At 71.9% G+C, this 90,923-nt stretch carries 73 protein-coding genes and 1 pseudogene; 41 read left to right on the forward strand and 33 right to left on the reverse strand.

Annotation, left to right across the window (positions count from 1 at the left end):
• The coding region (locus ACZ4Z5_RS30275) for an S-adenosylmethionine synthetase N-terminal domain-containing protein (protein ID WP_468268792.1) at window positions 1–466 on the reverse strand (466 nt) is incomplete at its 3' end.
• A 538-nt stretch (window positions 467–1,004) separates the two neighbouring features.
• Between ACZ4Z5_RS30275 and ACZ4Z5_RS30280 the strand changes: the two genes are divergently transcribed.
• The 6 genes from ACZ4Z5_RS30280 to meaB all read left to right on the forward strand — a co-directional run bounded on the left by ACZ4Z5_RS30280 (window position 1,005) and on the right by meaB (window position 13,004).
• Window positions 1,005–1,700: an RlpA-like double-psi beta-barrel domain-containing protein gene (locus ACZ4Z5_RS30280; RefSeq protein ID WP_468268795.1), complete on the forward strand. Its 696-nt coding sequence runs from the start codon at window positions 1,005–1,007 to the stop codon at window positions 1,698–1,700.
• Between the two features lie 412 nt (window positions 1,701–2,112).
• A complete protein-coding gene (locus tag ACZ4Z5_RS30285) occupies window positions 2,113–2,952 on the forward strand; it encodes an AfsR/SARP family transcriptional regulator (RefSeq protein ID WP_468268798.1) in 840 nt (279 codons plus the stop codon).
• Window positions 2,953–3,733: 781 nt separating this feature from the next.
• Window positions 3,734–7,855, forward strand: coding sequence for a molybdopterin-dependent oxidoreductase (locus ACZ4Z5_RS30290; protein WP_468268984.1), 4,122 nt, complete (start codon window positions 3,734–3,736; stop codon window positions 7,853–7,855).
• A gap of 80 nt (window positions 7,856–7,935) precedes the next feature.
• The gene (locus ACZ4Z5_RS30295) at window positions 7,936–9,789 is read left to right on the forward strand and encodes a methylmalonyl-CoA mutase family protein (protein ID WP_468268801.1); all 1,854 of its coding nucleotides are present in this window, start codon (window positions 7,936–7,938) and stop codon (window positions 9,787–9,789) included.
• A complete protein-coding gene (scpA, locus tag ACZ4Z5_RS30300; protein ID WP_468268987.1) occupies window positions 9,789–11,993 on the forward strand; it encodes a methylmalonyl-CoA mutase in 2,205 nt (734 codons plus the stop codon). The genes ACZ4Z5_RS30295 and scpA overlap by 1 nt, the downstream gene beginning before the upstream one ends.
• Window positions 11,994–11,999: 6 nt before the next feature.
• Window positions 12,000–13,004: a methylmalonyl Co-A mutase-associated GTPase MeaB gene (gene meaB, locus ACZ4Z5_RS30305; RefSeq protein WP_468268804.1), complete on the forward strand. Its 1,005-nt coding sequence runs from the start codon at window positions 12,000–12,002 to the stop codon at window positions 13,002–13,004.
• A 274-nt stretch (window positions 13,005–13,278) separates the two neighbouring features.
• Here the strand turns inward: meaB and ACZ4Z5_RS30310 are convergent, their stop codons facing one another.
• The 6 genes from ACZ4Z5_RS30310 to ACZ4Z5_RS30335 form a co-directional block, all read right to left on the reverse strand.
• Window positions 13,279–14,964: an acyl-CoA dehydrogenase family protein gene (locus ACZ4Z5_RS30310; protein ID WP_468268806.1), complete on the reverse strand. Its 1,686-nt coding sequence runs from the start codon at window positions 14,962–14,964 to the stop codon at window positions 13,279–13,281.
• A complete protein-coding gene (locus ACZ4Z5_RS30315; RefSeq protein WP_468268809.1) occupies window positions 14,961–15,611 on the reverse strand; it encodes a TetR family transcriptional regulator in 651 nt (216 codons plus the stop codon). The genes ACZ4Z5_RS30310 and ACZ4Z5_RS30315 overlap by 4 nt, the downstream gene beginning before the upstream one ends.
• 57 nt (window positions 15,612–15,668) lie before the next feature.
• Window positions 15,669–16,298, reverse strand: coding sequence for a GNAT family N-acetyltransferase (locus tag ACZ4Z5_RS30320; RefSeq protein WP_468268812.1), 630 nt, complete (start codon window positions 16,296–16,298; stop codon window positions 15,669–15,671).
• A gap of 272 nt (window positions 16,299–16,570) precedes the next feature.
• Entirely contained in the window at window positions 16,571–17,362 is a 792-nt protein-coding gene (locus ACZ4Z5_RS30325; RefSeq protein ID WP_468268815.1) for a CAP domain-containing protein, read from the reverse strand.
• A gap of 451 nt (window positions 17,363–17,813) precedes the next feature.
• Window positions 17,814–19,571, reverse strand: coding sequence for a SulP family inorganic anion transporter (locus ACZ4Z5_RS30330; protein WP_468268990.1), 1,758 nt, complete (start codon window positions 19,569–19,571; stop codon window positions 17,814–17,816).
• A gap of 320 nt (window positions 19,572–19,891) precedes the next feature.
• Complete coding sequence (locus ACZ4Z5_RS30335) at window positions 19,892–20,533, reverse strand: carbonic anhydrase (protein WP_468268818.1); 642 nt, start codon at window positions 20,531–20,533, stop codon at window positions 19,892–19,894.
• 260 nt (window positions 20,534–20,793) lie between these two features.
• Between ACZ4Z5_RS30335 and ACZ4Z5_RS30340 the strand changes: the two genes are divergently transcribed.
• Together ACZ4Z5_RS30340 and ACZ4Z5_RS30345 are read left to right on the forward strand one after the other, a co-directional pair.
• On the forward strand, window positions 20,794–21,912 hold the full coding sequence (locus ACZ4Z5_RS30340; protein ID WP_468268821.1) for a response regulator transcription factor: 1,119 nt from the start codon (window positions 20,794–20,796) through the stop codon (window positions 21,910–21,912).
• Window positions 21,912–23,462 carry a sensor histidine kinase gene (locus ACZ4Z5_RS30345; RefSeq protein ID WP_468268824.1) on the forward strand — a complete coding sequence of 517 codons (1,551 nt, stop codon included), beginning with the start codon at window positions 21,912–21,914 and terminating at the stop codon, window positions 23,460–23,462. The genes ACZ4Z5_RS30340 and ACZ4Z5_RS30345 overlap by 1 nt, the downstream gene beginning before the upstream one ends.
• On the opposite strand, the gene ACZ4Z5_RS30350 is transcribed toward ACZ4Z5_RS30345, so the two are convergent.
• The gene (locus tag ACZ4Z5_RS30350) at window positions 23,371–24,408 is read right to left on the reverse strand and encodes a YhjD/YihY/BrkB family envelope integrity protein (protein ID WP_468268827.1); all 1,038 of its coding nucleotides are present in this window, start codon (window positions 24,406–24,408) and stop codon (window positions 23,371–23,373) included. The two genes, ACZ4Z5_RS30345 and ACZ4Z5_RS30350, sit on opposite strands and share 92 nt — an antisense overlap.
• A 218-nt stretch (window positions 24,409–24,626) precedes the next feature.
• Between ACZ4Z5_RS30350 and ACZ4Z5_RS30355 the strand changes: the two genes are divergently transcribed.
• The 11 genes from ACZ4Z5_RS30355 to ACZ4Z5_RS30405 all read left to right on the forward strand — a co-directional run bounded on the left by ACZ4Z5_RS30355 (window position 24,627) and on the right by ACZ4Z5_RS30405 (window position 35,953).
• Window positions 24,627–25,394 carry a GAP family protein gene (locus ACZ4Z5_RS30355; RefSeq protein WP_468268830.1) on the forward strand — a complete coding sequence of 256 codons (768 nt, stop codon included), beginning with the start codon at window positions 24,627–24,629 and terminating at the stop codon, window positions 25,392–25,394.
• Between the two features lie 364 nt (window positions 25,395–25,758).
• Window positions 25,759–26,217 carry a DUF6325 family protein gene (locus ACZ4Z5_RS30360; RefSeq protein WP_468268833.1) on the forward strand — a complete coding sequence of 153 codons (459 nt, stop codon included), beginning with the start codon at window positions 25,759–25,761 and terminating at the stop codon, window positions 26,215–26,217.
• Between the two features lie 83 nt (window positions 26,218–26,300).
• Window positions 26,301–26,588: an SHOCT domain-containing protein gene (locus ACZ4Z5_RS30365; protein WP_468268836.1), complete on the forward strand. Its 288-nt coding sequence runs from the start codon at window positions 26,301–26,303 to the stop codon at window positions 26,586–26,588.
• Window positions 26,589–27,202: 614 nt separating this feature from the next.
• A complete protein-coding gene (locus ACZ4Z5_RS30370; protein ID WP_468268839.1) occupies window positions 27,203–27,640 on the forward strand; it encodes a DUF7144 family membrane protein in 438 nt (145 codons plus the stop codon).
• A gap of 44 nt (window positions 27,641–27,684) precedes the next feature.
• On the forward strand, window positions 27,685–29,202 hold the full coding sequence (locus ACZ4Z5_RS30375; RefSeq protein ID WP_468268842.1) for a gluconokinase, GntK/IdnK-type: 1,518 nt from the start codon (window positions 27,685–27,687) through the stop codon (window positions 29,200–29,202).
• Window positions 29,199–30,155: a cyclase family protein gene (locus tag ACZ4Z5_RS30380; protein WP_468268844.1), complete on the forward strand. Its 957-nt coding sequence runs from the start codon at window positions 29,199–29,201 to the stop codon at window positions 30,153–30,155. Before ACZ4Z5_RS30375 ends, ACZ4Z5_RS30380 begins: the two co-directional genes overlap by 4 nt.
• Window positions 30,156–30,288: 133 nt before the next feature.
• Window positions 30,289–31,869: a GMC oxidoreductase gene (locus tag ACZ4Z5_RS30385; protein WP_468268847.1), complete on the forward strand. Its 1,581-nt coding sequence runs from the start codon at window positions 30,289–30,291 to the stop codon at window positions 31,867–31,869.
• Window positions 31,870–32,225: 356 nt separating this feature from the next.
• Window positions 32,226–33,065: an SDR family oxidoreductase gene (locus tag ACZ4Z5_RS30390; protein ID WP_468268850.1), complete on the forward strand. Its 840-nt coding sequence runs from the start codon at window positions 32,226–32,228 to the stop codon at window positions 33,063–33,065.
• A 75-nt stretch (window positions 33,066–33,140) separates the two neighbouring features.
• A complete protein-coding gene (locus tag ACZ4Z5_RS30395; RefSeq protein ID WP_468268853.1) occupies window positions 33,141–34,622 on the forward strand; it encodes a cytochrome ubiquinol oxidase subunit I in 1,482 nt (493 codons plus the stop codon).
• The gene (locus tag ACZ4Z5_RS30400; protein WP_468268856.1) at window positions 34,619–35,683 is read left to right on the forward strand and encodes a cytochrome d ubiquinol oxidase subunit II; all 1,065 of its coding nucleotides are present in this window, start codon (window positions 34,619–34,621) and stop codon (window positions 35,681–35,683) included. The genes ACZ4Z5_RS30395 and ACZ4Z5_RS30400 overlap by 4 nt, the downstream gene beginning before the upstream one ends.
• Window positions 35,684–35,752: 69 nt before the next feature.
• Window positions 35,753–35,953 (forward strand): hypothetical protein, encoded by a 201-nt coding sequence (locus tag ACZ4Z5_RS30405; RefSeq protein WP_468268859.1) that lies wholly within the window; start codon window positions 35,753–35,755, stop codon window positions 35,951–35,953.
• A gap of 276 nt (window positions 35,954–36,229) precedes the next feature.
• Here ACZ4Z5_RS30405 and ACZ4Z5_RS30410 read toward each other — a convergent pair whose 3' ends face one another.
• Window positions 36,230–38,089, reverse strand: coding sequence for a glycoside hydrolase family 15 protein (locus tag ACZ4Z5_RS30410; protein ID WP_468268861.1), 1,860 nt, complete (start codon window positions 38,087–38,089; stop codon window positions 36,230–36,232).
• A 395-nt stretch (window positions 38,090–38,484) separates the two neighbouring features.
• On the opposite strand from ACZ4Z5_RS30410, the gene ACZ4Z5_RS30415 reads away from it, so the two are divergent.
• Both ACZ4Z5_RS30415 and ACZ4Z5_RS30420 read left to right on the forward strand, forming a co-directional pair.
• Window positions 38,485–39,780: a DUF2254 domain-containing protein gene (locus ACZ4Z5_RS30415; protein WP_468268864.1), complete on the forward strand. Its 1,296-nt coding sequence runs from the start codon at window positions 38,485–38,487 to the stop codon at window positions 39,778–39,780.
• A 304-nt stretch (window positions 39,781–40,084) separates the two neighbouring features.
• Entirely contained in the window at window positions 40,085–41,470 is a 1,386-nt protein-coding gene (locus ACZ4Z5_RS30420; protein WP_468268867.1) for a hypothetical protein, read from the forward strand.
• A gap of 104 nt (window positions 41,471–41,574) precedes the next feature.
• Here ACZ4Z5_RS30420 and ACZ4Z5_RS30425 read toward each other — a convergent pair whose 3' ends face one another.
• The 8 genes from ACZ4Z5_RS30425 to ACZ4Z5_RS30460 form a co-directional block, all read right to left on the reverse strand.
• Window positions 41,575–43,398, reverse strand: coding sequence for a serine/threonine protein kinase (locus ACZ4Z5_RS30425; RefSeq protein WP_468268870.1), 1,824 nt, complete (start codon window positions 43,396–43,398; stop codon window positions 41,575–41,577).
• Entirely contained in the window at window positions 43,395–45,503 is a 2,109-nt protein-coding gene (locus tag ACZ4Z5_RS30430; protein ID WP_468268873.1) for a vWA domain-containing protein, read from the reverse strand. The genes ACZ4Z5_RS30425 and ACZ4Z5_RS30430 overlap by 4 nt, the downstream gene beginning before the upstream one ends.
• Window positions 45,500–46,810, reverse strand: coding sequence for a hypothetical protein (locus tag ACZ4Z5_RS30435; protein ID WP_468268876.1), 1,311 nt, complete (start codon window positions 46,808–46,810; stop codon window positions 45,500–45,502). The genes ACZ4Z5_RS30430 and ACZ4Z5_RS30435 overlap by 4 nt, the downstream gene beginning before the upstream one ends.
• Complete coding sequence (locus tag ACZ4Z5_RS30440; RefSeq protein ID WP_468268878.1) at window positions 46,807–48,546, reverse strand: hypothetical protein; 1,740 nt, start codon at window positions 48,544–48,546, stop codon at window positions 46,807–46,809. The genes ACZ4Z5_RS30435 and ACZ4Z5_RS30440 overlap by 4 nt, the downstream gene beginning before the upstream one ends.
• A gap of 236 nt (window positions 48,547–48,782) precedes the next feature.
• Window positions 48,783–49,910 carry an FHA domain-containing protein gene (locus ACZ4Z5_RS30445; protein ID WP_468268881.1) on the reverse strand — a complete coding sequence of 376 codons (1,128 nt, stop codon included), beginning with the start codon at window positions 49,908–49,910 and terminating at the stop codon, window positions 48,783–48,785.
• Window positions 49,911–50,381: 471 nt separating this feature from the next.
• Window positions 50,382–50,762, reverse strand: coding sequence for a beta/gamma crystallin domain-containing protein (locus ACZ4Z5_RS30450; protein WP_468268884.1), 381 nt, complete (start codon window positions 50,760–50,762; stop codon window positions 50,382–50,384).
• A 276-nt stretch (window positions 50,763–51,038) separates the two neighbouring features.
• The gene (locus ACZ4Z5_RS30455) at window positions 51,039–51,617 is read right to left on the reverse strand and encodes a LuxR C-terminal-related transcriptional regulator (RefSeq protein WP_468268887.1); all 579 of its coding nucleotides are present in this window, start codon (window positions 51,615–51,617) and stop codon (window positions 51,039–51,041) included.
• 311 nt (window positions 51,618–51,928) lie between these two features.
• Entirely contained in the window at window positions 51,929–52,573 is a 645-nt protein-coding gene (locus ACZ4Z5_RS30460) for a VanZ family protein (protein WP_468268890.1), read from the reverse strand.
• 320 nt (window positions 52,574–52,893) lie between these two features.
• Here ACZ4Z5_RS30460 and ACZ4Z5_RS30465 point away from each other — a divergent pair, with 320 nt between their 5' ends.
• The 3 genes from ACZ4Z5_RS30465 to polX all read left to right on the forward strand — a co-directional run bounded on the left by ACZ4Z5_RS30465 (window position 52,894) and on the right by polX (window position 56,106).
• A complete protein-coding gene (locus ACZ4Z5_RS30465) occupies window positions 52,894–53,292 on the forward strand; it encodes a hypothetical protein (protein ID WP_468268893.1) in 399 nt (132 codons plus the stop codon).
• Window positions 53,293–53,858: 566 nt separating this feature from the next.
• The gene (locus tag ACZ4Z5_RS30470; protein WP_468268896.1) at window positions 53,859–54,056 is read left to right on the forward strand and encodes a hypothetical protein; all 198 of its coding nucleotides are present in this window, start codon (window positions 53,859–53,861) and stop codon (window positions 54,054–54,056) included.
• A 319-nt stretch (window positions 54,057–54,375) separates the two neighbouring features.
• Window positions 54,376–56,106, forward strand: coding sequence for a DNA polymerase/3'-5' exonuclease PolX (gene polX / locus ACZ4Z5_RS30475; RefSeq protein WP_468268899.1), 1,731 nt, complete (start codon window positions 54,376–54,378; stop codon window positions 56,104–56,106).
• A gap of 70 nt (window positions 56,107–56,176) precedes the next feature.
• Here polX and ACZ4Z5_RS30480 read toward each other — a convergent pair whose 3' ends face one another.
• Window positions 56,177–56,677, reverse strand: a complete 501-nt coding sequence (locus tag ACZ4Z5_RS30480; protein ID WP_468268900.1) for a hypothetical protein — start codon at window positions 56,675–56,677, stop codon at window positions 56,177–56,179.
• 915 nt (window positions 56,678–57,592) lie between these two features.
• Here ACZ4Z5_RS30480 and ACZ4Z5_RS30485 point away from each other — a divergent pair.
• Complete coding sequence (locus ACZ4Z5_RS30485; RefSeq protein WP_468268903.1) at window positions 57,593–58,726, forward strand: methyltransferase domain-containing protein; 1,134 nt, start codon at window positions 57,593–57,595, stop codon at window positions 58,724–58,726.
• A gap of 93 nt (window positions 58,727–58,819) precedes the next feature.
• Here the strand turns inward: ACZ4Z5_RS30485 and ACZ4Z5_RS30490 are convergent, their stop codons facing one another.
• The 3 genes from ACZ4Z5_RS30490 to ACZ4Z5_RS30500 all read right to left on the reverse strand — a co-directional run bounded on the left by ACZ4Z5_RS30490 (window position 58,820) and on the right by ACZ4Z5_RS30500 (window position 62,143).
• Window positions 58,820–60,766: an ABC transporter permease gene (locus ACZ4Z5_RS30490; protein ID WP_468268906.1), complete on the reverse strand. Its 1,947-nt coding sequence runs from the start codon at window positions 60,764–60,766 to the stop codon at window positions 58,820–58,822.
• Between the two features lie 86 nt (window positions 60,767–60,852).
• A complete protein-coding gene (modA, locus tag ACZ4Z5_RS30495; protein WP_468268909.1) occupies window positions 60,853–61,650 on the reverse strand; it encodes a molybdate ABC transporter substrate-binding protein in 798 nt (265 codons plus the stop codon).
• Window positions 61,651–61,750: 100 nt separating this feature from the next.
• Complete coding sequence (locus ACZ4Z5_RS30500) at window positions 61,751–62,143, reverse strand: TOBE domain-containing protein (protein ID WP_468268912.1); 393 nt, start codon at window positions 62,141–62,143, stop codon at window positions 61,751–61,753.
• A 266-nt stretch (window positions 62,144–62,409) separates the two neighbouring features.
• On the opposite strand from ACZ4Z5_RS30500, the gene ACZ4Z5_RS30505 reads away from it, so the two are divergent.
• Window positions 62,410–62,829 carry a TOBE domain-containing protein gene (locus ACZ4Z5_RS30505; RefSeq protein ID WP_468268915.1) on the forward strand — a complete coding sequence of 140 codons (420 nt, stop codon included), beginning with the start codon at window positions 62,410–62,412 and terminating at the stop codon, window positions 62,827–62,829.
• Window positions 62,830–63,024: 195 nt separating this feature from the next.
• Window positions 63,025–63,984, forward strand: a complete 960-nt coding sequence (locus ACZ4Z5_RS30510; protein WP_468268918.1) for an FAD-dependent oxidoreductase — start codon at window positions 63,025–63,027, stop codon at window positions 63,982–63,984.
• A gap of 418 nt (window positions 63,985–64,402) precedes the next feature.
• On the opposite strand, the gene ACZ4Z5_RS30515 is transcribed toward ACZ4Z5_RS30510, so the two are convergent.
• Entirely contained in the window at window positions 64,403–65,545 is a 1,143-nt protein-coding gene (locus tag ACZ4Z5_RS30515; protein ID WP_468268920.1) for a DNA alkylation repair protein, read from the reverse strand.
• 76 nt (window positions 65,546–65,621) lie between these two features.
• Entirely contained in the window at window positions 65,622–65,948 is a 327-nt protein-coding gene (locus ACZ4Z5_RS30520; RefSeq protein WP_468268923.1) for a hypothetical protein, read from the reverse strand.
• Window positions 65,949–66,032: 84 nt separating this feature from the next.
• Between ACZ4Z5_RS30520 and ACZ4Z5_RS30525 the strand changes: the two genes are divergently transcribed.
• Window positions 66,033–66,578, forward strand: a complete 546-nt coding sequence (locus ACZ4Z5_RS30525) for an ABATE domain-containing protein (protein ID WP_468268926.1) — start codon at window positions 66,033–66,035, stop codon at window positions 66,576–66,578.
• 42 nt (window positions 66,579–66,620) lie between these two features.
• On the opposite strand, the gene ACZ4Z5_RS30530 is transcribed toward ACZ4Z5_RS30525, so the two are convergent.
• On the reverse strand, window positions 66,621–67,526 hold the full coding sequence (locus tag ACZ4Z5_RS30530; protein WP_468268929.1) for a helix-turn-helix transcriptional regulator: 906 nt from the start codon (window positions 67,524–67,526) through the stop codon (window positions 66,621–66,623).
• A gap of 214 nt (window positions 67,527–67,740) precedes the next feature.
• Between ACZ4Z5_RS30530 and ACZ4Z5_RS30535 the strand changes: the two genes are divergently transcribed.
• Window positions 67,741–68,646 carry an NADP-dependent oxidoreductase gene (locus ACZ4Z5_RS30535; protein WP_468268932.1) on the forward strand — a complete coding sequence of 302 codons (906 nt, stop codon included), beginning with the start codon at window positions 67,741–67,743 and terminating at the stop codon, window positions 68,644–68,646.
• 313 nt (window positions 68,647–68,959) lie between these two features.
• Window positions 68,960–69,253: a hypothetical protein gene (locus ACZ4Z5_RS30540; RefSeq protein ID WP_468268999.1), complete on the forward strand. Its 294-nt coding sequence runs from the start codon at window positions 68,960–68,962 to the stop codon at window positions 69,251–69,253.
• A 39-nt stretch (window positions 69,254–69,292) separates the two neighbouring features.
• On the opposite strand, the pseudogene ACZ4Z5_RS30545 reads toward ACZ4Z5_RS30540, so the two are convergent.
• Window positions 69,293–69,427: pseudogene (locus ACZ4Z5_RS30545) on the reverse strand (IS630 family transposase); the annotation flags it as partial.
• A 236-nt stretch (window positions 69,428–69,663) separates the two neighbouring features.
• Window positions 69,664–70,830, reverse strand: coding sequence for a magnesium and cobalt transport protein CorA (locus ACZ4Z5_RS30550; RefSeq protein WP_468268935.1), 1,167 nt, complete (start codon window positions 70,828–70,830; stop codon window positions 69,664–69,666).
• A 138-nt stretch (window positions 70,831–70,968) separates the two neighbouring features.
• On the opposite strand from ACZ4Z5_RS30550, the gene ACZ4Z5_RS30555 reads away from it, so the two are divergent.
• Window positions 70,969–72,084, forward strand: a complete 1,116-nt coding sequence (locus tag ACZ4Z5_RS30555) for a winged helix DNA-binding domain-containing protein (RefSeq protein WP_468268938.1) — start codon at window positions 70,969–70,971, stop codon at window positions 72,082–72,084.
• Window positions 72,085–72,223: 139 nt separating this feature from the next.
• Here the strand turns inward: ACZ4Z5_RS30555 and ACZ4Z5_RS30560 are convergent, their stop codons facing one another.
• Window positions 72,224–73,051: a helix-turn-helix transcriptional regulator gene (locus tag ACZ4Z5_RS30560; protein ID WP_468268993.1), complete on the reverse strand. Its 828-nt coding sequence runs from the start codon at window positions 73,049–73,051 to the stop codon at window positions 72,224–72,226.
• A gap of 122 nt (window positions 73,052–73,173) precedes the next feature.
• Between ACZ4Z5_RS30560 and ACZ4Z5_RS30565 the strand changes: the two genes are divergently transcribed.
• Together ACZ4Z5_RS30565 and ACZ4Z5_RS30570 are read left to right on the forward strand one after the other, a co-directional pair.
• Window positions 73,174–74,853, forward strand: coding sequence for an AMP-binding protein (locus tag ACZ4Z5_RS30565; protein ID WP_468268941.1), 1,680 nt, complete (start codon window positions 73,174–73,176; stop codon window positions 74,851–74,853).
• On the forward strand, window positions 74,850–76,481 hold the full coding sequence (locus ACZ4Z5_RS30570; RefSeq protein ID WP_468268944.1) for an AMP-binding protein: 1,632 nt from the start codon (window positions 74,850–74,852) through the stop codon (window positions 76,479–76,481). Before ACZ4Z5_RS30565 ends, ACZ4Z5_RS30570 begins: the two co-directional genes overlap by 4 nt.
• Window positions 76,482–76,628: 147 nt before the next feature.
• On the opposite strand, the gene ACZ4Z5_RS30575 is transcribed toward ACZ4Z5_RS30570, so the two are convergent.
• Complete coding sequence (locus ACZ4Z5_RS30575; protein WP_468268947.1) at window positions 76,629–77,144, reverse strand: GNAT family N-acetyltransferase; 516 nt, start codon at window positions 77,142–77,144, stop codon at window positions 76,629–76,631.
• Between the two features lie 22 nt (window positions 77,145–77,166).
• A complete protein-coding gene (locus tag ACZ4Z5_RS30580; protein ID WP_468268950.1) occupies window positions 77,167–78,174 on the reverse strand; it encodes a hypothetical protein in 1,008 nt (335 codons plus the stop codon).
• A gap of 419 nt (window positions 78,175–78,593) precedes the next feature.
• On the opposite strand from ACZ4Z5_RS30580, the gene gcl reads away from it, so the two are divergent.
• Both gcl and ACZ4Z5_RS30590 read left to right on the forward strand, forming a co-directional pair.
• Window positions 78,594–80,378 (forward strand): glyoxylate carboligase, encoded by a 1,785-nt coding sequence (gene gcl / locus ACZ4Z5_RS30585; protein WP_468268953.1) that lies wholly within the window; start codon window positions 78,594–78,596, stop codon window positions 80,376–80,378.
• A gap of 145 nt (window positions 80,379–80,523) precedes the next feature.
• The gene (locus tag ACZ4Z5_RS30590; RefSeq protein ID WP_468268956.1) at window positions 80,524–81,135 is read left to right on the forward strand and encodes a YdeI/OmpD-associated family protein; all 612 of its coding nucleotides are present in this window, start codon (window positions 80,524–80,526) and stop codon (window positions 81,133–81,135) included.
• Window positions 81,136–81,519: 384 nt separating this feature from the next.
• Here ACZ4Z5_RS30590 and ACZ4Z5_RS30595 read toward each other — a convergent pair whose 3' ends face one another.
• From ACZ4Z5_RS30595 to ACZ4Z5_RS30610, 4 genes are all read right to left on the reverse strand, one after another.
• Complete coding sequence (locus ACZ4Z5_RS30595) at window positions 81,520–82,977, reverse strand: catalase (protein WP_468268959.1); 1,458 nt, start codon at window positions 82,975–82,977, stop codon at window positions 81,520–81,522.
• Between the two features lie 221 nt (window positions 82,978–83,198).
• Window positions 83,199–84,092, reverse strand: a complete 894-nt coding sequence (locus tag ACZ4Z5_RS30600; RefSeq protein ID WP_468268962.1) for a 2-hydroxy-3-oxopropionate reductase — start codon at window positions 84,090–84,092, stop codon at window positions 83,199–83,201.
• 37 nt (window positions 84,093–84,129) lie between these two features.
• A complete protein-coding gene (locus ACZ4Z5_RS30605; protein ID WP_468268964.1) occupies window positions 84,130–84,990 on the reverse strand; it encodes a TIM barrel protein in 861 nt (286 codons plus the stop codon).
• 443 nt (window positions 84,991–85,433) lie between these two features.
• Window positions 85,434–86,120 (reverse strand): hypothetical protein, encoded by a 687-nt coding sequence (locus ACZ4Z5_RS30610; RefSeq protein ID WP_468268967.1) that lies wholly within the window; start codon window positions 86,118–86,120, stop codon window positions 85,434–85,436.
• 246 nt (window positions 86,121–86,366) lie between these two features.
• On the opposite strand from ACZ4Z5_RS30610, the gene ACZ4Z5_RS30615 reads away from it, so the two are divergent.
• The 6 genes from ACZ4Z5_RS30615 to ACZ4Z5_RS30640 all read left to right on the forward strand — a co-directional run bounded on the left by ACZ4Z5_RS30615 (window position 86,367) and on the right by ACZ4Z5_RS30640 (window position 90,704).
• Entirely contained in the window at window positions 86,367–86,618 is a 252-nt protein-coding gene (locus tag ACZ4Z5_RS30615) for a YkoF family thiamine-binding protein (RefSeq protein WP_468268996.1), read from the forward strand.
• The gene (locus tag ACZ4Z5_RS30620) at window positions 86,615–86,992 is read left to right on the forward strand and encodes a helix-turn-helix domain-containing protein (protein WP_468268969.1); all 378 of its coding nucleotides are present in this window, start codon (window positions 86,615–86,617) and stop codon (window positions 86,990–86,992) included. Before ACZ4Z5_RS30615 ends, ACZ4Z5_RS30620 begins: the two co-directional genes overlap by 4 nt.
• Before the next feature lie 154 nt (window positions 86,993–87,146).
• Window positions 87,147–87,659 carry a 2-oxo-4-hydroxy-4-carboxy-5-ureidoimidazoline decarboxylase gene (gene uraD, locus ACZ4Z5_RS30625; protein WP_468268972.1) on the forward strand — a complete coding sequence of 171 codons (513 nt, stop codon included), beginning with the start codon at window positions 87,147–87,149 and terminating at the stop codon, window positions 87,657–87,659.
• Window positions 87,656–88,063 (forward strand): hydroxyisourate hydrolase, encoded by a 408-nt coding sequence (uraH, locus tag ACZ4Z5_RS30630; RefSeq protein ID WP_468268975.1) that lies wholly within the window; start codon window positions 87,656–87,658, stop codon window positions 88,061–88,063. The genes uraD and uraH overlap by 4 nt, the downstream gene beginning before the upstream one ends.
• Before the next feature lie 7 nt (window positions 88,064–88,070).
• Entirely contained in the window at window positions 88,071–88,994 is a 924-nt protein-coding gene (gene pucL / locus ACZ4Z5_RS30635) for a factor-independent urate hydroxylase (RefSeq protein WP_468268978.1), read from the forward strand.
• 333 nt (window positions 88,995–89,327) lie between these two features.
• Window positions 89,328–90,704 carry an 8-oxoguanine deaminase gene (locus ACZ4Z5_RS30640; RefSeq protein ID WP_468268981.1) on the forward strand — a complete coding sequence of 459 codons (1,377 nt, stop codon included), beginning with the start codon at window positions 89,328–89,330 and terminating at the stop codon, window positions 90,702–90,704.
• Window positions 90,705–90,923: the final 219 nt, after the last annotated feature.

A 90,923-nucleotide genomic window follows, 5' to 3' on the forward strand; every position in this document is an offset into this window, starting at 1 on the left:
ACAGCCGGTGCGCCAGATGGATCGGCAGCGGCATCAGCTCGGGCGTCTCGTCCGACGCATAGCCGAACATCAGACCCTGGTCGCCGGCACCCTGCCTGTCCAGCTCGTCCTCGTCACCCTCGACCCGCTTCTCGTACGCGGTGTCGACGCCCTGCGCGATGTCCGGCGACTGCGCACCGACCGACACCGACACACCGCACGACGCACCGTCGAAGCCCTTGACCGACGAGTCGTAGCCGATGTCGAGGATCGCTTCGCGGACGAGCTGGGGGATCGGGGCGTACGCGGTGGTGGTGACCTCGCCGGCGACATGGACCTGGCCGGTGGTGATCAGCGTCTCCACGGCGACGCGGGAGGAAGGGTCCTGGGCGAGCAGGGCGTCGAGGATCGTGTCGCTGATCCGGTCGGCGATCTTGTCGGGGTGGCCCTCGGTCACGGACTCCGAGGTGAACAGACGACGGGACACGGCGCTCCTTAGGGGTCGCGGTGGTCGGCAGGTGGGTTCGATCGTCCACACCCGTCCTCGTAGTTCACTACAACGAGTCTTGAAAAGTGCCGTGCCCGGCTCGGCCGTCAGAGGGACGGCCGGCCGGCTCGGCCGCGCTCGGGAGGTTCTCTGCCGGTGCCCGTTACGTCCCTCTGCGGTCCTCTTGCGATCGTCGTCCGCGGAATTCCGGCGCATTCAAAGGCGCGCGATCGGGGTGGCGGAACTGTCGTGAAATAGGCGACCGGGGAAGCCGCTGCGGAATGCGTGGAGGGATTGCGTTTCCGTGTGAGCCTAGCGGGTGTGGAGGCCGGTTCCGAGGAAATGAGGCGCCGTTAAGCGCCACTTGAGACTTCTTTAAGGATGGCCCCTACCAGGGACGGGAGTGCCGCCAGGCAGGGTTCGAGACTGCCGGGAAGGCCAACCGGGCGTCCTTGGAGAGAAATTTCTGGAAGGCCTGAGCAATTCATTTCTCCGGTGCGTAAGAGCGGTTACGAACAGTCCGGCTGAAGGAGCTCAGGTGTCGCGCAAGCTCAGGATGAGTACGAGTAAGAAGATCACGCTTCTCGTCAGTGCTCTGGCTCTCGGCGGGGGCGGGATCGCCGTCACCGTCGGAACGAGTCAGGCCGCGGAGATCGTCTGTCCCGGTTCCACGGTGACCTTCGCGAACGAGGCGGGGGCGCCGGCCGTGTCCAGCGGGCAGTTCCCGGTCGGTACGAAGCTGAGGGTCACGAATCTGGACAACGGCAAGTCGACGACGGTGACGGTGAACGGGCCGTCGGGCAGTTGCGCCCTGTTGAACAACGCCGCGTACGAGCAGGTGCGTGAGCCGGGCAAGAACCTCATCCGCAACGCGCGCATCGAACGCGTATCAGGCCTCCCGTCGGGGGCGGCCAAGCCGCAGAAGCCTCAGAAGCCGCAGCCTCCGCAGGGGGGCGGGCAGAACGCCGGCGGAGCAGCCGCATCCGGTCAGGTGGTCTGCGCGGGTTCCACGGTGACCTTCGCGAACGAGGCGGGGGCGCCGGCCGTGTCCAGCGGGCAGTTCCCGGTCGGTACGAAGCTGAGGGTCACGAATCTGGACAACGGCAAGTCGACGACGGTGACGGTGAACGGGCCGTCGGGCAGTTGCGCCCTGTTGAACAACGCCGCGTACGAGCAGGTGCGTGAGCCGGGCAAGAACCTAATCCGCAACGCGCGCATCGAACGCGTGGGCTGACGACGAGCCGGCCCCCGGTCCTGCCCCGGCCGGGCGCGTGGGCCGGGGGCCGGCTTCCAGCCCGTACGGAGCACGGTCGGGGAGGAGCGCGGTCGGCACGGAGCACGGCTGGGGTGGGGGGACGGCCCGGCGGGAGGGAACACTGCCGGCCATTGTTCCGGCCCCGTGAGCCGACAGGCCGGCGGACCGGCGGCCTCCGGATGCCGCGCCTTCGGTCCGGCGCCGGCCCGGAGACGGCCCGGCCGGCGGGCGCCGTCCGTGCCGGGGGCCGTGCAGCCGACATGACGTTCTCTCAGGCTGAGGGTGCGCACATTCACGGCCACTTGAAGACGTCCGGACTGGCCGGAGGAGCCCGGCAAATGACAACGTCTCACCGCGAGACGCACGACCGATGCATGGAGGAGGACTTGCCGTGGAGATCAAGGTACTGGGACCACTGAGCGCCGAGATCCGCGGAGCAACGATCGTTCCCGCGGGGGACGAGCCGCGACGGGTCCTCGCGCTGTTGGCGCTCCGCCCGAACCGGATCACGCCCGTCACGGCACTGATGGAGGAGCTCTGGGGCGCCGATCTGCCCCCTGGTGCCCTCCCCGCCCTCCGGACCCACGTCCGGGAGGTGCGCCAGCGGATCGATGCCGCCCTCGGCCCCGGAGCCGAGGTCACGGCGGAGGACGTCCTGGCCGACCGGCAGGGCGGGTATGTGCTGCGGATCCCCGAGGGCACCACGGATGTCCGGACGTACGAGAACGTGGCTGCCCAGGGACGGAGCGCCTTCGACGCCGGGCACCACGAACGGGCGTCCGGCCTGCTGCGGCAGGCACTCGGCCTGTGGCGCGGACCGGCGGTCATGGACCTGCGCGTCGGGCCCCTCCTCGCGACCGAGACGAGGCGTCTGGAGGAGAGCCGGCTCGGCACGCTGGAGCTGAGGATCGACGCCGACCTGCGATCGGGCCGTCACGCGTCGCTGCTCACCGAACTGACCGGGCTCGTCGCCCGGCACCCGCTGCACGAGGGGCTGCACGCGCTCGCGATGATCGCCCTCCACCGTTGCGGCCGACGGGCCCAGGCGCTGGACGTCTACCTGGCGCTGCGGACCGAGCTCACCGAGGAGCTAGGCGTGGAACCCTCTGCCCGGCTCCGGCGGCTGCACCAAGCGGTCCTCTCCGCCGACCCGGCACTCGATCTCGCCCTCGCCCCGGGAAGCGCCCCGGAGAGCCGCCCGGACCCCACCGTCCGCTTCTTCGCGGCCTGACCGCGTCGCGGCCTGACCGCGCGAGGTGGCCGACCCGACCGCGCCGAGCGGGGGAGGGGCGGGGCCGGGTCGGCATTGCGGGGCTGCGCGGGCAAAAACAGTCCCCGGTAGTCCGTGTCTTCGTGCCTGGAGCGCCGGTCGTCGCCGACTGTTCCGGCGCGGAGGGGGCTGCCGGGGGCCTGGCCAGAGCCGAGAAGGGGGTCACTCGATCCGGTGGACGTCTCCGCCGTCGGTGCGGCTCTCTCTGGTTGTCTGGTGTAATGACCAGTTTCCTCCCGATTTGATGGAAGTCAAGAGTTCGATCCGGGGGGATTCGGTGCGCTCGGTGCCGCGCCGTCTTCCGTACTGCCGGGTCTTCGCGCACCGGGTCTGGGCGGCGGTCTCGGCTCCCCTTCTTTCGCCCGAAGCCGCCGTCCCTCCGTCCGGAGCCGCCCTTCCTGTGTCCGAGGGCGCCGTTGCCGTCCCTTCACCATCCGTGATCGGCCGGTCTCCGAAAGCCGTCGCCATCGCCGCCTCTCCGGGCCGGCGACCGCGAGCGGCGCACGCGGCCCGTCCCCGTGCCGACGGCTGTCCCCGGGGCGGCTCACACCGCCGCCTACCGGACTGTGTGACGGTCGTAACTACGCATGATCGTCCGAGGTGACACAGGTGTAACGGGCATTTCGTACCGTCGGGGCCACGACTCGAACCATCGAAAGGCCGGCCGGTGACCCCACAGGATCCTCGGACCGACACCGCCCGGGTGCGGACCGTCTGCTCGTACTGCGGTGTGGGCTGCGGGATGGTCCTGGACGTCGCAGCGGGTCCCGACGGCCGCCGCAAGGTCCTCAAGGCGACGGGCGACAAGGCGCACCCCGCGAACTTCGGCCGGCTGTGCACCAAGGGCGCGACCACGGCCGACATGCTCGCCGCGCCCGGGCGGCTGACCACCGCTCTCGTCCGGCCCGAGCGGGGGGCAGGGGCCGAGCCGACCCCCGTGGACGAGGCGATCAGGACCACGGCCCGCAGGCTGCGGGCGATCGTCGACGAGCACGGACCGGACGCCGTCGCCCTCTATGTGTCGGGACAGATGAGCCTGGAGGCCCAGTACCTGGCCAACAAGCTGGCCAAGGGGTTCCTCCGCACCAACCAGATCGAGTCCAACTCGCGACTGTGCATGGCCAGCGCAGGCGCCGGCTACAAGCTCTCCCTCGGTGCCGACGGGCCGCCCGGGTCGTACGAGGACTTCGACAAGGCCGACGTCTTCCTCGTCATCGGCTCCAACATGGCCGACTGCCACCCGATCCTCTTCCTCCGGCTCATGGAACGGGTGAAGGCGGGCGCCAAACTGATCGTCGTGGACCCGCGGCGCAGCGCCACCGCCGCCAAGGCCGACCTCTTCCTGCAGATCGCGCCGGGCACCGACCTGGCGCTGCTCAACGGGCTGCTGCACCTCCTCGTGGAGAACGGGCACACCGACAGCCGCTTCATCGAGGAGCACACCGAGGGCTGGGAGGAGATGACCGGCTTCCTGGCGGACTACCCGCCCGCCGCGGTCTCGGCCGTCACCGGCATCCCCCAGGAGGACATCCGCACGGTCGCGGAGTGGATCGGTGCGGCAGGGGAGTGGACGAGCTGCTGGACCATGGGCCTCAACCAGTCCACGCACGGCACCTGGAACACCAACGCGCTGATCAACCTGCATCTGGCCACGGGTGCGATATGCCGCCCGGGCAGCGGCCCGTTCTCCCTCACCGGCCAGCCCAACGCCATGGGCGGCCGCGAGATGGGTTACATGGGTCCCGGGCTGCCCGGCCAGCGGTCGGTGCTGGTGGCCGAGGACCGCGCCTTCACCGAGGAACTGTGGGGGGTGGAGCCCGGCACCATCCGCGAGGACGGCTCCGGCAGGGGCACCGTCGACATGTTCCGGCGCATGGCCGACGGCGGGATCAAGGCCTGCTGGATCATCTGCACCAATCCCGTCGCCTCGGTGGCCAACCGCAGGACCGTGATCGAGGCGCTGGAGGCGGCCGAGCTCGTCATCGCGCAGGACGTCTTCACCGACACCGAGACCAACGCCTACGCCGACGTCGTCCTGCCCGCCGCGCTGTGGACCGAGACCGAGGGCGTGCTGATCAACAGCGAGCGCAACCTCACCCTCGCGCAGGCCGCGGCGGACCCGCCGGGCGAGGCGCTCGCGGACTGGCGGATCATCGCCCGCGTCGCCTGCGACATGGGCTACGCGGACGCCTTCTCCTACGCCGACGCCGAGGAGGTCTTCGAGGAGATCAAGCGTGCCGCGAACCCGGCGACCGGCTACGACCTCCGGGGCGTGGCCTACGAACGGCTGCGCGACACCCCCGTGCAGTGGCCGGCCCCGACCGCCGACGGGCCGCACCGGAACCCCATCCGGTACCTGACCGAGGACGGCGGCCCGGTCTTCCCCACGGCGAGCGGACGCGCCGTGTTCTTCGCCCGCCCGCACATCCCCGCCGCCGAGATGCCCGACGACGACTACCCGTTCGTCCTCAACACCGGGCGCCTCCAGCACCAGTGGCACACCCTCACCAAGACGGGGAAGGTCGCCAAGCTCAACAAGCTCGACCCGGCGCCGTTCGTGGAGCTCCATCCCGAGGACGCCACCCGGCTCGGCATCGCGGAGGGCGACTCGGTGGAGGTCGCCTCACGGCGGGGCCGGGCCGTGCTGCCCGCCGTCGTCACCGACCGGGTCCGCCCGGGCTGCTGCTTCGCGCCGTTCCACTGGAACGACCTCTTCGGCGAGTACCTGAGCGTCAACGCCGTGACCAGTGACGCCGTGGATCCCATCTCCTTCCAGCCCGGGTTCAAGGTGTGCGCGGTGTCGCTGGCGAGGGTCGCCACGCCCGCCGCGATGTCCCCGGCCCGGGCCGACGCGGCACCGGTTTCCGGGGCCACCGGGTCCCCGTCCACCGGTGAGCCGACCGTGCCGCACCCCGCCGCCGACGCCACGGCGCCGGCCGTGGTCACGCCGACCGCCGTCCTGCCCGGACCGGCCGTCCCGGCCACGGCCGTGCCCGGTCCGGCGGCGGAGGTGTTCGGCCTGGAGAGCACACCGCCGCCCGTGCTCGCCGAGCACGAACGCCAGTACCTGGTCGGGTTCCTGGCCGGCCTGGAATCCGGCGCACCCGGTGTCCCGGTCCTCCCTCCCGGGGCACCTTTCAGCCCGGAGCACGCCCGCTGGGTGAACGGCGTCCTCGCCGGGATGTACTCGCGGGCCCCGCAGACCACGGCCGAACCCGCCGGCCCGGCGGCCGGCCGCGAGGTGGTGGTGCTGTGGGCGTCGCAGACCGGCAACGCCGAGGAGTTCGCCACGGCCGCCGCCGACCGGCTCAGCGCCGCCGGGCACCGGGCCGCACTCGTCGGCATGGACGACACCGACCCCCGGGCCCTCCCCGGCACCGCAGACCTGATCCTGATCACCAGCACCTTCGGCGACGGGGACGCCCCCGACAACGGCTCCGGCTTCTGGGACGCCCTGTCCGCGCCCGACGTCCCCCGCCTCGACGGCAGGCGCTACGCCGTCCTCGCCTTCGGCGACTCCTCGTACGACGACTTCTGCGGCCACGGCCGGCGCCTCGACCAGCGCCTCGACGAACTGGGAGCCGTCCGGCTGGCCCCGCGCGCCGACTGCGAGCCGGACTACGAGTCCTCCGCCGACGCCTGGCTCGACCACGTGCTGAGCCGTCTCACCGACCACCCGGAGGGCGCATCCGTATGGTCACCGGCCCCCCTCCCCGCTCCCGTCCCCGCCCCAGTGCGGAGCCCCAGGCCCGCCCCTGTCACCGCCCGACTGGCCGGGAACCGCCTACTCAGCCTCCCCGGTGCGCAGAAGGAGGTCCGCCGGTTCACCTTCGACACCCGCGACAGCGCGACCCCGCTCGGCTACGAAGCCGGTGACGCCCTCGGGGTGCATCCGGTCAACCTGCCGGCCCTGGTGACCGAATGGCTGGCCGTCACCGGACTCGACGCCGCCGCCCCCGTGCACCTCGCGGACCTCGGTGAGCTGCCGCTCGGCGAGGCACTGCACCGGCACCTCGACATCACCAGGGTCTCCCCGGCCCTGCTGGGCTTCATCACCGAGCGCACCGGCGACCGCGTCCTGAAGAAGCTGCTGCGCCCGGACAACAAGGGCGAGCTCGCCCAGTGGTCCTGGGGCCGCCAGGCCGTCGACGTCATCGCCGAGCATCCCGTCCGCGCCACGCCGCAGGAATGGGCGGACGTCCTGGGGCGCCTGCGGCCCCGTCTCTACTCCATATCCTCCAGTCCGCTGACCGACCCCCACCAGGTGTCGCTCACGGTCTCCGTCGTCCGGTACGAGAACCGCCACGGCCGCCCCCGTCAGGGAGTGTGCTCGCCGTTCCTGGCGGACGCGGACCCCGGCGCGCCGGTGCCCGTCTTCGTGCAGCGCTCCCCGCACTTCCGGCCGCCGGCCGATCCCGCCACCCCGATGGTGATGGTCGGCCCCGGCACCGGCGTGGCCCCGTTCACCGGCTTCCTGGAGGAGCGCCGGGCCCGCGGCCACCGCGCCCCCAACTGGCTGTTCTTCGGCGAACAGCACCGCGCCACCGACTTCTACTACGAGGACGAGCTGACCGCCTTCCGGGCGGACGGCACCCTCACCCGGCTCGACACCGCCTTCTCCCGCGACCAGCGCGCCAAGGTCTACGTCCAGGACCGCATACGGGAGCACGGCCCGCAGCTGTGGTCCTGGCTCCAGGACGGCGCACACTTCTACGTCTGCGGTGAAGCCTCCCGGATGGCGAAGGACGTCGACCGCGCACTGCGCGACGTCGCCGTCGCCCACGGCGGCCTCGACGAGGAGGCCGCGACCCAGTACGTCAAACAGCTCACCGCGGACAAACGGTACGTCCGTGATGTGTACTGAGACGTGTTTCACCTGATGATGGGCAAGGTCACATCCGTAGGCTCTGCTGCTCATCCGCACGGCTGTCCTAGCATCCGAGCATGACAGTTCTGCCAGATGACGGGCTCTCGCTCGCTGCCGAATTCCCGGCTGCCGATCACGACCAGTGGCAGCGCCTCGTGGCCGGCGTGCTGAGCAAGTCGGGCAAGGACGTGTCCGGCGAGGCCGCCGAGGAGACTCTCGCGACGGCCCTGGAGGACGGCCTCGTCGCCCGTCCCCTCTACACCGCGCAGGACGCCGCCCCCGGCACCGGATACCCCGGCTTCCCGCCCTTCGTGCGCGGCGCCAGGCCGGTCGGAGGCTGGGACGTCCGCCAGAAGCACGAGCGTCCCGAGCCCGCACGCGTCAACGAGGCGGTACTCACCGACCTGGAGAACGGCGTCACCTCGGTGTGGCTGACCGTCGGCGGTGCCGGAGTGCCGGTGGCCGGACTGGCCCGGGCGCTGGACGGTGTCTACCTCGACCTCGCCCCCGTCGTCCTCGACGCGGGCCCCGAAACCACCGCCGCGGCGGACGCGTTGCTGCGGATCCACGAGGAGCGGGGCGTGCCCCGCGACGCCGTCCGCGGCAACCTCGGCGCCGACCCGCTGGGACACACCGCCCGCACCGGCGGACCCGGCGACGCGGAGACCGCGGTCGCACTGGCCCGCCGCTGCCACGAGGAGTACCCGGGACTGCGGGCCCTGACCGTGGACGCCCTTCCGTACCACGAGGCCGGTGCCTCCGCCGCCCAGGAGCTGGGCTGCTCCCTGGCGACCGGTGTCGCCTACCTGCGGCAGCTGACCCTCGCCGGACTCCCGGTCGAAGCGGCCTGCCGGCAGCTGGAGTTCCGCTACGCGGCGACCGCCGACCAGTTCCTGACCATCGCCAAGCTCCGCGCGGCGCGCCGCCTGTGGGCGCGGGTCGCCGAGGTGTCCGGAGCCGGCAGCGGGGGCGCGGGCGCGCAGCGCCAGCACGCGGTGACCTCGCCCGTGATGATGACCCGCCGCGATCCGTACGTGAACATGCTGCGCGCCACGATCGCCACCCTCGGCGCGGGAGTCGGCGGGGCCGACGCCGTGACCGTCCTCCCGTTCGACCACGAGCTGGGCCTGTCCGACGCGTTCGCCCGCCGGATCGCCCGGAACACCTCCTCCATCCTGCTGGAGGAGTCGCACCTCGGCAGGGTCGCCGACCCCGCGGGCGGCTCCTGGTACGTGGAGCGGCTCACCGACGAACTCGCCCACGCCGCCTGGGCGTTCTTCCAGGAACTGGAAGCGGCCGGAGGCCAGCAGGCGGCCCTGGGCTCCGGCCTGGTCGGCGACCGGCTGACCGCCACCTGGGCGGCACGCAAGCAGAAGCTCGCCCGCCGCCGCGAACCCGTCACCGGCGTCAGCGAATTCCCGCACCTCGCGGAGAAGCCCGTCGAGCGCGAGCCCGCCGTCACGGTCCCGCGGGGCGAGGGCGGCCTGCCGCGGGTCCGCCGCGACGAGGACTACGAGGCACTGCGCGCCCGTTCCGACGCCCATCTGGCCGCCACCGGCGCCCGGCCGAGGATCTTCCTCGCCGCGCTCGGCCCGGCCTCCGCGCACACCGCCCGCGTCGCCTTCGCCTCGAACCTGTTCCAGGCCGGCGGCATCGAACCGGTCCACGACCCGGTGACGGTCGACGCCGCGACCACCGCGGAGGCGTTCGCCCGCAGCGGCGCCGGCTTCGCCTGCCTGTGCTCCAGCGACACCCTCTACGAGGAGCAGGCGGCCGAGGTCGTCGCGGCCCTCAAGTCGGCAGGTGCGGGGCGGGTGTTCCTCGCCGGCCGGCCCGCCGAGCACGCCGGGGTCGACGAGTACGTCTTCGCGGGCTGCGACGCCGTGGCCGTCCTGTCCTCCATCCTCGACCGCATGGGAGTGGCGGCGTGATGCAGATTCCCGACTTCTCGCAGATCCCCCTGGGATCCGGCGCGCCCGCCGAGGCCACCGAGGAGCAGTGGTGCGCTGCCGTGAAGGAGGCCACCGGAAGCGCCGCGGCCGACCTCGCCTGGGAGACCCCCGAGGGCATCTCCGTCAAACCCCTGTACACCGGCCGCGACCTGGAGGGTCTCGACTTCCTCGGCACGTACCCCGGTGTCGCGCCGTATCTGCGCGGCCCCTACCCGACGATGTACGTCAACCAGCCGTGGACCATCCGCCAGTACGCCGGTTTCTCCACCGCCGAGGAGTCCAACGCCTTCTACCGGCGCAACCTCGCCGCCGGCCAGAAGGGCCTGTCGGTCGCCTTCGACCTGCCCACGCACCGCGGCTACGACAGCGACCACCCGCGTGTCACCGGTGACGTCGGCATGGCGGGCGTCGCCATCGACTCCATCTACGACATGCGGCAGCTCTTCGACGGCATCCCGCTCGACAGGATGACCGTGTCGATGACGATGAACGGTGCCGTGCTGCCCGTTCTCGCGCTGTACATCGTGGCGGCCGAGGAGCAGGGCGTACCGCCCGAGAAGCTGGCCGGGACCATCCAGAACGACATCCTCAAGGAGTTCATGGTCCGCAACACCTACATCTATCCGCCCCGGCCCTCCATGCGGATCATCTCGGACATCTTCGCGTACACCTCTCAGAAGATGCCGCGCTACAACTCCATCTCCATCTCCGGCTACCACATCCAGGAAGCGGGCGCGACGGCCGACCTGGAGCTGGCGTACACGCTCGCCGACGGTGTGGAGTACCTGCGTGCCGGGCGGGACGCCGGACTCGACGTGGACGCGTTCGCGCCCCGGCTGTCGTTCTTCTGGGCGATCGGCATGAACTTCTTCATGGAGATCGCCAAGCTGCGCGCCGCGCGGCTGCTGTGGGCCAGGCTGGTCAAGCAGTTCGACCCGAAGAACGCCAAGTCGCTGTCGCTGCGCACCCATTCGCAGACCTCGGGATGGTCCCTCACCGCCCAGGACGTGTTCAACAACGTCACCCGCACCTGCGTCGAGGCCATGGCCGCGACCCAGGGCCACACCCAGTCCCTGCACACCAACGCCCTCGACGAGGCGCTGGCCCTGCCGACCGATTTCTCGGCCCGCATCGCCCGCAACACCCAGCTGCTGCTCCAGCAGGAGTCGGGCACCTGCCGCGTCATCGACCCGTGGGGCGGCAGCGCGTACGTCGAGAAGCTCACGTACGACCTGGCCCGGCGTGCCTGGCAGCACATCCAGGAGGTCGAGGCGGCCGGCGGCATGGCGCAGGCCATCGACGCGGGCATCCCCAAGCTGCGTGTGGAGGAGGCGGCCGCCCGCACCCAGGCCCGCATCGACTCCGGACGCCAGCCGGTCATCGGCGTCAACAAGTACCGCGTGGAGAACGACGAGCAGATCGACGTCCTCAAGGTCGACAACTCCTCCGTGCGCGCCCAGCAGATCGCCAAGCTACGGCGGCTGCGCGAGGAGCGCGACGAGACGGCCTGCCAGGACGCGCTGCGCGCCCTGACCGAGGCCGCCGGCCGGGACTCCGGCCCCGGCCTGGAGAGCAACCTCCTGGCACTGGCGGTGAACGCTGCCCGGGCGAAGGCCACGGTCGGCGAGATCTCCGACGCCCTGGAGAAGGTCTACGGGCGGCACGCGAGCCAGATCCGTACGATCTCCGGCGTGTACCGCAACGAGGCAGGGGAGTCCCCTTCCGTGGACCGCACGCGTGCCCTGGTCGACCGCTTCGAGGAGGCGGAGGGCCGCCGTCCGCGCATCCTCGTGGCCAAGATGGGCCAGGACGGCCACGACCGCGGCCAGAAGGTGATCGCCACCGCCTTCGCCGACCTCGGCTTCGACGTGGACGTCGGCCCGCTGTTCCAGACCCCGGCCGAGGTGGCCCGCCAGGCCGTCGAGGCGGACGTCCACATCGTCGGCGTGTCCTCGCTGGCCGCCGGTCACCTGACCCTCGTACCGGCGCTGCGCGAGGAGCTGGCCGCCGAGGGCCGGGAGGACATCATGATCGTCGTCGGCGGTGTGATCCCGCCGCAGGACGTCCCGACCCTCCTGGAGATGGGAGCGGCCGCGGTCTTCCCGCCCGGCACGGTGATCCCGGACGCCGCCCACGACCTGGTGACCCGGCTCGGCGCGGCGCTGGGCCACGACGAGCTGTAGCCGCCCGTGGCCATCGACCTCGACAGCTATGTGAAAGGTGTGCTCGACGGGAAACGGGCGTTCGTCGCCCGTGCGATCACCCTCGTCGAGTCCACCCGCCCCGACCACCGTGTGCTCGCTCAGCAGTTGCTGACCGAGCTGCTGCCGCACACCGGCAAGGCGCGGCGGATCGGTATCAGCGGGGTGCCCGGGGTGGGCAAGTCGACGTTCATCGACGCCTTCGGCATCCTGCTCACCGGCCTCGGCCACCGGGTGGCCGTGCTGGCCGTCGACCCCTCCTCGACCCGCACCGGGGGATCCATCCTCGGCGACAAGACCCGTATGGAACGGCTGGCCGTCGACCCGGCGGCCTTCGTGCGGCCGTCACCCAGCGCGGGGACCCTGGGCGGGGTGGCCAAGGCCACCCGCGAGTCCATGGTCGTGATGGAGGCGGCGGGCTACGACGTGGTGCTGGTGGAGACCGTCGGCGTCGGCCAGTCGGAGACGGCCGTCGCCAACATGGTGGACTCCTTCCTCCTGCTCACCCTCGCCCGCACCGGCGACCAGCTCCAGGGCATCAAGAAGGGGGTCCTGGAGCTGGCCGACGTCATCGCCGTGAACAAGGCCGACGGCCCCCACGAGCGCGACGCCCGCGCCGCCGCCCGCGAACTCTCCGGCGCCCTGCGCCTGATGCACCCCGCGGACGCGGCCTGGACCCCGCCCGTCCTCAGCTGCAGCGCCCGCGAGTCCACCGGCCTGGACACCGTCTGGGACCGCCTCGAACAGCACCGCGCACTGCTGGACGCGGGCGGCCGCCTCACCGCCAAGCGCCGCGACCAGCAGGTCGACTGGACCTGGACCATGGTCCACGACGAACTCCTCGGCCGCCTCCGCGCCCACCCGTCGATACGAGCGCTCGCCCCCGCCCTGGAACAACAGGTCCGCAACGGCGAGCTGACCCCCACCCTCGCTGCGGAACGCCTCCTGGAGGCCTTCGGTTCGGAGGGGGCGGGCGGGGCACGCACCGAGTAGGGCGCCGGCCGTCGCGGGCACGCGCGCTGCCTCTCCGGTCCCTCCGGGAACAGGCGCAGGCCCGCCGCCTGCGAGCGGCCGGGGCGGGCCCTCGGGTGGACCCGGCAGTCGGCGAGGCGGACCTCACACGGGAGTTGTGCACGGACGCGGTGCGGGCGCGGCGTGCGTCCGTGGACGCCGGACCCCGTCTCACGGGACGCCGGTGGTGCGCCTGACGATCCGACCATCCGTCCCGTCGGTGGGCACGGACCCCCGCACCCACCGACAGCCGGCGTCAGCCCGTGGCGCCGGGCACGCGATCGATGACCGCCGCGAGGTCGATCCCGGCCGGCAGCGTGCCGAAGGCGAGTCCGCGGTCGCCGGAAAGGCGGGAGGCGCAGAAGGCGTCGGCCACCGCGGCCGGGGCGTGCCGTACGAGCAGGGACCCCTGGAGCACCAGGGCCATGCGCTCGACCAGCCGGCGGGCGCGCAGCTGTGCGTCCTCGGTGAGGACGAGCTCGGCGCGCAGTCCACGCCAGGCGTCGTCCAGCCGGGCGTCCGCCCCCGCCGCGGCCTCGACCTCGGCGCGGAAGGCCTCCAGCGACTCGGGTTCACGGGTCAGTGCGCGCAGCACGTCGAGCGCGTTGACGTTGCCCGAACCCTCCCAGATGCCGTTGAGCGGAGCCTCGCGGTAGAGACGGGGCATGCCGGAGGCCTCGTCGTAGCCGTTGCCGCCGAGACACTCCAGAGCCTCGGCGACCGCCGCGGGCTGCCGCTTGCAGACCCAGTACTTGCCGACCGCCGTGGCCAGCCGCAGGAACGCCCGCTCGCCGGCGTCGCCGCGCTGCGCCCGGTCGACCGCGCCGGCGACCCGGAGGGCGAGGGTGGTCGCCGCCTCGGACTCGAGACCCAGATCGGCGACGACGTTCCGCATCAGCGGCTGGTCGATCAGCTTGGCGCCGAACACCGACCGGTGGCGGACGTGGTGCGCCGCCTGCGCCAGCGCGGTGCGGATTCCCGACGCGGAGCCGAGGATGCAGTCGAGCCGGGTCATCGTGACCATGTCGATGATGGTCCGCACCCCGTGCCCCTCGGGGCCGACCAGCCAGGCGACGGTGTCGTCGAACTCGGGCTCGCTGCTGGCGTTGCTGCGGTTGCCGAGCTTCTCCTTGAGCCGTTGGATACGGAAGGTGTTACGGCTGCCGTCCGGGAGCACCCGGGGCAGCAGGAAGCAGGAAAGTCCCCCGGGGGCCTGCGCCAGCACCAGGAACAGGTCGTTCATGGGGGCGCTGGTGAACCACTTGTGCCCGCGCAGCCGCCAGGTGCCGTCCGGCTGCTCGGCGGCGGTGGTCGTGTTGGCGCGTACATCGGTGCCGCCCTGCTTCTCCGTCATGCCCATGCCCGCGAGCAGTCCGAGCTTCCCGGCGGGCGTGCGCAGACCGGGGTCGTACACCCGGCTGGTGAGCAACGGCTCGTACATCGCGGCGAGTTCCTTCGCGGACCGCAGGGCGGGGACGACCGCGTAAGTCATCGACACGGGGCAGCCGTGGCCCTGTTCCGCAGAGCTCCACACCATGAACCCGGCCGCGCGGGCCACATGTGCTCCCGGCCGGTCGTCGGCCCACGGCGCCCCGCCGAGGCCCTCGCGGATCGCCACGTCCATCAACGCGTGGTACGACGGATGGAAGTCCACCTCGTCGATCCGGTTGCCGTAGCGGTCGTGCGTGCGCAGCACCGGCTCGCAGCGGTTGGCCTCCTCGGCCCAGCGCTGGACCTCCTCCGAGCCTGCGAGCCGGCCCAGCCGGTGCAGGTCGTCGGCGTACCACTCGGCACCCTCGCGCCGGACGCCCTCCAGCAGTACGGCGTCGTCGGCGACGTCATGGCCCACCAGGGGTGGGGCCTGGTTGGTCACCTCGTGCGTGCGGGCGGTCGGATTGCTGCGCGGCGCGGTGTCCTCGGCGGCGGGCTCTGTGGTGGTCATCGGCGGTCCTCGGGAGTCGTAGGGGAATGGTGCGCCGCGGGCGGGGCGCCCGCGCAGCGCAGGGACATCGCCACCAGTTCGTCGACCAGACGGCCGGCCGCGGCGCCCTCCTCGGGCAGGGACAGCGGGTCCACCAGCACCTCGCCGATCGCCCCGGTCAGCGCGGCGGCGGTCACCTCCGGGTCCTGGGCGGGGAGCAGTCCGGCGTCGATGCCCTCGCGGATCACCTCCGCGAACACCTCGCGGTACCGGCGTCTGAAGCCCAGCCGCTCCTCGCCCACCGCCGGTTCGGCCGGGGCGGCGAGGAGCGCGTAGGCCAGTCCGCGGTTCTCCATGGCGCGGCGGGCGAACACGCCGACCCCCAGCGCCAGCCGCTCGACCGGGTCACCGCTGCCGTCCCTGAGTACCCGTCCCAGCACCTCGACCTCCCGCCCCGATGCCCGGCGGAAGACCTCGACGGCCAGTGCTCCCTTGGAGGGGAAGTGCTGGTAGACCGACCCGACCGACATGCCGGCCGCGGCGGCGACGGCCGTGACGGAGGCATTCGCCCAGCCCACGTCGGCGATCACGTCGGCCGCCCGTTCCACCAGGAGCTCCCTGGCGGCCGCCAGGCGGTCCTTCACGGCGGGCGTCTTGCGGTAGGCCATGGCAACAAGTGAACCACCGTTCAGAGGTTCATGCCAGGGTCCGGACTGGCGTGGCGGTCACGGTCCGAGCGGTATCCGGATGTCGAGGACCGGGCCCGCGGCGCGGGCGGGCGGGGCGTCCAGGTTCTCCAGGACGTGCAGCATCGGCGTGTTCACGGCGGCGACCGCCACGGCCAGCGTGTGGTGGCCGGCCCGCAGTGCCACCCGGGCCGCGTGCTCCGCCAGCGCCGTGCCCAGGCCCTTCGACTGCCAGGCGTCCTCGACCAGCACGGCGAGCTCCCCGACCCCCTGCCGGTCGGTGCGCATGACGTTGGTCATGGCGATGATTCGGTCCTGGCACTGCTCGGTGGTCGTGACCAGCGTGGTGCCGCGCTCCGGGTCGGACAGCAACCGCCATCCGGCCGCGGACAGTTGGGGCTTCCCCGCGTGGTAGCGCATGGCACGGGTGATCGGCGAACAGCGGCGGTGCAGCTCCTGGATCGGCTGCAGGTCGGCGGGCGTCGCCTCCCGGGTCCGGGTCGCGGTGCCGTCGTTCAGGGTGATCGGGTGGGCGGCTTCGGCCGGGTGTGCCGCCTCCGCCGGGTGCGTCGTGGCGGTCGGGTGTGCGGTCTCGGTGGGGTGAGTGGGGACGGTCGGGTGCGTGGTGGCAATGGGATGTGCGGTGTTGGGAGAGCCGATGACGCGCATACAGCGCATCTCCTCACATTGCGTACGTGTGTACGGGATGGTGTGCCTCGAAGCCTCCCCCGGGCGCGGCCCGCCTCCGCTGCGGCGGTCCGACTTGGGCACAGGAGCAGTCTTTTGGCCGCGGCCTCACGGACTCAAGGCGGGTTTGCGCCATCCTGGTCACGCTTCGCGTACTGAACGTCACTGAGAGGAGTGGATGTCACGCGTGACGCGGGACCGGCGCCGCACCTACGGGCAGGCGGCACCGGTCCCGGCTCCGGCCGTTCCGGCCGTCAGTTCCGGGTGCCGAAGTTCTGTACCCACCAGGGGCCGTTGGCGGAGAGGTTGACCCCGACGCCGAAGTCCTTGAATCCGCAGTCGAGTATGTTCTGCCGGTGCCCGGGGCTGTTCATCCAGTCGCGCATGGCGGTGGCTGGATCCTTCGGCCCCTTGTGGATGTTCTCGCCCCACTTGCCGGCCGGGTAGCCGGCGGTCCTCATCCGGTCGCCCGCGCTCCGACCCTCGGGGCTCGTGTGCTCGTAGTAGTCCCGCGCGGCCATGTCGTTCGCGTGCGCCTGGGCCGCGGCCTGCACCCGCGAGTCCACCCGCAGCGGCGAGCAACCTGCCTTTGCGCGCTCGGCGTTGACCAGTTCGGCGATCTGCTGAGCATAGCCTGCGGCCGTGCCCGTGACGGCGCTGCCGCCCTGGGGGCCGGACGGCTTCCGGGTGGGCGGAGCGGTCTGCGGCTTCCGCTTGGCGGGGGTGGTGGCGGACCGTTCGTCCGTGTTCCGGGTACGGGGCGTGGCGCTCGCGGTGCCGGGCTTCTCGGCGGTGGGCGTCGTCGCCGAGGCCGAAGGGGTGGCCGGGGATGCGGTGGGAGAGGCCGTCGACGGCGTCGCCGTGGGGGCGGCCGGGCCGGGCGCGGACTCCGGCTGCTCGCCGGTCGTGCCCGCCGGGGCGTCCGGGGCCTGCTGCACGGCCGAGGCGGCCCCGCCCTGCGTGGCCTCGGTGCCGGCTTCCTGACCGCTCAGTGCGAACGCCCCACCGGCGATGACCACGGCGGCCAGGGCCCCCACGCCCGCCACGGCGGCAGCCGGCCGCGGCCCCGACCCGGCGCGACGCCCATGCCGTCCCGCCCCGGCGGCCCGGCGCCGACCGACGCGCCCGCCCGCCGAGGTTCCGGATCCCACGGGCTCCATGAACCGGGTCTCATCGTCGCTGTGCTGCATGGGGGACTCCGCTCTCGTGCCTGAGTACGTCGCCGGTGCGTCCGGCACTTGGGAGACGGGCGGCACGACCGGCGGATAACACTTTCCGGACGGCTGTTCGCAGGCGCGGTGGCGCAGGGTCGCGGGGCGTGGCGGCCGCGGACGGTTTCGGATGCGGCAGGATGTGCCGGGATGCAGCCCCGACACCTCCGAGTCGGGCCGGCCCGGGATCCCCGGGGTGTCCGATGGCCGTGCGCCACTCGGCGCTCCGGCCCTGCGGCGGGGCGCCACCACCCGACGGTGGCAGCGCCCCGGCCGGCGAAACGGGTCAGCGCAAAGGCAGTCCGCTCTCCTGCCCGTCCGCGCGGAACGCCGACCCCGCCGGGACCGCTGCATACCCCGAACGCGGCGAGTCGGCAGCGAACGCCGGGTCCGTCCGGTCCTCCGAGCGTGCCGAGTACGCCGGGTACGCCGGGTACGCCGAGCCTGCCGAGCCGCCCGGGCCGGTCCCGTGCCCTGGACCGCTGCCGTACACCGACAGCTCCTCGTACGCCGACCGTTCTCCGTACGCCGACTGCTTCCCGTGCGTCGGCTGTTCACCGGACGCCGGCGGGCCGGGCAGGGCGGGCGACGCGTCAGGAGCGCCGGGGTGCAGGACTTCGATGCGCACGTCCGATCCGCTCTGCCGGGCCACGAACTCGTCGATCTGACTGCGGGCGGCGTGGTCCCAGTGCGCGACCGCGGTGAGATCGAGCCGTATCCGGGGCGTCCCGGCCGCCGCGACGTCGTCCAGCGCGTCGATCAGCTTCGGCAGCCGCAGGAAGGTCAGGTTGCCCGTGAGGACGAGCTCGGCGGTGTCGCCCTCGACACCGGTGTGCACGGAGGTGCGGGACATCCGCAGCGCCGCCAGCAGGATGCCCGCGGCGAGACCGACCAGGACGCCTTCGAGGAGGGCGGTCGCGACGATCGCGACGGTGGTCACGGTCATCACCACGAACTCGCCGCGGTCCTGGCGCCACATCTTGGGGAACTCCTCCGGTGCGAACAGCTTCCACCCGCTGTGCACCAGCACACCCGCCAGCACGCAGATCGGGACGAGGGCGAGCACGCCCGGCAGCAGCATGGCGAACGCCAGGAGCCACAGACCGTGCAGCGTCCGCGACAGCCGGGTCTTCGCCCCCGCCTGCACATTGGCCGAGCTGCGTGCGACCACCGCGGTCATCGGCAGCGCGCCGAGCAGGCCGCAGATGGTGTTGCCCGCACCCTGGGCGATCAACTCGGAGTTGTAGCGGGTGCGTCGACCGTCGTGCATGCGGTCCACGGCGGCCGCCGTGAACAGGCTCTCCGCCGAGGCGATGAGCGTGAAGGTGACCACGGTGGCCAGTACGGAGCCGGACGCCAGCGCCGCGAACTGGTCCGGGCCCGGGATCCTCACCGAGGCGAGCAGATCGCCGACCTTCAGCGTGGTGATGTCGACGCCCGGGAGCGAAGCCACCGCCATGCCGCCGGCCACGGCCACCAGGGCCGCCGGAACCTTGGCCACGGGACCCGGGATCCTCTTCCACACGAAGCTCAGGACGACGGTGGTGACACCGAGCCCGGCGGCGATCGACTTCTGCGGATCGGCCACGGTGCTCGCGACCAGCTCCGGGATGCCCAGCATGTTCTCGACCGGCTTCCCCACGGCCTTCGCGTCGGCGAGCGGATAGGCCTGACCGAACATCAGCGGCAGCCCGATCCCGGCGAGCATTCCCTGCACCACGGCGACGGAGATCGCCTGGAACATCCGGCCGAGGCGGATCAGACCGAGCCCGATCTGGAGCACACCGGACGCCAGTACGATCACGCCGAGCACGGCCAGGCCGTGCTCCAGCACCGCTTCCGCGACCAGCGCCGCCAGCCCCGCCGCGGGCCCGCTCACCTGGAGGGTGCTGCCGCGTGCCATGCCGACGACCAGTCCGCCGACGACACCGGAGATGATGCCCGTCTCGGGAGGCGCACCCGACGCCACGGCCACGCCGATGCACAGGGGCAGTGCGACGAGGAAGACGACGAAGGAGGCGGTGATCTCGGTGGCGAGGCCCACCTTCCGGGAGTTGCCGTCCCGCGGCGCGGCGCCCTTCTGCGCGACCCGGTCGACCTGCGGGGACCCGCGCTCTTGGCCGTCGGGTGCGGGCGGTGCCGGGAGGGTTCCCCGGGACGGGGGTGCATGACCGTACGGGCTGCGGAGCCGGTTCGGCCTGCGACCGGGGCGCCGCGCGGCCCGGTGCCGTCCGCGTCCGCCCGTACTCCGCTGCCCGGGACCGTCGTGATCCGTGCCGCCGCGGTCCTGTCCCTGGTCCTGGCCGGCCCGCTGCGAGTACCCCTGGCCCTGTCCGGGACCGTGCCGCCGGTCCTGGGCGGGGGTCAGCACGCCTGCACCCGGAAGCCGTCGCCGTCCTCGTCCAGTTCCCACAGCGCGCCGGTGTCCACTTCGTAGTACCAGCCGTGCAGACGCAGCAGTCCTTCCGACAGCCGTCGCCGCACCGCCGGGTATCCCCGCAGCGCGTCCAGTTGTACGCGTACGTTGAGCTGGGCCAGTTCGGTGACCCGGAGTTCGTCGCGCCCGGCGGAAGCCGTGCCGTCCCGGCCGTCCGGGACGCGGTCCGGCAAGCGGACCAGTCCGGGCCGCACGGCCTCCAGCCACGCGGCGACCATGGGAAGCGCGGACAGATCCCTGCCGGAGGACAGCGCACCCATGGCGCCGCAGTGCGAATGGCCGCAGACGACGATGTCGCGGACTTCCAGCACCTCCAGGGCGTACTCGACCGTCGCGGCCTCCCCGGACACGAGGCGCCGTCCGTACGGGGGCACGATGTTGCCCGCGTTACGCATTTCGAAGACCTCGCCGGGGCGTGCACCCGTGATCAGCGCGGGGATGACCCGGGAATCGGAACAGGAGATGAAGAGTGCCTCCGGAAATTGCCCCTCGGCGAGTTTCCGGTATGTGCGGCTTTCGAAATCCGCCCGGCGGCGGAACGACCGGGCGTGCTCGAGCAGGGCCTTCATGATGCCTCCCCAGTGGGTTGGTTGTGGCCTCGAACTGCCTCAACACCGTAGGGAGAGCCATGCAAGGCGAAGGTTAGAGGAACACTAGCGGCAGCCCAGAATTGGGTCGGGCGCTGTGATGTGTCTCCCATTGATCGCGTACTCGGGTGCCGCTGAATCGGGCAATGTACGGTGATCGTCCCGGGGTGTGGACTTTCGGGAATTCGTGCTGTGCGGATTTACTCAGGATTTACTCCGGATTCACGGAAAGACGGAACTCCATGACCCTGCGGGCCCTGCTCATCGAGGACGACGTGACGATCGCCGAGCCCCTTGTGGAGGCACTCGCCGAGTACGGACTGACGGTGAGTCACGTGTCCACCGGTGCAGCCGGTCTGAGCGGCCCCTACGGCGACATCGTGCTGCTCGACCTGGGGCTCCCCGACATGGACGGTCTGGACGTCTGCCGGGCGATCCGCCAGGTCTCCGACGTGCCGGTCATCATGCTCACCGCGCGGGGATCGGAGACCGACCGGGTGCTGGGCCTGGAGCTCGGTGCCGACGACTATCTGGCGAAACCATTCAGCGTCCGTGAACTGGTCGCCCGCATCCGGGCCGTGACGCGTCGCACGGCCGCCTGGTCCCGGTCCCGCGCCGCCGGGCCCGCCGGCCCGGCGGGCACGCCGTCCGACGCGGCGCCGGTACCGCTTGACGCGACGCCGCCGGGCGCGTCGTCCGTGCCGACCCCACCCGTCGTCGAGCCGCCGGCGCCCGCGGGACCGGCGACGTCCCGCACACCGGCGCCGCAGCCGCTCGTGCCCGAGGCACCCCTGCCGCATGACGCGCCGTCACGGGTGCCCGTACCGTGGCCTTCCCCGGCACGGGAGCCGGTGCCGCACGCACCGGCCGGCGAGCCGCCCGCGCCGGTGATCCCGGTACCCCGTACATCCGCGTCGCGCCGGCCGGGATCCCCGGCGCCGACGGTGGCCTCGTCGTGGCCGGACACCGAATCCCTGCCCGTCGCCCCGCCGCCGGACCCGGCGGCCGCATCCGGAAGCGGGCAGGTACGGCCGCCCTCCACCACGGGCGGTGCCCTGGTCGTGGACCGCCGCACCCGCCGGGTGTGGATCGGGGAACAGCCGGTCACGCTCACGCCCAAGGAGTTCGACCTGCTCGCCCTGCTGGCCGAGGACCCCGGCGCGGTCTACTCCCGCCAGGAGATCCTCGACCGGGTCTGGGATCCCCACTTCCACGGCCCCACCAAGACCCTCGACGTCCATGTCGCTACCCTGCGCCGCAAGTTGGGCGATCCGTCATGGATCCAGACCCTGCGCGGCGTCGGCCTGCGCCTCGCCGTCCGTCCGCACCGCGACGGCGTCCCCCCGCAGCCGGGGCCGTGATGACACGCCGACTGCTCTTCAGTTACCTGACGCTTGTGGCACTCGTGCTGGCGTGTCTGGAGATCCCGCTCGGTTACGTCTACTCCCGTGCCGAACGCGAACGCGCCACCCACGCCGCCACCGAGGAGGCGGAGTCGATCGCCGGCTACGCCGCCCTGTCGCTCACCTACGGCCGTTCCCAGGAACTCGCCCACCGGGTCGGCGACTGCGCGGACCGCATCGGCGGCCGTGTCCTGGTCGTGGACGAGCGCGGCGCCCTGCTCGCCGGCTCGCGCGCGCTGGACCGCCGCGGACGGGCCGGGCTGGCCCGGCGCCCGGAGATCTCCGCCGCGCTGCTCGGCAGCGACGGGGCCACCGTGCGCACCTCCACCATCGGCGGCGTCCGATGGCTGTCGGTTGCCGTTCCGGTGCGGCACGGCGCGGCACTGCTGGGCGCCGTACACCTCACGGTCCCCACCGACGCGACCGCGAACGGCGTCCACCGGGTGTGGCTGGTGCTGGCGCTCGGCGGATCCGGGGTGCTGGCCGCTGCCGCCGTGGCCGCCTTCGCCCTGGCCCGCTGGATCGGCCGCCCCATCCGCGAACTGGAACGCGCCGCGCACACCCTGGCCGGCGGCACCCTGTCCACGTCGGCCTCGGTGACGACGGGGCCGCCCGAGGTACGGAGTCTGGCGGCCACGTTCAACCGTACGGCGGCCCTGCTGGAGCACCTCCTCGCCGCACAGGGCGCCTTCGCGGGCGAAGCCTCCCACCAGTTGAAGACCCCGCTCGCAGCGCTCCGGCTCCGTCTGGAGGTCATGGAACGCCACGTGCCGCCACATGCGCGCGCCAACCTGCGGGCCGCGACGGCCGAGACCGACAGGCTGGCCGGGATGATCGAGAAGCTCCTCGCCCTCGCCCGGCTGGAGGAGACCGCGCTCACGCCCGAACCCGTCCGCCTGGACCCGGTGCTCGAGGAGCGGACCCGTGCCTGGTCCGGGCTCTACGCGCAGCAGGGCGTGTGCCTCCTCCTCACTCGCACCGGCAGACCGGCCGGCTCCGTCCTCGCGGTCCCCGGCGCCCTCGAACAGATCCTGGACAATCTGCTCTCCAACGCGTTGCGCGTCGCCCCCGCGGGGAGCGCCGTCACCGTCTCGCGGAGGCTCACGACCACGTGGGCGGAGCTGAGCGTGGCGGACCGCGGCCCCGGCATGACGGCAGAGCAGCGCATCCGTGCGTTCGACCGCTTCTGGCGCGCCCCCGACGCGCCCAAGGGAGGCACCGGACTCGGCCTCGCGCTCGTACGGCGCCTCACCCTGGCCTGCGGAGGTGAGGCCGCGCTGTTCCCCGCCACGGGCGGCGGCCTCCGCGCCGTCATCCGTCTCCGGCACGCGTCACCCCGCCGCTCCCACGGGCTGTCGGGCCTCCCGCATCCGCGCCGCCTGCCCGGTGCCCCGGTCCGGCCCCGCCCCGGTCCCGTCACGCATCCTCGGCCCGGCTCCACCGTGCAGGCGGACTCCCCAGGCGGCGGTCCAGCGGGGGCTCCTGGGCCACCACGGCGCCCACAGTGATGCTGATCGCCACGGCCACGCACACCACGATCAGCCAGGAGAGCAGGACGAAGACGGAACCGACCGACCCGTACTCCGCCAGCGCGCGGTCGAGTGCCCGCGGCATGTAGAACCGTGCGCTGACCGTCAGGGCGGTGCCCGTGACCGCCGTGAGGACGGCACCGGGCAGCAGCGGCCGCCAGCTCAGCAGACCGCCCAGCAGCAGATGCTGGGTCCACCACCACAGGCCGGTCTGGAGCACCAGTGTGAGCGGGACGCCCAGCAACAGTCCCAGACCGAACCCGTCGCGCACCGGCCCCTGAACGATCACGACTCCGAGCCAGATCGCGATCCACGCCAGCCACCGCCACGGGGCGAGGTGGGTGCCGGCCCGGGGTATCTCCCAGGCCCGTTTGCACAGCCGCTGCATCGCCCGGCTCACGGCGGTCGCGGAGAGCAGCACCATCAGCCCGCCCACCACCCCGGTGACCTCGCGGAGGTCCTCCGTCGGCGTCACGAGCACCTGTTGCAGCTGGGCGTTCGCCACGCCCGTGAGACCGAACACCGCACGCACCGAACTGACCAGCTGATCGCGCACCGCCTTGGGAGCGAACGCCCCGACGAGGAAGAGCAACGGCACGGCGGTCAGGAAGCACTGCGCCGCCAGCCGGGTCGCCGAGTCGAAGATGTTCACCGTCACCAGACGGTCGGCGAGATGCGTGATCACCGGGAAGCGCACCTCCGCGCGCCGGTGCGTCCGCTTGGCCGCCGCGGTGAGTTCCTGCGTCCGGCCGCGCCACCGCGACGGCCGCAGCACGGAGCCCGGAGGACGTGCGGCCGCGCCCTCCTCCGCGGCGCTGGCCCCCCTGGCGGCGCGGGCCTCCTCCGCGGCGCGGGTCCCCTCGGCGTCGGCGCGGGTCCCCTCGTCCGCCCGCGCGCGGTGGTCCCCCGGATCGGCCGCAGGCATCAGCCGGCCGGTACCGCACCCGGCCCGGGCGGGCGGCCCGGGTTTCCCACCCTCGGCGGCACCGGTCCGGAAGTCGTCATGGCCCGCTCCTTCCCTGCGTCCAGACTGGGGGATACGGGGCCCACGGGCATCCCGGGCGGCGGCAGGCGTGCCGGACCGGAGTGGCGCGCCCGCGGCCCGTGCATAGTCTCGTGTCGTCACCGCACGATTGGCCCGACATGGTCCTCGACCTGCTCTTCATCGCGCTGGGCATCACCCTCGACCCGCTGCCGATCATGGCTTTCGTCCTCGTGGTGGCGTCCGCCCGAGGCGTGTGGAAGGGCCTGGCCTTCATCATGGGCTGGCTGGCCTGTCTCGTCGCCGTGATCGCACTGGTCCTGGCACTGACCGGCGGACAGCCCCCGCCGCCCCGGTCGCCGCCGTCCACGGCGGCGCTCGTGGGCAAACTCGCCGTCGGAGTCCTGCTCGTCCTCTACGGCGTGTACCGGCGCGGGCGGCTCAGGTCGGCCCCGCAGGCGCCGCCCGCCGCCACGGTATCCGGCGGGACCGGTCCTGTCGCCGGACGACCGCCCGGCGGATCCGCGGACGCGCGCCCCGCGCCCCCGGACAAGACGCCCCGCACGACGACCCGTTCCCGGACGTCCGCGTCCATGACGTCCCGGATGGACAGCAGTTCGGTGTGGGCGGCGGCCGGACTCGCCGTGCTGCTGCAGCCCTGGGGCATGGTCGCCGCGGGGGCCGCGACAGTCGTCGAGGCGGACCTGTCGCACCTCTCGTCGTGGCTGGCGCTGTTCGGCTTCTGCGTCCTCGCCACCGCCAGTCTGCTGTCCACCGAGCTGTACGTGGTGGTCAGACAGGAGGCGGCCCAGGCCCGGCTGGTGCAGCTGCGCACCTGGCTGGAGGACCACGAGCAGCGGGCCGTGGTGATCATCTGCCTCGTGGTCGGCCTGTGGCTCACGGGGAAGAGCCTCTACCAGCTGACCTGACCGGTGGACGGGACGCCCGCAGTGGACGGGACGACCGGCGGGGCACGACGTGCGAAGCCCTCCCCGGGATGCTGCAATGACTGCTAGGGGTGTCCGGTGGATCAGGGTCGGACAGCCCGGGTCGTCCGGTGCCGTGGACTGCAAGGCGGAGGACGAGGCTCCCACCGAAGGCAGGGGAGTCGATGCGGAGCATCGGCGACCGACGGCAACACCGCAGGCCGCGGTGCCGGGCGCCCCGGGCCCGGCCGTGATCCACCGGACACCCCCTGGGCCGGACGCCGCCGCCCGCGCGGCGGGCGCCGCAGTCCGCGGGAGGTGCCGCGGCCGAGGCCCGGCCCCCCCGATCCGCGCGTGAGGAGCGACCATGACCGACGACGTGGAAGAGATGGGACCCGTCGACTACCTGGTCGTCGAATTCCCAGGCAACCGTATGACGGGCGAGGGCTTCCCCCTCCTGCTCGACCTGGTCGACCGCGGCATCATCCGCATCCTCGACCTGGTCTTCGTCCGCAAGGACCTCGACGGCTCGGTCACCGCGGTGGAAATGGCGGACCTCGGCGACGAGACCGACCTCTCGGTTTTCGAGGGCGCGTCGGCCGGCCTGCTGGACCAGGGCGACATCGACGAGGCGGGGACCGCGCTGGAACCCGGCAACTCCGCCGGGATCCTCATCTACGAGAACCTCTGGGCGGCACCCTTCGCCCGGGCCATGCGGCGCAGCGGCGCGCAGCTCGTGGCGAGCGGCCGCATCCCCGTCCAGGCCCTGCTGGCGTCGCTGGACGCCGTGGAGGAGTCCGGTCCCGGTCGAACGGCCGCGGCCTGAACGGCCCGAGCAGCACCGCCGAACGGCACGCGCACCGGTTCCGTGCCGGTCCGCCCCTCTGCGCACCTGGGAGATGAGTGAACATGCCCGGACTCATTCGCGGCGTCGCCCGCACCGCCGTCATCGCTGGAACCGCCACCGCGGTGTCCAACCGAGTGTCCCGGCGGCAGGCGGGGCGATGGGCACAGCAGGAGGAGCAGCAGCAGGCAGCGGCCGCACCGGCCGCGCAGGAGCCCGCCGCGTCTTCGGCTCCTCTCGTCGACGACATGAGCAGCAAGATCGACCAGCTCAAGGAACTGGGCGAGCTGAAGGCACAGGGTGTGCTGACCGAAGAGGAATTCGCGGCGCAGAAGGCCAAGCTCCTCGGCTGAGCCGGAGGGCGGCGCACCGTGGTGGCCCCACGGGCGCGATCGTTTCGGCGTGCTCGAACGGCACGGCGCGCGCCCGCCACCCTCCCGTCGTGGCCGTTTCCAGGAACGATCGGAAGCACTGCTCCTGCTGCCCGCGGCGGAAGGGTCGGCCGGTCGGCGCCGGTCGGGCGCGGCGGCAGCCGCTCCCCGGCTCCGGATGGCTCAGGCAGCTCCCGGCCGTCGGCGGCCGCAGGTCGCTCCTGCCCTGCCGCCCAGCCGAGGTCCGCGGGACGGCCCTGTCGCCTACGGGCGGTCCCAGCCGTCACGAGCCGTGCCGCCGAGGAGTCGACTCCCGGACACACCTCGTCACGAACCCTGCCGGCCCCGGCGCCGAGGAGCGCACGGGCACACCCGCCCACCGGACACCCGCCCACCGGACACCCGCCCACCGGACACCCGCCCACCGGACACCCGCCCACCGGACCCCCGCCCACCGGACCCCCGCCCACCGGACCCCCGCACGCAGCCGGCGACACCGCCGCCACAGCGCACGACCGTCCACCGAGCCCGCACTTCCCGACCGAGCCCGAGGGCCACCGCACATCCCGCGACCCCGTCAGTAAGGAGCGACCGTCATGGCGAGTCAAGTCAGCGGATCCAGACCGGGCACCACGGAGCAGCGTCCTCCGAACGACGGCACGACCAGTGGCCGGCTGGTCTTCGCCGGGGTACTGATGCTGTTCGGCGGACTGTTGTCCTTCTTCGCGGGCGTCTCCGCCGTCGCCGAGGACGACCTGTTCGTCGTCACACCCCACTACGTGTTCCGGTTCGACATCGCCGCGTGGGGCTGGATCCACCTGATCCTCGGCATCCTGATCATCGTCACGGGTGTCGCCGTGCTCCTGGGCGCCGCCCCCTGGGCGAGGACGGCCGGCGTGGTGCTGGCGGCGCTGGGCCTGATCGCGAGCTTCCTGTGGGTGCCGTACGCGCCGTTCTGGGCGTTCGTGCTGCTCGCGGTCGACTTCTACGTCATCTGGGCACTGTGCACGGCTCCCAGAGTCCGGAAGGGCTGACACCCCGGCCGTCACGCGGCCCGGCACCCGGTGTGCCGGACCCGGTGACGGCCCCCGTGGTGCTGGTCGTCGGCGTGTCCGGGGCCGGGAAGACGACGGTGGGGCGGCTGCTCGCCGACCGGCTCGGCCGGATCTTCCGGGACGCCGACGACTTCCACTCCCCGGCCAACCGCGCCAAGATGGCCGCCGGCCGGCCGCTCACCGACGCCGACAGGCGACCGTGGCTGGACGCCGTGGCCGCCTGGACGGATGAGCGGATCGCGGCGCGGCAGCGGGCCGTCATCGCCTGTTCCGCACTCAAGCGCGCCTATCGCGACCACCTGCTCCGCGGGCGGCCCGGTGTGCGGCTGGTGTATCTGCACGGCTCGCCGCAGCTCATCCGCTCCCGTCTGGCCGAACGGCACGGGCACTTCTTCCCGGCGGCGTTGCTGGACAGCCAGTTCGTGGACCTGGAGGAGCCGGGGCCCGCCGAGCACCCGTGCGTGGTGGAGATCGACCAGCCTGCGGAGTCCGTGGTGGCGGCCGTCCTCTCCCTGCTCACCGAGGACAGGGCCCTGCCCACCGAGGAGACGGCGCCGGGCGACCCGCCCGCAGCCGCGGCCGCCGCCCGTACCGCGCCGATCGAGGAGACGCGTATGACCGCCGGTGCCACAGGAGAACAGTGGGAGCTGCGCCACGGGCGGCAGTCGGCCGTCGTGGTGCAGCAGGGCGGCGCCCTGCGGCGCTACGAGGTCGACGGCAGGCCGGTGCTCGACGGGTTCACCGCTGACGAGCAGATCACCGGCGGCCGCGGCCAGTTGCTCGTCCCCTGGCCCAATCGCATCGGCGGCGGCCGCTACCGCTTCGACGGCCGCGAGCTGCAACTCCCCTTGACCGAACCGGAGAAGGACAACGCGATCCACGGGCTGCTGCGCTGGACCCCGTGGCAGCTGCTCGCCCGCATCGAGGACCGGATCCGGGTGGGGACCATGCTGCTTCCCCAGCCCGGCTACCCCTTCAGGCTGGAGGTCCACGCGGACTACCGGCTCGGTCCACGGGGCCTCGACGTCACCGTCACGGCCACCAACACGGGGGATCTCCCGGCACCTTACGGGGCCGGCCAGCACCCCTACCTGACCGTGGGGACCCATCTGGTGGACACCGTGCTGCTCACCGTGCCCGCCCGGCACCGGCTGCCCACCGACGAGCAGGGCCTGCCGGTGGGCCGGACGCCGGTCGAGGGCGGCGCGTACGACTTCCGCACCGCCCGGCCCGTCGGCGACCAGCAGCTGGACACCGCCTTCACCGGGCTCGACCGCGGCACCGACGGCTGGGCCGTCGTGCGGCTGGCGCACCCGTCGGGGCGGCACGGTGTCGACCTACGGCTGGACGAGGCCGTCCGGTACGTGCAGGTGTACACCGGTGACACCCTGTCCGAGCTGGCGCGGCGGCGACGGGGGCTCGCCGTGGAGCCCATGACCTGCCCCGCCGACGCCTTCCGCAGCGGCACCGACCTCGTCACCCTGGAGCCGGACGACCATCACGAGCTCCGGTGGGGTCTCGAACCCTGGGGGACACCATGACGACCGGGCACCAGCACCCCCGGGCCGCCGAGCCCATGTCGGAGGCCGCCTTCCGGGACCTGTACGAGCAGTTGCGCACCGAGGCCCGCCACGACGCCACCGGTACCCGGCCCGGCGCCCTGTGCCATCTGACGCAGGAACGCGTGGTGGCCGCCGCCGGCGAGGTCCGGTCCGGGCGCACGGTGTCCCTCGCCGCGCCCATCGAGACCGAGCCCGGGCCGGACAACCCGGATCCCGCGTGCCACCGGATGACCGGACCCGCCGGGGACGACCTCGGTGCCGGCGGGCTGCAGTTCGCCCGTGACCGCTTCGCGATGAACGTGCACGGCGACGCGGACAGCCATCTCGACGCGCTGTGCCATGTGGTCTTCGACGGCGAGCTCTTCGACGGCGTGCCGGCGAGCAGTGTGACACCCGACGGCGCCGGCGAGCTGTCGCTCGACCTGGTCCACGACGGGATCGCGGGCCGCGGAGTGCTGCTGGACGTACCGCGGCTGCGCGGTGTCCCCTGGCTGGAACCCGGCGACCATGTGACGGCCGGTGACCTCACCGCCGCCGAGACCGCCCAGGGGGTCCGGGTGGGGCCGGGAGACCTGCTGTTCGTACGGGTGGGACACCGCCACCGGCGCCGGCGGCTCGGGGCGTGGAACGCGGCGGAGGCCCGTGCCGGGTTCCACCCGACGGCGATGCGGTTCCTGGCCGAGCGGCGCGTCGCCGTACTGGGCTCGGACGGGAACAACGACACCGCCCCCAGCGCGGTGGACGGGGTGGCCTTCCCCGTGCACGTGCTGGCGATGCACGCCATGGGGGTGCACCTGATGGACTATCTGCAGTTCGAGGAGCTCGCCCCGGTGTGCGAGGAGGCCGGCCGCTGGAGCTTCCTGTGCGTCGTCGCCCCCCTGCGGCTGCCCGCGGCCACCGGCTCCCCGGTGAATCCGATCGCCGTGCTGTGACCGCGGGCCGGTGGTACCCGGTCCGCCGCCCGGGTGCCGCGACCCGGAAGGGCGGATAACTTCGAAGAGGTGGAAAGCTGCCACAGGTCCCGGTCCGAGCACCGGGGCCGCGAGCGCAAGGACGGTGGCCGCCGTGGGCGACTCCCCCCACTACGACGTGATCATCATCGGTACCGGCGCCGGCGGCGGTACGCTCGCGCACCGGCTCGCCCCCTCCGGCAAACGGGTGCTGGTCCTCGAACGCGGCGACTACCTCCCGCGTGAGCGGGACAACTGGGACTCCACCGCGGTGTTCGTCAGGGGCAAGTACCGCGCGCCGGAGTTCTGGTTCGACAAGCACGGCGACGAGTTCCCGCCCGAGGTCAACTACTACGTCGGCGGCAACACCAAGTTCTACGGAGCCGCCCTCTTCCGGCTGCGCCCCGAGGACTTCGGCGAGCTGCGCCACCACGACGGGATCTCACCCGCCTGGCCCATCCGGTACGAGGACCTGGAGCCTTACTACACCCGCGCCGAGCACCTCTACCTGGTGCACGGCCGGCACGGCGAGGACCCCTGGGAAGGGCCCGTGAGCGCCCAGTACGCGTACCCTCCCGTCGAACACGAGCCGCGCATCCAGCAGTTGAGTGACGACCTGGAGAAGCAGGGGCTGCACCCGTTCCACCTGCCGATCGGTGTCGACCTGGTCCAGGACGAACACGGCCGCGCCACCCCGTCCAGCAGCTGCATCCGCTGCAACCGGGTGGACGGGTTCCCGTGCCTGGTCCGCGGCAAGTCCGACGCCCAGGTGATCTGCGTGGAACCCGCCCTGCGCCACCCGAACGTCGAGCTGGTCACCAACGCCCACGTGGTCCGGCTGGAGACCGATCCGACCGGGCGCACCGTCACCTCGGTCGTCGCCCGGCTCGCGGACGACGAGGAGGCCCGCTACTCGGCGGACATCGTGGTGGTGTCCTGCGGGGCGGTCAACTCCGCGGCCCTGCTGCTGGCTTCGGCCAACGACCAGCACCCCCGAGGTCTCGCGAACGGCTCGGACGTGGTCGGCCGCCACTACATGCGGCACAACAACCTCGCCCTCATGGCGATCTCGAAGGAGCCCAACGACACCCAGTTCCAGAAGACCCTCGCCCTGCACGACTGGTACCTCGGCGCGGACGACTGGGACCATCCGCTGGGCGGGATCCAGATGCTCGGCAAGTCGGACGCCGAACAGATCCACGGCGAGGCACCCCGCTGGGCCGGCGCGGTCACCCCGAACATGCCCTTCGAGGTGATGGCCCACCACGCCGTCGACTTCTGGCTGTGCGGGGAGGACCTGCCGCTGCCGGACAGCCGCGTCACGCTGGACGCCGACGGGCGCATCCATCTGGCGCTCGACGAGAAGAACAACATCGCCGGTCTGCAGCGGCTGCGGCACAAGCTCCAGAAGATGCTGGGCCGTCTGGGCATGTACGAGCACCATCTGCTGCCCCACAGCATCTATCTGCACAAGGGCATGCCGATCGGTGCCACCGCGCACCAGGCCGGCACCGTGCGGTTCGGGGCCGACCCTGCCTCCTCCGCCCTGGACGTCGACTGCAAGGCCCATGAACTGGACAACCTCTACGTGGTCGACACGAGTTTCTTCCCGAGTATCGGGGCGGTCAACCCGTCCCTGACGGCCATCGCCAACGCCCTGAGGGCGGGGGACCACCTCCTGGAACGCCTGGGCTGACATCCGGCCCAGGCGCCCGCCTACGCGACCCGGCCCAGGCGCCCGCCTACGCGACCCGGCCCAGGCGCCCGCCTACGCGACCCGGCCCAGGCGCCCGCCTACGCGACCCGGCCCGCGCGCCCGCCATCCGCAATCCGGCCCGCAACGCCCCCGCGCGCCCGGCCCGCGACGCCCCCGCGCGCCATCGCCGGCCCGTGCTCCGACCGGGCGAAGATGCTCCGCCGGGCAGACCAACGCCAGCTCGCCGGAGCTGCCGCGCCGCCCCGCGGGTGGTTCTGTGGCGCCCGGACCGGCCCATCGTGGCCCGCTGCCCCCCGGGGCCCGGGCGGCGAGGAGCAGCGAGGAGGCACGGAGTCGTGAATTCCACCGAGGGCGCACCCCGGGGCGTGATCCCGGCGCACCTGCTCAAGGGCCAGAAGGCCCTGGTCACGGGCGCCAACTCCGGCATCGGCAAGGCGACGGCCATCGGCCTCGGCCAGGCGGGCGCCGATGTGGTCGTGAACTACGTCGCCGGCCGCGAGGAGGCCGAGAAGGTCGTCGCGGAGATCACCTCGTACGGGGTGCGCGCGGAGCCCTACGAGGCGGACGTGTCCCAGGAGGACCAGGTCACCGCCATGATGGCCTGGATGGTCAAGGAGTTCGGGACGATCGACGTCCTCGTCGCCAACGCCGGACTCCAGCGCGACGCGGCGTTCACCGAGATGACCCTCGCCCAGTGGCAGAAGGTGCTGGACGTCAACCTCACGGGCCAGTTCCTGTGCGCCCGCGAGGCGGCGAAGGAGTTCCTGAGGCGCGGCGTGGTCCCGGAGGTCTCACGAGCGGCCGGGAAGATCATCTGCATGAGCTCGGTGCACCAGGTCATCCCGTGGGCCGGGCACGTGAACTACGCCTCCTCCAAGGGCGGCGTGGCGATGATGATGCAGACCCTGGCCCAGGAGCTCGCCCCGCACCGGATCCGGGTCAACGCCGTCGCCCCCGGAGCCATCAGGACGCCGATCAACCGCAGTGCCTGGGAGACCCCCGAGGCGGAGCGGGACCTGCTCCGGCTGATCCCGTACGACCGCGTCGGCGATGCCGAGGACATCGCGAACGCCGTGGTCGCCCTCGCCTCCGACCTCTTGGACTACGTGGTGGGCGCCACCCTCTACGTGGACGGCGGAATGACCCTCTACCCGGGCTTCGCCACCGGCGGCTGACCCTCCGACCTCCCGCGTCGGGCGGACCGGGCCCGGCCGTGATCCGCCGGACACCTCCTAGCGGCAAAGGCACCCATGCACACGACGGTCCATCTGCTGGCGGACGCCCCCGCGCAAATGCTCCCGGCCAGAGGGCTCATGGCCTTCACCCTGGCCTCGCACATCGTCCTGGTGCCCATGGGGGTGGCGCTGCCCTTCATCACCCTGATCATGCACTACCGGGGCCTGCGCCACGACGATCCCACCGCCCTGCTGCTGGCCCGGCGCTGGTCGGCCGTCATGGCGGTGCAGTTCGCGGTCGGCGTGGTCACCGGCACCGTGCTGTCCTTCGAGTTCGGTCTGCTCTGGCCCGGGCTGATGGGGCGATGGGGTGATGTCTTCGGCATCGGATTCGGCGTCGAGGCCTGGGCGTTCTTCCTCGAAGCCGTGCTGATCGCCATCTATCTGTACGGATGGCGCCGGCTGAAGCCGCGCACCCACTTCCTGCTGGGACTGCCGCTGCCGGCCGCCGCGCTGCTCGGGGCGTTCGGCATCCTGGCCGCCAACTCGTGGATGAACACTCCACAGGGCTTCTCCCTGGACGCCGAGGGCAACCCCGTCGACGTACAGATCTGGAAGGCCGTGTTCACCCCGATGTTCGGGCCGCAGTACTGGCACTTCGTAGTGGCCATGCTGGTGACCGCGGGCTACGTCGTGGCCGGGGTCTACGCCGCCGGATGGCTCCGCGGCCGCCGGGACCGCTACCACCGGCTCGGCTTCACCGTGCCCTTCACCGTCGCGGCGGTGCTGACGCCGGTGCAGTTCGTGCTGGGCGACGCCATCGCCCGGTCGGTGTTCCACAAGCAGCCGGTGAAGTTCGCGGCGATGGAGATCGTCTGGGAGACCGACACCCACGTACCGGAGTACCTGTTCGGCCGGCTGCACCCGGACGGCAGCGTCTCCGGCGGCATCAAGATCCCGCAGCTCGACTCCATCCTGGCCGGATTCAGCCCCGACACCGAGGTGACCGGGCTGACGTCGGTGCCCGCGAGCGACCGGCCGAACGCCACCCAGGCGACCATCACCCACTTCGCCTTCGACATCATGGTCGTGATCGGCTCCCTGCTGGTGCTGCTCGCCCTCTGGTACGGCCTGGTCTGGCTGCGCCGGCGCAGGCTGCCCGCCTCCCCGTGGTTCTACCGCAGCGCCGCGTGTGCGGGCGTCGCCTCCCTCGTCGCGGTCGAATGCGGCTGGATCACCACGGAAGTGGGCCGTCAGCCCTGGATCGTCTACCAGAACATGCGGGTCGCCGAAGCGGTCACCGCGACCCGCTCCACCACGCTATGGGTGCTGTTCGGCCTGGTGGCCCTGGTGTACGTGCTCGTCTTCGGCTCGTTCCTCGTCATCCTGCTCAAGATGCGCACCCGCTGGCGGCTCGCCGACGAGCGGCAGGCGGCCGGCATCCCGGCGGAGGAACCGGAGACCGGCACCCCCTACGGCCCGCGCCCCCCGGTCCCGGCCGGCGACGCCCCGGCCGCCGGCGGCGGATCCGGCGGGGACCGGGACGGCCGGTCATGATGGCCGACCTCATCGCCGTCGTACTGCTGCTCGCGATCGCCGCCTACACCTGCGCCGGCGGCACCGACTACGGAGCGGGCTTCTGGGACCTGACCGCCGGCGGAGCCGCACGCGGCAAGCGGCCCCGATGGCTGATCGACCACGCCATGGCCCCCGTATGGGAGGTCAACAACGTCTGGCTGATCTTCGTCCTCGTCATCATGTGGACCGGCTTCCCGGTGTTCTTCCAGTCCGTCTTCTCCGCGATGTGGCTGCCCCTGGCGCTGGCCGCCCTGGGCCTCGTCCTGCGCGGCGCCGGATTCGCCTTCCGCAAGCCCGCCCAGCGGCTGGCCGGACGCCGGCTCTACGGGGCAGTGTTCGCGATCTCCTCGCTGCTCACGCCGTTCTTCCTCGGCGCGGCCGCGGGCGGCGTCGCCTCAGGCCGGGCCGCACCGGGCACGGAGCCCTCGGCGGAGGCCTGGTCCAACCCCACCTCCGTCATGTTCGGCCTGCTCGCCATCGCGGCGACGGCGTTCCTCGGCGCCGTGTTCCTGGCCGCGGACGCCCGCCGGTACGACGCACCCGATCTCGACGGCTACTTCCGGCGGCGGGCACTCGGGGCCCTCGCCGTGCTCGCCGTCCTGGCCGTGATCACCCTGGTCGTCACCCGCGACGACGCCCCGCACATGTGGCACGGGCTCACCCACGGCGTCGGGCTGTTCTTCGTCATCGTGGCCGCGGCTGCCACGTTCGTCACGGCGTGGCTGCTGCTGCGCCCCTCGGGGGCCTGGTCACGGGTCACGGGCGTCGGCGTCGTCGCCGCGGCCGTGATCGCCTGGGGCATGGCGCAGCGCCCCTACCTCGTCCCCACGTCCCTGACCGTCGCCGAGGGCGCGGGCGATCCCACGACGCTGCGCTGGCTGGCCTTCGTGACCCTGGTGGCCGTGGTGCTCGTCGGACCGGCCGTCGTCCTCCTCTACTGGCTGGACACCCACGGGGAGCTGGAGTCCCTCACCGACGCCGAGCTGCGCCGCGGCGACGCGGAGGGCGGCCGTGCGGCCGGCCCTGCGGACGGCGCCTGACCGCCGGGGCGGGACGGCGCCCGACCCGCAGGGGCGCGACCGTGCCCGATCCGGAAGGGTGAGGCCTCCGTGAGCGAGGACCAGATCCTCCTGGGCATCGGCCTGACCGTCGTCCTCGCCGTGGGCTCCCAGATCCTGGCGAGCCGGCTGCGGATCCCGGCACTGATCGTGCTGCTGCCCGTGGGCTTCACGGCGGGGGCGCTGACCGACGTCGTCCACCCCGACCAGCTGGTGCCCGATTTCCCGCAGCTGGTGTCCCTCTGGCGGTGATCCTCTACGACGCCGGACTGGGCCTCGATCTGCGCCGTCCCCGGGGCAGGACCCGTGGCGTGGTGGCCCGGCTGATCGTGCTGGGCGTACTGGTCACCTGGGGGCCACCATGGCGCTCATGCCGGCGCTGTTCGGTGTCCCGCTCGCCGTGGCCTGCATGGTGGGGGTGATCCTCGTGGTGTCCGGCCCGACCGTGGTCGGGCCCCTGCTGGACTACGTCAGGCCCACCGACAGGGTGCGGCGGATCCTGGGCGTCAGGTCAAGTGCGGCGGCTTGTCAACGTCCCGCCGATTTCGCCCGGTTGAGCGCGGCGTCCAGGGTGATCGCCGCGTCGATGAATGCCAGGTGGGTGAACGCCTGGGGGAAATTCCCGAGTTGGCGTCCGGTCAGGCCGATCTCCTCGGAGTACAGGCCCAGATGGTTGGCGTACGTCAGCATCTTCTCCAGGACGAGCCGCGCCTGGTCCAGTCTCCCGGCCCGGGCGAGCGCGTCGACGTACATGAACGTGCACAGCGAGAACGTGCCCTCGGAGCCGCGCAGCCCGTCGGGCGAGGCCTCGGGGTTGTACCGGTAGACCAGGCTGTCGCTGACCAGTTCCCGGTCCATCGCCTCCAGCGTCGACTGCCACATGGGGTCGGAGGGGGTGACGAAGCCGACCGTCGGCATCCGCAGCAGCGAGGAGTCGAGCACATCGCTGCCGTAGTGCTGGACGAACGCCTTGCGGTCCGGGTGCCAGCCCCGCGTCAGGACCTGGTCGTAGATCTTGTCCCGCTCGCCGCTCCAGCGCTCGGTCGCCGCGGGCCAGCCGGTGTCACCCGCCAGCCGCAGCGCCCGGTCGAAGGCCACCCAGGACATCACCCGGCCGTAGGTGAAGTCCTGGCGGCCGCCCCGGGTCTCCCACAGGCCCTCGTCGGCCTGGTCCCAGTGGTCGGCGAGCCAGTCGAGGTTGGTGCGCAGCGCCGTCCAGCCCTTGTGGCCCAGCTGCAGCCCGTGGCGGTGGGCGAAGTAGATGCTGTCCAGCGCCTCACCGTAGATGTCCAGCTGGAGCTGGGTCGCCGCACCGTTGCCGATGCGTACCGGGGCCGAGCCCTGGTAACCCTCCCAGTGGTCCAGGATCTCCTCGAAGAGGTCGGAGGAACCGTCGACCCGGTACATGATGTTCATCGGACCGGTGTCGCCCTCGGCCTCGCTCCCGTAGCCGGCCCTCTCCTGGACCCGGTTGCCCAGCCAGCGGATGAAGGCCTCTGCCTCCTGGGTGAACCCGAGGCCCAGCAGCGCGTACACGGAGAACGAGGAGTCGCGGATCCAGGCGAACCGGTAGTCCCAGTTCCGCTCGCCGCCCAGCTGTTCCGGCAGCCCGGCGGTCGGGGCCGCCACCAGGGCGCCGCTGGGTGCGTACGTCATCAGTTTCAGGGTGATGGCCGAGCGTTCCACGGCCTCCCTCCAGCGGCCCGTGTACCGCGACTGGCCCAGCCACGACCGCCAGAACCGGACCGTGTCGTCGAACAGCTGCGTGAACCCGGGGAGCTGGATCTCCCTGGGAGACCCGTCCGCGTCCGACTCCAGGACCACACCCCGTTGCTGACCGGCCTCCAGGGTGAGCAGCATGTGCAGGTCCTGTCCGTCGGGCTCGGCGCGTATGAGCCGCTCGTCGCCCGGCTCGCGGACCGGGTGGACGGTCAGCTCCATGCCGTCGGAGGCGAACACGGCACCCTGCTCGGTGATGCGCAGTTCGTGCGGCTTCCGGCCGTAGTCGAACCGGGGGACGATGTCGATCCTGAACGCCATGGTGCCGCGCACACACCGGATCATGCGCACGAGCCGGTGCCGGGCGGTGGCGGTGTGCCCGGTCACCGGCATGAAGTCGACCACCTCGCCGGCACCGGCCTCGGTCATGAACCTCGTCACGAGGATTGCGGTGTCCGGGAGGTACAACTGCTTGGTCGTGTACGCGGTGTCGGCCGGCGCGACCGAGAAGTGCCCGCCCTTGGCCCGGTCCAGCAGGGCGCCGAACACACTGGGCGAGTCGAAGCGCGGGCAGCAGTACCAGTCGATGACTCCGTCCGTGGTCACCAGCGCCGCGGTCTGGAGGTCACCGATGAGTCCGTGGTTCTCGATCAGCGGGTAGTCATCCATGACGAGCCCCTTTCGGTGCCGCCCGGTCAGCTTAAGCAAGGATGTTCGGGGTGGCCTCCCGAGCGGCCCGCCTCCGCTGCGGGCGCCCGGCATCGGCATTACGGTGGAGCGCACGGCCGGGAACGGGCGGGCGGGACCACGGGGACGCGGACCGGATCCGGGCCGTACGCCCCTCGGGGCCGTGGAACGCGCGCCCGGGAGCCCCGTGCCGACAGCCTCGGGCCGACAGCTCCCGGCCGAGCCGACAGCCCGCAGCCGACAGCCGCAGTCCGCAGCCGCAGTCCGCAGCCGCAGCCGACCGCCGCCGTCAGACCGAGCCGCATCCGGAGGCCGCCCGTGCCGTCCAGCCCCGTTCCGGTGCCCGGGAGGAACTCCCTCGCCGGGCGGGCACCGTGATGTCCTGGGCAGTCCGCTTCAGGCTGCGCCAGTACGCCAAGGCGAGCCTGTGGATCGTCCCGATGCTGGGACTGGTCCTCGGGGTCCTCCTCGCCCAGGGCGCACTCGCCGCGGAGGACGCGGGCTGGCAGCTCGGCGGCTGGAACTACTCCGCGACGACGGCCAGCAGCGTGCTCAGTGTCATCATCGGCGCCATGGTCTCCCTGCTTGGATTCGTCGTCACCATCGGCGTCCTCGTCGTCCAGCAGGCCACCGGCTCCCTGTCCCCGCGCTACATGCGCCTGTGGTACCGCGACCGCCTGCAGAAGGCCGTACTGGCCACCTTTGCCGGGACGTTCGCCTTCGCCTTCTCCCTGCTGCGCACCATCGAAGCGGACTCGGTCCCCGATACGGGGGTCACCCTGGCCGGCACCGCGGTCGCCGTCAGCCTGCTGTTGCTGCTGGTCTACCTCAACCGCTTCACCCACAACCTCCGGCCGGTGGCCATCGCCGACCTGGTCTCGCGCATGGGGCAGCGGCTCGTCGTCCATACGGAGCAGGCCGCCCGCGGTCTGACGCCACCGGACGGCACGGCGCTCGTCCTGCCGTCCGGCCCGGTGACGCACATCCGGTCCGAGCACGGCGGAGCGATCCAGGCCTTCGACGTGGCCGGCCTGCTGTCAGCCGCGGGGCACCACGACTGCGTGTTCGTCCTGGCCCATCAGGTCGGCGACTTCGTACCGCCCGGCGCCGTCCTCGTCGAGGTCCTCGGGGGCACCCGGGAGCCCGGCGCCGCGGCGGTGACGGGCCACGTCGCCCTCGGCGCGGAGCGGACCATCGAGCAGGACCCCGCCTTCGCGCTGCGCATCCTCGTCGACATCGCGATCCGTGCCCTCTCCCCGGCCGTGAACGACCCGACGTCCGCGGTGCAGGTGCTCAACCACATCGAGGCGTTCCTCCACGTGCTCGGCAGGACACGGCTCTCCCGCCGCCATGTGCTCGTCGACGCCGGCGGCAGCCCGCGCCTGGTCGTGCCCGGCCGCACCTGGGAGGACTACCTCCAGCTCGCCGTCACCGAGATCCGCGAGTACGGGGTGACGTCCATCCAGATCTGCCGGCACCTCCGTGCGCTGCTGGAGGGCCTGCTCGGCACCCTGCCGGCCGACCGGCTGCCGGAGGTCCACACGGAACTGGAACTCCTGGACGACGCGGTCGAGCGGGGTTTCACCGACCCGGTGCGCCGCGCCATGGCACGGACGGCCGACCGGCAGGGCATCGGCGGCAGGCACCGCCCGGCCACCGCGCCGCCCGCCTGAGCGCCCGGCCGGGGTGCTGCCGGGCCGGAGCGCGCCGCCGAGGGACGGGTGCGGCGGTGACGTCTTCGTACGGTCCTGGGCACGACGTCTTCGTACGGTCCTGGGCACGACGTCTTCGTACGGTCCCGTGCACGACATGCTCGTACGACGTCCGTAGAGGACCGACTTCGTACGACGTCCGCGTTCGACCGTCCGGGTGGCTGCCGTCGGGGGCCTTCACCCGGACGGCTCCGAGCGTTCGCGCGGGCCCGCGCCCAGGGGTCTGCTGGCAGGCGTACCCACAGGCACTCGGGGAGGACGCAGCATGCCGGAGAACGGACCAACAGGGCCCGGTGAGGGGCCTGCCGGTGCGTCGCAGGGACCGGACGCCGGGCGCTCCGAACTGGACCGGCTGCACGCACGCCTCACCGCGCTGGAGGCCGAGCGGGCCCGGCCCGGGGCCACCCACCACCGGTGGCGGGCCTTCTTCTCGGCCCTGCTCATCGTCATCGGCTGCATCCTCGCCCCGCTCGGCGCCGTCGCCGCCTGGACGGCGGACGAACTCGACGACACCGACCGTTACGTCGCGACGGTCGCCCCCCTCGCGTCCAATCCGGCCATCCAGGCCGCCGCCGCGAACCGGGTCACCAACGCGGTGATGGAGCACATCGACCTGCCCGCGCTGCTGGAGGGCGTGGCCCCGAAGGACCGGCCGCTCCTGGAGAAGGCCCTCGGCAAGCTCGGCGGCACGCTCGAGAACGCCGTCCGCAGCTTCGTCCACGACAAGACGCAGGACATCATCGCCTCCGAGACCTTCCAGAAGATCTGGGTCGAGGCCAACCGCCGGATCCACACCGCCGTCGAGAAGGCCCTGACCGGCAGCGACGGCGCCGTCCGGATCAAGAACGACTCGGTGACCGTGGACCTCGCCCCGGTCGTGGCCGAGGTCAAACAGCGCCTGGTCAACGAAGGGCTGACCGTCGCGGCACGGATCCCCGACGTGCACACCGACATCACGGTCCTGCGGTCCGACAACATCGGCAAGGTCAAGACCTACGTCCGGCTGCTGCAGATCGCCGGGTTCTGGCTGCCGGTGCTCGCGGTGCTGCTGGTCGCCGCCGGGGTGCTGCTCTCCACCCACCGCCGGCGTGTGCTGGTCGCCGCCGCGCTCGGGTTCGCGTTCTCGCTGCTCCTCCTCGGAGCCGGCCTGACCGTCTTCCGGGTGGTCTATCTGAACTCCCTGCCGGACACCGTCTCGCAGCCCGCCGCCGGGGCCGTCTACGACACGCTGACGCGCTACCTGCGCACCACCGTCCGGACGGTGGTGGTCCTCGGCGTGGTGATCGCGCTGGCCGCCTGGCTGACCGGCCGGGGCCGGTGGGCGACGTTCGTACGGCAGCTCTGGGATTCCGGCATCGAGGCCGCCCGCCACACCGCCGACCGGGCGGGGATGCGCACCGGTCCGGTCGGCCCGTTCGTCCACCGCTACCGGACGTGGATCACCTGGATCCTGGTCGCCGCGGCCGTCCTGGTGTACGTGCTGTGGAGCTATCCGACGGCCTGGGTCGTCGTCGGCATCGTCCTGGTCCTGCTCTTCGTGCTGGCGATCGTCCAGTTCCTCGAGGAGGACGAGGGGCGGACCGGCGAACCGCAGCCCGGTGCGGAAACCGGCGGCGGCCCGCCGAAGTCGGGAGCAGGCGCACCCCCCTGACGCCCGGGCGGCGCCCGCCCGGCTCCGGACGCCCGCTCCCGCGACGCCTGCCCCCGCACCGCCCGTCCCCCGCGACGCCCGAGCCATCCGGGCGTCCGGCCGTCTCAGACGCTCTTCAGCCGCTGCTCCGGGCCCTGCACTCCCGTCCATTCCTCCCATACGCTCCGTGGCCCGTCCTCGGTGAGGTACACGGCGAGGAGCCGGCCGTCGGAGGTCTGGGTGAGCCGTACCCTCAGTGCCGGGCCCGGGAGCCGCCATGCCGCGGAGTCCTCGGCGGACATCGTCACCGTCAGGGCCTCGGACGTGGCGCAGGCCCGGGCGCTTGCCCGACGGTTGCCGAACAGCGCCACGTCGGCGGTCTCCGGCCGATCGCCGGGGGCTTCCCGCTCCATGCACAGCCAGCCGTCGGCGAAGTGGTCGCACCACGTCTCCCGGCCGCCGTCGGGCCGGAGCACGTCGGCCTCGAGTTCGCCCCAGGTGTTGAGGGCGAGTGCGGCGCGGCGGGCCGGGCCGGCGCAGACCGGGCTGCGGTCCGGGTCGCCGGTGCCGGACTCCGGCCAGGTCCACAGCTCCACCGAGTCGGACAGCCCGGCGAGGACACAGGGACGGCCCCGGTGGTCACGGGCGGCGGCCAGCACGGTGAGGGCCGACGGGGCCGGTGCCGACCGTGCACGCGGCTCGCTGCCGGAGGTCCAGCGGTACATGAGCATTCCCGAGCCGTGGCCGGTCCAGAGCAGCGGCGGGGCCCCGGGAGTGCCGAGGGCGACGACGCCCCGGGCGTCCGTGGCGAGTTCCCGCCACCCGGCCTCCGTACCCAGCCACAGCGTCCCCTGACCGTCGGTCGCGGCCACCGCGGGCCTGCCGTGCGGATCCAGCAGACACGCGAGCTCGCTCACGGACCGGGGAGCGCCGGCCGCCAGGGCTGGGGGGTCCGGCTGCGCCCCCGCCGGGGCGTGGCAGCGGATGCCGGACGGCCCGCCGGTGATCACGAGGGGATGGCCGGTGCCGCCCGGCAGCACGTCCACGCAGCAGTGCGGGGCGTCCCGTGCGGCGGCCAGCAAGTCCCGCAACTCCTCGGCCCACGCCGACAGCGGCGACGGACGACGTGCCGGATCCGGGTCGAGGGCGCGGACCACGCAGTCGGCGACGTGCACCGGGTAGCCCGCACCGAGGAGTTGACGATGGGTCACCCGTACCGGGTCGTCGTGCTCCTCCAGCCGCGCCATGGCGGGCAGCAGCAGCGTCCGGGCCAGCGCACCGACCGAGAAGCGGTCCCGCGCCGGATCCGGCCACAGCCGACGGCGTTCCTCCTCGCCGGGGGCGTAGCCGGGTGTGTAGGGAGCCACGGTCAGGGCCCTGTCCAGCGGGGCGAGGAACGTCAGGTCGATCAGACGGACCTGTCCGTCGTCGGCGACCAGCACATTGCCCCCGGAGATGTCCCGGTGCACATAGCCGCGGTCGTGCAGCCGGTCCACGATCACGCACAGTGCGCGCAGCACCTCCGCCCGGGCGACCTCGTCGGCCGCGGTCGACCGGGCCCAGCGGTCGGCGGGGGTGCCGTCGAGCCAGGGCGAGACCAGGTAGAAGATCTGTTCGTGCGAGGGCCGTTGGTGGGCGGGGTGCGGCAGCGGGCCGAAGAAGTAGTTCATCGGCGTGACCAGGCCGGGGATGCCCAGCGAGGCTCCCCGGTGGACGCTGTCGGCCCAGCGTTCGCGCCAGGCGGCCCGTCCCTGCGGGTGGTCGTGTGCCGGTTCCGGCTGCAGGATCTTCAGGGCGCAGAGCCCCTCGTCGCCGTCACGGTGCCGACGGGACACGCGCCAGACCTCGCCCTCGCCGCCCTCGTGCACAAAGCTCTCGAGGGTGTACTCGTCGGGACGGTCGGGGGGACCGCACTGCCAGCCGGGCTGCCACCGTGAGGAGCGGCTCACTCCTCACCCCGGTAGCGCAGCACGGGTGCCGTGGCGGTTGACGGCTGTGCGGCCGGGTCGGGGGCGGTCGGGGTGTACCCGGCCGCGGCGGCGGGAGCGTACGGCCCGTTGTCCGTGCGGTCGTAACCGTCGTGCGGCCGCGCGCCGTCGGCGGGAACCCCGTCCGGACGGGCGCGGTGGTCCGCGGCCGGGTCCTGCCCGTACGCGGGCCCCGGTCCGTGACCGCCGTCCGGTGCGGACCCGCCCGGTACCGGTACGGCGGAGGGAGCGGGCACGGCTGCCTCCGGTGGGGCCGGTGCGTCCGCCAGGGAGGCCAGGACGGCCGCCAGCCCCGCCATCTCCTCGGTCAGTTCCGCCACCCAGGCGATTCGGCGCGCGGTGTCCCACGGCCCGCCGTCCTGCGCCCGAAGCCGGTCCAGCAGCGCGCGGACGGCGTCCAGGGCCGGGCCGAGCGCCGGTGGTACGGACGCCGGCCGGACCGGGGTGAACGCGGACGCCATGTCGCGGTCGAAGGTCTGGCTCGGCCGGGTCTCCAGGGTGCTGACGGCCCTGACCAGCGCCATCTGGACGGGCTTGTGCCGGAACAGCTCCATGCCCAGGGCTCGCCGGGACTCCCGGATGACGTTCCCGGCGCACTCCGTCAGCCGGAAGCGGAGCCGCGGCACATCGAGTGCGCCGCCGTCGCGGGCCGGGCCGTGCGCCACGCTCTGCCGCAGCCGCTCGCCGAGCCGGTGCAGCATCTCGGCGAGCGGCTGCGGCAGTGCCGTGTCCGGACGCGGGTGCCGGGCCTGGCCCAGGGCGATGCGGCGCGTCATGCCGGCGCCGAGACCGGAGAAGTAGCGCGCCAGCACGTCGAAGCCGCCGATCGCCGCCTCGTCGCCGCCGCCGACCCTGACGAGCTGCTGCAGGAGCTCGTGGTTCGGCTCGAACGCCTCACCGCCGACGTTGCCTTCGGCGAGCCAGCGCCGGTACATCGCGTGGGTGCTGATGCCCACGGCGTGCAGCCGCACCTTGGTGTTGCCGTGCAGATGCTCCATCAGACTGACGGGTTCCTTGGCCGCGTAGACCACTTCGCCGACGCCGTCGTTGCCCCGGCGGGTCCAGTGCGCGCCGTCGCTGACGAGGACGATCAGCCGCTCGTTCCCCGGTTTGCCGTGCAGATAGAGGAGGTTGGCCGCCTCGTGCAGCGCGTTGCCGATGTCGGTGCCGGCGTTCTCCGGGCGCAACAGTGCCACGGCGCTGCGGAACTCATCGACCGCCGGCCCGGCCGAGCCCGCGTCGAGTTCGGCCATCCCGCCGGCCCGTGGGAAGACATGCGCCGTGGTGTGGGTGAACTTCAGCATCGCGAACCGCGACACCCGTCCGCTGATGCCGAGCCGCATCGCCAGCAGGTCGTTCAGTGCGCTGCGCAGCACCTCCATGCGGGGGACGCCCTGCAGTCGCGCGGACCCGTGGTAGCCGCCGTGCGCACCGCCCTCGCTGAACCGGGGGACGTCCGGGACGCTCATCGACCCGGAGCAGTCGGCGAGGATCACGATGTCCACGCCGTTGCGGGCGCTGGACACGAACAGGTCCACGTCGGTGCGTTCGCCGATCTCGACGAGGACACCGCGCCGCCCGCCCGCCTCCAGCGACTTCACGCGGTAGGAGGCCGATCCCTGGACGTCGAGCCACAGTTCGGCGCGCTCCTCGGGAGGGACCCACAGCAGTGTTCCGGGCAGCCCGGCGTCGGACAGCTCGCGGGCCAGCACGTCGAACGGCGCCTCCACGGACGACTCCAGCGTCAGCGACTTCACCGGCTCCACGGGCACGGCGTCCAGCCGCCAGGCCGGCTGCTCGGTGTCCTCGCCGAGGCCGAGCTGCAGGGCGAGCGTCTCGTTGACGGCGACGACGCCCTCGGGAACGGCGGCGAGCGGCACCAGCCGGACGGCGGCGGGGACCTGCGCGGTCCCGGTGCCCACCGTGAGCAGCGCGGGCACACCCCAGGGGCCCGCGCCCGGAGGGAGGGCGGACGGGGCGACTCCGATCCGCTGACCGGTCAGCGGACCGCCCGCGGGCACGGCGTACAGCCGGTGACGGTCGGGACTGGGCATCGGCACACTCATCGCGACGTCCTCCTGCGGCCGTCCTCCAGCTTGATCTCCATGCCCAGGCGTGCCTTGTACTCCTTGATGCGGGATCCCTGCGGGCCGATGAACTTCCCCCTCAGGTGGTCGGGCACCCGGATCCACAGGTCACCCCCGGAGCCCGGCGAACGCGCGGGTTTGTACTCGGCGAGGGTCAGCCCGTCCGCGATCTCGGCACCGAAGCGGTGGTCGAGCTCACGGACGACGGCACGCAGCCTGGCCACCAGCACCTCGCCCTCCTGGGCCGTGCCGATGAGGTCCTGCAACTGACGGTCCCAGTCGCCCGCCGCGCGCTCCACCGCCCGTAGGGCAGGGACCGCTGCCGTCCCCGCGCCACGAATCCGGGAGTGCAGGGCGGTGAGGTGGGCGCGGATGGAGCGGTAGTCCAGGGCCAGTTCCCGGTGTCCGGAGTTGCGCAGGTTGTGGCCGAACGCGGCGAGGGACGGCATCCGCTGGCCACGGCGGCGCCCGGCGGTGCCGCAGATCTGCCAGAGGATCCCGTCGGGGGACAGGGAGCGCACGTCGCTGTGCGCGCGGCACAGGCCGATGCCGACGCGTTCGTACCCGAAGACCTGCCAGCGGCGGGCGTGCCGGGTGCAGGCCGAGCGGCCGCAGGGGTGGCCCGCGGTGTCCAGCCAGTCGCATTCGGCGGTGCCCACCGCGGAGCAGCCGGGCTCCTCGCACACCGGGAAGGCGCGCTTGTAGCAGCCGGGGCAGTAGTCGGTGTCGGGGTCCTGCGGATGGCGCTGCCGGTGCTGCTCGCACCAGGCCACCGACGCCCGGCAGTCACGGCCCGCGCACCAGAAGACCGCGGACCGGGAGCAGCCCCGGCACGAGGGCCGGTGGTCCGGGCACGAGGGGAGCAGCGACCCGGCCAGCACCACCGCGTGGTCCACGCACATCCGGTCGGGGCGCCCCGCGTCGGCGCAGCCGCGGCAGCGGAAGGAGCCGTACCCCGAGCCGCCCGCGCGCTCGCACGTCGCGCACCGGTACACCAGCGCGGACCGCTGCCGTACGGCGGCGATCGCGAACCGGGTGTGCTCGGCGGCCGGTCCGGTCCCCTGGGCCACGCGCACGATCTCCACGGTGATGCGTCCGGCGTCGGACTCCCACACGTGCTGCCCGCCTGCGGTCAGCGGCTGGGCGTACAGTCCGGGCTCCAGCTGCTGCCAGAGCGTCACCAGGGCGTCCTGGCCGTCCGTGGGCACCGGCCACTGGCGCAGGTCGAGGACGACGTCGACCTGGCTGTCGGGGAAGGCGGCCGACGGGGCCTGCGCTGTGGTCACGACTCGCTTCCTCCGGTGCGCGGTGTGGTGCGTTCGGTGCCTGGTGTTCCGGGTTCGCGGGCGGACGTGCCGCCGGGGCCCCGGCCCCGTCCGGTGTCCGTGCCCGGGGCGCCGCCGCGGTCGGCGGACCCTCCGCGGCCGTCCGGTTCCCGGTCCCGGTGCCCTTGACGGCCGGGATCGGTGCCTTCGCCGGGGCGGCGGGGACGTCCGCGGTCCTGCTGGTCCGTGCGGTCCCGGCGGTTGCCGCCGCGCCGCTCCTGGCCGGCCCTGCCGGCCGCGCCGCCGCCCCGGCCGCGCCCCCTGCCGTTCTCGCCGGATCCCGAGCGGGAGTCCGAGCCGGAACGGGAACGGGAGTCCGAGGCGGCGCCGGATCCCGAGCGGGAGTCCGAGCCGCGGTCGGAGCCCGAGCCGCGGTCGCCGCCCCTGCGGGGGCGCTTGCCTCCGCGGTCCTCGCCGCCTTGGCGGCGCCGCCCGCCGGAACCGGACTGGCGGGGCAGCTCGGCACGCTGCAGGCGCTGGGTCCAGGACCCGAGCAGCATCTCCACCCGGCCCGGCGCCTCCCGGCGCAGGGACTCCAGGACGAGTCCGCCGGGGCGGTGGTCGTGCAGCAACAGGTCGGCCGTGTCGGCCAGTTCACGGACGCCGCGGCTCGCGGCGGTCGCGAGGAGGTCCTGGCTCCGGATCGGCGGGAGTCCCGTCGCCGGGCCGTCGACCGGTACCAGCAGCGGGACGAGTTCCTCGGCCGTGGCCTCCAGCCGCCCCAGGGGCAGCAGCAGGTCGTCGAGGAGCCGCCGCACGCTGTCCCGGGCGGCCACCGGCTCGACCGGCTTCGCGCCCCGGGCGCCCTCCGGTTTCGCACCGCGACCGCCGTCCGGCTTCGCGCTGCGGCCGGCCTCCTGGAGGAACTGGGCCCGGAGTCCCTGGGTGACGGCGCGGGCCCGGTTCTTCTCCAGGGTGGCCTGCGGGATGTTCCCCTCGCGGTTCCCGGAGCGGACCTTGCGCCGGGCGAAGAGGGCCAGGGCGGCGAGCAGCAGGGCCTGCGCCCGCAGGTCGGTGAGGGACAGCTGGGCGTCCAGACAGCGCACGAGCACGGCGGCGGGGCGGTCCGCGGCCCGCGCGAGGGGGGCGATGTCCATCCGGGTCAGATCGGCGATGCCGTCCCGGCGGCGGATGTCGGCTCGCACGTGGTCGAGGTGACGGGGGTCGGCCGACGCGAGGTAGCGGGTGGTGAGGTGCTCACGGGAGTCGGCGAGCCAGCGCGAGCCGACGCGGTCCTGCGGGCCGGGGCCGATCGTCCCGCGGCCGCACAGTGCGATGAGCGCGGGGCTGTGCCGTCGTAACAGGTTGACCAGGACTTCCTGTTCCGCCTCGTCGGTGACGTACAGGATGTGCGGGTCTCCGGCGGCGGGTGGCGAGGAGGTGCCGAGCCGCACCCCCGGGGCGTGCAGCACACCCCCTGCGCGCTGCGCGGCGTCGGCGAGTGCCCGTACGAGGGCCCCCAGGTACCCGAACGCGTCGTCCCGGGCGGCCGGAGTGCCGAGCCACAGGCACTCCAGTGTCACGGACACCAGGCCGGGGCGGCGTGGGTCCGCGGTGATGCCGGCGGGCGGAAGGCCCGGCGGCACGGCCGGTAACCATGCGGACTGCACCACCGTCGTGGCGTCCGCGCCCGTCACGGCCAGCGTCTTGGTGAGGGACTGGCGTGCCGCCCCCACCACAGTCAGGCTTACCAGCACCTCGCCATGATATCGGAGCGGGCTCAGGCCCGGGGTGTATTCGCACGTCAAATGCCTTTGATTAAAAGGATCATGACGCTGCGTCAACTACGGCTGGGGCTCCCGGCCCGTATTCCCGGCGTACCGGCAGCGCGGCGGCTCGTGGGGCGCGCCGGGGGAGGCCTCGGGCGGGCCGGCCCGGGCGGCAGGTCGACGGCGGGCGTCCCCTCGCCCAGGGCGACGACCGCCTCGACCGGTCACCGGGCGAGCTCGGTCGTGACCGCAGTCGGCCCGGACGAGGGCGGCGGCAGGACCCGCTCCCCGGGGAAGTGCGCGCGCCCGGAGAGCCGCAGCCGCACCGCGTCCGCGAGGACCAGTTCGTCGTCCGGTCCGAGGACCGTCTCCTCGCCGGGCACCAGGACCCGGGATCTTCCGGGTGCGCCGGCCGGCCGCAGCACCGTCCCGTTCGTGGAACCCAGTTCCGTGGCGGCGAGACGGGCGTCCTGCCGTCGGTCCTCGGGACCCGTCAGCCGCAGCAGCAGGTGCTTGCGGCTGACGCGCCGGGTGGCCGCGGCATGCGGGAGGCCGTCGCCCGCGAGGTCCACCCCGTGGGGCAGCGAACCCCGGCCGACGATCACCGCGCCGTCCGATGCAAGAGGGAAGCGCAGGATCTCCCCGTCGGTGCTGTCCTCCGACACCACCATCACACGGACCGGGGGCCGCTCGCCGGCGGGCTCCAGCCGTGAGCCGCAGGCCGGGCAGAGCGCCGTACCGTCGTGCCGGGCGATGTCCGGCCACAGCAACAGGCGTTCCGGCCACAGCGCGGCGTGCAGACAGGCCGCGGACACGCAGCGCCAGTCCTGCTCCAGTACCCGGCGGTGCGCCGTACGCCGTACGTCGATGCCGCTGCCGCGGATGAGCTCCTTCGCCTCCTCCGCCCGCGACTTCCGTTGCTCGGGCACCTCCCGTACCCCGCTGGGCACGAACTCCAGCCCGTCCGGGCCCTGCCGCCAGGCCAGGAAACGCGCGGCGGCCGACGGGATCCACGGGTGTGCGCGCCGCAGGTCGAGGAACTGGTCTCGGCTGATCACATGGAGCCCCGAGTCCCGGGCGAGCGTGAGGAGTTCGGGATCGGCGGCCGGCACGAGCCGGATCTCGTCGGCGCGCACCATGGCGTCCAGGCGACGCCGCTCCCCGGGCGGCACCTGATGGCGCAGCGAGGAGTCCGCGATCAGCGTCAGCGGCGCCCCGGGGCCCCGGCTCCGCCGCCACGCCTCGCACAGCACGTCGAGGCGTCCCAGCCGGGGAGCACGTTCACCGAGCGGCGGGATCCGCTCCGACCAGCACACATTGGACACGTCGACGACTGCCCCGGATGAGTTCACGACCGTGCGACTCCTCGCCCCGGGCCCGGCGCCGGCGTGCCGGGACGCTTCCGGAATTCGCTTGCTGGAGAGCTGAGTTCGCGAGTCTAGCCGCCTTCCCGGCTCCTACGGGGGAGTAGCGGCGAGGGCCCGTGCGGGGGGTTGGCTCTGTTCATGAGCCCGAGTTCGGGAGGCGGCCCGATCTGTCCGGGGTCGATGTTCACGAGGACCGGCTCTGCCTTGCTCTCCGTGAAACGCATACGTTGTGTGACGGCTACAGTGGATAACGATCGCGTCGGCTGCACCCACACCGCTTCGGTCAACGTCGAGGTGTGGGACCGTGTCCCGCGCGACGCGGGGCACGATCCCATCTCTGCTCGCTCACACGCCAGCGGCATTCCGGTTCATCGGTCCTTGGGGCCGTGGCAAAGTTGCCCCGCCAGAGGGGGACAGTGATCGGACAGGATCGCCGTCCCCGATATCACCGGCGGTTCAGAGGATCCTGATCTTGTCCAGCTTGACCCCGCCCGGGTGGTTCGGGAAGGTGTAGACGGTCCACTTGCCGATCGGCTTAGCGGGCTGCCACTTTCCGTCCCCGTACCACTGGACCCGGTTGTTGCCGGTCGAGATTTCATTAAGCCACTCGGTCCCATGCACGTCCATATCATATTCTCCGGCGTTGGCGAAACAGCTTTCCTTGGTCCACCAAGAGAGCCCCGCTTCTACATGCCAGTACACGGTGAGGAAGTCGCTCCGGCCGCATTCGACTTGGTTGATCGCGAACGCCTGCGGCGTGGTGGCGACGGTGAGTGAGACCGCCGCAGCGAAGGTCGTGAGTGCGGACAGGGTCGCCCGTTTGACGCTTTGTTTCATGGAGTTTCTCCTCTGTGGGACGGTTGAGCGATGTCGCTACCGCTGACCGGTCATCAAGTTACATGCTTTTTCGCCTGCCGCTGTCAAAACGAATTGCATGCACAGCACGTCGCCCCGTCGGTAGCGCCGCGACCAGCGAAAACCTGAGCTCTGGCGTCGAGGATTTAGTGGATCCACTAATATCGCGGCGATGCCCTACCGGGAACCGAGTGGCGATGAGTAGCATGGCCTCGCAGTGGGAGCGGAGTGCCTATCCTTGTGACGTCGTTCGGGTTCCTATTTGATGACGTCATCGGTCACTCGGGGCGGCCAGGCATCAATTTTTAGAATGCCCGTCGAGTAGGCGCGTGCAACCAATGCCACCCGATTCGGCACACCGAACTTCCGCAGTAGGCGGCCTATATGGTATTCGACGGTCTGGCGGCTGATGAATAAATTCGACGCCAGGGTTTCCGATGTCAACCCGGCTGCAGTTCCTTCCAGGATTTTTGCAGCCATCTCGCCCGGAGTCGGTCCGCCTGCCGTGCAGACGAGTTGTACGGCCACAGCTCTGCCCGGTCGACTGCCGTGCAGAGCCGTGGCGGTGAGCGTGGCGGTCAACGGCGAGGCGGCCTGTCGCAGCAGCGGGATCTGGTGCGTGAACTGGTCGTGGGCACCACTGAGCAGCTGGTTCAAGTCACTGTTCAGGGACTCACGGAGGCTGGGTACGACAAGGTTGTGGAACGGCTGTCCGTATAGCTCTTCGGCTGATCCGCCGAACTGTCGGATGAATTCCGTGCTTCCGTACTGCATCTCTTGCTTTCGATTGAGAAAAAGCAGGACTCCCCTGTCGGCGGTCGGCGTGGAACGGTTCATTCGTCCTCCTGCGGCTTGGGATCGCAATCAAGCATCGTGTCGGTTGCCACGACGCCGTTTTTGAATTCAGGCAGGCCAACGCTGCGCACGGTTTCAGTTCCTGGGACTGGCACGCGGGCAACGCGGAGCATCAGGTTGCTGAGCCGCAGCCCCAGGGCCGCGTGGGAGCGGACGAACGGCCGGATCGTCGGTGGCGCCGTCAATCCAACCCAGCGGCCGTCGGACGAGCCGCTTGGGCCCGGATCAGCGTGAACGCCGTGATCGAGGCGGTCAGGGCCGGAGCCGGCTCCGTGGCGTTCCGGTGGGTCCGGTCACCGGACGGTGTGGACGCCGGTGCCCGACGGGCGGGTGACGGGTGGATTCGTGTCGTGGTGCGTGTCCTGCGAGGCCATCGCCGAACCCGGCAGGGCGAAGGTGCGCAGCATGCGCGCCATGGCCGGGGCGCGGGACAGCAGGAGAAACACCAGGTAACCCGTCATTCCCCCGAGCGTGTTGGCGATGAGGTCGTTGACCTCCACGATCCGGGGGTCGTTGAACAGGACGTAGATGAGCAGCTGGGTCATCTCGATGGTCAGGCTGATCGCCGCTGTGAGGCCGGTGACCCGCAGCGGTGACGAGCCCTTCGCGGACATGAGCGGGATCAGCAGCCCGAACGGGACCAGCATGAGCACATTGAGCGCGAAGCCGCGGAGGTCGGCGTGGAGGAGGGGGGCGAGCTCGACCTGACTCTGCCAGGGCATCTGGTTCGCGTACTCGCCCCAGTTCACGATTAGGGGAAGGACCGTGAGGCTGAGCACGGCGGCGGCGTACCCGGCCCCCGCCAGTCGGGTCACGGCCTGCCCTCCCGTCCACCCGGGCCTTCGGCGTGCCCCGCGTATGCCCAGGACCAGGCAGAACACGGCCAACAGGGGGCCCAGCACGGTCGCGGCGGGGATCTCGAAGTTCACGTTACCCATGAGAGGTGTGCTCCTCGGTGAGACGGACGGACGGACGCCGACGACGTCCGGCGGCGCTGCCACTCTCACCCGTCGCACCGGGACGGCGGATCTTGCGAAAGGCAGATCTTCCGCGGGCCACTACGACCTTCGGCCGACCTCCCCGGCATGGTGTTGGTGAGGAAGGCTGTTGGCGAGGGGTGAATAGCCCTCGGTAGCGCCTTGGCGGGCGCTGTCCGCGTACTCGGCGAAGCGCTCAGCCGGATACACCTGAACGTGCTCGGCTCAGTGGCGTCGGTTGGGACGCGTGTCGACGTCGGCAGGCCCCGTAGGGTGGCCTGATGTTCGATCGGTTGGAGATCAGAGTCCTGCCGCCGGGGCCCCGGTTCGCTGCTCAGCTGCGGTTCTGGGTCAACGGCGAGGACGTGGTCGAAGGCGCAGTCGGAGAAGGGGGCCGCGGGCCGTTCGCAGCTGATGCGCTGCCCTCCGGCCGCGCCAGTCCCTTGCAGGCGACCAGCGAAGCGCGGCGCGTGGAGCTGGGGGAACCCGAGTGCACTGGCGGTTGCTGCGGTTTCCTGTCCGTGGTCGTGCAGCGGTTCGGGGACATTGTGCAGTGGTCGGACTGGCAGGTTCCTTACGCCCCGGCAGCCCGACCGCCCGAGTTTCACTTTGACGGGGGCCAGTACGACACCGAACTGGCTCGCGCTGAGGCAGACCGGCGGTGGCAGGTCCGCATGTAACCCAGCACGGCGGTAGACGCGCCTGAGTACATTCGCGTGCACGCCGACAGGTGCGACAATCCGTTCGTGTCCGAGGAGCTCCCGCGTCGGTACAGGGGTCGCCTGGTAGGCGGTCCGTTCAGGCCGTTCGACCCAGGCGATCCAGTCCGCGCTCAATCGCGCCGGCCGCAAGCGCGGCATCGAGGCGGAGGCCGAGCGGCTCCGCGACGTCTTCCGCGCCGAGTGGGCCTACCAGCCGCCGCTCGTCGAGGACGCGCTCGGCATCGGCCGAACCTCAACCATATTTGAACGCGCTCAAAACCGTACGGCGGTCCGCCACCTGGGGGTAGCTGGCAGAGCCGGAGAACCGCAGTGCTCGGCTGTCGAAGCGAGACCCTCCAACCCGTCACCCAGCGTGTCCCTTTCACGGAAAGTGAGCCAGAACCCGAGGACAGGAGGCACCCTGTGGCCGGCCACCTCCCCCGTGCGGGGGAGACACGGTCGCGACCTTCGGACGATCCCCGGACACCGGATCGGGGGCGACGATCTAGGCACATGCCATCACACGTCCAGATCGGAGTCCCATTGTGCTGAAGTGGACCCTGCGCGCTGTCGCCGTCCTCGCCGTCGTCGCCGCAATCGCTGCCCCAGTCGTCGCGCCCGCACCCGAGGCCGCCGTCGCCGCACCCGCTGTCTCCGTCGTCGCGCCGGCATCCGGCCCCGATGCCCCGGGGGCCAAGCTCACCCACGCGGTCAAGGCGAGGTTCGACCACCTCGTCGCCTAGTTCCGGAGCCAGTCGCTGGTTCCAGGCGGAGGGCTCGAGCGCAACGAAGGCGAACGACTTGGATGAGCGGGCGACGGCCGCACTCGGCCCACGAACTCCGACCCGTACCCAGGGTCGTCCAGGATCCTGTGCCGGCCGTCCCCGTCGAACACCTCGACCTGCACCAGCAGACTCATGGCCTCAGCCGACCACGGCGGTGACCGGCCGCGCCCCGGAGACCGCCCCCCTCTCACCCACCGTGACCCGTGGCACGCGGTCGTGATCGCGGCCGGACGCGGCCAGGCGTGCCGGTCCGGCCGCGCCGGAGCACCCTGGAAGTATGGGCCGGGTCAACGAGGAGGTGGAGGCGCTCCTCCAGGAGTACGCCGACCTCATCGCCATCACCGGCGGGGACGCCTTCAAGGCGCGTGCCTACGAGAAGGCGGCCCGCGCCATCGGCGGCTACCCCGCGGACGTCTCGAAGCTGGACGCCAAGGGGCTGCGGGAGATCCCCAACGTCGGCCGGTCGATCGCCGACAAGGTCGTCGAGTACCTCCGGTCGGGCAAGGTGTCCTCCATCGAGGAGACCAGGGCGTCCATCCCCGCGGGCGTGCGCGAGCTGATCACGATCCCCACCCTGGGCCCCAAGAAGGCGATGCTCCTCTACGAGGAGCTGGACATCTCCTCCGTGGAGCAACTGCTGGACGCCATCCACGAGGAGCGGCTGCGCGACCTGAGGGGCTTCGGCGAGAAGACCGAGGAGAACATCCTCCACGGCATTGCGCTGATGCAGAAGGCCGGTGGCGGCCGGATCCTCATCGGCGCCGCCATGGACGTCGCCGAACAGATCGTCTCCGACCTGTCTGCGCTCCCCGGCTGCGAGCGGTGCGCCTACGCGGGGTCGCTGCGCCGTATGCGGGAGACGATCGGGGACATCGACATCCTGGTGGCCGCGGACCGTTCGGCGCCCTTCATGGAAGCCCTCGGCAGTGCCCCGTACACGGCGGAGGTCATCGCCTACGGGGAGAAGAAGACGTCGATCCGTACCACCAAGGGACTCCAGGTCGACCTCCGGGTCCTGCCGCCCGTCTCCTGGGGCGCCGGGCTCCAGTACTTCACCGGGGCGAAGGCCCACAACATCCGCACCCGCGAGATAGCGGTGCGGCACAAGCTGAAGCTCTCCGAGTACGGGCTCTTCGACGCCGAGAGCGGCGACACGCTGGCCTCGGAGACGGAGGAAGAGGTCTACGCGCGGCTGGGCCTGCCGTGGATCCCGCCGCCGCTGCGCGAGGACCGCGGGGAGGTCGCGGCCGCGCTGCGCGGTGAACTTCCCGAGATCCTGGCCGAGAGCGATATCAGGGGGGACCTGCACACCCACACGGACCTCACCGACGGCCTCGCCCCGCTGGAGGACATGGTCGCCGCCGCCGCTGCCCGCGGCTACGCCTACTACGCCGTCACCGACCACGCCCCGAACCTCTCCATGCAGCGCATGACGGACGAGAAGATCCTCGCGCAACGCGAGCGCGTCCGTGAACTCGACCGCGAGCACCACGGGATGCGGGTGCTGCACGGAACGGAACTCAACATCGACCCCGACGGCGCGGTCGACTGGCCCGACGAGTTCCTGGAGGGCTTCGACCTGTGCGTGGCCTCCGTCCATTCGCACCTCAACCAGAGTCGGCAGGCCATGACCCGCCGCCTCGTCCGTGCCTGCGAGAACCCGCACGTCGCGATCATCGGCCACCCCACCACCCGGCTGATCGGCAAACGGCCCGGCATCGACGCGGACTTCGACGCCGTGTTCGAAGCCTGTGCGCGCACCGGCACCGCCCTGGAGATCAACGCGCACCCCGAGCGCCTCGACCTCTGCGACGAGGACATCCTCAGGGCGAAGCGCCACGGGGTGAAGTTCGCGGTGAACTCGGACGCCCACTCCACCACCCACCTCCCCTACATGCGCTACGGGGTGGGCACGGCGCAACGAGGGTGGCTGACGAAGGACGACGTGATCAACACCTGGCCGCTCACCGGACTCCGCCGCTTCCTGCGCGGTGGCGGTCGGGGGTAGTGGTGTCCGGCGGATCACGGGCGGGGCCGGACGTCTGGTCCGGCCCCGCCGTCCGGCCGTGTCCGGTGCGTCAGACGGCCCGGAGGTAGTACATGGTGCGGAAACCCCCGCTGGTGGAGCAGGCCAGTGTGTTCTGGGTGCTCGTGTACGTGAAGCCGGGCGGGACGGTGCAGGCCCAGAGCCCGGTCCGGGGCGTGCGCAGGTAGTACATGGTGCGGAATCCGCCGCTGGTCGAGCAGGCCAGAGTGTTCTGGGTTCCTGTGTACGTGAAGCCGGGTGCTGTCGTGCACGCCCACATGCCGTCGGCGGGCTTGGCCACGAAGTACTGCGTCCTGAACCCGTTGCCTCCGCAGGTCAGCGTGTTGCGTGTGCCCGTGAACGTGTAGCCCTGCGGAACGGTGCAGGACCAGAATCCGTCGGCGGCCGAAGCGTAGGAGGTGGTGGAGGCTCTGCGGCTCTCCGGTGCCGGGGGCATCGAGGCCGACGCCGCGGTCGGGGTGACGGCGGTTGCCAGCATCATGGCCGCGGAGGCGCCGCCGAGCAGCAGCGTCCGGAGTCTCGATTGCAGCATGGGGTAGGCACTCCTGGTCAGGTCGTCCGGAGGGCAGAACCAACGGGTGGGGGGTCTGCCGGAGTCTGTCCCGTTCCCCGGCGGCCGCAGCGCGCTCCGGGATGCTTACAGGCGCACCGGCCACGGGCAAGGCGCCTTCGGCCGCCGCCGTCGGGGTTCAGCCGCGCGCCGTGTGCCCGTTCACCTGGGAGTTCAGGGGTATCTGCACGTGGGGCGGCTCATGGGCGGTGATTCCGCAGTCCGAAATCCGGTCGGAAGTCGGTGCCTCCCGTCCGGTTGACGGGGCATGGAGGACCGCGCGGAGCGCTGCGCCGACTACTCCGAGCTGTTGATGGACGGCCCTTTCCCGGCGCGCGTCGCCGTCGCTCTGGTGCGCGCGCAGAGCTCGTGTTCGCACGGAGTCGGAGCTGTAGCGAACGACACGAGGAGGGCACAGGGCGCATGAATCCTGACAACAGAGTCCTCGTTGGGACCGCTACCGCGTGGAGGTAAGTGGATGACCGGCGGCACATGGCACTGCTCGCCCTCGTCCTGACGACCGGGGTGGCCAGTTCGGCCGTGCTGCCGGGCCGGAGCACGGAGGCGGGAGGGAGCGTTTCGGCCCGCATGGGCGATGGGGACCGCGACTGCAGCCCCGGCGCCCGTGGCGCCCGTGGCACCAGACGGAGCGGTGATCGCCTTCGCGTACTGCTCGCCCACGTGACCCCGGCACCCTCCGACCGGCGGCGTCGGCCGGACCCGGCGGCAGGTGCGGTGAACCTGCTGCCGGAAGCCGGGCCGGCGGCCACATGGCGGGGTATGAGTGCCGCCACGCGGTGCTCCGTTCCGCGACCCGTCGGCTTCCCCGGCCACTCGCGCCAAGATGGTGATCTTCGTCGTGGTGCTCGGACCGGAGCGGGCGTAGGGTGCCGCGCTGTGAACAGCGACATATCCGATGAGCAGTTGCCCGCCATGGCCAGCACCGCCGGTTACGGCGCCGCGGCCGAATCCCTTGCCGGGCAGTACGAAAGCGTGACCTTCGACGAGGTGCACCAGGACGTACTGCACCTGTTCCCGACGCGCGCCGGTTCGGTGCTGGACATCGGAGCGGGCAGCGGACGGGACGCAGCGGCGCTGGCAGCGCGGGGGCACCGGGTCGTCGCCGCGGAACCCACCGCCGAACTCCGTGCGTTGGCCCGGCGCATCCATGCCGGCCAGGAGATCGAGTGGACCGACGACGCCCTCCCCGATCTTCCCGGACCGGGCGTCCGGGAGCGCCGATTCGACCTGATCCTGCTGATCGCGGTCTGGATGCACCTGGACGAGCGGCAGCGGGCCGCGGCCATGGCCCGCCTGGTCGGCCTGCTCGGTGCCGGGGGGCGCGTGGTCCTGTCACTGCGTCACGGCCCCGTGCCGGCCGGACGCCGAATGTTCCCCGTCGCGGAGGAGGAGACCGTCGCCCTCGCCGAGCGGCACGGGCTGGAAGTGCTGCACCGCTCCCACCGCGAGGACCTGCACGGCCGCGAGGGAGTGTCCTGGACGACTCTGGTACTGCACCATGCACCGCCGAGCTTCCGGCAGGCGGACGAACACGACCTGCCGGCCCTCGTCCGGCTCCGGGACGACGCGGCACGCTGGCAGATCGCCCATGGCATCGACCAATGGAAGCCGGGACAACTCGGCACCGAGCACTTCCGGGCCCGGCTGCGCGACGGCGAGGTCTGGGTGACCACCCTCGGACCTCATGGCCCGATCGCCGGGGCCTGGGAGCTGTGGTGGGACGATCCGGCCGCCTGGGGACCCTCCCGGTCGCCGGACGCCGGCTACGTCCACCGGCTCATGACCGACCGCCGCGTCGCGCCCCCGGGCACGGGACGGCGGATGCTCGCCGAGGCCGAGGCCCGTGTCTCCGCCGCCGGCCGCACGCTCTGCCGCCTCGACTGTCTGGCGAACAATCCCCGGCTCCGGGGGTACTACGAGGCGGCGGGTTACCGGGCCGTCCGCGAACGGTCGAAGGACGGCGGCCTGGGCCACACCTATGCGGTCACACTGCTGGAGAAACCGGTGTGAATCCGGGCCGGCCCCGCACCCGGCGCCCGGCGCACCCGGCGCCCGCCGCGCCGGTGCGGGCCCGCCGGTTGCGCGCGGCCGACAGGATCCGGCTCACAGGGCCACGACGGTCGCCTCGGTCGCCTTGAGGCTGGTCCAGACCGGCGTGCCGTCGGTGAGCCCGAGTTCGGCGAGAGCGCCCGGGGTGATCTCGGCGACGAGGTCCGGGGCACGGTCCGAGGTGATCAGGACGCGCAGCCGGCTTCCGCTGGCGGTGATCTCGCGGACGGTGCCGGGCCAGACGTTGCGGGGGCTGCCGGCGGGCTTGTCGCGGTGCACGGAGACGGCTTCGGGCGCGATGACCGCGAGGGCGCTCGTGCCGGCGGGGAGCGGCTCGGCGACGATGAGCGTGCCGCCGCCGGTGAGCCGGATGCCGTCGGCGGTCGCGGTGCCGGGCCAGGCGTTACGGCCGAGCATGCGGGCGACCCAGGGTGAGCGGGGGTGCCGGGTCACCTCGCCGGGCGGGGCGTCCTGCAGGGCTCGTCCGCCGTCGAGGACGAGGACCCGGTCGGCGAGTGCGACGGCTTCGACGGGGTCGTGGGTGACCATGAGGCACACGCCGCCGAAGCCGTCGAGGTGGCGGCGGAGGGTGTGCCGGACCTGGGCGCGGGTGGTCTGGTCCAGCGCGGCGAGCGGCTCGTCGAGCAGCAGGAGCCTGGGGCGCGTGGCCAACGCGCGGGCGAGCGCGACACGTTGTGCCTGGCCGCCGGAGACCTGGGCCGGTTTGCGGTGGGCGAGGTGTCCGACGCCGAGCCGGTCCAGCCACTCCTGGGCGCTGCGGCGGGCCTCGGCGCGCGGGACCCCGTGGGCGCGGAGCCCGTATGCGGTGTTGGCGAGGGCGTTCATGTGCGGGAAGAGCGCGCCGTCCTGCGGGACCCACGCCACGTGGCGGCGGTGCGGCGGCAGGCCGGTGGCATCGGCGTCGCCGAGGCGGAGTTCGGCGTGGGCGCGTGGGGTGAGGCCGAGCAGCGCGCGCAGCAGCGTGGTTTTGCCGGCCCCGTTGGGTCCGACGACGGCGATGGTGGTGCCCGGCTCGGCGTCCAGTGTGAGCCGGTTGAAACCGCTGACCTCGGCGTGCAGGGACCACTGCTCCTGCGGGGCGGCGGGGTGTGCGCCGGTGGGCTCGGGGACGGCGGCCCGGTCCGCCGTCGGTTCGGCATCGTCCACCGGGGATCCGGGTGCGTGAGGGCGGGCGGTGGGCGTGCCGGTCCAGCGGCCGCGCAGCGCGATGAGGACGACCATCGCGATGGCGAGCAGCAGGAGGGAGACCGAGGTCGCGGCCTCGGGCTCGTCCTGGAGCAGCAGGTAGACCTGGAGCGGCAGCGTCTGGGTGGTGCCGGGCAGGTTGCCGGCGAAGGTGATGGTGGCGCCGAACTCGCCCAGGGCGCGCGCCCAGGTGAGTGCGGCACCGGCGACGAGACCGGGGGCGACCATGGGCAGGGTGACGGTGAAGAAGACCCGTACCGGAGAGGCGCCGAGGGACTGCGCGGTCTCCTCGTAGCGGGGGCGCAGTCCGCCCAGCGCGCCTTCGAGGCTGATGACGAGGAAGGGCATCGCGACGAAGGTCGCGGCGAGGACGGCGCCGGTGGTGTGGAAGGGCAGGGTGATGCCGAAGGAGTCCTCGAGCCAGGGGCCGAGGAGTCCGCGCCGCCCGAACGCGAGCAGCAGGGCGACGCCGCCGACGGTGGGCGGCAGCACCATGGGCAGCAGTACGAGGGAGCGCACGAGCGCCTTGCCGGGGAACGGTACGCGGGCCAGGAGCCACGCCAGGGGCACTCCGAGGAGCAGCGACAGGCCGAGCGCCCAGAACGACACGAGGAGCGAGAGCCGCAGCGCCTCGGTGGTTCCCGGAGTCGTGAGATGGTCCGCGAGCTCCCCCCACGGCGTCCGTACGAGGATCCCGATCAGCGGCAGCAGCAGGAACGCCACCGCGAGCAGTGCGGGGACCGCCAGGGTGACCGGGGTGCGGGGGCCCGGTGTGCGGGGGCGGATTCGTTTCATCGGGGTCCCCTGGGACTCTGGGTGTCGGACGAGGCAGGGGGCTGCGCGTTCCCCGGGAACGGGCGGCCCCTCGAAAGTCGCCGGGGCTACGGCTTCTGGAAGCCCGCGTCCTGGAGGACCTTCTGCCCCTCGGGCGAGGACAGCCACGCGACGAACGCGGCGGCCGCCTCGGCGTTCTCGGAATGCTTCACCGTGGCGGCCGGGTATTCGGCGATGGCGTTCTGCGCGTCCGGGATCTCGACCGCGTCGACCTTGTCCGTGGCGGATTCCGCGTCGGTCTTGTAGACGAGCCCCGCGTCGGCCTCGCCGAGTTCGACCTTGCTCAGCACGGCCCGGACGTTCGGTTCCTCCGAGACGGGGTTCACCGTGATCTTCTGGGCGTCGAGGATCTTCTTGCTGTACTTGCCGGCCGGCACCTCGGGGGCGGCGAGGACGACCTTCAGCTCGGCGTCCGCGAGGTCCTTGAGTTCGTCGACCTTGTGCGGGTTGCCCTCGGTGGTGGCGATGACGAGGCGGTTCCTGGCGATGACCGCCGGGGTGCCGGTGTCCGCCTTCACGCTGTCCATGCTCTTGGTGTCGGCGGTGACCAGCGCGTCGGCCGGGGCGCCCTGTTTGACCTGGGCGACCAGCTCCTGCGACCCGGCGAAGGAGAACGTGATCTTCGTGCCGGGGTTCTTCTGCTCGTACGCGGCGCCTGCGGTCTTGAAGACGTTGGTCAGCGAAGCGGCCGCCAGCACCGTCAGCTCGGCCTTGGGGGCTCCCGCGGCGGACTTCGCGTCGCCGGCGTCCTTCTTGGAGTCGTCGTTGCCGCAGGCGGCGAGCGGGACGAGGAGCGCTGCGGTCAGCACGGCGGCGGCGCGGCGTCTGGCGAAGGTGCGGGACATGAGGACGGGACTCCTTGGGGACACGGCCGGCCTGGTGCCGCCCGAGCGGGATGATGACGAGCCGCGCCGGTGACGGGCGACGCCGCTTTCGTACAAGGGGTCAGGTGCGGTCGATGTGCACGTTGGTCGACTTCACGCGGGCTGTGGCCTGCATGCCGACTTCAAGGCCCAGTTCCTCCACGGCCTCCCTGGTCAGCAGCGAGACCAGCCGGTGCGGGCCGGCCTGGATCTCGACCTGCGCCGCGACGTCGCCGAGCTTGATCGCGGTGACGATCCCGGGGAAGGCGTTGCGCGCCGAGGTGTAGGAGGCCTCCTCCTCGCCGCCGCCCTGGGCGACCTCGATGGAGAAGGCGGCCAGGTCCCGTCCGTCGATGAGACGGCGACCGCTCTCGTCGCGGTGGGTCGCGACCCGCCCGGCATCCGCCCAGCGGCGCGCAGTGTCGGGACTGACGCCCAGCAACCGCGCCGCCTGCCCGATGGTGTAGGACTGCATATGCGTCACGTTAGAGCCAATGATCTGGCACCTGCAACCCTGATTGTGAATATTTATTGCAGATGCCAGTCCGAGGGGAGGAAGGTCCAGTTGATCTCCGTAGCGCTGTCCGCTGCGGTGCGACGTCGAGGTTCGTCCCCCGTCCGGACCTTCCGCCCGCCTCCTACGGTGCGTGCTGAGACGGATGCGGTGAGTGTGGCTACAGTGCCACGCGACAGAACCGGTGAGAACCGCCGTGCTGCCCGGTAACCGAAGGTCGTGGCCCCATGAGCCTGAGCATCCGCAACCAGCTTCCCGGCACCGTCACGAGCGTCACCCCCGGCGAGGTCATGGCCGCCGTCAGGGTCCGCCTCGACGGTGGCCAGGACATCACCGCAGCCATCACCGCGGACGCCGTCAAGGATCTCGGTATCGCCGAAGGTTCCTCCGTACGCGCCCTGGTGAAGTCCACGGAGGTGGCTCTGGCCACCGGCCCGGTCGAAGGCCTGAGCATCCGCAATCATCTCCCAGGCACGGTCACCGACGTGACCACCGGCGGGGCCATGGCAGGCGTCAGACTGACCGTCGAAGGCGGCGAACTGACCGCCGCGATCACCAAGGACGCCGTCACCGACCTCGGCATTGCGCCCGGCTCCTCGGTCGTGGCGCTGATCAAGTCCACCGAGATCTCACTGGCCGACGGCTGAGGTCACGCGTCGGCTGCGCAGCGCGCCACCTGCTGTGCCCGGCTGCGCCCCAGGCGTGAGGCGCATGCCTCGTGGAACCGGGTCCGGACCCAGGGCCACCCGGCGCTTGATCGGAGCCGGGCCGACTCGTCACCGCCGAGCACGTGGTGGCGCGACTCACTGCGCACGCAGAGGCCGCGGTGCTGGAATGGGCCCATGGCTGCCGCACCGTCCCACACCGACCTGATCGTCATCGGCGGAGGCCCGGCCGGCTGCGCTGCCGCGCGTACGGCCGCCGGCGTCGGCATGCGCTCGGTCCTGATCGAGCCGGACGGCCTGTGCCGCAACCTCTACCGCATCCCGGCCCTGAACAACGTGCTCGGCGGCCACACCAGTGGTCCCGAGCTCGCCGACTCCATCACCGCGGAGCTGGAGGGCACGGAACTGTGCCGTCTCGAACTCGGTCGCCACGCCACCGAACTCCGCGCCGACGACGATCACGTCACCGTCACCCTCGACACCGCGACCCGGCTCACCGCACCGTACGCCGTCGTCGCCACCGGCGTCGGCCCTCTCCAGCCCCGCGACGTCGACTGGATCACCGCCCCAGGCGGCCTCACCCTGCCCCCGCTCTGGCAGGCCGACGAGCACGGCGCCGAAGGCCGCACCCTGCTCGTCCTCGGCGGCGACCGCCCCATCGGCACCTTCCTGCGCGCCCACCCGAATACGGACACCTGCCTGCTCGTCGCGTACCCCGCGTCCGACGAGTACAAGGTCGCGGAGATCTGTGACGACCCCCGCGTCTCGCTCCTTCCCGTCGAGCACCTGACCCTGCACCCCTCCGAAGGGACCGCGGCGACAGCGGAAACGGTGGGCCGGAAAGGCGGCCGGCGCACGGTCACGGCAGACGCCGTCCACCTCAGCATCGGGAACGCACCCACCGCTCCACCCGGCGACCTCATCCGAGGCGCCGACGGCTACTGTCCGCCCGCTGACCAGCACCCACGCGTCATCGTGGCCGGCGACCTGCGCGCCGCCCGCTTCCAGCGGATCATGACCGCCCTCGGTTCCGGCAGCGAGGCCGCGCTGTACGCCTACTACGCTGCCAGGGAACTGCTCGCCGGGGGCTGGGCATGTGGTCCGGCGGGTCCCGCAGGGCGGCGGCCTGACTTCTGAGCCGTGGCGCCACGGGAGCGGTACTCGTTTACGAGGGCAGCGCCTTCGTTCCGAAGCCGGGCCCACGCGTTCTTCACCCAGCGCGGCATCACCGTCGAGCGGGTCCTGACCGACAATGGCGCCTGCCAGGGAAAGGCGGCTGCAGCGTCGGCACGTCCCGCCGGCCGCGCAGCACCTCGAGCGCGCGCCATGGGAAACAACGCCGGCCCGGCCAGCCCCCACGCACTTGGTGGCGAGGTTGCCGAAGTCGTCGGGCATTTGAAGATCTCGGCCGGGGTGTTGTCGCCCGATCGTCCCTGGACCGGAGCGTCGCCTTTGCCGCGCTCGTCGTTGTACTGCTGGGAACAGCCCGTGAACAGGCTGATTGCCGGGATTGCCAAAATCGCGCGCCGTACGGCAGGGAGTCTGCCGCGCATCATCAATCCTCTCCGACGTGTGGTGATCTGTGAAACGGGTGGGTTTGCGAGCCCGCCGGCGCTCGGAGGGTGAACTCGGCGAAGCCGTGGGGCTGCCCGTTGACCTGGAGTTGCACATGGTGGGTGCCGGGGTGGTAGCGGCGTGTGCTGAGCACCCGGAAGGAGTGGCGGCGCAGGCCCGACCAGCGCTCCCCGGGCGCGATGTCGCGGGTCGTCAGCTTGAAGACCTTGGGGGAGAGCGCGCCGTTCGCCCTGCGATGGTGGACGACGTAGTCGATGACGAGACGCGCGGTACGGGGTCCGGTGTTGGTGACCTCGTAGCCGAAGACGAGGTCCTCACCGAGGAACACCTCGGGAGTGCGGACATCGGGGCCGGCGACCTGGACAAGGGCGCCGGGTTCGTGGCCGAGCAGCGCCAGAGCGTCATGGTGGCCGGCCTTGACGAGCGTCCGCAGACCGTGGCGGACCAGAGCCGGTGTGCTGGGAGCCGGTTCGGCGAGCCAGTGGGTGGCGATGTCGACGGCCGTGCGCGGGTGGTCACGGCTGATGTCGTTGAGGTGGTTGGCCACCGATCGCCTGACGTACTCGCTCGTGTCGCGGTACAGCGCGTCCAGCACGGGCAGGGCGGGTGTGGGGTCGGCAACCAGCCGGGGCAGCCGGGGTGCCCAGGGCAGGCGCGGGCGGGTGCCCTCGCTCGCGAGGCGGCGGACGTGGTGATCGGGGTGGTGGGTCCACTCCAGGACCTGCTGCAGCGCACGGGGCAGGTCGGCGCTGAGAAAGGGGCGTACCGCCATTTCCGCGGTGAGCAGCGGAGTGAGGTCGGCGAGCAGACCGAGAGCCGGCTCGAACACGCCGTCTGCCAGGGCGCGTTCGGCGACCGCGGCGTTGACCGGAAAGGTCATCCAGCCGGTGAAGGCGGAGTCGCGCAGGGCCGCGCGGACGACCGCGGCGAAGGCCGGGTAGGTGTCCGGCAGGTCGGCGAGGACGGCCTCCTTCACGACGGTGACGCGTCGGCTGAAGGTGAGGCCGTCCAGCAGGGTTCCGCACGTGCGGACCGTATTCGCAGGCGCGGCACCCGCTGCCGCCATGACGCGGGCCAGCCGGTCGGTGGTGCGGACGTTGATCAGTTCGTCGGCCGTGGGCACGGCTGTCCCCCTTCATCGGGTTCCGGCGCCGGCCGCGCTCGGCCTGCGCGGTCGGGCGTCGTCGGCACCTTCTCGGCTACTGCCGGGTGGTGCTGTGCAGCACCCGGGCGTGCCGCATCTCGTGCACCTCGCCGATCAGGCTGAAGAAACCGGCGGCGGCGGGGTCGCCGGGCATCTCGCTCGCCGCGCGTCCGGCTGCCTCGGGCGAGGCCCACAGGAGGATGTCGAGCAGGGAGCCGTCCTCGCAGTGGGCGAGATGGGCGCCGAGGAAGTCCGTTCCGTAACGCTCGTGCAGGAGGGAGACCAGCAGGTCGCGCTGCGCGGTCAGCCGGGCGGGGTCGGTGGTCTCGAAGCGGACGTATTCGATGGTGGCACCCATGGTGGCGTTCCTCTCGGAGAGCATGTCACGGATTTGTAGATCGAAATCCGTGATTGAAGCTATCACGGATTCGATAGGTTGAATCCGTTGGTCCGATAGGTTGGGGGTGTGACCCTCAAGAACGTGCGGGAGATGCCGTGGATCGGTGAGCTGCCGGTACTCGATCTGGCCAACACCGTCCTCATCGGGGCCGGTCCTGCCGGTGAGGACATCGACCTGCTGGCCGATCGAGAGCTCCTGGCGTCCTGGCGGGCCAAGGCCGTCGACCGGGCCCTGGCGGACCTGCCCCTGGATCAGCTGACGGAGTTGCGCGATCCGGTGCGCGGCGTGCTGGACGCGGCGGCGCGGGAGGTTCCGCTGCCCGGACCGGTGTGCGACCACCTCAACGTCCTGGCCGCGCGCGCCCCGGTGGCCTTCCAGGTCGACGCCGCCGGTCGGCTGACGGAACACGAGGCCGGCGGCCCGGTCGCCGCAGCGGTGGCCCGCCAGGCGCTCGTCCTGGCCGCCGGGCCGGAGCAGGCGAGACTGCGCCGCTGCCCCGCACCCAGCTGCGGCATGTTCTTCCTCGCGCGCAGACGGGATCAGGCATGGTGCTCGGTCGGCTGCGGCAACAGGGCCCGCTCGGCCCGCCGGGGCGGGCGGCGCGAGGCCTGAAGCCCGCCGCAGCCTCCTTCCTCCCCGCCCGAAGTCACGAGTTCATCGGGCAGATCCGTGATCGTCGGCGTCCGCATGTCGGCCGGTCGGAGCCGGTGCGGACCAGCTGCCGAGCAGCCGCAGTGCGGTGTCCGCGCGGGCGTCGGGGGCGGTGAAGACGACCAGGGACCGCCCTTCGCCACCCGGCAGCGCGAGCGTCTCGTACGCGAGGTCGAAGTCACCGACCACGGGATGCCGGAAGCTCTTGGTCCCGTACGACTTCTCCTGCACCTCCAGCGCCACCCACAGGGCGCGGAACTCCGCGCTGGTGCCGCACAGTTCGGCGACGAGCCGGGCCAGCCGCGCGTCACTGGGGCGGCGTCCGGCAGCGAAGCGCAGGAAACCGACGGTCTGACCGGCCACCTCCGCCCAACGCGGGTACAACTCGCGGGCTGCGGCATCGAGGAAGACATGACGGGCCAGGTTGAGCCGCTCGCCGGGAGCCGGGGCCGGGGCGCAGACGAGGGCCCGAGCCAGGTCGTTGGCGTCGAGGACGTCCATCGCGGGACCGAGGACGTACGCCGGGACGGCACCGACGGCGGTCAGCAGGCGTCGCAGCCCATCCCGTACCTGCACATCCTGCACCGGCTCCGCGGCAACGGCCGGGGACCGTTCGACATTGCTGCGGCGGCGGGGCCGGTGCGCGAGGTCGAACAGGTGGGCACGCTCGGCCCCATCGAGCCGCAGCGCCCGCGCCAGAGCATCGAGCACGGCGTCGGACGGATGGCGGGCGCGCCCCTGCTCCAGGCGGGTGTAGTAGACGACGCTGACGTCCGCCAGCTCGGCGAGCTCTTCGCGGCGCAAACCAGCGACCCTGCGTCGGCCGTGGGCGGGGATTCCAGCTGCCTCGGGAGTCACCCGGGCGCGCCGTGACCTGAGGAAACTGCCGAGCTCGTTGGCTGAGTTCATGCACGCCAGTATTCCGACGACGGCGCTCGGCATCCTGTCCTTCCCGGTACCCCCCCACCACCCGTGCCGCGACTCCCTGCCTGGTACCCGGGGGGTGGTGGCTCCGCCCCGGCCTAGCCCGCACCGTGGACCCCGTCGCGGCACGACACGACGGTCACGTCGGATGTGACGGACACGAACAGACATGGACAGACACGAAAGAGGGGCATCTTCGATGCGTGCAGTGGTCTTCTCCCGGTACGGCGACGAAAGCGTTCTGGAAGTCACCCGGCGGACGGCACCGGCCCCGTCGGACGACGAGGTCCTGGTGGAGGTCAGGGCCGCCGGGGTGAACCCGGTCGACTGGAAGCACCGCGAAGGAGCGGTCCGCAGCGACCGGCCGTTCCCGCTCGGGATGGGCTGGGACGTGGCGGGCGTGGTACTGGCCACCGTGCCGGGCGGTCCGGCCGTCGGTGAGGCCGTGTACGGGATGCTGCCGCTGCCGTACGGCGGCGCCTATCAGGACCTCGCCGTCCTTCCCGCATCCGCTGTGGCGCCCAAGCCGGCCGGACTGTCCTACGCCGAAGCCGCGGCCGTACCCCTGGCCGCACTGACGGCATGGCAGGCACTGCGCGCGGCGGACATCGCAGCCGGCGAGCGGATCCTGGTCCACGCCGGCGCCGGCGGCGTCGGCCACTTCGCCGTGCAGTTCGCCCGGCACCTCGGAGCGCATGTCACCGCCACCACTTCCGCGCGCAACCTGGACTTTCTGCACCGGCTCGGCGTCGACGAGCCGGTCGACCGTGCGACGGCGGACCTGGCCCACGCGGCCGCCTTCGACATCGTCCTGGACACCGTCGGAGGCCCGGTGCAGCACGCCGCATGGCGGCTGCTGCGCCCGGGTGGCACCCTCATCACCCTCCCGGAGCCCGTGGACGAGACGCACCGCCTCCCCGGAATCACGGCCCGCCGCGTCATCGTCACCCCCGACGGCGAGGCACTGCGCCGGATCGGCACGCTCATCGAATCCGGGGCCGTCCACGTCGAGGTCCAGGCCGTCCTCCCGCTGGAGAAGGCCGCGGAGGCGCACCGCATCAGCAAGGAGGGCCGGGTACGCGGCAAACTGGTCTTGAGCCTCTGAGGCGCAGACAGCTTGGCGAGCAACGGGGCAGAAGCAGGCAGGCTGCCGCCGCGTATGGTCCGCACGTGCCGCCGACCAGTTCCTCGCACCAGTCGCAGCGCCTGGCGCCGGTGGTCCGGGTGCCGGCACCGCCGGTGTGAACCCGCGTGGAGCATCCGCCCACGCTGGGCGCGCCCACTTTTACGGGAGCCCGGTGCTTGCATCCCGCGCGGCGATTTCCAGAACGGGACTCCTGCGCGTCGGTCGGGCAGGCGCCGGTCAGCGCACGCCGTACAGATGCTCCAGGGCCGGCTGGTCGAGGTGTTCGAACGCCATGCCGGTGCGCCCCGAGGGTGTCTGCGTCGACGGTCACATGGCGCAGACTCCGCCAGTCCACTCCGGCCGCCGGCATCGGGACAGCGGGCTCGGGCACCCCGTGCTGTCCGTTGAGGGCGATGTGGAACAGCTTGCCGTGCCACAGGGCCTGGCTGATGCCGTGGACGAAGTTCAGCCCGGCCGTTTCCTCGTGCCCGGCCTCGGGGTCGAAGCCGACGAGCTCGGGGTGTTCCAGTTCCTCAATGAACGCCAGGACGTGGCCGGTGGCCGGCAGCAGGATGTCGCCGCATGACTCGTTGGGCCTGGGCTCGATTGCGAATCGCAGGTCGTAGCCCTGTTCCGGGTAGACGGCCAGCTTCTCGAGGCAGCGCGGGGACAGCCGGCACCGTGACCCGCTCGGGCAACGGGAGGCCAGAGCTTTCACACCGCCGTCCCGCCACCGCTGGTGCCACTGGTGGGCCGACTGAGGGTGCAGAAAGGGAGCCCGGCAGGATGTTGACCAGGAAGCGGGACAGGACCGAAGCCGCAGACGCAGGACCTGGATCGTCAGCCGGTTCTCCCCGGATTCTGCCCAGCGACTGCAGGAGGGCAAAAGTCCCGGTCAGGGCCTTGCTGGAGGCAGGTGGACGAGATCACCATCACTTCTCCCCTACAGGTCAGCAAATCGTGAACCCTGTCAAGCCAGCGGCATCGGCATTGCGCCTAGAGCCACCCCCGCCGCTTGAAAAGCACGTACAAAGTGACGCAAACCAGCCCCATCAGCCCGATCGCGAAGGGGTATCCGAACCCCCAGTTCAACTCAGGCATGTTCTGGAAGTTCATGCCGTAGATCGTTCCCACCAACGTGGGTGCGAAGAGGATGGCCGCCCACGCGGAGATCTTCTTGATCTCCTCGTTCTGTTCGAAGCCGGCCTCCGCGAGGGCACGCATCTCGGCGTTCTGCTGCTGGGTGACGAGGGTGCCGTTGACGGTGAGGATCTCGGTGAGGGCCTGGCGGAAGCCGTCGACGCGCTCGCTGGTGTGGGTGACGTGGTCGGCGACGTCGCGGAGGTAGCGCTGGAGTTCCTCGTCCGTGCCGTATTTGGCGAAGCCGGCCATGAGGCTGTGGAGCATGCCGACCAGGGGACGGGTGGCGCGCTGGAACTCGACGACCTCGCGGGAGAGTTCGTAGATCCGGCGGGAGACCTCGGGGTCGCCGCGGAAGACCTCGGTCTCGATCTCGTCGATGTCGTTCTGGACGCCGGCGACGACCGGGGCGTAGCCGTCGACGACCGCGTCGAGGATGGCGTAGAGGACGGCCTCGGGGCCCAGGGCGAGCAGTTCGGGGGTCTCCTCCATGCGGCGGCGCACCGCGGAGAGGTCGGGGGCGGCGCCGTGGCGGACCGTGATGACGAAGTCGACGCCGACGAAGACGTGGAGCTCCCCGAAGTCGACCTCCTCCGGAGCGTCCAGGTAGCGGGCGGCCCGCAGGACGACGAAGAGGGTGTCGCCGTAGCGCTCCAGTTTGGGGCGCTGGTGGGCTTCGAGGGCGTCCTCGACGGCGAGCGGGTGAAGGTCGAACTCGTCGGCGAGGGAGTGGAGCTCCTCGGAGGTGGGCCGGTGCAGACCGATCCAGGCCATGCCGTCTGGCTGTTCCCGCAGCCGGCGGAAGGTTTCGGCCAGCGAGGCCGGGGACGCGGCCCGGTGGCCGTCGCGGTAGAGGGCCGCCTGCACGATGCTGCCGTTGCTCACCGCGGGGCCCGCGGCGCCCGGCGTGACGGGAGGCGCCGGCTGCGGGGCCGACGGTCCCGGCGCGCCGGGGGGCTGCGCGGGGGAGTGGGAGTATCTGCGCCAGGAATGCTTCCTGGGGGACACGCTTCGCTCGGACATCCCGGCACTCACCTCCCGCGTCGACCGTACGTCCGTGGGGCACGGAGCAGGATATACGGACCGAACCGTGCGGGCACGGCACGCTCGGCGCGCCGATTGCGGACCGATCCTGTCCGCAGCTGCCAGTAGCGTGCCGGCATGACGAAGCGGACCACGAAGGCCCCCGTACTCGGCACGCGCGCGCTGAACCGCGCCACCCTGGACCGGCAGCTTCTCCTGCGCCGCAGCGCGATGGGAGTGGAGAACGCGGTGCGGCACCTCGTCGGGCTCCAGGCCCAGAACGTGAAGCCACCGTACTTCCAGCTGCACGCCCGGCTGGCCGGTTTCGATCCACAGGAGCTCTCGGCGCTGCTGGAGTCACGCGCGGCCGTCCGTATGGTCACCATCCGTTCCACGATCCACCTGCACACCGCCGGCGACGCACTCAGGCTCCGCCCGCTGGTCCAGCCGGCCCGCGACCGGGAGATCAAGCTGTTCCGCAGGGGCCTGCACGGCGTCGACCTGGACGAGCTGGCCGCGATCACCCGTGACCTCGTCGAGGAGCGGCCCCGCACGATGAAGGAGCTCCGGGAGGCCCTGCTCGTCCGGTGGCCCGACGCGGATCCGCTCTCCCTGTCCGTCGCGGCGCGCTGCACGCTGCCCCTCGTCCAGGTCACCCCGCGCGGCCTGTGGCGCAGGAGCGCGCAGGTGGCGCTCACCACCGCCGAGCACTGGCTGGGCAGGCCGGCCGAGCCGCCGGCTGCGGCCGGGGAGACCGTCCTGCGGTACCTCGCGGCGTTCGGTCCGGCCTCGGTGAAGGACATGCAGATCTGGGCGGGGCTGACCCGCCTCTCGGAGGTCTTCGACGCGCTCCGGCCGGGGCTGGTCACCTACCGGGACGAGAACGGCGTCGAGCTCTTCGACCTTCCGGACGCGCCCCGCCCCGACGCGGACGTCCCGGCGCCCCCGCGCTTCCTCCCCGAGTTCGACAATCTGCTCCTCTCGCATGCCGACCGCACACGGGTCGTCCCCGCCGCCTGCAAGGGCCGCGCCTGGAGGGGGAACACGGGCCACTGCACGCTGCTCGTCGACGGCTTCCTCGCCGGCCTGTGGCGGGTCGAGGAGACGAAGGAGCGGGCGATCCTCACGGTGGAGACCTTCGCCCCTCCGACCCGGGCCCAGCGCGACGAGATCGCCGAGGAGGGGCATCGCCTCCTGACGGCCATGACGAAGGCCCCGGCCCGTGATCTGCGCTTCACCGAGGTGGCCGGATGAGCCGGTCGCGGGTGAGCCGGCCCGGGGAGCCCACCCGGAGGTGAGCCGCTCCGGGGGTGAACCGGCCGGGGAGCCCACCCAGGGGTGGGCCGCTCCGGGGGTGAGCCCGTCCAGGGGTGGTCCGGCCCGCCGTCGGAACCTAAGGGAGCTGCCCCGTACGTCGCGCGGCCACCACCGCCTCCAAACGGGTGTGTGCGCCCAGCTTGCGCATGGCCGATCGCAGGTAGCCCTTCACCGTCTCGGGGCGCAGACCGAGCCGGTCGGCCGCCGCCGCGTTCGTGGCGCCCGCCGCGACGCGGGTCAGGACGTCGACCTCGCGCGGCGTCAGCACGGCTCCGGGCGCCACGGGGGCGCCCGCCGGACCGGCCGCGCCCTCCAGGCGGCCGCACACGGCGAGCAGCCGCTCGCGCAGCTCCGCGTCGAGGACCTGCGGGGCCAGTGCCCGTAGCTCCGCGTGGGCGGCCCGTACCTCCTCCCAGGCGGCGGACGAGGCCACCGGTGGCTTGTCGGCGGTCTCCGTCAGCAGCCGCTGTGCCTCCGCCCGCGCCACGAGCGCCTGCTCCACGTCGCGGGCCGCCGCGACAGCCGCATCGAACGTGCGTTCGCCGAGGGGGAGCGGGCTGCGGAGTGCCCCGTAGAGCACGCCGCGCACCTGTCGCCGTACGACGACGGGGACCGCGAGGACGGCGTGCAGGCCCTCGGCGGCGACCGCGCCGTCGTACTCGTGGCTGATGTGCCGCGAGGAGCGGTAGTCGGTCACGGCGCAGGGCCGGCCCAGCGCCACGGCCTTGCCGCCGAGGCCGGTGCCCGCGGACACGGTGAGTCCGCGCAGCGCGCCGGTCGCCGCGCCGGTCAGTTCGGCGATCCGCAGCTGCCGCGGATCCGTGAGCAGCCCCCCGAAGGCGACGGGGAGCCCGGTACCGCGGCGCAGCCGGAGCAAGGCTGCCCGTATCTCCACAGCGTCGATGAGGGTTCACCTCGGCAGGGCTCGGTTTCGGTCGTCAGGGCATCACCCCCCGAACGGGGGTAGTGAGACCTGCGTCACTGATTACACGATGGCGAGCGGTGTTACGGCAAGGAGGAGAAGAGATGACGGAGGGCGGCGCGACGGAGGAGTTCCGGGCTGCACGGGACTTCCTGCTGCGGCACCGGGAGGACTACCGCACGGCGTACCAGGGGTTCGCCTGGCCGCGGCTCGAGCGGTTCAACTGGGCACTGGACTGGTTCGACGTGATCGCCCGGGGCAACGCACGGGACGCCCTGCACATCGTCGAGGAGGACGGCCGGGAGACGAGGATCTCGTTCCAGGAGATGGCGGCGCGGTCGAACGTGCTGGCCAACCGGCTGCGCGGGCTGGGCGTGCGGGCCGGGGACCGCATCGTGGTGATGCTCGGCAACCAGCGCGAACTGTGGGAGACCGCCCTCGCCGCGATGAAGCTGCGCGCCGTGGTCATCCCGGCCACGACTCTGCTCGGCCCGGCCGACCTCCGGGACAGGATCGACCGCGGCGCCGCCCGCCATGTGATCGTCCGCTCCGAGGACACCGGGAAGTTCGCGGACGTGCCCGGCACGTACACGCGCATCGCGGTCGGCGGGGACGTCGAGGGCTGGCTCCGGTACGAGGACCCGGACGGCACGGCCTCCGAGGAGTTCGAGCCGGACGGCGTCACCCGCGCCGACGACCCGCTGATGCTCTACTTCACCTCCGGCACCACGGCCCGCCCCAAACTCGTCGAGCACACCCATGTGTCGTATCCCGTGGGCCATTTGGCGACCATGTACTGGATCGGGCTGCAGCCCGACGACGTGCACCTCAACATCTCCTCGCCGGGCTGGGCGAAGCACGCCTGGTCCAACCTCTTCGCGCCGTGGAACGCCGAGGCGACCGTCTTCATCCACAACTACGCGCGGTTCGACGCGACCCGGCTGATGGCCGAGATGGACCGGGCGGGCGTCACCAGCTTCTGCGCACCGCCGACCGTGTGGCGGATGCTGATCCAGGCCGACCTGACCCAGCTGCGGACCCCGCCGCGTGAGGTCGTCGCTGCGGGCGAGCCACTGAACCCCGAGGTCATCGACGCGGTCCGGCGGGCCTGGGGCGTCACGATCAGGGACGGTTTCGGCCAGACCGAGACGGCGGTGCAGGTCGCCAACACGCCGGGCCAACTGCTGAAACCGGGCTCGATGGGGCGGCCCACCCCCGGATTCACGGTGGAGCTCCTCGACCCGGTGACGGGCAAACCCGGAGCGCCCGAGGGCGAGATCGCCCTCGACCTGTCCGCCCGGCCGGTCGGACTGATGACCGGCTACCACGGCGACGCGGAGCGCACGGCCGAGGCGATGGCCGAGGGCTTCTACCGCACCGGGGACATCGGATCCCGCGACGGCGACGGCTACATCACGTACGTCGGGCGCGCCGACGACGTGTTCAAGGCGTCCGACTACAAGATCTCGCCGTTCGAGCTGGAGAGCGCGCTGCTGGAGCACCCGGCGGTCGCCGAGGCCGCCGTCGTGCCCTCGCCCGACCCGGTGAGGCTCGCCGTCCCCAAGGCGTACGTCGTGCTCGCCGCGGGCTGGGTGCCGGACGCCGGCACCGCGAAGGCGATCTTCGAGCACTCCCGTGCCGTGCTCGCCCCGTACAAGCGCATCCGCAAGCTCGAGTTCGCCGAACTGCCGAAGACCGTCTCGGGCAAGATCCGCCGCATCGAGCTGCGCGAGCGCACCGCCGCCGGCTCGTCCGCCGAGTACGACGAAGGGGACCTGCGATGACCACGACGACGCAGTCGTATGTGCACGGTACCGGCAGCACACCGCTGCTCGGCGAGACCATCGGCCGCAACCTCGACCGGACCGTCGCGGCCTTCCCCGGACGCGAGGCACTGGTCGACGTGCCGTCCGGGCGGCGCTGGACGTACGCCGAGTTCCGGGCGGACGTCGACCGGCTGGCGCGGGCGCTGATCGGCAGCGGTGTCGCCAAGGGCGACCGGGTCGGCATCTGGGCGGTCAACTGTCCCGAGTGGGTGCTCGTCCAGTACGCCACCGCGCGGATCGGCGCGATCATGGTGAACATCAATCCGGCGTACCGCGCGCACGAGTTGGAGTACGTGCTCCAGCAGGCCGGGATCTCGCTGCTGATCGCCTCCCTCGCGCACAAGACGAGCGACTACCGGGCGATGGTCGAGCAGGTGCGGGGCGACTGCCCCGGGCTGCGGGTCGTCCACTTCATCGGCGACCCGACCTGGGACGAGCTGATCGGCTCGGCGGACGGGACCGGCGAGGAGGCCCTCGCGGCGCGCGAGGCAGAACTGTCCTGCGACGACCCCGTCAACATCCAGTACACCTCCGGCACCACCGGCTTCCCCAAAGGCGCCACCCTCTCCCACCACAACATCCTCAACAACGGCTATTTCGTGGGGGAGACGCTCGGCTACACCGAGGAGGACCGGGTCTGTCTGCCGGTGCCGTTCTACCACTGCTTCGGCATGGTGATGGGCAACCTCGGCGCCACTTCCCACGGCGCGTGCATCGTCATCCCGGCGCCGTCGTTCGACCCGGCGGCGACTCTGCACGCGGTGGCACAGGAACGCTGCACCTCGCTGTACGGGGTGCCGACGATGTTCATCGCGGAGCTGAACCTGCCCGACTTCGACATGTACGACCTCTCCTCGCTGCGCACCGGGATCATGGCCGGCTCCCCCTGTCCGGTGGAGGTGATGAAGCGGGTCGTCGCCGAGATGAACATGAGCGAGGTGTCGATCTGTTACGGCATGACCGAGACCTCCCCCGTCTCCACCCAGACGCGCCGGGACGACGACCTGGAGCGCCGGACCGGCACGGTCGGGTACGCGCTGCCCCACATCGAGGTCAAGGTGATCGACCCGGTCAGCGGCGTGACCCTGCCGCGCGGCGCGGCCGGTGAACTCTGCACCCGCGGCTACAGCGTGATGCTCGGCTACTGGAACGAGCCGGAGAAGACCGCCCAGGTCGTCGACGCCGGCCGGTGGATGCACACCGGGGACCTGGCCGTGATCCGCGAGGACGGCTACGCGCAGATCGTCGGCCGTATCAAGGACATGATCATCAGAGGCGGCGAGAACGTCTATCCGCGGGAGATCGAGGAGTTCCTGTACGGGCATCCGAAGATCGCCGATGTGCAGGTGGTCGGCGTCCCGGACGAGCGGTACGGCGAGGAGATCCTCGCCTGCGTGATCGCCCGGGACCCGGCCGATCCGCCGACCCTGGACGACGTCACGGCGTACTGCCGCGAGCAGCTCGCCCACTACAAGATCCCGCGCCGGCTGGTGGTCCTGGACGCGTTCCCCATGACGGTGAGCGGCAAGGTCAGGAAGGTCGAACTGCGCGAGCGCCACGCCGTGGGGGTCGCCGCCGCACGCTGAGACCGCGGGCGGGGGCTTGCCGGACCGCCGGACCCCCGGACCGACACCCGCACCGGCCGGCCACTCCTGCTTGCCTGACACCCGTCCGTGCCTGACACCCGTCCGTGCCGGACACCTGCCTTTGCCGGACTGCGTGCGCCCGCCGGATCACGGCGTCCGGAGAGGGCGGCGCATGCACACCCGCGGCCATCGGTCGAGTCCGTGTGCGGCTTCCAGCCGCCGGATCTCCCGCAGCTCCGGGCCCAGTTCGGCGTCGTCGAGCTGCCGGAAGCCCAGCCGCTCGTAGTAGGGGGCGTTCCACGGCACGTCGACGAACGTGGTGAGTGTGAGCGCCGCCATGCCCTCTGCGCGGGCGAGCGCCTCCAGGTGACCGACGAGTGCGCGTCCGACGCCCCGGCGCGACGCTCGCGGGTGGACCGACACCTGCTCGATGTGCGCGGCCCCGTCGACCGGGTCGGAGAGCAGATATGCGACGGGACGGTCCTCGGCGTCCACGGCCGTCCAGGCGCGGGCCGCCCGCATGTATCCGGCGAGCATGTCGAGGGACGGTGGTTCGTCGTCGGCGACGGCGTCCATGCCGAGGGCGCGGAACGGCTCCCCGGCTGCGCGCTCGATGTCCTGGAGAAGGGGAAGGTCCGCCGGGCGGACGGTTCGGATCAGCACGCGGCCCAGTGCACCACCGGGGTCACGTTCCCGTCGACACCAATTCCTCCGCGGCTCCGTTCACGGGCTGCGGTGTGCCCGTGAGGTCCAGGACGAACAGCGGGACGTGCAACTGCTCGGCCCGTGAGCGGGCTTCGGGTGAGTAGCCGTAGAGGGAGAAGAAGACGCCGGTCGCGGAGGTGCTGAGACCGTTCAGCCAGAGGCATTCGACGTCGCGCACCGCGGTCGGCCCGTTCGCCGGGTCGACCTGGGCCACGACGCCCGGTCCGCGCAGGTCGATACCGGAGGCGGGGTGGCGCTCGGCCTGGAGGACGTCACGGAAGCCGAGCCAGCGCAGATAGCGTGCGGCGGCGGTGACGGCGTCCCGTGAGCTGCGGATCGTCACCGGGCGGAAGGCCTGCCGTCTCCGGGCGGGGGAGACCTTCTGGCGCGGGCCGCCGTCCGGGTTGAGCCCGGGGGCGGCCCAGGCCCCGGTGCCGCCCCGAGTCGGACCTGTGGTGCCTGCGGCTCCTGTGCTGCTTCCGGCCCCCGTGGTGCTTCCGGCATCCGTGCTGCTTCCGGCTCCCGCCCCGGTCCGCGCTCCCGGGCCCGTCCGCGTTTCCGGGCCCGTCCGGGATCCGGAGCCGGTTCCGGCCGCCCCCGCGCCGCGGCTGCCGACGGGGTCGACGGCGTCGGCGGGGTCCTCGTTCTGCCCGGCGTCCGAGGCGGTCCGCCGGTACCCGTCCGCCGGAGCGCGCCGTGCGGAGGAGCCCCCGTGGCCCGCGGCGGCGACCGGCCCGACCGGGATGCGCAGCACGGTTCCGCACGGGCAGCCGTGCTCGGGTTGAGGCCACTCGCCGCAGCGCCCGCAGGCCTCGCAGCGCACGGTCACCCAGTCCTCGTCCCAGGTCCGGTGAGTGATCGGCTCGGGCGTTCCGCCACGTACCAGCGGCGGGGTGACGGGCCTGCCGCAGGCGCACGGATAGGCCGGAGCAGCGTAGGCGTGGTTCCGGCGGCATGCCGGGCAGCGCACCGGAACGGTTTCCTCCATGACTCGCCGTCCTCCCCTCCGAGTAGTCGTCCCCGGACTTCTCCCCGGGGCGTCCCCGGACTTCCTCCCGAGCCGTCCCGGACTTCTTCCCGGATCTCCACGGCCTCCCGGGGCGTGCCGTCCGTCCGGAACTCCCCGGAGCGCTCCGGGAACTTCCCGGCGTTCTCCCCGGAGTTCCCCAGGAGTTCCCCCAGGAGTCCTCCGTCCTTCCGGGGATGCGGCTGCCCGGGATTCGGGCCCGCGTGCCCATCGTCCTCCATCGAACGGGTGTCGGGTGGCCACTTCGTGGATCCCTTGACGCCCGTATCGCCACGCCCTAAGTTACTTCCATATAGCAGAACTGAATTTCCGTATCCCGGAATCGCAGCTCTCAGGTGGCGCGACAGAGCACGATCCGCCAGGCCGAAGCAGGAGCATCCATGCCTCGAATGACCGCCGCCCGAGCCGCAGTCGAGATCCTCAAGCGGGAAGGCGTGACGAACGCGTTCGGTGTGCCGGGCGCGGCGATCAACCCCTTCTACAAAGCCCTCAAGGAGGGCGGCGGCATCGAGCACACGCTCGCCCGCCATGTCGAGGGCGCCTCGCACATGGCCGAGGGCTACACCCGCACGGCCCCGGGCAACATCGGCGTCTGCATCGGTACGTCCGGCCCGGCCGGTACGGACATGATCACCGGCCTGTACTCCGCCATCGGCGACTCGGTCCCGATCCTGTGCATCACCGGCCAGGCGCCCACCACGGTGATCCACAAGGAGGACTTCCAGGCCGTCGACATCGCCTCGATCGCCAAGCCGGTCACCAAGGCCGCCACGACCGTCCTGGAGGCGGCCCAGGTCCCCGGCGTCTTCCAGCAGGCATTCCACCTGATGCGCTCCGGCCGCCCCGGACCGGTCCTCATCGACCTGCCGATCGACGTCCAGCAGACCGAGATCGAGTTCGACCCGGAGACGTACGAGCCACTGCCCGTCTACAAGCCCGCCGCGACGCGCGCCCAGATCGAGAAGGCGCTCGGCTTCCTGCTGGCGTCGGAGCGCCCGCTGATCGTCGCCGGCGGCGGCATCATCAACGCCGACGCCTCCGGCCTGCTGGTCGAGTTCGCCGAGACCACCGGCACCCCGGTCATCCCGACCCTGATGGGCTGGGGCACGATCCCCGACGACCACGAGCTGAACGCGGGCATGGTCGGCCTCCAGACCTCGCACCGCTACGGCAACGCGAACTTCCTGGAGTCCGACTTCGTCCTCGGCATCGGCAACCGCTGGGCGAACCGCCACACCGGCTACAAGCTCGACGTCTACACCCGCGGCCGGAAGTTCGTGCACGTCGACATCGAGCCCACCCAGATCGGCAAGATCTTCCCGCCGGACTACGGCATCACCTCGGACGCCGCGGCGGCCCTGGAACTCTTCGTCGAGGTCGCCAAGGAGCTGAAGGCCGCCGGCGGGCTGCCGGACCGGTCCGAGTGGATCACCTCCACCCAGGAGCGCAAGGCCACGCTGCAGCGGCGCACGCACTTCGACGACGTGCCGCTCAAGCCGCAGCGCGTCTACGAGGAGATGAACAAGGCGTTCGGCCCGGAGACCCGTTACGTCACCACGATCGGCCTCTCCCAGATCGCCGGCGCGCAGATGCTGCACGTGTACGAGCCGCGGCACTGGATCAACTGCGGCCAGGCGGGCCCGCTCGGCTGGACCATCCCGGCCGCGCTCGGCGTCGCCAAGGCGGACCCGGAGGCGCAGGTCGTCGCGCTCTCCGGCGACTACGACTTCCAGTTCATGATCGAGGAGCTGGCGGTCGGCGCACAGCACCGGATCCCCTACGTCCACGTCCTGGTGAACAACTCCTACCTGGGCCTGATCCGCCAGGCCCAGATCGGCCTGGACATCGACTTCCAGGTGAATCTGGAATTCGAGAACATCAACTCGCCGGAGATCGGTGTCTACGGCGTCGACCACGTCAAGGTCGCCGAGGGCCTGGGCTGCAAGGCCATCAGGGTCACCGAACCGGACCGGTTGCTGCCGGCCTTCGAGGAGGCCAAGAAGCTCGCCGCCGAACACCGGGTCCCGGTCGTGGTCGAGGCGATCCTGGAGCGGATCACCAACATCTCGATGAGCCGCACCGCGGACATCGGCGACGTCTCGGAGTTCGAGGAGCTCGCCACCGAGCCGGGCCATGCGCCCACCGCGATCCGGCCGCTCGGCTGACCCGGCAGCAGCCGGTCCGGCCCGGGCAGGAGGTCCGGCCTGGCGCAGGAGGCCCCCGTCCCGCATTCGCGGACGGGGGCCCTCGCGTCTTCACCGCCATGGATGGAGGCCGGGAACTGTCCTGTATCCGACGTACCGTCGGGCCATGGAATCGCTCGACGGTGTGCGGGTCCTCGCCTTCCATGACGAGGCGGGGCTGGAGTCCTGGCTGGCCGGGAACCACGGAAGGCAGCGGTGCGTCTGGCTGAAGCTCGCCAAGAAGGGGTCCGGGGTGGCCTCGGTGACGCCGCAACAGGTGATCGACGTCGCCCTCTGCTTCGGCTGGATCGACGGTCAGCGCCGGGCGTACGACGAGGTCCACTATCTGCAGAGGATCTCCCGCCGCCGCCGGCGGAGCGCATGGTCGCAGGTCAACATCGCCAAGGTGGAGGCACTGACGGCCGCGGGGCGCATGCGGGACCCCGGTCTCGCCGAGGTGCGCGCCGCACGGGCGGACGGCCGCTGGGACGCCGCCTACGCCTCGCAGCGCACGGCCACGGTCCCGCCCGATCTCGCGGCGGCGCTGGACCGGGACGAGCGTGCGAAGGCCGCGTTCGACGGGCTGGGCAGGACCGGCAGGTACCAGGTGATGCTCCCGCTGCTGAAGGCCAGGACGGCGAAGGGCCGCGCCGCCCGACTGGCCAGGGCCGTCGAACGATTGAGGGCGGACGACGAGCGCGCCGTGGGGAACGCCGCGCAACGGGTGGAGGGCGCATGACCGGGCCCGACCCCTGATGCGTGGGTCGGGCCCCGGTCGTCGGACGCGGGGGACGGGACCGTAGACCGTGCCGCGTCGCGTTGTTGCCGCCCGACGGTGCGAGGCCGGCGCGACAGGACGTTCGCGCCGCCGGGCGGGGCTGGATCCGAGGGGTGCCGGGCTGAGGGGCTCCGAGGACCGCGGCGGAGGCGATCGGTGCCCCGGCGGCCCTTCCTTCACGTCAGGAAGGGAGCCGGTGCGCACCTCGACCACCGCACTGGCATCGCCGTGCCGCCACGGTCCCCGGGCCGTCCGTTCCGCCGGCCACCCCTCGTACCGGGCCGACGGCGGACCGCGCCGGTGGGCTGACCTCCCGTCGTCCCACCGGCGCCGTCTGTTCGCCGCTCAGTCCTCGCGCAGGGCGCCGACCGCTTCCTCGACGCGCTTGCCGTACTCGGGGTCGGCGGCGTGGAAGTGGGCGAGGTTCTTCTCGACGATGTCGTCGCGGGTGACCTGGGACAGGCTGCCGGCGATGTTCGCGATCAGGCGGGACTTCTCGTCCGCCGACATCAGCCGGTAGAGCTCGCCGGCCTGGAGGAAGTCGTCGTCCTTGGTGTGGGCCGGGGCGGCGTGGGTACCGGTCCAGCCGGCCACCGCGAGCGGCGCGGAGAGCGGTGCGCCGGTCTGCGCCGGACCCGCGTACGAGTTGGGCTCGTAGTTCCTGTCGTGCCGCGATCCGTTGCGGGTGGCCATGAAGCCGTCCCGGCCGTAGTTGTCCGCGGCCGTCGCCTTCGGCGCGTTCACCGGCAGCTGGGTGTGGTTGACGCCGAGACGGTAGCGCTGGGCGTCCGCGTAGGCGAACAGACGGCCCTGGAGCATCTTGTCCGGGGAGGGGCCGATGCCCGGGACGAAGTTGTTCGGGGAGAACGCGGCCTGCTCGACCTCGGCGAACACGTTGTCCGGATTGCGGTCCAGGACCAGCCGGCCGACCCGCTGCAGCGGGTAGTCGGCGTGCGGCCACACCTTGGTGAGGTCGAACGGGTTGAACCGGTAGTCCGCGGCCTCGGCGGCGGGCATGATCTGGACGTAAAGGGTCCAGGACGGGTTCACCCCGCGCTCGATGGCCTGCAGCAGGTCCGTCTGGTGCGAGGCGGCGTCCTGGCCGACGACCTCAGCGGCCTGCTCACCGCTCAGGCAGCGGATGCCCTGGTTGGTCTTGAAGTGGTACTTGACGAAGAAGGCCTCGCCCGAGGCATTGGTCCACTGGTAGGTGTGGGAGCCGTAGCCGTTCATGTGGCGGTACGAGGCGGGGATGCCGCGGTCGCCGAACAGCCAGGTGATCTGGTGCGTCGCCTCGGGGGCGTGGGCCCAGAAGTCCCAGACGTTGTCCGGCTCCTGACGGCCCGTGAAGGGGTCGCGCTTCTGGGAGTGGATGAAGTCGGGGAACTTGACCGGGTCCCTGACGAAGAACACCGGGGTGTTGTTGCCGACCAGGTCGTAGTTCCCCTGCTCGGTGTAGAACTTCACCGCGAAGCCGCGCGGGTCGCGGACCGCGTCCGCGCCGCCGAGCGAGTCGGCGACCGTGGAGAACCGGAGGAAGACCTCGGTGCGCTTGCCGACGGCGCTCAGGAAGTCCGCGTGGGTGTAGCCGGTGACGTCGTCGGTCACCTCGAACCGGCCGTACGCGCCGGAGCCGCGGGCGTGCACCACGCGCTCGGGGATGCGCTCGCGGTTGAACCGGGCGAGCTTCTCCAGCAGGTGCTGGTCCTGGAGGAGGAGCGGGCCGCCGACGCCGGCGGTGGCGGAGTTCTGGTTGTCGGCGACCGGGGCGCCGGATTCGGTCGTGAGCACGCGCTTCGACATGGTGACCTTCCGTGCGGGAGCTGCCGGGGCGCAGGGCCCAAGGGCAGCTGGGAGAGTGTCTGGAGCGTAGGTTCGCCTCGGCGAGAGCGTCAACAGTTTGTTGAAGTCTGGGGTGTGGATCCGGGCCGCGGCTGCGCTTGGGCGCGACGGGACAGGTGTCGGCGCAGCCACGGCCCGGATGTCGCGGGGGTGGGGCCGGACCCCGGGGGAGCCGCCGCGGCTCAGGCGGCCGGCCGGCCCGAGAGGCGCTCGACGGAGCGCAGCAGGGCCGAGTGGTCCAGGCCGCCGTCGCCCTGGGCGCGCAGCGACGCGACGAGCTGGGCGACCACGGAGCCGACCGGGAGCGCCGCGCCGACGTTGCGGGCGGCGTCGGTGACGATGCCCATGTCCTTGTGGTGCAGGTCGATCCGGAAGCCCGGCTTGAAGTCGCGGTTCAGGAAGTTGGGCTTCTTGCGCGTGAGCACCGTGGAGCCGGCCAGGCCGCCGTTCAGGACGTCGAGCGCGGCCTCCAGGTCCACTCCGGACTTCTCCAGGAAGACCACGGCCTCGGCGCAGGCCTGGATGTTCACCGCCACGATCAGCTGGTTGGCGGCCTTCACCGTCTGGCCCGAGCCGTGCGGACCGCACAGCACGATGGTCCGGCCGAGGGCCTCCAGGATCGGCCGCGCCTCGTCGAAGTCGGCCTGTTCGCCACCGACCATGATCGACAGTACGGCCTCCACGGCGCCGGCCTCACCGCCGGACACCGGGGCGTCCAGCACGCGGATCCCCTTCCCGGCGGCGTTCCCCGCCAGGTCCACGGAGGTCTGCGGGGTGATCGACGACATGTCGATCAGCAGGGCGCCCCGCCTCGCGTTCTCCAGGATCCCGTCCGTGCCGTAGGCGACGGCTTCGACCTGCGGGGACGCCGGGACCATCGTGATGACGACGTCGGCGTCCTCCACGGCCTCGGCGACGGAGGAGGCGGCGGTGCCGCCGGCGGCCGCGAGACGGTCCAGCTTGTCCTGCTCCAGGGTGTAGCCGGTGACCTGGTATCCCGCCTTGATCAGGTTCTCGGACATGGGCGAGCCCATGATCCCGAGGCCGATCCAGGCGATCTTGGGGAGGTTGCTCATCGGGTGCCTCTCTCGGAGCGGTGGTACGGAGGGAACGTCAGCGCGAAGCGGCGCGCGCGGCGACGGGCAGCCAGTCGAAGGACTCGGCGCTCGGTCGGTCACCGGCCTTGTACTCCAGGCCGATCCAGCCGTCGTAGCCGGCTTGCCTCAGGCGGCCGAGCAGGTCCTCCAACGGAAGCGCTCCGGTGCCCGGGGCGCCGCGGCCGGGGTTGTCCGCGATCTGCACATGGCCGGTCCGGCCGGCGTACGCGTCGATGACCGCGGCGACGTCCTCGCCGTTCATCGACAGGTGGTAGACGTCCAGCAGGAACTTGGCGTTGCCCAGCCCCGTCGCGGCGTTGACCCGGTCCACGACCTCGATCGCGGCGGGCGCGCTCACCAGCGGGTAGAGCGGCGACTCCGGCCGGTTGAGCGTCTCGATCAGCAGGACCGCGCCGACGCGGTGTGCGGCGCGGGCCGCCAGGGCCAGGTTCTCCAGTGCGAGTTCGTCCTGGACGGCCGGGTCGACGCCCTCGACGCGGTTGCCGTACAGCGCGTTGAGCGCCCGGCAGCCGACCGAGGCGGCGAAGTCCGCCGCGACGTCGATGTTGGCACGGAAGCGGTCGGACTCCTCGCCCGGTACGGACAGCGCCCCGCGGTCCGGTCCGGGCAGCCGGCCGGCGTAGAAGTTCAGTCCCGTCAGCAGCACCCCGGCGTCGTCGAGCGACTTCTTCAGAGCGTCGAGTTCGTCCTGCGGGGGAGTGGGGGTGCCGGTCCAGGGCCACCACAGCTCGACCGCGGTGAAGCCGGCCGCGGCGGCCGCCGCGGGGCGCTCCAGCAGCGGGAGTTCCGTGAAGAGGATCGACAGATTCACATCGAAGCGCTGCTCCGCGGCTCCGACGTCTGAGAAGCGGGTCATCTGGAGTCCGCGCTCCTTCCGTATTGCGGAAGTTTGTTTCTGCTTGATGGAAGATTGCCTGCGGGGTGGTGGGGCTGTCAAGAGCGGACACGGAAAAGCGCCCCGGAACGAGTCGTCGCAGAACCTGTCCGGTCCTGCGATGTCCCAGTTCAGGGGGCGCTTCGTCGAGTGCGGCGGCGGGCGTCACGGGCCTGCGGCGTGATCTGTCGGCGGTACGTGCCCGGCCGGCCTTCGAGTAACCCGAGGTGAGCGCGGGGGTGAGCGCGAGGCGTCATCCGTGCCTGGTTCAGGACCACCCGCGCCCGGGATCCGGGCGCGGGTGGCGCTGGTTCACGAACGAGGTGGCTCCGGTTCACGAAGAACGGAACGCCGGGGGCGGACGCGACGGCCTGGAGGTGACGCCGGGTCACTGCCGGAGGAGGGAGCCCCGCAACCCCTGTACGTCACTGACAGTTGATGGTGACCGTCACGGTGTCGGACGCTCCGCTCGGAGCCTTCGCCGAAACCGGGAAAGTCATCACCTTTATCGCCGCCGCGGCCCGCTTGGGGGTGTTCACCGCCATGGTCACGTTTGTCGTGGGCGCGGTGAAATCGACCAGCTGGATGCTCACCTTGCCTCCGCTGCTCTGGGTCCACTGGAGGGATGTCTTGCCCTTACCCGTGCCGGTCAGGTTGGCGGTCACGTTCACCTTGTTCACCACGTCGCAGTTGACCGTGGGTGGGGCAGGCGCCGTCAGGTCCACGTCGTTGATGTCCACGGCCGGCTGCGGCGGCGCAGGAGGTGCGTCACAGGGCACGCTCCTGTTCTGGCCCTTGACCTTGAAGGACACGGTGTACTTGGAGAACGCCACGTCCCGGAACGAGCGGTTGCCGCTCCTGTTCGTCTGGCCCTGAACGGTTTCCTCCTCCGACTTGGCAACCACGCTGACGCGTGAGGGGAAGCCGCTGAGGACCAGGTTGAACTTGGGGTTGTCCTTCTTGCCCACCGCGACGAGTTCGCAGGAGGGCCGGTTGCCGCGGTCCGGAGCGGTGACCTCCGATGCGGACGCCTGTGCGCCGAACGCGGGCGCCAAGGCCAGCGAGGAGACCACCAGTGGGCTGAGGAGTGCGAGACGATGCTGCCGGTTCATCCTTCATCCTTCTTCCTTGCGCGACGGGCGTGGGCGCAACGGACCCTCCGGACTGTGGACAGTCTGGCCGTGAGGGCGTGACGCGAGCGTGACGGCGGCGTGACCGGACGGGGCGGCGGCGTGACGGGGCGGGAGGGCGGCCACCGTGGACGCGCGCGGTCGGGCGGGCCGTCACGTCGGGCACGGCCGTTCCTCCCGGCCGGGGCGGCCGGCCCGGCGGCGGGTCCCGGCTACGCTCTGGGCATGGTGCGACTGAGAGTGGAGTTCACGACCGAACCCTTCGACCTGGACGAGGCTCCGAGGCACGCCCTGGTCGCACGGGAGGTCGTGCAGACGGCGGACCTGGACGCGGTGGACGTCGGCCCGTTCGGCAACACGGCCGAAGGGGGTGCCGACGAGGTGCTCACCGCTGTCGACACGATGCTGCGCAAGGCCCTGGAGGCCGGTGCCACCCGTGTCTCCCTCCAGGTGAACGTGATCGGGGAGGACGGGGAATGACCGGGCCCGCCGACCACCCGTTCGTGACCGCGGTCAAGCCGCTGGTGGACGCCATGGGCGGGGAGATCCTCCTGCCCCGGGAGGCGGGCCGCGACGACGTGGTACTGAGCTGGGAGGGCGAGGAGGTGCTCGCGGTCCGGCTTCCGCAGCTCTCCGAATCGCTGGACCACATCCTGGCCGCCATGGAGCGCCGACACGGCATGCCGCTGTCCCGGCTCGACCGCAAGACCAAGCAAGGCGTCGTCCGGGCCCTGGAGGCGCGGGGCGCCTTCTCGGTACGGCACGGCGTGGAGACCGTGGCCGGCGCGCTCGGGGTCAGCCGGTTCACCGTTTACAACTACCTGAACAGGGAAAACGCCGCCAAGAGCGAGTAGCCGGCGGCGTAGGACGCGATCGCCCCGAGCCGCCGCCCACCCGTGAGGACGGCGGCTTCTGCCGCGCCAAAGTTTCAACAAAGTGTTGACGAATTGTCGGTGCAGGGCGTTAGCTGTCCGCAGCCCGTTCAGCACACCGGCCACGGAGGCTCCCGTGACTTCGACCTCTTCAACGGGCCTCGCCCGGTTCAACACCCTGCCGGACCACGAGGCTGCGGCCGTGCTCCGGGAAGTGTGCTCCAGCCCGGCCTGGGTGGGCAGAATCCTCGACCGGCGACCGTACGCCGCCGCCGACGAGCTGTTCGCCAGGAGCGACGCCGCGATGGCGGAACTGACCACGGCCGACCTGGAGGACGCCATGGCCGGGCACCCGCCGATCGGGCGCCCCAAGCCCGGAGATCCGACCTCCTCCCGCGAGCAGAGCGGGATGGCCGGCGCCTCCGACGAGCTCAAGGCCGAGATGCTCGAACTGAACCTGGCCTACCAGGAGCGGTTCGGTCATGTCTTCTTGATCTGCGCCACCGGCCGGACCGGCGAGCAGATGCGGGACGCGGTCCGCGACCGGATCGGCAACCCTCCCGACGAGGAGCGGGAGATCGTCCGCTCCGAACTGGGCAAGATCAACCGTATCCGGCTGACCCGCCTTGTGGAGGAAGCAAGCGCATGAGCACGGAAACCACGGCGTCGGTGTCCACGCACATCCTGGACACCAGCATCGGACGCCCCGCCGACGGCGTCGCCGTCTCCCTGTCGGCCCGCAGCGGCCGCGACGCGGAGTGGGCGGCGCTCGGCGGGTCGGCGACCGACGCGGACGGCCGCTGCAAGGACCTCCCGGCCCTTCCGGAGGGCACCACCCAGGTACGTCTCGACTTCGAGACCGAGGCGTACTTCTCTTCGCACAAGCACAGCGTCAACAGGCAAGCCGAGGCGCAGCAGGACGCCCCCCGCGCAAGGGACAGCGGTGCGTTCTTCCCCGAGGTGGCGATCACCTTCGCCGTCGTACCGGGCGAGCACTACCACGTACCGCTGCTGCTCAACCCGTTCGGCTACTCCGTTTACCGAGGGAGCTAGCAGACACATGCCCACGATTCTCGGCCAGAACCAGTACGGCAAAGCAGAGAACCGCGTCGTCAGGATCACGCGGGACGGCGACACCCACCACATCAAGGACCTGAACGTCTCGGTCGCCCTGTCCGGCGACATGGACGAGGTGCACTACTCCGGCTCGAACGCCAACGTCCTGCCGACCGACACCACCAAGAACACGGTGTACGCGTTCGCGAAGGAATACGGTATCGAGTCCGCGGAGCAGTTCGGCATCCACCTGGCCCGCCACTTCGTGACCGGCCAGGAGCCGATCCACCGGGCCCGCATCCGCATCGAGGAGTACGCCTGGGAGCGCATCGAGACCTCCGACGCCAACTCGAAGTTCATCGGCGCCGACGAGGTCAGGCACTCCTTCGTCCGCAAGGGCCAGGAGACCCGGCTCACCCAGGTCACCTACGACGGTGACACCTGGGAGGTCGTCTCCGGCCTCAAGGACCTCGTCGTGATGAACTCGACCAACTCCGAGTTCTGGGGTTACGTCAAGGACAGGTACACGACGCTCCAGGAGGCGTACGACCGCATCCTGGCCACCCAGGTGTCCGGCCGCTGGCGGTTCAACTGGACCGACGACGAGCAGCGGATGCCCAACTGGGAGAAGTCCTACGAGCAGGTGAGGAAGCACATGCTCCAGGCCTTCGCGGAGACCTACTCGCTCTCCCTCCAGCAGACGCTGTACCAGATGGGGGCGCGCATCATCAACAACCGCGCGGAGATCGACGAGGTCCGCTTCTCGCTCCCCAACAAGCACCACTTCCTGGTCGACCTCGAACCGTTCGGACTCAAGAACGACAACGAGGTCTACTTCGCGGCGGACCGCCCGTACGGCCTCATCGAGGCCACCATCCTGCGGGACGGCGTCGAACCCCGGATCCCCGTCGACATGACCAACCTCTGAGCCGTCCGGCCTCCGGGCCGTCCGGCCTCCGGGCCGTCCGGCCTCCGGGCCGTCCGGCCTCCGGGCCGTCCGGCCTCCGGGCCGTCCGGCCTCCCGAGTCGTCCCGCCCCGGACGACACGCCTCGACAACCCCCGACGCGCGCGCCGGCGTCGCCCCCGGGACAAGCGTCCCGTCCCGGGGGACCGGGGTGAGCGGGGGCATCTGCGCACCATGGACACGTACAGCCGTCATGACCCGGGTGCACGTGCACAGCGGACTCGGTCGTCACCCCGCTCGACCCCCGAATCCGTACGCAGCGGGCCCAGGCCCGCGGGAAGAAACGAGGATCCGCCATGGCGGCTTCGCGCATCGTCATCGAGAACTGTGCCGTCGCGACGGTCGACGCCCACGACACCGAGTACGCCTCCGGGCACGTCGTCGTCGCCGGCAACAGGATCGAGTCGGTCGGGGCGGGCAAGGCCCCCGGCAACCTGGAGAACGTGGTCCGCCGCGTCGACGGCACGGGACACCTGGTCACCCCCGGCCTGATCAACACGCACCACCACTTCTACCAGTGGATCACCCGGGGCCTGGCCACCGACCACAACCTCTTCGACTGGCTCGTCGCGCTCTACCCGACCTGGGCGCGCATAGACGAGCAGATGGTCCACGCTGCGGCGCAGGGCTCGCTCGCCATGATGGCGCGCGGCGGCGTCACCACCGCCATGGACCACCACTACGTCTTCCCGAAGGGGTCCGGCGATCTGTCCGGCGCCATCATCCGCGCCGCCTCCGAGACCGGCGTGCGTTTCACCCTCGCCCGCGGCTCCATGGACCGCAGCGAGAAGGACGGCGGACTGCCCCCGGACTTCGCCGTCGAGACCCTCGAAGGCGCCCTCGCCGCCACCGAGGAGACCATCGACCGGCACCACGACGCCTCCTTCGACGCGATGACCCAGATCGCCGTCGCCCCCTGCTCGCCGTTCTCCGTCTCCACCGAACTGCTCAGGCAGGGCGCCGAACTCGCCCGCCGCAAGGGCGTGCGCATGCACACCCACGGCTCCGAGACCGTGGAGGAGGAGAAGTTCTGCCACGAACTGTTCGGCATGGGCCCGACCGACTACTTCGAATCCACCGGCTGGCTCGGCGAGGACGTGTGGATGGCCCACTGCGTCCATATGAACGACTCCGACATCGCCGCCTTCGCGCGCACCAGGACCGGCGTCGCCCACTGCCCGTCCTCCAACGCGCGGCTCGCCGCCGGCATCGCCCGCGTCCCCGACATGCTCGCCGCGGGCGTCCCGGTGGGCCTCGGCGTCGACGGCACCGCCTCCAACGAGTCCGGTGAACTCCACACCGAACTGCGCAACGCGCTCCTCATCAACCGTCTCGGCCCGCACCGCGAGGCCGCGCTGAACGCCCGACAGGCGCTGCGCCTGGGCACTTACGGCGGTGCGCAGGTCCTCGGCCGCGCCTCCCAGACAGGGTCTCTGGAGCCCGGCAAGCTCGCCGACCTGGTGCTGTGGAAGCTCGACACCCTCGCCCACGCCTCCATCGCCGACCCGGTCACCGCCCTCGTCCTCGGTGCCGCCGCCCCCGTCACCCTCTCCCTCGTCGACGGCCGCCCCGTCGTCGAGGACAACCGGCTGGTGCACGTCGACGAGGACGCCGTCGCCCGCTCCACGAGGGCCGAGGCGCAGCGCCTCGCCCGGATCGCCGCGCAGGGCTGACCCGTCATCGGGACCGCGCACCACGCGGTCCCGCCGTACTCCGGTGGAGGGGGACGGCCCTCCGCCGGGGCCCGTGGGCCCGAGCGGGGCCCACGGCAGCCGGGGCGGGGGGGGGGGGGGGGGGGGGCCCCCCCCCCCCCCCCCCGGCCGGGTTTTTCCCCCACTCTTTTTCTTCTCGTACCCCCCCCCTCTCCTCCCTTTTCCCCCCCCCCCCTCACC

Source organism: Streptomyces sp. NPDC030222 (assembly GCF_055573115.1).

Excerpts from the sequence above, each read along its gene's own strand:
- ACZ4Z5_RS30350 (WP_468268827.1), bottom strand. The coding sequence starts at position 24,408 with ATGCCTGCGGCCGATCCGGGGGACCACCGCGCGCGGGCGGACGAGGGG.
- ACZ4Z5_RS30530 (WP_468268929.1), bottom strand. The coding sequence starts at position 67,526 with ATGAACTCAGCCAACGAGCTCGGCAGTTTCCTCAGGTCACGGCGCGCC.
- ACZ4Z5_RS30410 (WP_468268861.1), bottom strand. The coding sequence starts at position 38,089 with ATGGATGACTACCCGCTGATCGAGAACCACGGACTCATCGGTGACCTC.
- ACZ4Z5_RS30510 (WP_468268918.1), top strand. The coding sequence starts at position 63,025 with ATGGCTGCCGCACCGTCCCACACCGACCTGATCGTCATCGGCGGAGGC.
- ACZ4Z5_RS30320 (WP_468268812.1), bottom strand. The coding sequence starts at position 16,298 with ATGCGCGTCATCGGCTCTCCCAACACCGCACATCCCATTGCCACCACG.
- ACZ4Z5_RS30610 (WP_468268967.1), bottom strand. The coding sequence starts at position 86,120 with ATGAACCGGCAGCATCGTCTCGCACTCCTCAGCCCACTGGTGGTCTCC.
- ACZ4Z5_RS30365 (WP_468268836.1), top strand. The coding sequence starts at position 26,301 with ATGCCCGGACTCATTCGCGGCGTCGCCCGCACCGCCGTCATCGCTGGA.
- ACZ4Z5_RS30335 (WP_468268818.1), bottom strand. The coding sequence starts at position 20,533 with ATGAAGGCCCTGCTCGAGCACGCCCGGTCGTTCCGCCGCCGGGCGGAT.
- ACZ4Z5_RS30430 (WP_468268873.1), bottom strand. The coding sequence starts at position 45,503 with ATGAGTGTGCCGATGCCCAGTCCCGACCGTCACCGGCTGTACGCCGTG.
- ACZ4Z5_RS30360 (WP_468268833.1), top strand. The coding sequence starts at position 25,759 with ATGACCGACGACGTGGAAGAGATGGGACCCGTCGACTACCTGGTCGTC.
- ACZ4Z5_RS30520 (WP_468268923.1), bottom strand. The coding sequence starts at position 65,948 with ATGCTCTCCGAGAGGAACGCCACCATGGGTGCCACCATCGAATACGTC.
- ACZ4Z5_RS30315 (WP_468268809.1), bottom strand. The coding sequence starts at position 15,611 with ATGGCCTACCGCAAGACGCCCGCCGTGAAGGACCGCCTGGCGGCCGCC.
- ACZ4Z5_RS30565 (WP_468268941.1), top strand. The coding sequence starts at position 73,174 with ATGACGGAGGGCGGCGCGACGGAGGAGTTCCGGGCTGCACGGGACTTC.
- ACZ4Z5_RS30605 (WP_468268964.1), bottom strand. The coding sequence starts at position 84,990 with ATGACCCGCTTCTCAGACGTCGGAGCCGCGGAGCAGCGCTTCGATGTG.
- ACZ4Z5_RS30590 (WP_468268956.1), top strand. The coding sequence starts at position 80,524 with ATGGAATCGCTCGACGGTGTGCGGGTCCTCGCCTTCCATGACGAGGCG.
- modA (WP_468268909.1), bottom strand. The coding sequence starts at position 61,650 with ATGTCCCGCACCTTCGCCAGACGCCGCGCCGCCGCCGTGCTGACCGCA.
- ACZ4Z5_RS30395 (WP_468268853.1), top strand. The coding sequence starts at position 33,141 with ATGCACACGACGGTCCATCTGCTGGCGGACGCCCCCGCGCAAATGCTC.
- uraH (WP_468268975.1), top strand. The coding sequence starts at position 87,656 with ATGAGCACGGAAACCACGGCGTCGGTGTCCACGCACATCCTGGACACC.
- ACZ4Z5_RS30490 (WP_468268906.1), bottom strand. The coding sequence starts at position 60,766 with ATGAAACGAATCCGCCCCCGCACACCGGGCCCCCGCACCCCGGTCACC.
- ACZ4Z5_RS30370 (WP_468268839.1), top strand. The coding sequence starts at position 27,203 with ATGGCGAGTCAAGTCAGCGGATCCAGACCGGGCACCACGGAGCAGCGT.
- ACZ4Z5_RS30540 (WP_468268999.1), top strand. The coding sequence starts at position 68,960 with ATGCCGGTGCGCCCCGAGGGTGTCTGCGTCGACGGTCACATGGCGCAG.
- ACZ4Z5_RS30555 (WP_468268938.1), top strand. The coding sequence starts at position 70,969 with ATGACGAAGCGGACCACGAAGGCCCCCGTACTCGGCACGCGCGCGCTG.
- ACZ4Z5_RS30355 (WP_468268830.1), top strand. The coding sequence starts at position 24,627 with ATGGTCCTCGACCTGCTCTTCATCGCGCTGGGCATCACCCTCGACCCG.
- ACZ4Z5_RS30465 (WP_468268893.1), top strand. The coding sequence starts at position 52,894 with ATGTTCGATCGGTTGGAGATCAGAGTCCTGCCGCCGGGGCCCCGGTTC.
- ACZ4Z5_RS30480 (WP_468268900.1), bottom strand. The coding sequence starts at position 56,677 with ATGCTGCAATCGAGACTCCGGACGCTGCTGCTCGGCGGCGCCTCCGCG.
- ACZ4Z5_RS30290 (WP_468268984.1), top strand. The coding sequence starts at position 3,734 with ATGGTCCTGGACGTCGCAGCGGGTCCCGACGGCCGCCGCAAGGTCCTC.
- ACZ4Z5_RS30570 (WP_468268944.1), top strand. The coding sequence starts at position 74,850 with ATGACCACGACGACGCAGTCGTATGTGCACGGTACCGGCAGCACACCG.
- ACZ4Z5_RS30415 (WP_468268864.1), top strand. The coding sequence starts at position 38,485 with ATGTCCTGGGCAGTCCGCTTCAGGCTGCGCCAGTACGCCAAGGCGAGC.
- gcl (WP_468268953.1), top strand. The coding sequence starts at position 78,594 with ATGCCTCGAATGACCGCCGCCCGAGCCGCAGTCGAGATCCTCAAGCGG.
- ACZ4Z5_RS30460 (WP_468268890.1), bottom strand. The coding sequence starts at position 52,573 with ATGGGTAACGTGAACTTCGAGATCCCCGCCGCGACCGTGCTGGGCCCC.
- ACZ4Z5_RS30310 (WP_468268806.1), bottom strand. The coding sequence starts at position 14,964 with ATGACCACCACAGAGCCCGCCGCCGAGGACACCGCGCCGCGCAGCAAT.
- ACZ4Z5_RS30595 (WP_468268959.1), bottom strand. The coding sequence starts at position 82,977 with ATGTCGAAGCGCGTGCTCACGACCGAATCCGGCGCCCCGGTCGCCGAC.
- scpA (WP_468268987.1), top strand. The coding sequence starts at position 9,789 with ATGCAGATTCCCGACTTCTCGCAGATCCCCCTGGGATCCGGCGCGCCC.
- ACZ4Z5_RS30400 (WP_468268856.1), top strand. The coding sequence starts at position 34,619 with ATGATGGCCGACCTCATCGCCGTCGTACTGCTGCTCGCGATCGCCGCC.
- ACZ4Z5_RS30620 (WP_468268969.1), top strand. The coding sequence starts at position 86,615 with ATGACCGGGCCCGCCGACCACCCGTTCGTGACCGCGGTCAAGCCGCTG.
- ACZ4Z5_RS30380 (WP_468268844.1), top strand. The coding sequence starts at position 29,199 with ATGACGACCGGGCACCAGCACCCCCGGGCCGCCGAGCCCATGTCGGAG.
- ACZ4Z5_RS30550 (WP_468268935.1), bottom strand. The coding sequence starts at position 70,830 with ATGTCCGAGCGAAGCGTGTCCCCCAGGAAGCATTCCTGGCGCAGATAC.
- ACZ4Z5_RS30420 (WP_468268867.1), top strand. The coding sequence starts at position 40,085 with ATGCCGGAGAACGGACCAACAGGGCCCGGTGAGGGGCCTGCCGGTGCG.
- ACZ4Z5_RS30580 (WP_468268950.1), bottom strand. The coding sequence starts at position 78,174 with ATGGAGGAAACCGTTCCGGTGCGCTGCCCGGCATGCCGCCGGAACCAC.
- ACZ4Z5_RS30455 (WP_468268887.1), bottom strand. The coding sequence starts at position 51,617 with ATGAACCGTTCCACGCCGACCGCCGACAGGGGAGTCCTGCTTTTTCTC.
- ACZ4Z5_RS30505 (WP_468268915.1), top strand. The coding sequence starts at position 62,410 with ATGAGCCTGAGCATCCGCAACCAGCTTCCCGGCACCGTCACGAGCGTC.
- ACZ4Z5_RS30450 (WP_468268884.1), bottom strand. The coding sequence starts at position 50,762 with ATGAAACAAAGCGTCAAACGGGCGACCCTGTCCGCACTCACGACCTTC.
- polX (WP_468268899.1), top strand. The coding sequence starts at position 54,376 with ATGGGCCGGGTCAACGAGGAGGTGGAGGCGCTCCTCCAGGAGTACGCC.
- ACZ4Z5_RS30295 (WP_468268801.1), top strand. The coding sequence starts at position 7,936 with ATGACAGTTCTGCCAGATGACGGGCTCTCGCTCGCTGCCGAATTCCCG.
- ACZ4Z5_RS30340 (WP_468268821.1), top strand. The coding sequence starts at position 20,794 with ATGACCCTGCGGGCCCTGCTCATCGAGGACGACGTGACGATCGCCGAG.
- ACZ4Z5_RS30535 (WP_468268932.1), top strand. The coding sequence starts at position 67,741 with ATGCGTGCAGTGGTCTTCTCCCGGTACGGCGACGAAAGCGTTCTGGAA.
- ACZ4Z5_RS30500 (WP_468268912.1), bottom strand. The coding sequence starts at position 62,143 with ATGCAGTCCTACACCATCGGGCAGGCGGCGCGGTTGCTGGGCGTCAGT.
- pucL (WP_468268978.1), top strand. The coding sequence starts at position 88,071 with ATGCCCACGATTCTCGGCCAGAACCAGTACGGCAAAGCAGAGAACCGC.
- ACZ4Z5_RS30640 (WP_468268981.1), top strand. The coding sequence starts at position 89,328 with ATGGCGGCTTCGCGCATCGTCATCGAGAACTGTGCCGTCGCGACGGTC.
- ACZ4Z5_RS30600 (WP_468268962.1), bottom strand. The coding sequence starts at position 84,092 with ATGAGCAACCTCCCCAAGATCGCCTGGATCGGCCTCGGGATCATGGGC.
- ACZ4Z5_RS30345 (WP_468268824.1), top strand. The coding sequence starts at position 21,912 with ATGACACGCCGACTGCTCTTCAGTTACCTGACGCTTGTGGCACTCGTG.